The following is an 88,268-nucleotide window of genomic DNA, read 5'->3' as shown; positions in this document are numbered from 1 at the left end:
TGAGTGCTTGTTCGAGGTTGTAGACTGCGGCGGTCAACACGAGCTCGCGGAACTCGCGGTACCATACGCGAGGGTGGACAGCGGGGCCGAACCGACGCTTGATGGCCGAAAAGGCGGTCTCGGCCATCCAGCGCTGGCCGTATAACTCGCTGTCCAACCGTGCGTTGTGTGCGTGATCGTAATGTGCGAACAACCGGTGGCGCAGCAACGGCCGGACGCCCTCTGACCGGAGGGTGTCCCGGAGAGATTGGTCGTCATAGCCTTTGTCGCCGGCGAGACTCTCGATTTTCTCGGTGTTACGAAGGGCAACTCGACGGCCAGTCTGGGTGTCGTGAGGCCAGTGTGCTGAGCAGTGAAGATCGAGAATGGCACACGAATCTGTATCGACGAGTGCCGTCGTTTTGAGCGTGCGTATGTGGCGATCCGAGCGGTGTTGGTAGTGTCTCGATGCCGCTTCGCGGTCGAAGAACGTGGCATCGATGGCACCATGCGAGCCCGGATCGCAGATCGTCGCGGACTCTCGAAGGAAGCCGCGCCACACCGACATGGGCACCCTCTCAAACGACCGGTACAGCGTTGAGGGTGCGGGAAATGCCGTCCGCGACAGCTGTAACAAAACACGAACGCGATCCATTTCACTCGCCCAATCGACGATTTCGCGGTACGTCGCATCCATGTGAACCCGCAAAAAGTGGAGCGTGACATGCTTCCAGCCGGGAAAACCGTGGCCAGTCGGAGCACTCACCGCCGTTGGACTGGCGGCACAGCACTTTTGAGCCAGCGACGCGGCTTGCTTAACGAAGCGGAAGAGGAGTTTAGGCACATTCGACTCTTCCGCTTCGCTACTCCCTTCAGAGCGACGCTATCCTGTCGCCTTCTGCGGATTCAACAGAGCACTCGAATACAAAGGCGAGATACGTGGCGTCGAGGTGCTGAAGGAGAACGAGTGGGACACCTCGAAAACGTGTTCACGATGTGGTGACGACACGAAGTCGAACCGTGTCGAACGCGGCCTGTACGTTTGCTCGTCGTGCGAGTTAGTAGCCAACGCGGATTGCAACGGGGCGGAGAATATGCGGCAGAAGATAACTCCGAGTCCTCATGGCGAGGATAGGAGTAACGGCTGTGTGGCACAGCCATCGACACACCTGTTCGACCGCGAGAGCGGGACGTTCACCACGAGAGAACAGGTCGTGTCGTAGACCGGCAAATATCCCACCTTCGGTACGGGAAGCCCGGTCGTTTACGACGGGGAGGATGTCACTCGTCCCACCACCGACCGCGCTCCGGGAAGTGGATGCTGCTCCACCCCGTCACGGCCACCGAGATCCGGCCCTCGTACCAGTTCGTGGCTGCTTCGTGGATGCGCACCGTCTCGCCTTCCTTGATCCACGGGGCGTCCGATGCTTTCCAGACCGTCAGCTTCGTTTGCCCGCTCTCGTCCTCGATGAGCCCGACTTGCTGGATAGCCGGAGAGGAGTTCTCCCAAAGCGTCTCCACACGACCTTCGATCGTGACCGTGCCGCGATCGACGTCCTCGAGAGCGTCGATGGGCACGGTGCCCCCCGGGGCCGTCTGCAACGCCTCGAACACCTGCACGACCGCACTCGTCATGTCCGTGCCGTCGACGACCGCTTCGGCCAGGCGTCGACTGATCGCTGCACGCGACCAGCCATCCACCCGCGTCGCAAGTCGGTTTGCCTCCGTGTTTACCGTCGCCAGTTCATCTTGGGAGAGCGCCGCTCGAGGATCATCCCGTTCGGGGTCGGCCATCGGGTCCACGCTCGCGGCCCGCTTCTGGAACTCCCGCCGGCGTTCCTTGCTCCCTTGCGCGGCGACTTCACGCGTGCGCTGCGCCCGACCGTCCTGTGTGCCCAGCTCGGCCTGAGCACTGATGCGCTCCAGTTCGGCTTCCCGCGCCCGAATGCGCTCCTCCTGTTCGAGGGTGACACCGTGAATCCGGTCCTCGCTCGTGTCCGCGATCCCGTCCGGGTGGTTTGCATCCACCTTCGCCTGCGTCTCCTGCTCGACCGCGGCCTCGAACTCCGGCGTCTCGTCGACGACCGGGACGCCATCTGCATCGACCGCCTGCTCGCCCGCTTTCTCGAATGCCTGTTCATCCACCGAAACGACCTTTCCGCTAGCGTTGTTACTGGACATGGAGTCAGTTACTCCTGAAGGCGCTGACGCGCCGCCACCCGCGACCTGGACTGCGGGTTTCTCACGGACCGACACTCACCAGCGACGCCGCCGTCGACCCGATGTCGACGGCTGCCGGCACCGAGGCGCCCGCGCCGCGCCTTCACGCCGGACTCCGTCCGGCGCGGCGCGGCGCCGACGGCTTCCGTGACAAACGAGTGCGGGGGAGTATCTTGAGGTGAGCGTGCGATCACCGCCGTATACCCAGCCGGTCACCGCGGGTCGGCGCCGCGCCGACCCCCGTCCGTCGGGAGACGAAACGGCAGCGGCCGCGGTGCCGAGGCGGCACGGCCGGGGGGTATACGGTGGTGAACGGCCCCGCATACGGCCACATCGAGGGACGCAGAGGGGTGGGCCCCGCCGGACCCGTGCGGGGCCGGCCCCGCGCGAGCCTGTCCCGTCCGTCGCAGACGCAACGGAAACGCCTCGCGCGGCACGCCGGCCGCGGACGGCACGCCCGCGGCAGCCAACCCCGTCGCGACCGAGTTCGAGCGGATGCCCGGCCGGCAGCACAGCCGTTCCCGAGGAACGCCCGGACCCGGGGCATACCGGGGTGAGCACGGCGAACCCCGGTAGCCGCGGCAGCCCGGCGGCCACTCGGGACGAGGGCGACAGCCCGAGCGGCGAGCAGCCCGTCCCGGACCGCGCAGGCGGCCACGTCTGAACCGCCGTTCGTCGGCGCGACCGTCGTGAAGGAGCGCCGACGCAACGGCCGGTGAAGATGCAGTCGGCCCGGCGCCGGGCAAACCCGGGTGCGGGCCGAGTGCTCGCAGGCCCGCTGTCGGGTGCGACCGGTATCGGGCGACTGCACCCGGCCCGACCCGGCCCCGTGACCGTGCCCCGTCCGTCGCAGACGCAACGGCAGCGCGAAAGCCCGGGCCCGGCAGGACCGGTCCCTGTCAGCCGGAGCGCGCGCAACCCGAGGAGGCTCCCCCGAACGTACGCGACATACACACCGAGAAAAACGATCCGGCTGCATCAGGATGGACTGAGGGACGCAGCGTCGCAATCGCACGATTCGGATCCCACACGCCGATCGCGAGCGAGGCGGCAGGCGGCAGCGGCGCATCGTGAGTGGAGCGAACGAGGGTAGCGAGATGGCGTCTCACGCGGTCGCAGGGCGGCGAGTCGTCGACTGCTGTCTCCTGCCTCCACCCGCGTTTCAGCACGCCTCGTCACCACCCATGAATCTCCTACTCCTGTGCCGCGCTGGCGTCGACAACATGCCCCGTGAAAAGCACCGTTCCGGTTGGCCGGTCTCGGATCATGAAGAGGAACGGACGATTTGCGTCGAGTAACGTCGGTGGACGCGACACGAGATTGATTACCGATCCCGTCGCCGCTACGGCTTCGGTTCCCTGCTCGTCGACGCTGACGGAAGTTTCGTGGTACACTTGGTCGACGAACAAGTTGCCACCGGTCGCCGACAGATCGGCCATTCGCGAGAAGTCCGCCGTATCCGGGTCGAACGCGTCGGGCATGCCCAGCGCCGCAAGGGATTGCTCAAGCGTGCATTCCGAGTCGAACTCGAACCGGGGGAGGTTGACGTAGCCACGCTGCGGTTCGAGCGCGTTGACGATCCGGCCGAGTCGCTCGACGTCGAATGTTCGTTCGTAGGCTTCGAACTCGCCAGCGGGCGGCACGACGATGAGCATGCCCGTCCTCCCGCCGACGTAGGGTAGTTCGACGGCCTGGGCGCCGTCGACGGTCGCCGCCGGGACTTGGACGTCCTGGGACATCATCTGGACCGTGCTCGTCGAGCCATCGAGCGCGGTGAACTCAGCCGGCTCAGTTTGCTCCTCGTCGAACGGGTGGCGCCAGTTCGCCATGAAGGAGATGGCGTTCGTCAGGACGAGCACGGTTTGGGGCGTAATCGATCCCGGTGGAAGCAACTCCTCGATCCGGTCGTCGGTCTGGTCGGCGATCCAGGCGTTGATCGCCTCGCGGACACCGTCCGGATTCTCGACGAAGTCGACCTGGTTGAGGCCGCCGCCGTAGTGGTTCCCGAGCGAGGTCAGGTATTCGTCCCGGAACGGAACCCCCTCTTGGCCCCAGATGGCGTTGACGAGTGAGAGTTGGAAGGGAACGGGATCGTCGGCTTCGTCGTAGTCTGACGGGAGATCGTCCTCGTCGAGGTTCTTACCGCGACCAGATAGCGTTCGCTGGAGTTCGTTGAACGCCGCATGGAGCTGTTCGTCGTCGAGCGTGTAGCCGAGGGCCTCCCGCATCTGCTCGCGAGTAGTCCCACTGGCACCAGCGTACGTCATCGCTAGCGCAATTGTCGCACTGATCGGCGAGACCAGCAGGTTCTCGGCGTCATCAGCTGTGCGGAGCTCGTCGAACAGGTCCAACGCGAACGTGTTCGTTCCAGTGACCAACTCATCAAGCGTATCGTCGTCGACGTTCGGTTGGAGAGCAGGCGTCGACGGCGCATCCGCGCTGATACCGACTTGCGACGTCGCTGGTGCTGTACACCCCGCGAGGGCACCGGCGACGAGGGCGCTTGAGACGGAGAGATATCGACGACGATCCATACGTATCGGTTCAGAAGGTGATGGCGAGTATCTTCTGGAAGCACAAACCACTGTTTGAGCGACTTTTCAACAGTCAGCGGCACGGGTTCGGCGTCGCGACTTGCCGACCGATTACGCGTCGAGCTGCTGGAGCAATTGCGTGACGGAGGGACTGTTCTCCCAGATCCGATGCGGGCTGATCGTCGCGATCAGGGTTCGCGCTGCGTGAGATAGGTGCCCGTTTCGAGCGTAATCTACGATGAGACGAGGCGTCGGGACGATTCGTGGCCCCTCCAGTACGGCGTGAATCAGGGGAAAGTTCGTCCCGCCGAACTCGTCTGTCAGAAAGCCGTCGACGGCGAGCGCGTTCGCAAGGACGATACCGTCGGTTTCGCCGTCGTCGAGGCCGAATGTCGGCCGCGAGTCTGGTGTCTCGTCGCGTTCGTAGGGATCCTCGATCGTGTAGTAACTGCGAGCACGTTGTTCGCCGCCGCTACGTGGATGTCCTGATACTGTGTGATTTCGCGGAGCTCCGCAACGACCTCTGGCGGGACGAACACCTCACACGAGGTGAGAAGATACTGGAACGGACCCGGACCGTCCGCGTCGACGGCCGCGTCTGCACGAGGGACGGCAAGACTGACCAGTGCACTGGTGTCGGCAACGACCGTTCGCAGTCGCCGACCGCTCATCGCTCGTCGTCGGCAGTGGTGTCGACCGTCGTCGCGTCGCCATCGTCGACGTCACCGGGGGTACGATATCGAGTGGCTCATCCTCGAGGTCCGCTTTGAGGAGGCGGAGTCGCTGGGCCGTCTCGGCGCCGACCAACTGCTTGACCGTCTCGAACTCAAGCTGATCGTCGTAGTACTTCGTCGCAACCAATTCTTGGAACGTCTCGCTGTTGGCGGTCTCTTCGATGTACTCGCGGATAGCCTCGACGAGGAGGTCGGTCCGGTCCGTGTCAAAGAGCTCCGCAATCGCGTCTAGGCGGTCGACGAGATACTCGGGTGACTGGAAATGGACTCGTCGCGGATCGTCGCTTGCGCTCATCCTGTGTGCAAGTTCTGCACATAGGCGGAGAACTGTTTCGCTGAATGTGCAGAGCCTGCACATCGACGATAAATAGGCGATGGTAGCTCTACTTGAATCCGATTTGTCAGATACAGTCTACCGTGAAACGGCCGGTAAGTGAGCTTTAGTAGTGAACAGAATATTTATTTACCATGTTGATAGTTTTTCCACCATGAATCGGCGAGCATTTCTTTTAACGTGCGGATCGCTTTCTCTTGTTGGATGTCAAGCGCCTAGGCGATCAACATCCCCGCTATATCTCAATCTTATTGAGGATATAAATGAGGAAAGACCAGGTTACGGATACGATAGTTTTCTGCCACAGGAACGCCGACACTATCCGATGGCCTATGGCCTAATCGCAAGTGCAGAGGCATTACGGTATGAGCAAACAGGGGCTGAAGCCGCGAAACGCTTTGCGACAACCGCGGCAAAATGGTTGCTTGAGAACCGTGATCTCGACCACGACAATAGAGTTGGCTGGGGGCTTCCATTTGCGTGGGATGCTTTTCAAGATGGGTCGACCAATTCACCTCATCACACGTATACTATCACCTCGGCATTAGCCGCTCGTGGGATACTTGACGTTGTTTCGAAAGGCTGCATAGATGACCCACAGACTCGCAAATCGTTGATCCGCCAAGTCGAAAATGTTGCCGATTATCTTATTGTTGAGGGCAAGTATAACGAATATCCGGAGGGAATCTGCTTTTGGTATTCGGCCACAAAGGAGGATAGTGCGCCCGTTCTGAATCCAACTGCAATGTTTGCTGGCGTTCTCCAACGACTTGGCACCCATACATCCGTCAACACCGACAAGCGAGAGAAGTACAGGGCATTCGCCGATCAGGTCGTCTCATACCTGCTTTCCGAAGCAATAGTGGAAGACGGTAGTATGCTTTGGAGGTATGTCGGCGGAGACTCTACGAGCGCGTACAACGATGGTGTCCGTGCCGCGTACATCGTCGATGGGTTGCTTAGATACGCTGAATTCGATGGCTTGCTTGCCGATGACATTGAGAGTGATGTTGAGCAAATGCGTATCGGATTAGAGAGGTTTCGCGATGGAGGAAAACTCCGTCAGTTTATTTCCTTGGCCCAGCCAGCTCGTGTATGGGGATTAGGGCACCTTCTCTATGTATTCAATCGATACTTCCCGGATCATGATTATTCTAATTTCTTACTTTCAAAGGCCCGAGACTATAGCGATGAATTTGGGTTTCAACCAAGGCAAGATCCGCCCTCGCGTGGGTTTGGCGCTATCCGACATACCGCACACCTATTGAATGGTGTGATTGCGGCGGATACTAATGATTTTAGCCCAGGAGTGTAAACTTACTTAGGGTATCCGGTGCACCCTAATAGAAATCCTACTGAAGGCGCTGAGAACAGCATCTTCTACGAGTGTGTATCAAGCATAGTACCGGAAGGTATTATATGATTAGAAATAAGAAAGGGATCAATGTGGAATGATCTGAGTCGGAGAAGGGTTTTAGCCACAGCCGGGGCTGCACTCATCGGCGGTTGCAGCGCGATCAAAGCACCGACAAGCGAAGAAACACCTTCCAATCCATCTGTATCTATTGATGGCGAACAGGCCAACCACGAGAAACAAGAAATCAACAACGTTGGTTTTGAGAATCGCCCACAATGGTGGGTGAATGCGTTCAAATGGCCATATGAATCTGAGACAGACGGTTGTGTCGCAGGTTCATTGGATAGTATCCCTAATCTGGAAATGGGGAGATTGGGGGATGATCGGGGGCACCACGCACTTCGCACAGCCACAAATCTCTTGCAGGTTCTCTCTTGTTACCGCCGGACTGACCATCCCGCCTTCCTCGAAAAGGCAAAAACAATCTCTGACCAATTCATCGCCATTTCAGTGGGAACAGACGATGGCATCTACTTCCCATACACGATGGAGTATAAGAACCTTGACCGAACGTTCAGAGCTCCTTGGTTCTCCGGTTTAGCCCAAGGTAAAGCGTTGTCGGCTTATGTCGATCTGTATCGCGCCACCCAGGATAACTATTACTTCACACTTGCTGATAATGTATTCTCGACTTTTACTAACCTCTATAAAGAGACTGAACAACCATGGATATGTACAGTGGAAGATGGGTTTTATTGGATAGAGGAGTATCCTTCAAAACCCTCCTCACATGTCCTTAACGGGTTCAATATGGGTCTGTGGGGTGTTTATGATTACTGGATGTTGACTGATAGCGAGCGGGCCAGAGAGGTCCTTGAATGCGGTTTATTGACCATGTCGGAGAAAATGAGCGAGTATCGGAACGTTGGCGGAAGAAGTTATTACAGTTTAGATCCAGCAGTTGAGACTAGTGAATTTTACCACCGGCTTCACGTACGGCAGTTTGAAGAGTTGGGGAAGATATGCGACGGTAATGGATTCTCGGAATTTGCCGATGAGTTGCGTCGTGATTTCTGGAAGGAGGAATGGAACGACGATTAGTAGCTAATCGTGACTGTGTTGTCCTCTATCTTAACCCATTGACTGTTGCCCTTGTCAGATCGATAGAGGCCGGGATCCGTCCCGGTGTGCATGGCGAGACAACGAACGCTCTCTTGCGGTGTCGGTGCCGCTGACGCGGACAGGTCTTCATTGCCGATGAAAAACGCGTCTTCCGTCGTTCCGCGGCTCGCCGCTTGGTCGTAGCGTGACCGCTGTTGTCCCGAACGTAGGGTGTCGCGCTGTTGTTCGTGATTGTGTCTTTGAGGTTGGCGAAGCTGTTGCGGGTACAACGGACTCCGACCGTCAGGTTCGTGAGCGTCGAACTCGCCACTCCATCGCCGATCCGTTCTCACACTGCACGGCGTCGATGTCTCCGGTTATGTTGACGCGAGAGTTTTCCGCGACGTTTACGACACTCCCCTCGTCGCCGTTCGCGGTCACATTCCCGCTGATGGACGCCGCCGACTGACCGATGACGATTATCGTATCGTCCGCCCCGGCCGCGGTGTTGTTGATGGTGGTCAAGCCGAAGACGTCGAGCCACCCGATGTTAGTGACATAGAGGCCCTTGGTCGCTCCAGCCACATCGTGCGTGCCGCCTGCTAGGTCCAGCCTGGCGAACGCCCCAACAGCAGCCAGCGAGTTCGACCCACCTATCAGGTCCAGGCCGCTCATCACGCACCAGGTGGCCTCTTTGACTTCGGCGTCGTCGGGTCGCTACCGTCGAGGGTCGTCGAATCACTGCCCTGAAGCCACACTTGGGAGGCAACCGAGCGGTCGAGCGTGACCGACTCGGAAAACGTGCCGTCCCCGATGTCGACTTTGAGCGCCTGCCCACCGTTCGGTACCAGCGGGGCGTCGTCGACGCCCGCTTGGATTGTTGCCTTGGCGTCACTGGCCGACAGGCCGTCGTTAGAGTCGTCACCGCCCGATCTAACATACATCGTCACTGGGTCGGTAAATGCAACCCCTGTACTTAGCTCTTCGAAGGAAACTGGAACCTCTTCACCGGTATCCGGATCGATTCCCTTGATGACGCCGTTCTCGTTGATAAGTTTGATATCAGTCATGCTGTTATCTCCGTGAGCTCTAGGACGGCGTTGTTCTCAAGGACGAGCACTCCGCCGTCCTCCCATTCAACCGCGTCGTACGACCCGTCTGAGCCTGCCCTATGCGTCTCACCGCTCTCGATAACGACGGCAGATGTCTCGGTTGGTGTCGTAGTTGGTGTCTCAATGACGGTGTTCTCCCCACCACCTCCACTCCCACCAGGATTGCCGCCATTGTTTTCCGAGGGGGACTTCGTCGCCGCCGGCGTCTCTTCCGTTGGGGTCGGCGATCGCGTCGTTGAAAATGTGGATGATGTCGCCGTTACTGATACCGTCGCAGTGGCTGTCGTCGTGACGGTATGTGTTGAGTCCCCAGTGATGACGAGCGTGCTGGTTGGGATCGAGTCGGACGTTGATGGGGTTCCCGGGGTGGATTCTTCGATGTTGCAACCCGCCAGCGCGGCGCTTGTTTCGGTAGCTGTGGCGGCGAGAAATCGCCGTCGGGACAGTTCCGGCGACGGGTGCATAGCCGACCACTACTAGCACTCTGCATAAAATGTGGGCCCATCGTTATTCCTTGGTAGCCGTATCTGGAATGAGCAGGCCCTCTGTACTTACCAATCACTCCCAAATCTGTCACGGGTAAGAACGGCGACAGAGCCGTGATGGAAGTGTTGTCGAACCGGCGTATACTGCTCGCATCAGAACTCGTCGATAGCCAACTCGTCGAGCCCCGCCCCAGCCTCCTCGATGTCGTAGTGCTCGTGGACGACGGGCCGGAGCGCCTGGAGGATCATCTCCGCAGCCAGCGGCGAGACGTCCAGATCCTCGGCCATCAGCCGGTGGGTCACCTCACCGCGTTCGCGGGCGACCGCGTAGGTGAGCGCCGTTGCGAGGCCGGCGACGCCGTGGCGGTCGATGTAGGTGTCGATGTCGGCATCCGTCTCCCGCCGCCCAACGGCGTCGATCAGTGCCGGCGTGATGGTGTACTCGCGGTCACCAGCAGCCGTCGTCACTGTCAGGTCAATCTCCCGGGCGGCGTACCGGCGCGGCTGCTCGTCGTCGGTGACGTCGACGACGCCGGCGTCGACGAGTCGGTTGACGTAGCTGTAGGCGGTTCCCTGTGCGAGCTCGAGGTCCTCCATCACGTCCTGGACAGTCGCCTCCCCCTCCCGAGCGAGGTACGCGTACAGCTGTGCGAGCTGTGGCTCCTCGAGGAGGTCCGCGACTGCAAGGAAGTCCTGGACGATGTCGCCGTCGGCGGGGTTTCCGGTGTGTTCCACGATTTCAATTACAGTCTACAGCGAATCAGTAAAACGTGTTTGGGTGCGGTTGCTGGCATCACATGCTGCAACAGTTTGGAATCAACTGACACGGACGTACTGACGGGATGATAGTTGCCACGACAAGCGGCGATTTTCAGGCGGAAATGTAGTCAGTCAACTGGTTCGTCACGTCCTCGATGCGGTCGTCGACGAGCGAGGTCAGATAGTGGTCGACGTCCACAGGACTTGTGAGCGTCGCAAGCGACCATGGAAGGACGTGACTTCGTTCCCCAAGTGGGTCGCCCGCGTAGTCGTCGTCCCGGAGTGTGAGTGACTCCTCGTGGTAGGTTTTTGTGGAGATGAGGACGGTGATGAGTTGCACACCGTGGGTCGGGAATTAGGGAGTTCCGAGCACGAGCATCGGGCGTCCTTTCTCCGAGAGTGGGTCGCTCGCCCAGACGATGTCACCACGGTCCAGGTCTTCGAACGCCGTTACTGTACGTCTTCCATCTCGTCAGTCTGGATGTCTTCAAGCCGCTCCTCGCCGTACTGTTCGTCGGCCGTCTCGTGGAGGCGGTGGAGCCGATACGCCGATTGGAGTCGCTCCTCAAAGTCCGTGATCGCCCAATACGGGCGCTTGTGTCGCACCAGCCCGCGTTCCTTCAGCCGCGAGAGGATCGCGCTGACAGCGTCGGTCTCCAGGCCGAGTCGCTCGGCGATTGATGCCGCCTTCCACGCCCGGTCGTCGTGCTTGTCGAGAAACAGCACGATTCGCTCGGTGTCGCTCCGGTCCTCGAAGTCGTCGGTGTCGGCATTCTCGAACTCCTCGATATCGATGGCGCCGCTCGACATACGCTACTGTTGGGACTGTTGGAACATAGCTATTTGGTCTGTTTGCTAATTGGGTATCGTGATTCTGTGCTTCACGATGTGGGATGGAGCTACTCCACCGGCGTCGCAACGAGATGCGCCTCGAGATTACAGTTTCCAGCGAACCAGTAACGTGTGCTCGGGGCCCCTGGCGGCCTGAACGCGCCGCTTGGGTTCAGTGGCGAAATTCGATGGCCCCCTTGCGAGAGACAAACCGGCTCGGTCGTCGATAGCTGCCATAGCAAACCACAAGTGAGATATTTTTACCGTAGAAAATATTATCTTCTTCCATAGCGTGGTGTTGGGTATGGCCGACGCTCGCGATGGGGAAGACGAACCAGCATATGTCTCGCAGTGGAAGGACGCAACCACGGGATTCGACCGAGTACGGTCGGTTGCGTCATCGCTCGAGGAGCCGCGAACAGCGGGCTGGATCGCCGATGAGGCACATGTCTCCGAGCCGACGGCGCGGAACCATCTCGAACGGCTCGTCGACCTCGGTGTGCTCGTCACCGACGAGTCAGCACGGGGGAAGACGTACTATCCGGATCCGGTCTACACGCGGCTGACGGCGATACAGGAACTCGTCGCAGAGAACTCCGAAGGCGATCTCACTCAACAGGCAACAGCCATCCAAGCAGATATCGAGGCTTGGAAGACGGAGTACGATATCGAGTCACCGCGGTCGCTTCGTGCGTCCGTCACGGAAGATGTCTCAGTCGAAGAGGCTCAGGAGCGACTGCGTATCGCGGCAGATTGGGAGTCCGCACAGTACCAACTCTCGCTGCTTCGGGACGCGATCGACCACTACGAGACGTACACTGCCCGACCGCCCGCCTCCGCATGACTGATGCGGACGAAACTGCTAATGGGAGGGAGCAGGCCGTCGTCGGTAGTGGGCTCGGCTGCCAGCCACAGCGACCGGATGGCGGTCGGGAGGCGACACAGGACGACGTTGCGAAGCGTCACCGAATCCTGCGATCGCTGCGCGAGCAACTCGAACGCCATCCAGCCATTATCTCAGCACGGGGGAGCCCGGACGGGCAGTATGCTGCCGTTGAAGCGGACGTTGACCCGGCACAGTTCGGACGCGGTAGTGAATCGGCATCGCTACGGGTGACGTGGCAACCGAATCCGCACCTTCCACCGGAGACAAGTCTCGACGACCGGCGCCGGACATCGCTCACGTCGAGCTTCACGATCCACTATCGCGAGTCGTCGGGATTCGACTGTGGCGTCCATCTCGAACCAAACCCACACGTGGACGGCCACCTCCACTATCAGGAGCGGGCCTCTCCGAGCGATGCGTACGACTACGACGACGTATCGCTTGCGGCGACAGCGCCGGTCGGTGTTCTCTGGGAGACCCTCGACATCATTGCGGACCGGCTTCAGTCGGCCTGAGTTGGGTACCGTGGGTCGGGAACCGGGGCATCCTCAGTACGAGCATCGGGCGACCGGTCTCCGAGAGCGGATCACTTGCCCAGACGATGGCACCCCGTTCTCGATCTTCGAACGCCGTCACTGCACGTCCTCCACCTCGTCAGTCTGGAGATCTTCGAGACGTTCCTCACCGTACTGGTCGTCTGCCGTCTCGTGGTGTCGATGGAGCCGATAGGCGGACCGGAGTCGTTCCTTGTCGTCCGTGATTGCCCAGTACGGCCGCTTGTGCCGCACAAACCCGCGTTCCTTTGGTACTGGAGTTCCTACTGGTTGCAGAGGATACTCACATCGCCGTGCAAGATACAGGGCGCGTATCTCCCACTGTGTCACAGATCGGTTGGTGCCTTCGACAGTAGCCGTCGCAGTAACTGTTAAGACTATCAGTCCTGTACGTATGCACAGAGCTATGTCCGCAGACAAACGCATCCCGGTGACTGAAGAGACACGAAAGGAACTCCACGAGCTGAAAGAGCCCGGACAGACGTACGACGACCTGCTGCAAGAACTGGCGCAACACCGACGGCGGCAGGACCTAGAGCAGCGCTTCCAGGAGTTGGAGGATACGGACAGCGACGAGTTGACGCCTCTCTCGGATGTCTGAGTACGACGTCCTGCTCGGTGACGATGCCCGCGAGTTCCTCGACATCGCTGACGAGAAGACCAAGCGAATTTGCAGGGAGAATCTCGGGTATCTGGCTGAGACCCCGTACCCCGGACGTGGTCGGGGCGACAAGGAGAAGCTACCAATCGACGGCCGCCGCGATCGGTACCGAATGCACATCTCTCGGACCTACACGGCTATCTACACCGTCTTGGAAGACCAAAAAGAGGTACGCGTGCTTGAGATCGTTCCTATCGACGAGGCACACAAGCGATACGGTTTCTGATTCCACCTGTATCTGAATTCCTAGCGACGATGTATCACAGCCGAGACACTCCGATAACAAACCAGAAGTGAGATATTTGTCGTAGAAAATATTATCTTCTTTACACGTAGTTGGCTAGTTTCGGATTTAGTTCTTGTGTCGAGATAGCGACGACGAGTGACGGCGTTCGGCAACGTAACGGGAGCCCGTTTTTTCTCGCGCGCCACGTCAGCTACGGATGAACGAAGGCTCAGTTAGGTGTCGGCGGAATCGTCAGCGGCATCAGCGATCTCCGCAGCCACGTCCGTGACGTGCTGCTTGTGTGCTGCCGACGTCTGGACGCTCTGGGCGGCCTCGAGTTGATCGTTGACGACCGCGTTCTGCTGGGGTCCCCATTTCTCTGGGGGTTCAGACTCGATATACGCCACCCAGCGTTTGATCGCCGCGATGCGCTGCTCGCGGTTGCGGGCGTGTTTCGCGTCCAGATCGTCAGGCACGTTTGAGTCGGGCATACTCGGTGTCGACCTCGAGTCGGTCTACCCACGTTTCGAGCCGAGAGACACTAAGGCTTTGCTCAAACAGGGTATACAGGTGGACAGCGTCTTCGAGGTCTTTCTGGGCACCGAGGTGCAGTTTGTACGCGATCTGGAGTTCGAGCGGCCCGATCGGGATTTCCGCCCCACCGATACGCGCGGTGATGGCGTTCTGCAGGGAGGCACGATCGAACTCGTCGCTAACAACCTTCAGTTCCAGATGTGGCGTCACTTGATCCTGTGGGGCAACCCAGATCGGATCGCCATGCGAGAGCATTTCGTCCAGCGCCGAAAGCGGCATCGCGGCACTCCAGAACCCCTCGGCGTCAAGCCTCGCAGCGAGTTGCTCGGCCGTTTCGGGATCTATCGCTTCGATGAGGACGTCGACATCTTCAGTCGAACGGGCACGCCCGGCGAGAATCGACACGTACCCAGCGATGAAGACGTGATCGATGCCGAAGTCAGTGAGGATCTCGGAGAACTCGATCGCCAGATCGTCAAGCCGGTTTGGCGCTCGGTCGACAACCAAGGTGTCGTTTCGTAGCTCGATACCGGTCATGGCTGTGCCTCTGTCCCCAGATGGGAAAACGGTTCGGCGATGCCAGCACGGTTCACACCCGTCGCTGCACGGGGGCAATCGGCGACGGAGTTGACCGCGTGGCGACCGCAACGTGTCTAGTTTGACGCTCACTCAACGACGGAGAGCAGCGTATCACGGTGGTTCCTGACCGTCTCCATCGTCACCTCGGCGGCGGCCGCCGCATCGGCTTGCGTCAACGGTTCGTCGTGGGCACACGCCGCCATATACAGACAGGCGGCCGCGAACCCCGCTGGATGCATACCGGTCGTGACGCCGGCGTCGACGGCCTGCTCGGCCAACTGCGCCGCCTGTCGCCGAACAGCATTGGTACACCCGAGTTCGGCCGCCAGCCGCGGGACGAACTGACTCGGCCGCACCGGCGACGTCGGCAGCCCTAACTCCGCGTTGAGCACCCGATACGCGCCCTCGACGCGCTCCTGAGTGACCCGCGCCAGCGGTGCCACGTCGGTGATGAGCCACGACTGCCCGTTACACCGACAGGCGCCGAAGACGCTGGCGGCCGCCATCGCCTCGATCGACCGCCCCGGGAGCAGCCCGTCGTTCTGAGCCGTCCGGAACAGTTGGCACGCCTGCTCCCGTACTGACTCCGCGACCCCGAGTGCGCTCGCGATCCGCTGCACCTCCGTGAGCCCGTGACCGAGGTTGCGCTCCCGTTTCGACTGCCAGCGCGCCCGGGACTGCTCCCGGCGCATGCGGGCCAGTCGTCGTCGTTGCTCGCTATCCAGCTCGTTCCCCTTCGCGTCGCGCTGGCTGCCGATCCGCGTCGAGAGGCCGCGATCGTGCCGCGTCGCCGTGAGCGGCGGCCCGCCCCGTTTCGACGATCCGGGATCGTCGGCGCGCCACGCCGGCCCCCGGTCGACGTGCTGGTCGTCGATGACCAGGCCACAGTCCGTACACGCCGTTTCGACGGCGGTCGTCCGCACGTCGCCGCCACATTCCGGACACGGCTTGGTTGTCCCGTACTGGACGTCCTCGTCGAACGCACGCTCGTAGATCTCGTTCGTGGGCATCGGTCTCACCTGCTGGAGGCCCGCCGCGTCGGCGAGCCCTCCACCCCTCTTGGGGTCGACAAACTCTGCGGAGTGAACACCCGGTCGGACGGAGTAACTACGACTCTCGACTGGGAAAGAATATACAACGAAGAGAACGCAATTTGTGGCGACAGCGCTCCCCGATAGCCCACCGCATCACGAACCCATGTTCCCCGATGGCTTCACGACCGAGCGGACGTACCTCCGCGTCCACCCGAGCGACGACCCGCTTCAGCCCGACCGGATCGCCCAGTCGCTCACCCGGTTGCACCGCACGGATGCTGACGACGACCCACCCACCTACGAGTGGCTGTTCGCGGCCACCGGCGATACTGGCCCGGACGGCGACCGTCGGATCGAGTGGTACGTCGGCACCGACGGGCCGCTCGGCCCGCTCAGACGAACCCTCCGCCAGATCCTCCCCGACTCAGTCGACCTCGTCGAAACTGAGTGCACGTATCGGGAGTTGCTCGAGTTGCCGCCCGACGTGGCACCGGCCGAGACAGACGCCGGCGCGGCGGCCGTTGGTGACGATGAGGAGCCAGTTGCCGACGCTGCCGACCCCGACTGGGACGTCGCCGCCGTCGAGTGGGAAGGCGTCGGCGACCGCCCGGCCGACTGGCAGTGTCCGCTCCCCTCCCTTTCCGCGTTCGCCGTCGACGACACGGGCGACGACACCGACACGGCCGGCAACTGGCCGCTCGCGAGCCTGCTGGACGCACTGGCCACCAGTGACGCTCCCACGCTGGTCCAACTCCTACTCACGCCGCGGGCCGACTGGACCGCCGCGAAGGAGGATCGGATCGTCGACCTCGAACTCCACAGCGACCTCCGCCGCAACGCGCTCATCCAGTCGGTCTTCGGCTCATCGCAACCGCCTACTACGGACGGCACCACGGAACCGACCCGAGACCCCGACAGCACGGACGAGCCAGTCAACCCCACGAACCGACGACGGATCGACGCCCTCCAGACGGTTGACGCCCGGCAGTCGTTCACGCTCAACGCCCGGGCGATCACGTTGGACACGGACCCCGATCGAGCGACCCAAACGAGCACGGCAGTCGCGTCGGGGCTCCGAGCGATCCGCGGCGATCACTACCGCGTCACCCCCACGACGTACGACTACGGCACGGACGCCGCCCAGGATCGCGGTGCCGCCCTCTGTCAGCGCGAAACCACCGAGTCGCCGACGCGCTGGCGACACCTGCTCCCGGGAACTAGCAACGCCAGCCCGGCCATCGTCGCCGATCCGGGTGCCGTCGCCGCCTGCTGTGTCGTGAACGGGCCGGCGCTCGGCCCTGCAGCCAGCCGCGCCGTCGAGCCGACGCCGACCGACCGCACGGGGATCGAACTCCCGCCCCGAACGGTCCTCGACCGCTATCTCGACCAGCCGGGGATGACTGTCGGCCACCCGAAAACGACCGACCGGGAACGACTCGACGCGACGCTCTCGCTCCCGCCGTCGATCCAGGCGCTCCACACCACGCTGTTCGGCGCCACCGGCAGCGGGAAAACTGCGGTCGGGCAAACGATGCAGCTCACGAACCACGCCGCGACCGACGGCGCCACCGTCTACATCGACGCCAAAGGCGATAACGCGCCCGCCGAGTACGCCCGTACCCACTTCGCCCGCTACGGCGACCTCGACGACGTCCACTACTTCGACTGCACCGAGTACCTCCCCGCCCTGCCCTTCCTCACCGTCGAGCCGCTCCTCGATGCCAGCCTCGACCGGGAGTGGGCCGTCAACACCGTCGCCGAACACTACGTCGACCTGTTGGCGGCGGCGATGGGGCCGGAGCAGTTCTACAGCGCGGAGGCGGCCGTCGAGGTGCTCGAACAGCTCGTCCGCGCGCTGTTCGACCCCGTCCACGGCGCCGACAGCATCAGCCAGCAGGAACTGCTCGCGGCCGCCGCCCAGTTCCACGAGACGGGCAACCCGCCGCCAGTCTCCGACGGCGCGCTCCACCAGAAGCTCGCGAACACGGCCGCGAACGCGCCGACCACGTTCGACAGCATCATGAGCGCCGTCACTCGGCGGATCGGTCTCGCAACCAACGACGCCCGGCTGGCTCCGCTGTTCGAGGCCCAGCCCGACGCCTCCACCTTCGACCTCCGGGCCGCACTTGACGAGGACTGCGTCATCGTCTTCGACCTGCAGGGGTACGGCGACCGCTCGCGCACCCTGTTGGCGGTGGCGATCCTCTCCCAACTCTGGCGGGCGCTCCAGCGGCGCCAGTCGCTCGCCCCCGCCCGGGACCACCCGCTCGTGAACTGCTACATCGAAGAAGCCGCGGATCTGGCGACGACCGGGATTCTCGATACGCTCCTCGCCCAGGGCCGATCGTTCGAGCTGGCGCTGACACTCGCGATGCAGTTCCCCGAACAGCTCCGTGAGTCCCACCCGCGGGTCTACGCCGAACTGCTCAACGACGTCGGCACCATCATCACGGGCAACGTCGGCGTCGATCGCCGGCTGGCCGAACGGCTCGCCACCAGCGACGCCGACGCCGATGCGGTCGCCGACCGCCTGCGTGACCTCCAGCGTGGCGAGTGGCTCGTCCGCCCCGCCGCGCCCTTCGCCACCCGCCAGCCGCGCCCCTTCGCCGTGGCGTCACCATCGCTTCCCGAGGGTCATCCCGAGAGCGATCGCCCGCTCACCGGCGCTCGCGAGGCGGCGTTCGACCACGCCTTCGAGACGGCGAAGACGCGGACTCGCGACCAGCGCGGCGTCGCCGTCGGCCGCACGGCCAGCGGGAGTACGGACCCCGCGGCCGTCGACGGGCCGATCGAGGGCTCCGTTGCGGGGTTGACGGCGGCGACGGCCACGATCCCCCATTCCGAGCGGTTCCCCGACGGGCTCACCTACCTCGACGAGCCGCCGTACCCGCTCGTCTGCGAGACGTGTGAGACGCGCTACGCGGCGACGCCCGAGGGGATGCGTCGGGCGATCGCGTGTCACGGCTCGCTCGACGCCGTCGATCGGGCGGCGATCCCGATCTGTGCACTCGATCTCCAGCTCACGAGCGGGGAACGCGCGGCCAGTCCGTACAGTGACGCCCAGCTCCGCCTCCTCGCGGCGGTCTACATGGCCCATCAGCAGCGCTTCGACCCCACGCTGGAGTACGACCTCGTCTGGGACTCCATGACCAACTTGGAGGCCTACGTCGGCATCGACACCGACGGCGTCCAGGAACTACTCGACGACGGGCTACTCCGCGTCGATTGTCGCCGCCCGCACAAGCTGTACACGGTGACGCCCGAGGGCCGGGACGCGATCGGCGTGGGGCATCGGGAGGGGATCGCCTACGGCGACGGCACGGGCGACCTCTCGGAATCGAGTCTCCACGTCGCGATGGTCGCCGTGGGGGCGCGGCTACTTGAACAGGAGTTCGTCGCCCCCGACGATCAGCTCGGGACGCGTGTCGAGCGCTACTACGGCGTCGACGACGGGCGGCTCGATGCGGCGGTGCTCGACGATACTGGCGAGGTGGTGGCAGCACTCGAAGCCGAGCGCATCAACAACGACCGGGGTGAGGCGATTCCGAAAGACTTCGACAAGATGGCGGCCTGTGGCCCGGAAGCGGCGTGGTGGCTCGTCAAAACCCGCGGCGACGCACATCAGGTGTTGCAGTCGCTCAACGATCCGCCTGATGGGGCGCCCCGGGTCCCTCGAACGTACAGCGAGAACATGGCGCCACGCGAGTACCGACTGGACACGCCCGGACTGACGGAGGTGGTTCCCTTCGAGTACGCGCGTGACTCGCTACTCGATGCCGATGGGCCGCGGTGACAGCTGTGTGGCCGCGCCGGTGAGAGTGACGAGACGTGATCGAACTACAGAGGTACAACCGTCCGCAATCACACGGCTCACCGCCGTGCAAGGGTGAGCGGGGTCGCGTGTCCATCCCGGGACGAATCGAGGAGCTAGGCGAAGCAGACCGGGGTTCGAGACGCCTGGCTGTCGAGGGATGAGTGCCACTGTCCAGAAGCCCGGTTGGCGAGTCGATATCTCGGGAGCTGCAGCTGTCTGGAGCTGGACCGCGGTAACTGGAGCCGAACTCAGGGGTGGAAGGCGTTGCCTCGTCGATGACGCTCACGCGTCGTCGGTGCCGCAATCAGCGCCGATGCATCGACGGCGAATCGCCATCAAGCGAGGGTGTGTAGTTGGAAGCGGCTGCTGGACCGCCTGTGACGGCTATCGTACCTATCGACGTACTGGCCGCCCTCACCACGTCCCACATCGGCCTGCGGTGGCTTGATGACGCTCGTGAGCAGGTCTGTCGTAGGTGTGTCCAGCGGACGATACGGCCCGCGCCCCGGCAGGTGAGACTGAGTGTGAGGGACCACGGTTGCCGTCCTCTGGTCGGCCTACATCTAGCTTGCTGTCTATGGTTTCCGGACCGTCCACGGTCTGTAGTAGTGGATAACCGAGCCGATGGAAGGCCGGACTTCGGAGTGGTTTCGGATGTCGATCGCGCAGTTCCTTGCGAGATGGGGAACACGGTCGACGCTCGTTGGGGATCACCGATCCGCGTACCAGCACCAGTCCGCCCGTAAAAACGGGGAACGGGAATTCCGAGTCGCGAGGTCAGTCGGACGGGAGGCGATCAGACAGGAGTTCGACGGCGTAGGTCCCGTCATCCGTTGCGATGTAGATCGTACCGTCGGCGTACGTCGCGCGGTAGATCGCCCCACCGGTTGGCCCGCGCCAGAGTGTCTCTCCAGTGGCTGGATCTAGCACGATCGCGAGCCCATAATCCGCGACGACGATCGGCCGTAGGCTGTCGCCAACAGTGGTGGGGTAGGAGGACTCGATGGGGACGTTGCGGTCCCACTGCACCGTCCCGGTGCTCGGCTCGATTGCCGTCGCGTTCCCGCCACCGATCGCGTACACTCGGTCAGTCCCTGGTGCGAGCTGTTGATCAGTGTTCAGGCCGAGCGACCACTCTACCGACCCGTCGAAAGCCAGGCCGACGACGTACCCGCGCGGGTAGTCATCACCCCTGACCACGATCGTCCCGTTGCGGACGACCACACGGTCGATGTACAGGCTCGTACTCCCGTTGGGCTGTGGCATCGTCGCCCAGTCGAGCGTTCCGGTCCCGGCGTCGTAGGCACGGATCTCACCATCGTCACTCGCGATGACGGGACCGTCCTCGGCTGTGTTCAGGTCCCATGTCCCGTTGTCAGTCCGGTTCCAGAGGACGTCACCCGTGGTCGTGTCGTACGCAACGAGAGTCGACTCTCCCGGGAAACCGTACTCCTGATCGGCGATAACGAGCCGGCCATCACTCACTAACTGCTCGTCCACATCGATCCCGGACCGGTTCCACACCGTCTCGCCGGTCGCGATGTCGATCGCCGTCACTGATTCCTCGCTGGAGATGAACAGCCGATCCTCGGTAAACGTGAACTCGGGGTTCCCATCGGGGACGATAGCCCAGCGAACCGTCCCCGTATCGGGATCGATCCGGGCGATCCCGCGTCCGATGGCGTAGACCGCGTCGTCAGTCGTACGAACATCGGAGGGATTGAACTGGAGCGACACGTCCCAGTTCTCCGTCCCAGTCTCGCTGGAGAGCGCGGTCAACGAGGCGTCTGCCGGGTCCTCGTTGAACCCCTGCTCGCCGGCCGGCACGTAGACCTGTCCGTGGTCGGCGGCCAGCTCGCCACCGTTAGTGTCTCGGTTCGTCCAGTTTACCCGTATGTCCGCTGGCAGCGATTCAACGGTAACAGTCTCGTTCGCGACGACGGTTTTGTTCGTTTCCGTGTTGGTGGCTCGAACGGTGAACTCGTACGTGCCGGGCTCCGAGACGACCCGTTCGCCGCCGGTGGCCTCGTACTCACCGTCGTCATCGACGTCCCAGCGGTAGCGAACGGAGCCGGGATCCTCGGTGTCGATATCCGCGTACGCGCTGAGGATGTGGCCACCGAAGAACTGCTCGATGTAGACCTCAGCGTCGAGTGGGGAGTCGATTTCGACGGTCCGCCTGACAACTCGCTCCGCGCCGTCGTCGTCCGTGACGACCAGCGTAACGGACCGTTCGCCGGCGGTTTCGGGGGTGAAGGTGACATCCCGGCCGGTCAGGGTTCGGTTCCCGACCACCCACTCGTACGACTCGACTGTCCCATCGCTGTCGTTCGCGAACGCGGTGAGCGTCACGGGCTCGCCGGCGACGGGCGCCTTGGAAACGCCGATCTCGGCGACCGGCCGGGCGTTCACGTCGACGGTGCGACACCGGACGGTTCGCGCCCCGTCGTCGTCGACGGCGACCAGCGTGAGGTTCCACGCCCCGGACTCGTTGAGTTCGATCTCGGTTTCAGCTCCCGTCACTGGAACGAATCGAGTCGTCTCGGTATCCGATGGTGGACTCAGTCGGAGCGTGACGTTGTCGATCGTTCCGTCGGCGTCGCCGACGCTCGTGTTCCAGGCGATGGGTTGTCCGACGGTGACCGGGTCACTCTCGTTGATCCGACTGAGCGTCGCCGACGGCGGGCGGTTCGTCACCTCAACGACCCGCGTCACGGTTGTCGTCGCGCCAGCGTCGTCGGTGACAGTGAGGTTGACGGTGTAGTTGCCGTCGTCGTGGAACTCCGTCGTCAGGTTCTGTCCGGTCGTGCTCCGGCCCCGGAGGTGCCAGACGTACTCGGTGATCCGACCGTCGGGGTCGAAGCTGCCCGCGGCCGTGAGTTCGAGCGTTTCGCCGGTCGGTACCGACAGCGGGCCGGTAATGTTCGCGACCGGCGGCTCGTTGACCCGGACGGTAACGTTCGTGGTGTTCGTCGATCCGTCGTCGTCGGTCACGCGGAGTGTGACCGTGTTGTTTCCGGATTCGGCGAACGCTGTGGTGACGGTCGCTCCGGTTCGATCGAACTCGCCGTCGCCGTCGAGATCCCACTCGTAGGCGGTCACCGATCCGTCAGGGTCGGTACTCCCCGCGGCCTCGAACTCGACGAGTTCGTCGACCAACGGTACGGTCACGTTCCGATCGGTCACCGGTCGCGGTGGGCGGTTTCGAACCGTGACGTTGCGCGTCACTGTCGTGGCGGTCCCGTTGTTGTCGACGACGGTGAGCGCGACGGGGTACGTTCCATCGTCCGGGAACGAGACCGTCGTCGAACTCCCGTTCACTTCGGCGGCGCCGTCGTCGTCGACGTCCCAGCGGTAATCAATGATCCGCCCGTCCGGATCGGAGCCGTTCACTGCTCGCAGCTGGACCGGTTCGTCAGTGAGTGCTGGACCGGAACTGCTGATCGAGGCTCGCGGCGGCGCGTTCACGTAGAACGCGACGGTACTGCGGTTCGCCGCGCCGTCGTCGTCGGTGACGGTCACGGTCGCCGTCCGGACGCCGAAGCTGTCGTAGACGGCAGTCGCTTGGGTCCCGTTCACCTCGACGGCGCCATCGTCGTCAGTATCCCAGCCGGTGCCGACCACGCTCCCGTCCGGATCGACACTACCGGCAGCCGTGAATTCGACCGGTTCGCCGACGACCGGGGTTTCGTTGACTACCTCCCCGTTCACCTCGGGCGGGCGGTTCTCGACGGTGACGTTTCGCGTCACGGTGTCGACGGCGCCGTCGTCATCGACAACCGTAACCGAGACCGCATAGACACCGTCGTCGCGATAACTGAGCGTGTCAGTTCTCGCACCGTCCGGGACCGTGGCGGGCCCGGCAGTCTCCCATTGGTACGCGACGATGGAGCCGTCCGGGTCAGCACTCTCGGTGGCGTCGACGACGACCGTCTCGTTCGTGAGGACCGGCCCGGACGTGTTCAGCCGTGACTCGGGCGGAACGTTGACGTGGACGCGAACGGCCGTCGTGTTCGTCGATCCGTCGTCGTCGATCACGCGGAGTGTGACCGTGTTGTTTCCGGACTCGGCGAATGCCGTCATGACGGTGGCTCCGGTTTCATCGAACTCGCCGTCGTTGTCGAGATCCCACTCGTAGGCAGTCACCGATCCGTCAGGGTCGGTACTGTTCGCGGCTTCGAACCTGACGGGTTCCTCGATCAACGGCACGGTCACGTTCCGATCGATCACCGGTCGCGGCGGGCGGTTTCGAACCGTGAGGTTTCGAGTGACCGTGGTGGCAGTTCCGTTGTTGTCCGTGACGGTGAGCGCGACTGAATACGTTCCATCGTCCGAGAACGAAACCGTCGTCGAGTTCCCGTCGGCTTCGGGGGTACCGTCGCCATCGGTGTCCCACGCGTACTCGACGATCTGACCGTCCGGATCGGAGTCATCGATCGCTCGGAGGCGGATCGGTTCGTCGGTCAGCGCCGGACTGGAGCTCCCGATCGAGGCTCGCGGCGGCGCGTTCACGTAGAACGAGACGGTACTGCGGCTCGTCGCGCCGTCGTCGTCGGTGACGGTCACGGTCGCCGTCCGGACGCCGAAGCTGTCGTAGACGGCAGTCGCTTGGGTCCCGTTCGTCTCGACAGTCCCGTCGCCATCAGTGTCCCAACCGGTACTGACGACAGTACCGTCCGGGTCCGTGCTGCCGGCGGCAGTGAACTCGACCGGTTCGCCAACGACCGGCGTTTCGTTGACCACCTCCCCGTTCACCTCGGGCGGGCGGTTCTCGACGGTGACGTTTCGCGTCACGGTGTCGATGGCGCCGTCATCGTCGACGACGGTGACCGTGACTGGATACACACCGTCGTCGGGGTAACTGAGCGTGTCAGTCGTCGTCCCGTCCGGAACGGCCGCCGGGCCGGCAACCTCCCACTGGTACGCGGCGATAGTGCCGTCAGGGTCGGTACTCTCCGTGGCGTCGACGACCACAGTCTCGTTCGTGAGGACGGGGCTTGACGTGTTCAGCCGCGACTCCGGCGGGACGTTGACGTGGACGCGGACGGTCGTCGTGTTCGTCGCGCCATCGTCGTCCGTCACTCGGACACCGATCGTTTTGTCGCCGGGCTCCTCGAACGCTTTGGTGATCTGCGAGCCGGAGCGTTCGTACGTGCCGTCGGCATCGAGGTCCCACGCGACCTCCGTGATCGAACCGTCCGTGTCGAGACTCCCGTCGGCGCTGAAACGAACCCCTTCACCGACGAGCGGGTCGGTTTCGTTCACTGACGCCGTGACCTGCGGAGGCCTGTTCTCGACGGAGACAGCCCGGGTCACGCGATCGGTTGCACCGTCTTCGTCCTCGACGACGAGCGTCACCGAGTACGTCCCGTCGTCGGCGAACGAGACCCTCGTCTCGGAACCGGTGCGGTCGTCCGCGCCGTCGATTGACCAGCGGTAGGCGGTGAGGTTTCCGTCGGGGTCTGTACTCCCGCCGGCGTCGAGGGTGACCACCTCGCCGGTTTTGATCGCTGTCGGGGCACGGAGCACCGCTTCCGGCGGCGAATTCACCGAGACCGTCGCGTTCGCGGTCCGGGTCGCCCCGAAGACGTCAGTCACGGCAACCGTGACGTTCCGAGTGCCGCCGGTCCGGTAGCTGGTGTTGAGCGAGGGCGACGCGGTCTCGTTCTCGAACGCCCCGTCACCGTCGACGTCCCACTGGTACGTCGAGACGTAGTTCTCACCGGGCCAGTCGCCCGGGACGGAGAGGCGGACCGTCTCGTCGACGGTCGGTCGTTCGGGACTCACGGTCGGCGGCGGGACGTCGGGCCCGGCACCGATCGCTCGCAGGCTCGCCAGCACGACCGTCCCGTTCCCGCGCACTTCGACCTGGAGCTTGGCGTCGCTGGTGAGGTTCCCCGGGAGATCGGCCTGTATCGTCTGGTTTCGCTCCTCGGTCAGCTCGATCGAGGAGACCGGGATGCGGTTGCCCTCGCGGGAGAGCATATACATATTCAACAGGAGTTCGCCGTCGATCTCGTCGACGAACGCGTTGTAGAGGACGTAGCCCTGTGCGGCACCGACTACCGCGTCACCGACGTTGAACTCCTGGACCGTCCCCCCCGCGACCGCAGTCTCCTCATTGATGACGGACTCACCGTACGTGGCGGGGAGACTGTCGAACTGGACCGGCTCACTCCACGATCCGACGTTGCCGGCCGAGTCGACACCGCGTGCCCTGAGCTCGTACGACCCCGCGGAGCCGACACTGATGGTCTCCTGCTGTGTGCCGGGGAGCGACCGGACGCTCCGCCACTCGCTCTGGTTCTCGCCACGGACCTGGAGTTGGACCCTTCGGAGTGGTTCGTCTGCGTTCGGGTTCACGACGGCGCCCAGCACGCTGTCCCTCGCGGTTATCGAGACCGACGGCGCGTCCGTGTCTCGGTAGACTGCGACCTGTCGCGTCGCGACGTTGCCGGCAGCGTCGCGGACCTCGAGTGATACAACCGTGCCGTCACGCAGGACGTCGACAGTCGTCTCGATCCTCCCACTCTCAGTCGAGCGCCACGCGGACCACGAGCCATCGGTCGTACGAACGCGGTACTCAAGCTCGTCCGCTGCAGTCGTGTCGTCTTCGACGTCCCAGGCCAGAGTCGTCTCGGCTGCGTTCGTCACGCGTCGTTCGGCGACACCACCTTGGGTCGGTGTCGGTCGGAGGGCGGGCGCCTGGACGAGTTCGGCATCCGGCGACTCGGTGTCGCGTTTCTCGTACGTGACGCGCTCGGTCGCCCACGCACTCACGTCGCCGTCGAGGCCGACAGCCCGGGCACGGACGACGAGTTCACCCTCTGCCGGGGCACTGAGGCGGCCGATGTCCCGCGTATCCGTGATGTTTGTCCACGTTTTGAACGTTTCCGCGCCTTCCCGGCGATACTGGAGCTCGATACGCTCGATCCGTCGCTCCGGGAGGACCCGAACGTATATCGCGTCCGATGTCGGGTCGTCCGGGGCCGCCAACGCGGTCTGGGGAACGCCCGGACTCACCACGATATCGGCGTTCCGGACGGCAGTCCGATTGCTGCCGTCGCGTACCTGAAGTTGGACCCGAGTGATCCCGGCATCGTAGTTGAGGTCTGGGGAGACCCGGCCGTCGGCGGGTGCGAACTGCCAGTCCGTCCAGGCAGAGAAGCCCTCACCTCGGTCCACCCGAACCCGGTACTCGATCTCCTCGGTCGGCGTCTTGTCGTCCCATAGCTGCCACGCGAGCCGCGTTTCGCTCGTGTTCGTCGGGTACACCACATCGCCGTCGCGGAGCGTCACCGGCTCAGGACTCCGGATCAGGTCGGCGTGTGGACGCTGGATATCTGGACCGGCCCGTTCGGTGACCGAAACCGGAACGGTCGTGTTACCCGCACTCACCAGCACGCGGAGCGGGCCGACCGCGCCGTCGGACCGGATCACGAGATACTGTTCGTCTTCCGGGGCGACGACTCCACTGGCACGCGAGCCGACCCCGTCGATCTCGCGTCCCTCGACACGGCGGGGGCTATCAGGCCGCTCGGAGACGAGCAGCGTCTCGAAGGCGGAGGCGTTCGTCCCCCTGATGTCGATGTCGAGGCTGTTGTTCGCTGCTGCCGCACGGCTTCCGTTGATCCGTAGGACGACGTAGTCGTTGGTGTGATCGATAGTGTCGTAGACTTCACTCCGGTTGAACGCCGTCCAGCCGTGCGTCGGCATCGAGGTGTCTCGGGCGAGCGACTTGTCCGGCGCTCCGTAGAGGCGTTTCGTGGTGACCTGGTGGTCGAGGAGCAGGAGCATGCGGAGTGACTCCGCGTTCGACCGGATCTGCTTGTACGCCCGCGGGTCCTCGAGTCCGGCGGTGTTGCCGACCACGTCGGTATGGACGTCATCGACGTACTGCGGGAGGAGTCGGTAGGTATCCTCGAGTAACTGTTCGCGTTCCCGAAGCAGTGCGTTCTGGCGTGCCACGTTGTCGTTCCGAACGGCGGTTTTCAGCTCCCGGGAGTTCTCCTCAAGGGCTGCGAGTTTCGTGCGGAGCGCGTCGTGGCTTGCCGTTCCTGGATCGACGTGAATCGCCACTGTCTTCTGTTGGATCGCGGGCCCGAACGACCCGACGAACTCACTCGAGGAGAGGGTGATGTCGAGTGCGGTAAGAAGCGATCCGATCCCGCTGACCCGCAGCGACGTCTTCAGTACCCCATCGACGATGGACACTGCCTTGCTGATGAGTGTGTCCTTCGCCGCCTCGCGAACACTTACCCCGATCTTCTCACGAATCACCGCGGCCGCGTCGTCGGCGTTCCGCGTTGCGCGCTCGTCCCAGTAGGAGGCATTGAACGACTGGTTCCGATACGTCCCGTAGGCGGTGACCGGGAACGACGAGTCTGGATCAGCGAGCAGGGACGCATCGATGGTCGCACTCGTCTCCTCGGTCCGGATCAGCATCCCCCGGACGCGCTCGATGACGGCGAACAGCGAGAGCGAGTCCGTGCGTGCTTCGTAGACGTATCCGTCCGTGCTGTTCCGAACGAAACTCACCTCGGTCGGCTGAGTCTCCCACGTCGCAGTCGTGTTGTTGTATCGGAGGAGATCCACCGTTCCCGGGGGATCCTCTCCGTGCGGGACGACGAAGCGGAACGTGGCGTCGCCGATCGCGCTGTCCGGCGTCTGCGGGTGTGAGACATTCAGGTACGTCAGTACGGTTCCGTTCTCCGGTGGGGAGACGTCGCCCGGCCCTGAATCGTTCCCGGCCGTAGAGTTGAGGTCGACAGTCGTACGCAGCGAGGTCTGCTCGGTGTAGTTGATGCGGATCGACTGGGCCTCGATGCGGTCGCCGCTCGCGTTCGGAAGCGTAGCGAGGTCGAGTCGGAGCGAGTCACCCGACTCGGCCGTGCCGGTGAGCTGAAGCTCGCCGTTACGGATGTTCGTCGTCGGGGCCCCGTCGCTTCCACCAGGCGGGGGTGTGGATTCATTGTCGTCAGCGCCCCGATCACTGGCTTCGTCGGCGGTCGCATCAATAGTGATCGTGTCGACTGACTCGATCGCCGACGCGTTCTCGGAGTTGATCCTGACAGAGACGTTCAGCTCGGCCCCGACCGGGAGCGGCGCCCCGCTTACGTTCGTACCATCGAGTCGATACTGCGTCTCGCCGATCGTCGTGTAGAACGCAATATCCGAGGTATCGTCACGGATACGGACTCGGACTTGATCGGTTCCCTTGTTCGTGACGGTGAACACGTCGCCGAAGGACGTCTTGGCATCTGGATTGAGCCCGTCTCCAATGACGCCCGATCCGTCAAAGCGGAGTTCCAGTGTCCCATCCGTCTGTTCGGCATAGGCACCGTTCGGACCAGCACTCGGCTCTAACGCGAGAAACGCATCCGCGTCCGATGCGACCGAAACCGATACCGACCGATCCGCCGAAATACTGGTGAACGCACCCGTTAGCGGAATCCCTGCGGTCACGACACACACAGCCAGCGTGAACGCGAGGAGTCGCCGGTGCCGGTTCATCCGCCAGACCACCGCCGTCGACGTAGCATCGTTAGTGGATCATGTGTGAATGCCTATGGGTAGTATTGGGTCGCTTGTGAGAACTCATGGCGAGATTGGGGTCGGTTCAAGCGGTGCCTGAGCCGGCGGTTCAGCACCGCTATCGGGTCCGACCGCTTACCGGCTGGAACGCGACAAACGGTTCCTAGCTGGCCCCACACCGAAATCGATCACTTCTGGACAGCGTCCGAAACTCCGAACTGGCGCGTTTCGTCCCGTCAGGCAGTCCAGATGACCCAGAGTCGGTGAGTCTGCAGAAATCAAGAGGCGTCCAAGAGTCTACAAACCGCGCGACGAGTCACCGACGCTCCGTAATGCGACCCACGAGATCGAGCCGACGCAGTCCATACTCCACCACACCCCCGACAAGGACGATCGCGAGAAAGAGGAACCACGCACCGAAGTAGAGTGCGTGGGCGCCATCGACGCTCGCAGCAAACTCCGATCGAACGTCGAGGAAGATGAAGCCGGTGAGCAGCGTCGCGGGCACGACTAATCGGTACCGGACGAGCAGGTAGAGTGGCACCGCCGCGAGAAGCCACATCCCGAGCGTACTGACTGTATAGAGCACCCACTCGTAGCCACCCGTCATAGTCACACCGAGTCGCCGAGCGAACCACACCATCACGACGAGGTGGAGTAGCCCACCCACGGCGGCGACACCCGCGGCCTGCCGTCGAGAGACGGGTGGGGAGAGCCAGTCCGGCAAGGCAAGGGCGGCGGGCAGCCGTCGCCAGTCGGTCCGACTGACGGCTTCGACCAGCCCGGCGAACAGGAACCCGACGAGCCAGACCGAGGCGTTCACCATGTAGCGCACGATGTACAGCCCGTTCTCGACGACCATGATGCCGGTCGGTTCGTCGAGGCGTTCGAGTTCGGCGACGTCGCGGAACGTCGGCCCGGGTGGCGTGAGCTCCATTCCGAGGACGTAGCCGGTCGTGACTACGAGTGCCAGCAGCGGAACGACGAGCCGGAAGCGAAGCGCGAGCCATACCGGCAGGGCGGCGACGACCACGAGTCCACCATAGCGCCACAGCAAGCCAACCGCGGTGTACTCCGCCGGACCGACTGCGTAGCCGAGATCGAGGGCGACAGCCACGAGTACGGCCGCGTGGAGGAGGCCGACCAACAGACTGCGTGCGACACGTCGGCTGGAGGGCATACCGGATCTGGTGTCGCGCTCCGGCATCTATCTTGTCCCCCTTGGGATCGCTTGGCCTCCCGACGGTGGACTATCGCCAGGATCGTCTCGGTAGTCAACGCAATCGGGGTCGCAAGCGTCCACTTGGCCGGTCCGTTGTGAATCGACGACAGCCGAAACGGCCACCAGCTGTCGATCAGTCCACAGCGTGGGCCGCCGTCGATGATGCGCCCGCTGCGGTCTCGAGGACTGAAAGATCCACCCGGCGAAGCAGTTGCGCGTTGATCGCGACGATCACCGTACTCATCGACATCAGCAGCGCCCCCACAGCCGGTGACAGCAGAACCCCGATCGGGGCCAACACGCCCGCTGCAAGCGGGAGGGCGAACACGTTGTAGCCGGCCGCCCAGACGATGTTCTCCTGCATCTTCCGGTAGCTCGCCGTGCTCAGTTTGACGAGTCGAACCACGTCCAGCGGGTTGTTCTGGACGAGGATCACGTCGGCCGACTGGACCGCGACGTCAGTCCCACTCCCGATCGCGATACCGACATCGGCCCGCGTTAACGCCGGCGCGTCGTTGACGCCGTCGCCGACCATCCCCACGAGCTTCCCCTGATCCTGGAGTTCCTGCACTTTCTCGTCCTTGTCCTCGGGGAGCACCTCCGCGAACACCGTGTCGATGCCCAGTTCGTCGGCGACGGCGGTGGCGACGTCCTGGGAGTCACCGGTCAGCATCGCGACCTCGATACCCAGATCGTGGAGGGCGTCGACGACGCGGAAGCTCTCCTCGCGGATCACGTCGGCCATCGCGAACGCAGCAACCAACTCCCCCTCACGAACGAGATACACCACCGTCTGTGCGTTCTGCCCGGCTTCGTCGGCGAACCGCTGGAGGTGGTCGGGGACCGCACTATCGAGTTGGGTCAACAGGTTCGGCCCGCCGACGTACACCTCGTCCCCCTCGACGGTCGCGCGGACGCCCCGGCCTTTGATCGCCTCGAACCCGGACGCGTCAGGCGGGGTGAGGCCCCGCTCGTCGGCGGCCTCGCGGATGGCTCGCGCGATCATGTGCTCGGAGTCGCTCTCGACGGCTGCCGCGAGCGCGAGTGCGTCCTCGGCGTCGACGCCGTCGACGGTCGCCATGTCGACGACGCCGTGTTCGCCCTCGGTGAGCGTCCCCGTCTTGTCGAAGATGATGGCGTCCAGGTTCCGTGCCTCCTCCATCGCGATCCGGTCGCGAACGAGCATCCCGTTCTGCGCCGCGAGTGACGTGTTGATCGCGACCACGAGCGGGATCGCGAGCCCGAGCGCGTGCGGGCAGGCGATGACGAGCACCGTGACGACGCGCTCGATGACCGTCGCGTTGAACGAGACCACGAGCGTCCACGCGATAGCTGTCACGACTGCCGCCCCGACGGCCACGTAGAACAGCCAGCCAGCCGCTCTGTCGGCCAGCACCTGCGTTTGGGACTTGCTCTGCTGGGCTTCCTCGACGAGCCGCATGATGCCCGCCAGCGTCGTCTCCTCGCCCGTCGCACCGACGCGGACGCGAAGACTGCCGTCGCCGTTGATCGTCCCACCGATGACCTCGTCGCCGGGCTCCTTCGAGACCGGTTTCGACTCCCCCGTGATCATCGACTCTTCGACGGCCGAATCACCCTCCTCGACGATCCCGTCAGCAGGGACACTCGCGCCCGGCCGGACGAGCACGAGGTCGCCCTCGGCGAGTTCACTGACAGGAACCTCCTCGGTCTCTCCATCGTCAGTGATCCGCTCGGCGGTGTCGGGCATCAGCTTCGCCAACTCGTCGACGGCGCTCGAGGCACGGCGCACGGACCGCATCTCGACCCAGTGGCCGAGCAGCATGATGTCGATCAGCGTCACGAGCTCCCAGAAGAACGCCGACTGTTCGGGGAAGACCACGGTCGCGAGGCTGTAGACGAACGCGACCGAGATGGCCATCGAGATCAGCGTCATCATCCCCGGTGCCCGGTCTTTCAGTTCCGGCACCGCCATCCGGAGGAACGGGACCCCACCGTACGCGAAGACGACGACGGCGAACACCGGGTTGATCCATTCGCTCCCCGGGAACGCGGGGACGGAGAAGCCGAACCATTCCTGCAGCGTTTCGCTGTACAGGAGGACGGGGATGGACAGGACCGCCGAGACGAAAAAGCGCCGCCGAAACATCTGCTCGTGGCCTTCGTGCATGCCGCCGTGGTCATCGTGACCGTCGTGACTGCCGTGTCCGTTGTCTCCCTCGTCGTCGCCGTCGTCACTCCCCGCGGCCTCGCCGTGATGTTTGTGGTCAGCCCCGTCGGCCTTTCCGTGGGAATCATCAGCCATTAGCAAGCAATTGACACCGGGAGTGCTTCAAGGGGGAGGCAACTGCCGCTCGGCAACTCCCAGGCGACACTGCGTCTCACGTCGTGGCTGTGAGTAGTTCGTCATCTCCGACGAACTCGGACCATGTTCGCCCTCGTAGCCGAACTCGCTCGCGGCCACAATCTTGATGCTGGTTCGCCGAAAACACCGAACTCAACCCCAGTTCGGCACCCGGGGCGAACACATGACCGAGAACCCCGACGACACCGAGTACGTGGCCGTCATCGGCGACATCCGCGGCTCCCGGGAGTTGACCGACCGGAGCGAGGCACAGCAGGAGTTCAAACAGGTCGTGAACGACCTCAACCACGACCTCCCGGAGCGGGCGATCGCCTCACGCTTTACGGTCACGACGGGCGACGAGTTCCAAGTCCTCCTGACGGACGCGGCCGTCGCCGTCGACGCGGTGGTCTCGGTCAGCGACCGGTTCCACCCGGCCAAGCTCCGGTTCGGGATCGGGCTGGGCGAACTGGACACGCAGCTCAACCCGGAGCAGGCGATCGGGATGGACGGCCCGTGCTTCCACCGAGCCCGCGCGGCGATCAACGACGCCGAGGCGGAGGAGGCGTGGGTCCGCGTCGGCGGCTGGTCGAGCGCCCGCGACAGTCACGCCAACGCGATGTTCGACGTGGTCCAGTGCCTCCGTGAGGACTGGACGGACCGGCAGGCCCAGTTCGCCCGGGCCCTCGCCGAGGAGGGGACCCAGAAGGGCGTCGCCAAGCGGTACGACGTCGCGAAGTCGACCGTCAGCGAGTCACTCAGCGCCGGGCACGTTCACGAGGTCCGCACCGCCGAGGCCTCGCTGGGCGAGCTGTTAGAGGCAACCCGACCCGGAGGTGAGTCACGATGAGCGGGTGGCTGACCGGGCTCGGCCCCGCTGGAACTGCCCTCTCGCTGCTCCTGCTCGGGCACGTCCTCGGCGACTTCGCGTTCCAGACGGACGAACTCGCGGCGGCCAAGCACCGAATCCGGCCGCTGCTCACCCACGTTGGCATCGTCTTCGTCGCCCACGTGGTCGCCTTCCTCCCCCTGTTGACCGCCGAGTCAGCGCTCACTGTGGTCGCGATCGGCGTCGTGCACTTCCCCATCGACGCCGTCTCGGCCCGCATCCGACAGCGGAGAGGGAGTTCGGCCCAGCTGTTCCTCGCCGATCAACTGGCCCATCTGCTCGTCATTCTCGGTGCGTGGACCCTGGTCGAGCCAGCGGCGTGGACGCTCACGCCGGTGCTGGCCGGCGTCGGTGGGCTGGCCGCACTCCCCTGGGCCCAGGTGACCACCGGGGCGGTGTACCTCGCGGCGTTCGTGTTCGCCCACGACGGCGGGAACGCCATCGTCCGGGGCGTGCTCCCGGATCCGGACCCCGCGCCCAACTCGGAGGACGAACTCGAAGCTGGATCGCTCATCGGGAGCTTGGAGCGTTGGGTCATCCTCTTCCTCGGCGTGGCTGGCCTGTGGGGGTCGGTCGGACTCGTCGTGGCGGCGAAGTCGATCGCGCGGTTCGAGGAGCTCAAGCAACAGGCGTTCGCGGAGTACTTCCTCGTCGGCACGCTCTCCAGCGTGCTCGTCGCCATCGCGTTGGCCAGCACCGTGTCGGTGCTGGTCTGACGGGGCCTGCGGCGACTCCCAGCCAGTGAGAGCCCGGAGTCGGTTTTAAGCGCCGGCGGCGCGACGCCATCGACGTGAACGAGGAGGCAGACACAGGTGGCCTGTTCGCGCCCGAGCGCGTCGCCGTGATCGGCGCGACGGAGCGTGAGGGCTCGATCGGGGCCGCCATCATCCAGAACCTCGCCGACTTCACGGGCGACGTGGTCCCGGTGAACCCGAGTCGCGACACCGTGTTCGGGCAGCCGTGCTACCCGGACGTCGCCTCGGTTCCGGATCCCGTCGATCTCGCGGTGGTCGTCGTGCCGCCGCCGATCGCCGTCGACGCCGTCCGGGAGGCCGGCGAGGCGGGCGTGAAGAACGTCGTGGTGATCACGGCCGGGTTCAGCGAGACCGGGTCGGAGGGCGCACAGCGCGAACAGGAACTCCGGGCTGTCGCCGCGGAGTACGACCTCAACCTGGTCGGCCCGAACAGTCTCGGGGTACTCTCGACGCCGGAGGGGCTCAACGCCACGTTCGGCCCGTCGAACGCGCTCCCCGGGTCGCTGTCGTTCATGAGCCAATCCGGCGCGTTCATCACGGCCGTCCTGGACTGGGCGAACGACCAGGGGATCGGGTTCAAGGACGTGGTCTCGCTCGGGAACAAGGCCGTCCTGGACGAGTCGGACTTCCTCACCCACTGGCAGGACGATCCGGCGACGAACGTGGTGCTTGGCTACCTCGAGGGCGTCGCGGACGGCCGCACGTTCATCGACACGGCTCGGGAGGTGACCCAGGAGACGCCCGTCGTCGTCGTCAAGTCCGGGCGGACCGAGGCCGGCGCCGACGCCGCGTCCTCGCACACGGGGACGATCGCGGGGAGCGAGGCGGCCTACGAGGCGGCGTTCGAGCAGGCGGGCGTCGTCCGCGCGGAGAACGTCCAGGAGCTGTTCGACTACGCCCGCGCACTCGACGGCCTCCCGATGCCGGACAGCGACGAGGTGGGGATCGTCACGAACGCGGGCGGCCCGGGCGTGATGGCGACCGACGCCGTCGGCGACTCGCAGCTCTCGATGGCGTCGTTCACCGACGACACGCTCTCGGCGCTCGAGGAGACGATGCCCGAGGAGGCGAACATCTACAACCCGGTCGACGTGATCGGCGACGCCGACATCGAGCGCTTCGAAACGGCGCTCGACACCGTGCTCGCCGACGACGACGTGGGCTGTGCGATCGTCATCTCCGCGCCCACGGCGATCGTCGACTACGAGGAGCTCGCCGCGGTCATCGCCGACCGACAGGCCGAACACGGGAAACCCGTTGTCGCGTGCCTGATGGGCGGCGAGCGAGCCGAGGCCGCGGCGGACGTCCTCGGCGAGGCGGGCATCCCGAACTACTTCGACCCGGCCCGGGCCGTCAGCAGTCTGGACGCGCTCGCGGTCCAGCAGGACGTCGAAGCGCGGAGCTACGAGGCCCCCGCGGAGTTCGATGTCGACCGGGAGCGGGCCCGCGCGATCCTCACCGACGCCGCCGATCGCGGCGCGAGGCGGCTCGGCGTGGAGGCGATGGGCCTCCTCGACGCGTACGGCCTGCCGACCCCCGACTCGGCACTGGTCGAGGACCCCGATGCCGCCGAATCGGCGGCCGCGGACATCGACGGCGACGTGGTGATGAAGATCGTCAGCCCGGACATCCTCCACAAGTCCGACATCGGCGGCGTCGCCGTCGGCGTCGCCCAGGAGGACGTCGCCGACACCTACGAGACGCTGATGACCCGGGCCCGGAACTACCAGCCCGACGCGAGCATCCTCGGCGTGCAGGTGCAGGAAATGGTCGACACCGAGGCGGGAACGGAGACAATCCTCGGGATGAACCGGGACCCGCAGTTCGGCCCGCTGCTCCTGTTCGGCCTCGGCGGCATCTTCGTCGAGGTGCTCGAGGACACGAGCGTGCGCATCGCCCCCGTCTCCGGCCGCGAGGCGGGCGAGATGGTGGACGAACTCGATTCGGCGCCCCTCCTCCGAGGGGCACGCGGCCGCCCGTCGGCTGACGAGGCGGCCGTCGAGGAAGCCATCCAGCGGCTGAGCCAGCTCGTGACCGACTTCGACGCCATCCTCGAACTGGACGTGAACCCCCTGCTCGCCACCGCCGACGGCGTGCAAGCCCTCGACGTGCGACTGACCATCGATCCAGACCAGCTATGAACTCGCTACTCGTAACCTCGACAGACGAAGGCACCGGCAAGACCGCCGTCACGCTCGCGCTCGCGCGCCTCGCCGCCGATCGCGGCGCGACGGTGGGCTACATGAAACCGAAGGGCACGCGCCTGCAGAGCAACGTCGGCAAGACCCTCGACGCCGACCCGATGCTCGCGCGGGACCTGCTCGACCTGGACGCCGCGATGCACGAGATGGAACCGGTCGTCTACTCCCCGACGTTCATCTCGGGCGCCATCCGCGGCCAGGAGGACACCACAGCGCTCCGCAAGCGCGTGCGTGACGCGTTCGACGGCCTCGCCGAGGGGAAGGACACGATGATCCTCGAGGGCGCCGGCGACCCCGCGACGGGCGCCGTCGTCGACCTCACGGACGCCGACATCGCGGAGGTGCTGGACAGCCAGGCGGTGCTCGTCGCCCGGTACCAGGAACCCGGCGACGTCGACCAGCTCCTCGCGGCCGCCGAGAACCTGGGCGAGCGCTGTCTCGGCGTCGTGTTCAACGCGGTCTCCAGTGCCGCCTACGACGAGGTCGAGACCGACGTGGTGCCGTTCCTCGAGTCCCGCGACGTGCCCGTCCTGGGCGTGCTGCCGTGGGAGCGCTCCATGGCCGGCGTCACGGTCGCGGACCTCACGACGGAACTCGGCGCGGACTCGCTGACCGGCGCCGCGACCGACGCCCTGATCGAGCGCGTCCTCGTCGGGGCGATGAGCGGGGAGAGCGCGCTCAGTCACTTCCGGCGGACGAAGGACGCGGCCGTCATCACGGGCGGGGACCGGGCGGACGTGCAGGCGGCGGCACTCGACGCCCCCGGCGTCAACTGTCTCGTGCTCACGGGCGGGCACCGACCGTCCGGGGCGATCCTCGGCGAGGCCGAGGAGCAGGGCATGCCGGTGTTGACTGTTCAGTCGGACACGATCACGACGATCGAGCGGATCGAGTCACTGATCCACGGGGGCCGGGTGCGCGACGAAGCGACCGTCGAGATGATGCAGGAGCTGCTCCACCAGCACGCCGACGTCGACGCACTGCTGGACTGAGGGGTCACGTTCCACTACCCGGGGGTGCGGGGCTGGGTTGCGAACGGCGGAGATCGTTTTTCCGCTGTCTCGAGTGCGAGGAGCGCGACCTCAGTCGACGGTCACCCGTTCGAAGCGCCGAACGGCGTAGGCCGCCGACGCGAACGGGGCGATCCCCAACGGCACCAACGCGACGCGGGCGGCGAAGCCCAGACCGGCGCCGTCGATCGAGATACCGAACGGCAGTACCCACGTCAGTATCCCGGCAGCGACCGTCTCGACGACCGGTTCGGAGACGATCGCGCCCGTGGCGACGACCGCGACGATGTAGGCGGTGAAGACGGCGAACGCGAGCAGGCTCGGCACGATCGCTTTGGTCGACCGGGTGATGTTTACCGCCTCGTAGCGCGGGAACGCCATGCCGACCCCGACAGCGAACGCGCTGCCGACGAGAATACTCACCGGCGTCGCGAGGACGACAGCCGTGACTAACCCGGGGCCGAGCGGCGAGAGGACGGCGACGACGGCAGTGATGACCGTCCCGAGCGGGACGGCGACGATCGCGCCCGCGAGCAGGTGAGCGCCGACGAACTCGCGGCCGCCGATGCGGGAGAGGACCGTTGCCGGTAACGCGGCCCCCTGGTCACCGAGGGGGTTGAGCGTGAACACGACGGCGCCGCCCCACGCGACGAAGACGAGCGCGAACCCAGCGCCGATCGCTGGCACCTCGCCCGTCTGGATGGTCTCGGTGAGGAAGCCGACGACGAACAGCAGCGGGTAGGCGACGTACAGCAGCTTCAGCGGCGCCCGGATTGCCCGCTTCCACGCCAGCACCGTCACGGCCGCGGTTGGGCGACCGACGACACCGGCGATGGCGTCCTCGACCGCGCGGAACCGGTCGCCACTCGTCGACTCGTCGTCTTTCGACCCGGTTACGACGGAGTCGGCGAACCAGTGCGCGTCAGCGATCCGGGTCGTGACGACGGCGCTAGCGACGCCGAGACCTGCTGCGAGGGGGATCGCACCACCCGCACGAACGGGGTCGATCGCGACGGCTGCCGTCCCGGCCAGCGCGATGTCGGCGACCCAGCCGGTGGGGGCCTGCTGCATCGGCTCGAACACCCGGAGGACGAACTCCCCGAGCGCGCCGGTCGTGACCAGGGCCATATAGGCGACGAACGCGAGCAGGATCAGGACCGTCCGGTGGCGCGCGACGATCCCGATCCGGGTGGCGACGTGTCTGATGCCGAGGCCGAGTGGGTAGCCGACTGCGACAGCGGCGACGACGGCCACCGCCGCCGCGACCGGGAGTGACAGTACCAGCCCCCAGGCCCCTGTCGCGGCCGCGTAACCGACCCCGGCTGCGACGAACAGCGGCACCGCGTAGCTGCCGGCGAGGACGCTCTCGGAGAGCAGCATGCCGACGGCGGCCTCCCGCGTCGGCACGACCGAGAGCAGCCCCACGTCGTTCTCGAGCGTTCCACGGGTTCCCACCGTCCGCACGGCGACGATGACGGTGAGGAACAGCCCCAGGATCGCGAAGGCCCCGCGGGCGATCGCGATCAGGGACCAGTCGACTGGCAACTCGGCCCCGAGCCCGACCTCGCGACCGAACAGATACGAGCCGTAGCCCGTGCCGAGGCTGAACAGCCCGACGAACAGGACGAACACGATCAGCTGGCTCTTCGAGTCCACTGCCTTCCGGAGGGATCGGCGCACGTCGACGGCCGCGATGGTCCGACCGTGGCTGAGCGTCCCGGCGACGACGCTCCCGAGCCCACCGGTGGAGTCCGCGTCGCTCACGCCGGTTCCTCCACGGCGTCGACGGGTTCGTCGTCGCGGTCCTCGGTGAGGTTGAGGAACGCGCTCTCCAGGCTCGTCGACTCGTCGCGTTCCGCGCGGCGCTTCAGTTCGGCCGGCGTCCCCTCCGCGACGAGGTCGCCCTCGTGGAGCACGCCCACTTTGTCGGCCAGTTCTTCGACGACCGAGAGGATGTGCGTCGAGAGGAAGATCGTCACGTCGTGGTCGGCGAGTTCGGCGACGAGGTCCTTCACCGTCCGCGCGGCGCGGGGGTCCAGCCCGGAGGTCGGTTCGTCGAGGAAGATGACCTCGGGTTCGTGGATCACGGCCTGGACCATCCCGAGTTTCTGGCGCATCCCTTTCGAGTAGCCTTCGACACGGCGATCGGCGGCGTCGACGAGGTCGAACCGCTCGAGGTAGGAGGCGATCCGTTCGCTCGCTACGTCACGCGGGATGTCGTGCAGGGCGGCGACGTAGTGGAGATTCTCCCGGGCGGAGAGCTCGTCGAAGACGGGCGGGCTCTCGGGGAGGTAGCCCAGGTGGTCGATCACACCCTCGCGATCGGTGATCGACGTTCCGGCGACGAAGGCTTCGCCCGCGGTGGGTCGGGTAAGCGTCGTGAGCATCCGCATCGTCGTCGTCTTCCCCGAGCCGTTCGGGCCGAGAAAGCCGTAGACGACGCCGCTGTCGATCGCGAGGTCGAGGCCGTCGACGGCGACCACGTCGCCGTAGCGCTTCGTGAGGTCCCGCGTCTCGATCGCCGGCGTCGCCGCGTCGTGAGAGGGCATTGCTGGGAACCTGTTCGCCAGCGTACGTCAAACCCCTCCCTGTTTCTCGCCGGGAGGCAGTCGCCGGGTCGCGCATCCAACGCTCTCCTTACGCGCTGTGGTTTTTGCGTGCTGAGGGGAGCGTTTAAGTGTGGAAACGGGCACTTCCACGCATGCACGAGACGACGATCCGGATCGCCGACGATACGGCCTACGGTGTGGCGACCGCCGGAAACGAGGCCACGATCGAGCTCTGGTGCAACGAGCACTGCGACCTCCTCCGTGTGCACGGCCCCGCGGATGGCGTCATCGACTACGTGGAGCGCCGCGTCGGGGTCCAGGACCGCGTGCGCGACGGCGAGGAAGAGCTCATCATCACCCAGGACTGTCTGAAGCAACACGAGGAGGGGAACATCGAGACGTACGTCCAGCGGCACAGTTGCCTCCTCCTCCCGCCGCTTCGGTACGAACACGGCACCAAGCGGGTTCGGGTGCTCGCACTCGATGGTCAGCGACTCACCGAACTGTTCCGCGACCTCACCGACGACTTCGACGTGACGGTCGACTCGAAGCGGACGATCAACGTCCCCGTCTCGGGATCGCCGCTGTTGCGCGCCGAGCATCTCGTCCCGGACCTCTCGCCCCGGCAGCACGAGGTGCTGCTCGCGGCGTGGGAGCGCGGGTACTACGAGATTCCCCGCGAGGTCACGACCGCGGAGCTCGCGGAATCGTTCGACCTCGATCGCCGGACGGTCGAGAACCACATCCGCCGGGCCGAACAGAAACTGGTCAACGCCATCGCCGACCACCTCTCGTGAGGCCGTCCGGTGGCGGCGGAGCCGCTAGCGCTACTCCGGCTCCTCCGGGTCGTCGATCCAGTTGTAACAGCGATACAGTTCGCGGTCACTCGTCAGCATCGACACCGGGACGAACCCTTTCCCGCCCCGTGCGCCGACCGTCGTCTCGTCGCCGTCGGCGACGTACATCGCCTTCGCCGACAGCCGGAACGTGATCTCCAGCTCCCCACGGTGGTTCTCGTCGGGCTCGAACGAGGCGTCGACTTCCTGCGGACCGATGCCGAGGGTGAGGACCCCGTCCGGCGTCTCGACGCCGAGATCGTGGCTCGCGAGCGCCCCGGCCAGATCCTCGGCGATATCGGCCATCTCGTCGTAGTTGGTCCCGCGGCTGCGGTTCGAAGCGCACTGTCGAGACATCGGCGCCCACCGCATAGTCGATAGCGATCGTCCCCAGAACTCACTCACGGAGCGCACTGCCGACACGCTGAACGACCGTGGGTGCGGCGGCCGCGAAGCGGTTGGCGACGGCGTACTGCGCGTAGAGGTCGCGCCCGATCGCCGCGACGGCGCGTTCCGCAGCCATCCACACGAGTTGTCGGCAGCCGTCTCACTGGTAGTTGGCGGTCACTTGGCCGATCACCTGTTCGGTCGCTTTCGAGAGGTGCTCCCAGACGGAGGACGTCGAGAGGTCGAGTTCCGCCGCGATGTCCTCGAGCGTGGCCCCCTCGTTCGGTCCGAAGTAACCCAGTTCCTGGGCGACCAAGAGTGTCTCGCGCTGGCGCGGGCTCAACTCCGTGAGCGGGGACTGGGGCGACTGCTCGCTCTGGAGCGTAACCCGCTCCTTCCGTCTGATCCGAACGTCGCTCCCCTCGGCTTCGAGGTCCTCGATGATCTCGCTGAGGGTCTCGTGAGACTCGAAGAACACCCACCACTTCTCGCTCCCGTTCGACGCGGTCGCACCGTGGCCGCGGTAGGCGCCGTGGTCGGCGAGGATCTGGCTCACACTGGTCAGCGGCGCGTAATCGATCGTCGTCGAAAGGTGTGCCACGTGATCTGACCCGACGTGGGGATAAACCGCCACGTCGGTAACGATTTCGTGGGCTTCGTAAGTCGAGACGAACTGTTCGACCGGGACACGCTCCGTCTCCAGTCGGAGCAGCTGCTTCTTCTGTGCTTCCTCCACGTGGGCGTCGGAGACGCTCTCGATCCTGGCCGCGGGGTAGACCTCGGTCACGTCCGAGTTCGGGCACCCGTGATGGGCGATATCCAGGGAGGCTCGGAATATCTGCCCGTCATCGACGGCCGGCACCTGTGTCGAGTTATCAGTTGCCATGTGTTGTGTTACCCCCACCCCGGGTGAAGAGTATTTCGCCCGTTAGAGATTGTGTGACGGGATCGTTTCCCAGTCGAGGTCCCCGTCGGCTGCCCGGTGACACGCCATGAGCCAGTCTTCGTCGTCGGCCTCCGCTTTCGCGGGCGGGCGGAGGTGCATGTCCTCCTCGTCACAGGCCTCGGTCGCGAACTCACACCGGTGCTTGAAGAAGCAGCCGTCGGGGAGATCGACCGGGTCCGGGACTTCCTCGTCGTAGACGACCTTCGACCGGTCGTGGGTCGGATCCGCCACGGGCGTCGCACTCAACAGCCGCTCGGTGTAGGGGTGACTGGGCGTCGAGCAGATCCGCTCCGTCGGCCCGTACTCCATCACTTTCCCGAGGTACATGACCGCGATCTCGGTACAGATATGGCGGACGGTCGCCAGGTCGTGGGAGATGTAGAGGATCGTCACGTCCCGCTCCTCGGCGAGCTGGCGGAAGAGGTTCAGCACCCCGGCCCGGATGGAGACGTCGAGCATCGAGACCGGCTCGTCCGCGATGATGACCGAGGGATCCAGGACGAGCGCCCGGGCGATCGCGACGCGTTGCTTCTCGCCGCCGGAGATCTCGTGGGGGTACCGATCCAGGTACTGGTCGGGCGGCGTCAGGTTCGCGAACTCCAGGGACTCCCGGATCCGCTCCTCGCGGTCGTCGTGCCCGTGCACCTTCAGCGGCTCGGCCAGCTGCTCGCGCACGGTCATCTGCGGGTTCAGCGACTTGAACGGGTCCTGGAAGACCATCTGGACCTCCTGGAAGTACTCCTTGCGCCCGTACTCCTCGATGGGCGTGCCGTGGAGCGTGATCTCCCCGTCAGTCAGCTCGTGGATCCGCATGACTACCTTCCCGAGGGTGGTCTTCCCGCAGCCGCTCTCGCCGACCAGGCCGACGATCTCGCCGTCGTCGAGCTGGAGGCTGACGTCGTTGACCGCCTTGACGTACTCCTGGTCGCGCGACAGCAGGGCGCCCAACCCGGTCTGGGTCCGGAAGAACTTCGAGGCGTCGTCCAGTTCCAGCACCGTCACGCCGAATCACCCCCGGAGACCTCGGTCGGGGCCGAGGCCGCCCCATCGCCGGCACTCGCGCCGTCTGGCGCGTCGTCGACGCCGTGCCAGACTTCACGCTTGGCGGCCTGTTCCCGCATCGTCTCGATCCCCACGTCGTCGATCCGGGCGCAGGCGGCTTCGTGCTCGTCGGCGACCTCCTTCATCGGCGGGTCGCTCGAGCGACACTCCGGGGCCGCGAACGGGCACCGGTCGGCGAACCGGCAGGCGTCCGCCGGATCGGTCAGGGGTGGCGGCGCCCCCGGGATGGAGATAAGCGAATCCGCCCCCCCGTGGATGCTGGGGAAGGCGTTCTTCAACCCGAGCGTGTACGGGTGGTAGGGGTTCGTGAAGATGGTCTCCGTGGGGCCGCGTTCGGCCAGCTCCCCGGCGTACATCACGGCGGTACGGTCACACATCTCCGCGACGACGCTCATGTCGTGCGTGATGAGCAGCATCGACGCCCCCGTCTCGGCCTGGAGTTCCTCCAGGTGGTGGAGGATCGTGTCCTGGCTGATGACGTCGAGCGCGGTCGTCGGCTCGTCGGCGATGATGAGGTCCGGATCGAGCACGAGCGCCATCGCGATCATCGCCCGCTGCTTCATCCCCCCGCTGAACTGGTGGGGGTAGTCGTGGCGACGCTCGGGGTCGATCCCGACGAGTTCGAACAGTTCGACCACCCGGTCGTCCATCCGCTGCTCGCTCCAGGACTCGTGGGCCTCGATGGCCTCCTTGATCTGGGTATCGACGGTGTAGACGGGATCGAGCGCGTTCATCGCGCTCTGACTGATGAGTGCGATGTCGGTCCATCGGCGCTGGCGCATGGGCTCCGCGTCCAGTTCGGTGAGGTCCTCGCCGTTGAGCCGGACGGCCCCGTCGGTGATTCGCCCGTTGTCGGGGAGGATCCGCATGACGCTCTTGGCGATCGTCGACTTCCCACAGCCGCTCTCGCCGACCAGGCCGAACGACTCCCCCTCCTCGATCTCGAAGGAGACGCCGTCGACGGCCGTGACTGTGCTCTCGGTGCTGCTGTCCGTGTAGGTCGTCCGGAGGTCCTCGATCTCTAACAACATCAGGAATCACCTTGCAGACGCGGGTTCGCGACCTGTTCGTACGTTCGACCGATGAAGTACACCGACGCCACCGTCAGGATGATCATCAGCCCGGGCATGGCCACCCAGAGCGGCTGCTGGAGCACGGAGTTCGTGTTCCAGGCGGCGAACATCATCCGCCCCCAGGAGACCCGGGTCGGGTCGCCGAACCCGAGGAACGCGATGCTCGCGGCGGTGACGATGGACCACCCCGTCGCGAAGGCGAAGTACAGGAACGAGATGGGCAGCACGTTGGGCAACAGCTGTTTGACGATGATGCGCGGGGCGCTGGCCCCGGTCGTCTCGGCACTCTGGACGAACTCGTTCTCCTTGAGCGAGAGCACCTCGCTCCGGATGATCCGGGCACAGTTGCGCCAGTAGATCAACCCGAGCATGAAGATGATCCAGAAGATGGACCGCTCGAGCATCGTGAGGACGATGATGGCGAACGGGAGTATCGGGATGCCGTAGACGATGTCGGTGATCCGCATCAGGATGCTGTCGACCCAACCGCCGTAGTAGCCGGCCGTCAGCCCCACCGTCGTCCCCGTCACGACGACGATGGTTGCGGTGAGGAAGCCGACCAGGAGGGCGCTACGGGTCCCGACCAACAGTTGGGACAGCACGTCACGGCCGTATCTGGTGGTGCCGAGGGGGTGTTCCGCTGAGGGCCCCTCGTTGGACGCCAGCGTGCCGTCCTCGTTGATGTCCTTCGTCGCCGGGTCGTAGGGGGCGATCGCCGGCCCGATCATCGCCAGCACCAGCAGTCCCAGCAGGATGACGAGCCCGACCTCGCCCATCCGGTTGCCCCGGAGGATGCGGTACGGGCGCATCGCCAGCTCGCTGAGGCTGTCCAGCAGTGATCCGGCTCGCGTGTCGCCGTCGATCGGTATCGTGCTCATGAGGAGTACCAACTATCAGTCATACGTGATTCGGGGGTCGATAACGGTGTACAGCAGGTCGGCGACGAAGTTGCCGACGATGACGATGACCGCGATCATGAGGAACGCGGCCTGTGCCAGCGGGTAGTCGGACTGGAGAACCGCTTGGACGAGGGTCCGGCCCACGCCGGGCCAGGAGTAGATCGTCTCGACGAGGACGTTCCCGGCCACGGCCAGGCCGACCACGATCGGCGCCGTGGTCACGATCGGCAACAGGGAGTTCCGGGCGGCGTGTTTCGCGAACACGTCCCGGTCGCGGACCCCCTTCGCGTGGGCCATCGTGATGAAGTCCTCCCCCTCGATGCGCAGCATCGTGGTCCGCATGAGCAACAGGGGGTAGGCCATGTAGAACGGCACCGTCGAGAGCACCGGCAGGACCAGGTGGTGCAGGAAGTCGACCGAGAACACCTTGTCGAGGAACCCGCTGTACGTGGCCTCGGCGTCCACCATGTGGCCGATCGGGAACCACTCGAGGTGGAACCCGAAGACGTACAGGAGGACGAGCGCGAGCCAGAACACCGGCGTCGACCGGAACAGGACGGCCGAGACGAGCACCCGCGTGTCGAACGACCCGCGCTTCCAGGCGGCGAGCGCGCCGATCGACGTGCCGAAGGCGTACGCCAGCAGGAGCCCGGTCCCCATCAGGAGCAGCGTGTTCCCGATGCGGCGCATGAGGATGTCCCGGACGGGCTCGTTCTGGAAGAACGAGTAGCCGAAGTCCAGCGTGACCACGCTGGCCATGTACCGGATGAACTGGATGTGGAGCGGCTGGTTCAGGCCGTACTGTCGAGCCATCTCCTGCTGGACGCTCTCGTCGAGCGCAGGGCTCAGCGCGACGGCAGTCGGGTCGCCGGGCATCAGCCGGAACAGCACGAACATCAGCACCGCCACGACGAAGATCGTGACGACGGATTGAGCTGCTCGCCGGGCGATGTACCCTTTCGCACCCATTGGTTAGTTGGACCCGTCAGTCGGGTACATGAGCCGGCCGTCGTCGTCCCACGCGTAGCCGGCCTCCTCGAGGATCGTCCGGGCCTGCTCCGGGTCGTAGGTGTTGGGGCTGACCTCGGGGTTGTGCCAGAACTCGTTCCCCTGGGCGATGATGCTCCCCCCGCGGGTCGCCTCCCCGTCGTAGACCTGGTTGACGATGCGCTGGCGCGGGATCAGGTACGAGAGCGCCCGTCGGAACGCGGGATCGGTGAACGGCATCCCGCGGCGCTCGTTGTGGAGCAGCGTACGCAGCCCGTGCTGGGTCTGGAAGTTCAGCGTGAGGCCGCTCTGGTCGCGCACGCCGCCCCGGAGCGTACTCGGCAGCTGGTCGAGCACGTCGATGTCCCCGTTGAGCAGCGCCTGCTGGGCGGTGCTCTTGTTCCCGTACAGCCGGTACCGGAACGTGTCGATGTTCGGGGCGAACGGGTGGTCGTCGACGGCGGTCATCTCGAGCAGCGAGCCGTCCCGGTGGCGGCTGAACTCGAAGGGGCCGCTCCCGATCGGCGGCTTGTTCTCGTAGTTCGCCGGGTTGGAGATGTCGTTCTCCTCGGTGACGTTCTCCCAGACGTGTCGGGGCAGGATCGGCACCTGCCCCATCGTGAGCGTGCTCCAGGGGGCGTACGGCTCCGAGAGCGAGAACGTCACCTCGCCGTCGCCCGCGGTGACCTCCGACATCGGTTCGAGGTAGGTCGCGACGTACGGCGCCTTATTCTCCTGCTGGAACCGGTAGGAGAAGGCGACGTCCTCGGCGGTGACCGGCTCGCCGTCGTGGAACGTGACGCCGTCCTTCAGCGTGACCACGACCGTCGTGTCGTCCTCGACGGTCACGTCCGAGGCCAGCCAGTTCTCCGCCCGGCCGCTGGGGCCGATCTTGGTGAGCGTGTCGTAGAACGGCTCGATGAACTGGATGTCGTCGGCGCTGTCGGCCTGTAGCGGGTTGAACGAGTCGATGCTCGTGAGCACCTTCCCGTAGTCGAGTTCACCCCCCTCCGTAGTCTCGATCGTGGTGAGCGTGAACGGGCTCGAGAACCCCTCACCGGGGACGGTGTTCTCCTCCCCGGGATGTTCGAGGTTGTCCGAGTTGAAGCCCGACGCCAGGTTCGGGGACTGGTAGACCGTCCACGCCTGTTGGTCCTTCTGGATCCGCTGGATGTCGTAGACGACCGACTGGCGCTCCTCCTGGTCGATGAGGCGCTGCTGCTCCTCGCTGAGCTGGTCGAGCTCGTCGTGCTCGAACCCGCTGATGTTCCAGCCGCCCGTTTCGGCGTTCGAGGAGTGCAACACCGTGTTCAGGTAGAAGCTCGGGTCGAGTCGGTACGCCGCCCCCTCCATCCCCAGCATCAGCATGTCGTACTCCCTCGTCTCGAACAGCGTGTTCGTGTACGGCTGCGGGAACTGCTGGGGGATGAGTTCGGAGGGGATCCCGAGCTCCTCGAACTCCGACTGCATCATCCGGGTCTGTTCGAAGTACCCGGGCTTCTGGCTCTGGGTCCAGGTGACGAAGTTGAGGGAATCAATCCGTTCGAGGTCCTCTGCCGGCGTCCCCTCCCGTTCGTCGGTGCCATCCTCCGGGGAGCCATCGCCGTTCCCACCGCCACCCCCACACCCGGCGAGGGCGACCATGGCGCCGGCGACAGTCGTCGCTCCGGTCTTTTCGAGCAAGGTCCGTCGGTCGAGTCGCGGTTCGCCTGGCTGTTGTGCCATGTGTTGCCACTCGACAGTCACCGACGAAAAGGTTTGAACCGGATATTTCCGGGGTGGGGCTGCACCCGGATATTTCCGACTGAACCGCTAAATGGGTCGTTCCACCTACTCGGAACATGCCCGGATACCTCCCGGAGATGACTTGGCCAGAGGTTGAGGCGGCCCTCGACGACGGCCCCACGCTCGCGCTCGTCGTCGCGGGTAGCACCGAACAGCACGGCCCGGGACTCCCCTTGGCCGTCGACGCGATCAGGGCACGGGAACTCGGCGAACGACTCGCCGACGAGCTGGACTGTCTCCTGGCGCCGCCCATCAGGCCGGCCATGTCCGACCACCACATGTCCTTCCCCGGGACGATCTCGCTCGGCGAGGACACGTTCCGGTCGGTGGTCCGGGACTACTGTCGGAGCCTCGACGCCCACGGCGTCGACGATATCGCCCTCGTCACGACACACGGCGGGAACGCGGCGGCGCTGGAGACCATCGCCCCGGAACTGGACGATGAGCTCGAGGCCACCGTCTTCGTGGCCGGCTCCCGCGAGGAGTTCATCGACGTGCGCTTCGGGGCGCTCGAGAAACACGGCGTGTCACCCGAGCGGGCGGGCAAGCACGCTGGCGGCGCGGAGACGTCGTTCCTCATGGAGACGACGCCCGATCTCGTCCGTCGGGACGAGCTCGCGGCGGGATACGTTGGAACGGTCGACTCCGAGACCGTGATCCGTGACGGGCTCGCAGCCATCACGGAGAACGGCGTGCTTGGGGATCAGACCGTCGCGACCCGTGCAGCCGGCAGGACGCTGATCGACGATTGTACGGCCTACTACGCTGGGGCGATCAGGGAGGAGCTCGACCGATGACGGGGACGACACAAGCTCAGCAGGGCGGCGACGACGCGCTAACCATCGAGGCCGTCGAGACGACGCCCGTCGCGGTCCCGATGACGACGGACTTCAACATCTCGGGCGGCGGGCAGGAGCGGCCGACGCACGTCCTGGTACACCTCCGAACGACGGGCGGTATCGTCGGACTGGGTGAAGCGTCCCCGAAGCCGTTCTTCTCCGCGGAGACGGCGGGGAGCGTCGTCCACGCGATCGAACAGATCGAGGAGGCGCTCGTCGGGACCGACGCGGGGAACCTCAGGGCTGTTCATCAGGCCATGGCCGAGGCAATCAACGGCAACCCGTTCGCGAAGACGGCCGTCGACATCGCCTGTCACGATGCCCTGGGTAAACAGCTCGGCGTCCCCGTCAGTCGACTCCTCGGCGGTCGTGTCCGTGACGCGATCAGGGTGGGCCAGTCGGTCGGCATCAAACCGACCGAGGAGGCTGTCGCGGAGGCCGAGACGTACGCCCACGCGGACGGGTTCGTCTCGATCAAGGTGAAAGTCGGCGACGACCCCGCGACGGCGGCCGAGCGCACGCGGGCGATCGCGGATGCGCTTGACGCGGACACCACGCTCCGTGTCGATGCCAACCAGGGGTACACGGTCGATCAGGCGATCCCCCTGTTCCGCAACCTCGAACAGGACCTCGACCTCCTCCTGGTCGAACAGCCGGTGAGTCGCGACGACATCGACGGCATGCGGGCGGTCACCGACGCACTGGAGACGCCGGTACTCGCCGACGAGAGCTCCTTCAGCCCCCAGGATGCCTACACCGTCGCCAGCCGGAACGCCGCGGACATCCTCAACATCAAGATCATGAAGGCGGGCGGGCTGGTTCCCAGTCGCCAGATCGCTTCGACGGCAGCGGCGGCACAGCTCCCCGTCGCGGTCGGGAGCATGGTGGAACTCGGTGTGGGAACCGCTGCGGGGGCACACTTCGCCGCGAGCGTGCCGAATGCGGTTTACCCGAGCGACGTGAAGGGGCCGACCCTGTTCACCGACACGGTGTTGGAGTCACCGCTCGAAATCTCCGACGGTCTGACTCCCGTCCCGACCGGCCCGGGTCTGGGTGTCAGTCTGGACGAGGAGAAGGTCGGAGAGTACGAAGTGACGCTGTGAATGGTTAGGAGACTTCTCGGACCCGATCGAGTCACGACTGGTCGGGACCGAGAGTCGACCGGTACAAGCTCCAACCGGCCGCCTCGTGACCGTAGGAGGGATTTTTCACGGAGAGTAAGTGGGGAGCGGAAAGCCGCTGCGACGGTGAACCTGGTCTGACCCCTCGGCAGCGACTTTCCAAGGGTGGTCTGCGGGCCGGGTCTCTGCGTCAGCGGGGAACCCGCTGACAATCGACGTTGAGGCCTCCGGACAATTGACAGTTACGGTGGGTACGACGCTGATTTGACTCTCGAACGAGTTTCTACTGGCTGCCATACCGCCCACTTGGCTTGGGCATGTATCCACCGCATACATGCCGCTCGTCTAGTTTCTCCGGCGACTGAATCGGCTCTGTAGTTCTTCCCAAAGCTCGGACTGTTCAGGTCATCCGAAAACGGCACCCACTGCATCGACGCCGACCTTCCACACCTGCCGAATGACCAACTTCATGTCGAACGTGAACGACTGCTGTTTCACGTACTGCAGGTCGTATCGTAGTTTCTTTGCCGGCTCCGCCCCGGTTACGTCGTTCACTTGCGCCAACCCAGTCAGCCCGGGCTTCACGAACCACCGCTTCTGCCAGTCCACGACACCAGTCTCGATGTCCGAGTCGAGTTCGGGCCGCTCGGGCCGCGGCCCGACGACACTCATATCGCCCTTCAGAACGGCCCACAGTTGCGGGATCTCGTCGAGGTGGGTCTGACGTAGAACCCGCCCGACACGTGTCACGCGTGGATCGACCCCTCCTTCGTCCTCGTCGCTGATCGTCGCCCCCGTCTCGTCTTCCGCGTTCTCGATCATCGACCGGAACTTGTACACGTCGAACGTCTCCCCGAACACGGCGGTCCGTTCCTGTCGGTACAGCACCGACCCGCCATCGTCCAGTTCGATCGCCACGGCGATCGCGAGGATCGCCGGGCTCAACGCGAGCAGTCCGAACGTCGAGAACGCCAGATCGAACCCGCGTTTCAGCACGTAGTCCTGGACGTCCCACGGTTCGACGTCCACGTCGACGAGCGTCCCGACGTCGTCCCCGGAAGTCAGCACCTGGTCGGCGTGGTTCCGGTGGACCTTCACGTCGACGCCGTGCTCGTAGCAGGCGTCAAGCGCGCCGAAGAACTCCGCCCGGTCGGTGTGTTCGAACGCGAGCACCACCGTGTCCACGTCGTACTCGACGAGCACGTCCTCGATACGCGACAGGCCGCCCAGCCGGGTGAGTCCGCCGACCCCACCGTCGGCGATGGCCGGCTGCGATGCCGAACTGTCGGGCCGGTCGAACGCAATCGTCGGGCAGAGATACCCCAACAGCGGGACGTCCACGTCGCCCGCGAGGCGTTCGATCTCCGCGGGGTCGTCGCCGACGATGATCCCCCGTTGGGGGTCAGTGGTCGGCCGTCGCCGGATCCACACGAACCACGCCGGGAGAGTGACCAGCAGTACGGGAGTGATCACCAGCAGCGTCGCCCGCGGCAGGCGGTACGTGTAGTCGAAGTAGCCGATCGCCGACAGTGCGAGCAAGGCAACGACGACGCGCTTCTGGGCGAGCACGACGGCGTCGAGGATCCGACGCGGTCGGGGCTTGTACAGCGGGACGAACGCGCCCGTGACGACCACGACCGTCGTCGCGATCTCGAGGAATCCCTCGGCACCCGACGGCGGATCCGTGGAAAGCGCGCCGACGACCGGCAGCGAGGCGAAAATCGCCTGAGCGGTCGGACTGTTCGCGATGCCGACCGCGAGGGCGGTCAGTATCGCGACGCCGAACACGCTCGTCGCCCGATAGCGCCAGCCGCCGTTCATCACTTTTCGTTCTGACGCTTGGAAGGTTAAGTACACCGACTCGATTAATCACTGGCTACCGTTCTTGGACTCGCCTCAAGCCTGGACGATTCCGCCGGACTCCACTGCTTCTTCAGACACGGTCACCTCGGTCCCGCCGATCTCGTACGTACCGGGATAGGGCACCCGGACCGAGTAGTTCCCGGCGGCGTCGGCCGTCACCGCCTGGCGGTACCTCACCTCTTCCCCACCGACCTCCACAGTCGTCGTCGCCGTTACCGTCGCGTTCGGTTCGATCGAGCCGGTCACTGCCGCCCCCGGAACCAGCGTGAACACCTTCATCGACCCGTCCTCGCTGGCCCACACCGCTCGGTAGTGCCCCGTTTCGTTCCCCCAGCCGTGCAGTCGGTTGTACATCACCTCTTCATCCGTGTCCGACAGTCCGCTGTGGCGATCGACGACGACGAACCCGGTCCGGCCGTCGAGCCGTTGGTACCAATCCGACGCGTTCGGTGACGTGAGGAAATCACCGTAGTTCGATTGGGCGTACCCGTAGCTCCGGGACTCGCCGCTCACGATCGCGTTGTACATCCGGCTGTCGCCCCACTCACTGAACACGTAGTTCTGTGGGTACTCCCACCCCTCCTCAGTGGCGTACTCGTCCATGAACGTCGCCGCCTCGTAGCTCTCGTCGCTCACCATCAGTTGCGTGGTCCGGGCGGGGCTGATCACGGCGCCGAGGCCGCCGACGAGCAGCACGATGAGGCCGACGGCGACGACGGTGTCGCGGGTCGGCATGGAGAACGCCGGCAGTTCGGGGGCCCGCTCGCTCCAGGAGTCCCGCCCGTCGTCGGCGACCATCGCCGGCCGCACGGTCGCACCGGTGACCGCGCTCAGGTGGACGACGGCGACGCCCGCGAACACCGACGAGAACAGCGCCAACTGTCCCGCGAACCGGACCTGCAGAAGCGCGAGTAGGAAGAACACCCCGCCGTAGCTCCCAGCGAACTGCCAGATCGGGCGGTTCTGCGACCACCCGGCGGCCAGGCACCACGCCAGGTACGGGAGGGCGAAGAAGAGGCTCAGCCCGAAGAAAAAGAACGGACCGACGATGGTCCCGTACTGCGTCCCGAACAGTGAGGCCGTCTCCGCGATCCCTTCGACGGATCCGGCATTAACCAACCGACCCAACTCTTGTGAGAACTCGGCGCCGAACTCCGGAACCACGGTGTACGCGACGACGAAGACCACGGCGCCGGCTGCGGCGACCAGTCCCGTCGTCACCCGGGCGGAGAGGCCGTATCGCCGTGCACCTTCACCGACAACCAGCACCACACCCAGCCCGGCGGCGAGCAGGAGCGGCGTCGAAACGACGTAGAGCTCCTGCCAGTCAAGTGTCGTGTGGACGACGATCGCGAGCACCCCACCTAGACCGACAGCGCCCACCAGTGGGAGATCTGTGAGCGGCGACGCGCCGGCGTCGACGGCAGCCGTCGCTCGCACCACGCCGTACAGCGCTAGCGGGAGCAAGAGTAGCGGGCCGGCGTTCCACGCGAGCACCTGCCCGGCGACGCCGACGGCGACGATACCGCCCAGCGCGAGCGTCCACGGAGTCAGCATTCCTCGCTCGCTTTCCTTCCCTGTCGACGTACGCTGCAGCAACGCCACGGCGGCGACGGCAGTGATCGCGAGCCAAACGTAGTCGAAGGCGTGGTGATCGGCGAACCCGACTGCGGTCCGGTAGGCGTGGACCGGCGTCACCGCGAGCATGACGACGCTCGCGACGCCGACACGGCGGTCGTCGGTCACCTGTACGGCGAGGACGTAGACGAGCGCCGCCGTCACCAGCCCGGCAACGACCGGGTACCACGCGAGCACGAGGTCGGCAACCTCGACGGTCCCGCCGAGTAGCTTCGTCACGGCGAGTAGCGTCGCGGTCAAGAGTGGCTCACCGACAAGTACCCCGTCTGGCAGCGATGTGACGCTCGCACCCTCTTCGAGGGACTGCAGGAGCAGGTAGCGGTAGTAGTACGGATCGTTCCCGAGCAGCACGATATGCTCGCTCCGGAACACCGATGGGAACGCGACCAGCCGGACGGCGACGACAAAGGCGAGTGCGGCGGCGAGCGCGACCCCCACGCGTTGGGGGGGCAGATCGAGATCGAACTCCAGCGACGGCGACGAGTCGTCCGCGGTGGGCTGTCCCTCTTCGCCATCGAGGGCTGCCTGGACCGCATCCCGGTCAGCGACCCGGTACTCGCCGTCGACCTTCTCGACGATCCCGCGGGAGACGAGTTCGCCGAACGTCCCCGAGTCGATCGGGATGTCGTCGAACGTCCAGGTCTCCTTGGCGGCGTCGACGTCGAGAACGGCCCGGAGGTCGTCGTCGACGGCAGGGCGTTCCGAACGGAGGGTCGCTGTCGCCTCCCGCACGTCGCTCATTGGGGGAAGGAATTCAGCCGCGGCGTATAAACCTCCCTACCCCATCCCGGCTTGTCGGTCAGTCGAGCACTTTTTGCGTCGGGAGGCGGAGCACGGATCCATGCGGAACCTCCCCGTCCCGCTCCTGCCCCGACTCGTGCGCTGGCTGGGAGTTCTCAGTGCCGCGGCGGTCATCTTCTACTTCTCAGTGCTCGATACGGTGGCAGCGCCGGGCGGCGGTGGCGGGCCGCTGTGGGACAAGCAGCTCCACTTCCTCGCCTACGCCGGGCTCACGGCGGCGACGGCGTACGCGACGGCGACGTGGGAGCGGCCCGGGCGTCGACGCGCGGCGGCGGTCCTGCTCGGAGTCCTGCTCTACGGCCTCGGGATCGAACTGGTGCAGGGAACGCTCACGGATCGGTACTTCAGCCCGGCCGACCTGCTCGCGAACGTCATCGGCGTCGCGCTCGGCAGCCTCTGGTTCGCGGCGGAGCGCTACCTCGCCTATCGACGACTCCCGGCTCAGTCGCGGAACTCCTCGGCGAGGTAGACGCCGAGGACGCCACCAACGGTGGAGAGCGCGACGGTGTAGACGGCGACGAACAGCACCGCGAACAGCAGGATCACGACCCCGCCGGCGAACGGTTCACCGAACCCCATCAGCAGGAAGGCGAAGCCGCCGAACAACACCACGACGGCGGCCATCGGGAGGGCGGCGAACAGCCCCGCGAGCGCGCCGATCCGGGCGCCGTCGCGGCGCTCGAGGAAGCCGGCGGCTGCGCCGCCGAGCAGCGGCGAAACGCCGGCGAAGGAGAAGACGATCGTCACGGCCGCGCCGAGGAGGGCGTTGACGTACGAGTTGCCGGTGTCCATACCGGTCGTTGGGCCGAGGGGAAGCAAAAGCTGTCGGCCACGGGGTGACGGTCGGGCGGTCGACTGGCCGGCCCGTTTATGTGGTCGCCCGCCGAAGCACGACGTGATGGTTCACAAGAAGATCACTCTGATCGGATCGAGCAGCGAGAGCTTCGACGCCGCGGCCGACGACGCCATCGACCGCGCGGAGGACACGCTGGACAACGTGAAGTGGGCGGAAGTACAGGAGTTCGGCGTCGAACTCGCGAGCGTCGACGACCGGCAGTACCAGGCGGAAGTCGAAGTCGCGTTCGAACTGCAGGATTGAGCTGCCTGCGGGGGCGATCGATCCGCTCCCGACGGCTTCTTGCCCGCCGCCCGATTGCTTCCGGCTACCCAATGGTTCGTCTCCTCCACTACTCCGATATCGAGAACCTCTACGACGACGCCGAGCGGGCGGGGCGCTTCGCGGGCCGGATCCGCGAACGCGACGGCGAGGACGCCCTCGTCGTCGGCACGGGCGACACCACCGCACCCGGCGTCGTCTCGCTCGCGGCCAGCGGGCGACAGGTGCTCGACTTCGCCGACGCCGTCGACACCGTCGCCGACACGTTCGGCAACCACGACTTCGACTACGGCCCCGACGCCACGCGGGAGATCGTCGCCGACAGCGAGTTCACGTGGGTCAGCGCGAACACGCTCGACGAGGACGGCGAGCCCTTCGGCGCCGCGGAGGGCGTCGTCCCGTGGACGATCGCCGAGGCCGACGGCGAGCGCGTCGGCTTCTTCGGCCTGACTGACCCGACGACCGACTCGATCAACCCCCAGGCCGCACCGCTCACGTTCACTGACCCCTACGCGGCCGCCGACGAAGCGGTCGCGGAACTCCGCGACGAGGGTGTCGACTACGTCGTCGCGCTCTCCCACCTCGGCGGCGGCGACGACGAACTCGCCCGCCGGGTCGACGTGGACGCGATCCTCGGCGGCCACGTCCACAGCGTCCGTACCGAGTACGTCGACGGGGCGCTCTGTACGCGCCCGGGCGTGAACGGTCACGAGTTCGTCGAGATCGAACTCGGGGCCGACGACGCGGCGGCGGCCCGGGGCGACGGCGGCGTTGCCGCGAGCGCGCGCGTGATCGACCCCAGCGAGGGGCCCGTCCACGAGGACCCCAGCGAGGGGCCCGTCCACGAGGACCTGACCGACGCGCTCGAGCGCCGCCGCGAGTCGGCCGGCCTGACCGAGACGGTCGCGACCGTCGACGAACCGCTCGCCCGGACCGACGAGACCACCTTCGGCGGCGAGTCCAGGATCGGTAACTTCGTCGCCGACGCCTACCGCGCCGCGGCGGACGCCGACGTGGGGCTCCAGAACGGCGGCGGGATCCGCGAGGGCCCGGCGCTGTCGGGCGACGTGACGCTCGCGGATCTCGTGAGCGTGCTCCCCTTCGAGGAGCCAGTGGTGGTCGTCGAACTCACCGGCCGCGAACTCCTGGAGACCTTCAGCGAGGCCGACGGCAGCGAACTCGACTTCGGCGAGCCCCACTGGTGGCACGCCCACCTCAGCGGCGCCAGCCTGCGCTGGGACCACGAGGCGGGCGAACTGCTCGACGCGCGCGTCGACGGCGAGCCGATCGACCCGGAGCAGCGCTACACGGTCGCGACCGCGGAGTACCTGCTCCACTCCGACCACGAGTTCCCGACGATCGAACAGCGCCACCGCGCCGGCGAGGTCGGGATCCAGCACGACGTGCTGGCCGAACACGCCCGACGCGGCGGGCTCGACGTGAAGGTGGAGGGGCGGATGGTCTTCGAGCCCTGAGCCGCCCGAAGGGGTACGCATTTGTCGTCCGGCCTCGGAGGTGATCGTATGACGTTGGTCGTCGTCCCGGTTCGCTACCCGCTCTCGAAACACTCCGCGGCGACCCTCCGGGAGGCCGTCCGCATCGCGGAGGAGCGCGACGCCGACCTGTCGGTGCTGCACGTCGACCTGTTCCAGAACAACCACAACGTGAGCCGCGTGGACCTCAAGCGGGCGGTCGAGGCCAAGGTCGGGCCGATCGACCGCTCGCGCTACGTCGTCCGCCAGGGGTTCCTGGTCGAGGAGACGATCATGGAGGAGGTCGCCGACGAGGGCGCCGACGTGGTCGTGATCGGCTCGAAGCAGGCCGGCCGCTTCCGGAAGATGCTGAACAAGCTGTTCGAGTCGCCCGACGTGGGCCGGTATCTGGAGGAACAGCTCGACTGTACAGTCATCACGGTCTCCGCCGACGGGCAGACCCAGAGTTGAAGTAGGAGACCGGGACCACTCCGGCCCGGATGTGGCTCGGCCCCGGTGTGACCGTCGACACGCCCACCCCCGGAGCGACGGCCATCGGCAGCGTCGCCGGGGTCCCGCTCGGCCCCCGGGCCGAGCCCGAACTCCTCCTCCCCGTCGTCGTCGCCACCGTCGCGGGCTGTCTGCTCGGCACCTGCTCGGGGCTGGTGCCGGGCCTGCACGCCAACAACTTCGCGCTGCTGCTCGCCGGCGCGGCGCCGCACGTCCCCGTCGATCCGCTCGCCCTCGGCGCGGCGATGCTCGCGGCCGGCGTGGTCCACACGTTCCTCGACATCGTCCCGTCGCTCGCGCTGGGCGTGCCCGACGGCGCGATGGCGGCGGCCGCGCTCCCGGGGCACCGACTCGTCCTCCGCGGACGGGGACGCGAAGCGCTCAGACTCTCCGCGCTGGGCTCCGGTTCCGCGGTCGCCGTCGCGACCCTGCTCGCGTTCCCGGTGACGTGGGCGATGCTCCGACTCGCGCCGCTGCTCACGGCGTGGTTCCCCGTCGTCGCCGCCGCGGTGCTCGCGCTCATGCTCGCGACCGAACCCTCCCACGCCGCCCGGCTCGCCGGGCTGCTCGCGTTCGGACTGGCGACGGCGCTCGGCGCGGCGGTGCTGGGGCTCTCCCTTTCCGGGCCCGTCGCCGGCGGCGTGCTCGCGCCGCTGTTCGGCGGGCTGTTCGGTGCGCCCGTGCTCCTCGACGCGGTCCACGGCGGCGGCGTGCCCGAGCAGGACGACGCCCAGCTCGCCATCCCGCCGGTGGATCTGGGTATCGCCGCGGGCGCGGGTGGACTCTCGGGCGCGGCGGTGGGCTACCTCCCGGGCGTCTCGGCGGGCGTCGCCGCGACCGTCTCGCTGCCCGCGGTGCCGGCCCGGAGCGACCTCCGGGGGTTCGTCGTCGCCACCAGCGGGGCGAACAGTTCGACGGCGGTGTTCTCGCTGTTCGCGCTCGTCGCCCTCGGCGCGCCGCGGTCGGGCGTGCTCGTGGCCGTCGACGACGCCGGGGTGCCGCTCTCGCTGTCGGTGCTGCTGCCGGTCGTCGTCGTCGCGGCCGCGGTGGGGTTCGTGCTCGTCGGCCTGCTGGGCGACGCGGCGTTTCGTGTGGTCTCACGGCTCGATCAGCGCCGGCTGGCGTTCGCCGTGCTGGGGCTGCTGGTCGTGCTCGCGGCGCTGTTCACCGGGGCGGCGGGGATCGCCGTGTTCGCGCTCGCGACGCTCGTCGGGCTGATCGCGGTCCGGATCGGCGCGCGCCGGGTGTACCTCATGGGGGTGTTGCTCGGCCCGCTGGCGCTCGGGCTCTAAACCAGGGTGTACGTGACTGCGTAGGCCATGCCGGCCAGCGTCACCGCAGCCAGCCCGGTCAGCGCGGCGCTGATGGCGTCCGGGCGCTCGACGGCCACGTTCGGGAACCGAACCCGGGGGACGGCGCCGATCATCCCCACCGAGAGCACCGAGAACACGAAGTGGTAGGAGAAGTCGAGCGTCGGCGCCGGGATCGCCAGCGCGGCCAGCGCGTAGCCGACGCCCACGACCGCCCGGAAGTCGATCGCCGTCCGGATCGGGCGCTCGAGCAGCCACATCGCCACCAGCAGGCCGGCCCAGATGGCGGCGAGCTCGACGCCGAACGCGCCCAGCAGGTGGAGCGTCGCGTCGTCGGCGAGGGCGACCCGCTCGGTCACCAGCGGCGCGTTCAGCGGGTAGAGGAAGGCCGGCGGCTCGCCGGTCGCGAGGTCGCCGAAGGGGTGCGAGAGCAGGCCGACGAGGCCGGCGGCGGCCGTCGCCCGCGGGCCGAACTCGGTGTACTGCTCGACGCCCTCCGCGACCGCGACGGCGGCGACGACGAAGACGGCCATCACGGCGCCGCCGAGCGCCCCGCTGACCAGCGTCGCGACGGTTCCGAGGCCGGCACCGAGCACGACGGCGACGCCGAGCCACTGGGGGGCGTTAGTGCGGCGGCCGTGGAGCCACGCACCCGCGAGGCCGGCCGCGACGGGTGCGACCAGCAGCGAGTGGGTGATCGTGCGGTGGACGGCGGTGCTGGCCGCCCAGAAGGAGCTCACGGTGCCCATCACGCCGCCCTCGGCGCCGACGAGGCCGGCCAGCGCGTACACCATGTCCACGTCGGGGACGGTCGCGAACGCCGCGGCGACGATGCCGAGGCGGAGGGCGACCCGGCGGTCGGTCAGCAGCGCTGCTGTCCCGCCGACGAGGGCGAACGCCAGCAGCGCGTGACCGACGAACATTACCGGAATTTCGGGGCTCGTGGTGATAAGCCTCTCGCCCAATCCGTTATGCCCTGCTATGCCGTGGTATCGCTCGATTCGGCCGTCCCGTCAGCGTCGGACTCCCCCGTCTCGTCGGTATCGTCCAGTTTCGTCCACTTCTTCTCGATCTCGGCGTTGCCCCGGACCACCGTGTCGTCGTTCTCGTCGCGGAACCGGGTCTTGCGGAGTTCGATGGTCGTGACCGTGCCGGACACGTCGCCGACTTTCACCCGGTCGCCCGGCATGAAGTCCGGATCCCGGATGAGGTAGACCCCGGCGACGGCGTCGGCGATCATGTTCGAGAGCGAGTAGGAGATCCCCAGCGCGAGGAAGCCGGCGGCGGTCCCCATCGAGGCGGCGATCTGCTCGAGCCCGACGATCGAGAGGAAGGAGAGCGCGATCCCGAACCAGAGGAAGGCGGCGACGATGGTGCTGACGAAGCGACGATACACGTCCGACTCGCTCGGCAGCGCGCGGTCGAGGGCGACCCGGACGACGACCATCACGAGTTTCGCCAGTACCGCCGCGATCACCAGGAAGACGATCCCCGAGAGCACACGGGGGATGGCGCCCGCGATCCCGTCCACGAACCGATTGATCCCCTCCTCGATCAGCCCGAACTGGAGCGCCAGCATGGGCTAGCCCTCGGCGGTCGCGCGTAAAAAGGTGGGAGGCGATCGGTGGTCGTGCCGCACGGATGCGACCACGGCGTCGCGTTTCGTCACCGGCACACGACGGCACCGGCAGGTCACGAGCCGTGGTCGGTTAGGCGGCGCGGTGGACTTCGTACTCCCCGTCGTCGTCGACGCCGATGATCGCCCACTCGCCCTCCGGCGCCTGTTCGCTGAGTCGTTCGTCGAGTTCGTCGACGCAGTCGGTCCACGTTACGAGGCATTCGAGGCCATACTCCCCGTCGAGGGTTCCCGGCTTGGTGGCGTCCTCCGCGCAGAGTGTCCGTACCCGGACGGACCGCCACTTCCGTTCCGCGACGAACTCCGGGCCGTCGCCGGAGACCGCGTAGCCGAGGCGTTCGAAGACGCTCCGTGCTTCCTCGTTCGGTGGAACCGTACGCACCATGCACGCGGCAGTACGTCGGGAACCGTGTTAAGCGTGTGGGTAGTTACCATAGGCCGTTTCCGTGACGGACGAAAACGTGCGGAGCGATTCCTCGAAATCTGTCGTTCCGAGTTGGCCAATTCACTCGTGCCGTTGAACTCGGTCAAGGGGATGCTCTGCTAACAAACCGGAAAAGGCCTGAATGAACTGCTCAGCAGAGACATTCGTACCGTACTTGACTTCGGTTGACCAGATTCTGGTGGACCTTCGAGGCAAGTTCGTGCATCGCCTTCGCTTGTGCTTCGGTGGCCACCCCGAGTCTGTAGTACGTCTTTCCGCCCCGAAATCGGGCAAAAAGGAAAACGAAACCGTCAGTCGTCGGTCACCGCCGAGGCCGCCGGACCGGTCGCGGGCGCGTCGTCGACGGCCGCGGGCGGGCTGTCGCGAACGTCCTCGCGGCCCTCCTCCTCGATCACGCGGCTGTAGGCGTTGGGCATCACCTTCGTGAACGCCGAACACGTCGCCGCCCAGTCCGCGAGCAGGTCGTGCCCGCGCTCGCTGTCGGTCCGGGCGACGTGGTTCTCGATCAGCCGGCGGAGCACCCGTTCGTCCTTCTCGCCCAGCCCGGAGAGCGTCACCATCCCCGTGTTGGCGCGATCCGCGAGGTCGCCGTCGGGGTCGTGGACGTACGCGACGCCGCCGGACATCCCCGCGGCGAAGTTCGTCCCGGTGTCGCCCAGCACAGCGACGATGCCGCCGGTCATGTACTCACAACCGTGGTCGCCGAGGCCCTCGACGACCGCCGTCGCGCCGGAGTTCCGCACCGCGAACCGCTCGCCGGCCCGGCCGTTGACGTAGAGTTCGCCGTCGGTCGCACCGTAGAGCGCGACGTTGCCGACGACGACGTTCTCGGTCGGGGTGAACGCCGCTCGGTCGGGGGGACGAACCGTGATCCGCCCGCCGGAGAGCCCCTTGCCGACGTAGTCGTTGGCCGCGCCCGTCAGCCCGAGCGAGACGCCCTGCTTGCAGAACGCGCCCAAGGACTGCCCCGCAGTACCGGTCAGGCCCACTTGGATTGTCCCGTCCGGGAGGCCGTCGAGGCCGACGCGGTCGGCGATCTCCCCGGAGAGCAACGTCCCGACCGCGCGGTCGGCGTTGGTCACCTCGCGCTCGATGCGGACCGCCTGCCCGTCCTCGATCGCCGGTTCGGCGGCCTCGAGCAGGTCGCGGTCGTAGTGGTCGTCGACGCCCGGGTGAGCCTGTTCGCGCACCTTCGTCCGCGGTTCCGGCCCGGGATCGGCGAGGATCGGCGAGAGGTCGAGCTGGTCGGCCCGCGAGTGACCGCTCTCGCGCTGGGTCAGCAGCTCCGGGCGGCCGATCAGCTCGTCGAGGTCGGTGACCCCCAGTTCGGCCATGATCTCCCGGAGCTGCTTGGCGACGAACGTGACGTAGTTCACCACGTGCTCGGGCTCGCCCGGGAACCGATCGCGCAGGTCCGGGTCCTGCGTGGCGACGCCGACCGGGCAGGTGTTCTCGTGACACTGCCGGGCCATCACGCAACCGGAGGACACCAGGGACCCGGTACCGAAGACGTACTCCTCGGCACCCAGCGCGGCGGCGACGGCCACGTCGCGACCGGTTTTGAACCCGCCGTCGACGCTGACCCGGACGCGGTCGCGTAGCCCGGTCTGCCGGAGGAACTGGTTGGCCTCGGCGAGGCCGAGTTCCCACGGGAGGCCGGCGTTCTTGATCGAGGTCTTCGGCGACGCCCCCGTGCCGCCGGAGTGGCCCGAGACGTGGAGCACGTCCGCGTTGGCCTTGGCGACGCCGGCGGCGATGGTGCCGATGCCGTCCTCCGAGACCAGCTTCACGTTCACGTCGGCGTCGGGGTTGGCCGACTTCAGGTCGAAGATGAGCTGTTTCAGGTCCTCGATCGAGTAGATGTCGTGCAGCGGCGGCGGCGAGATGAGGCCGACCCCGGGCGTCGCGTAGCGCACGTGGGCGATCATCTCGTTGACCTTCTCGCCGGGGAGGTGGCCGCCCTCGCCGGGCTTTGATCCTTGGGCCATCTTGATCTGGATCTCCTCGGCGTCCCTGAGGTAATCGGCGGTGACGCCGAACCGGCCCGACGCGACCTGCTTGACTTCGCAGGCGCGCTCGGTGTCGAACCGCTCGGGCGGCTCGCCGCCCTCGCCGGTGTTGGCCTTCCCGCCGGTGCGGCTCATCGCGACCGCGTTGTTCTCGTGGGCCTCCGGTGAGAGGCTGCCGAGACTCATCGCGGCCGTCGAGAAGTGCTCGGCGATGGACTCGATCGACTCCACGTCGTCGACGTCGACGGGCTCGCGGTCGCTGTCGAACGCGAGCAGGCTCCGCAGCGTCTCGGGATGGGCCGTGCCGCCCTCGACGAGGTCGACGAACTCCTCGTAGATCCCGTAGTCCCCCTGCCGGACCGCCTGCTGGAGCGTCCCGGTCGTCTTCCGGTTCCACCCGTGCTTGATGCCGCCCGTCCGGCTCTCGTACTCCCCCTGGCGTTCGAGGTCCGGGTCGTCGGTGTCGGCGGCGCCCTGCTGGCCGCCGTCGCCGAAGCCGACTTCGTGGCGCCCACGCAGGTCGGCCTCGATCTGGTCGAGCGTGATGCCGCCCGTCCGGATGCGGGTCCCCTCGAAGTACTCGGCGACCAGGTCGTCGTCGAGGCCCACGGCCTCGAACACCTGCGCACCCTGGTAGCTCTCGACCGTCGAGATGCCCATCTTGGCCATCGTCTTCAGCAGGCCGTCCTCCAGCGCGTCGACGTAGGCCGCGATTGCCGCCTCGCGGTCGGCGCCGTCGGGGCCGGCGACGACGTCCTCGATCGTCTGGTAGGCGAGATAGGGGTTCACCGCGCCCGCGCCGTAACCCACCAGCGTCGCGAGGTGGTGGACCTCGCGGGGGTCGCCGGACTCGACGACGAGGCCGGCGTGGTTCCGGAGCCCGTTCCGGACCAGCGAGTGGTGGACCGCGCCCGTCGCGAGTAGGCTCGGGATCGCGAGTCGGTCCGGGCCCACCTCCCGATCCGAGAGCACGACGATGTCCGCGCCGGCCTCGATGGCCGCGGTCGCGTCGGCGCGCAGGTCCTGGACTGCGGTTTCGAGATCCGTTTCGGGGTCGAACGTCGTGTCGACGACGGTCGTCGAGAGCGCGGCGTCGCCGCCGTCGAGGTTCTTGATGCGCTCGGCGGTGGGGTCGGTGAGCACCGGCGAGTCGAGCACGAGTTGGCGGGCGTGGGCGGGCGTCTCGTCGAGCAGGTTGCGCTGGTGGCCCAGCCGCGTCTCCAGCGAGGTGACCAACTCCTCGCGGATGTAGTCGATCGGCGGGTTGGAGACCTGCGCGAACAGCTGTTTGAAGTAGCTGAACAGCGGGCGCTCGTGGTCCGCGAGCACCGAGAGGGGGGTGTCGTCGCCCATCGACCCCACTGGGTCGCTCCCGTCGCGGGCCATCGGTTCGAGCAGCTGGTCGATCTGGTCGTGGGTGTAGCCGAACGCGGCCTGGCGGGGGCGAAGGGCGTCGTCGCCCCGGAGCGCGAACGAGTCGCGCTCGGGAAGTCGCTGCTGCTCCTGGTCGACCCACTCGGCGTACTTCTCGTCGGCGAGATCGTCGAACACCTCCTCGTCGGGGACGATCCGGCCCGCCTCGGGGTCGGCGACCAGCAGTTGGCCGGGCGAGAGTCGCTCGCGCTGCTCGATATCCGCGGGATCCGTGTCGAGCGCGCCGGCCTCCGAGGACATGACGAGTCGCCCGTCCTCGGTCACGTCGTACCGACAGGGGCGGAGCCCGTTGCGGTCCAGCGCGGCGGCGACTTTCTGCCCGTCGGTCGCGACGACCAGCGCGGGGCCGTCCCACGGCTCGATCAGGCTGGCGTGGTAGTCGTAGAACGCCGTGCGCTCGGGGAGCATCTCCTCGTCGCCGCGGTAGGCCTCGGGGATCAGCATCCGGAGCGCGTGTTCGACGCTGCGGCCGGTGCTAGTGAGCAGTTCGAGCGTGTTGTCCACGCTGGCGGTGTCGGACTGCTCGGGGTCGTCGACGATCGGTTTCAGGCTGTCGAGGTCGTCGCCGAACGCGTCGTCCGCGAGGTCGGTCTCGCGGGCGCGCATCCAGTTGACGTTCCCCTGGATCGTGTTGAACTCGCCGTTGTGGACGATCCCGCGGTAGGGGTGGGCGAGGTGCCAGGCGCCGAGCGTGTTGGTCGAGAACCGCGCGTGGACGAGCGCGAGTTCGGACTCGACGCGCCCGTCACGGAGGTCGGGGTAGTAGTCGGCGAGCTGCTCGCTGGTGAGCAGTCCCTTGTAGACGAGGCGCTGGCGGTCAAGCGAGGGGACGTAGAAGCGCTCGGCGCCCGGCGGGTCGTCGTCGTCGACGGCCCGTTCCAGCTCCTTGCGCGCGACGTAGAGCGCGCGGTCGAACGCCTCGTCGTCGATGCCGTCGGGTGCGACGAACAGTTGCCACACGTCGGGCTCGGACTCGCGGGCGGTCTCGCCCAGCGGCTCGTTGTTCGTGGGCACGTCCCGCCACGCGACGGTCGACACGTCGTGGGCGGCGAGGTGGGCCTCGAACCGCTCCTGTAGCCCTTCCCGGGCGTCGGCGTCGTCGGGCATGAACACGCTCCCGACCGCGTACGTCTCCGGGAGGTCGGCGTCGACGACGGCCTCGAAGAAGCGATCGGGCCGCTGGAGCATGATGCCCGCGCCGTCACCGGTGTCCGGATCGGCGCCGGTCGCGCCGCGGTGTTCGAGGTTACTCAGCAGTTCCAGTGCGTCGGCCACCGTCCGATGGGACGGGCCGCCGTCGAGGTCGACGACGGCGCCGACGCCGCAGTTCGACCGCGCCTCGGTCGGGTCCGCGAGGCGCGTGGTTCTGTTCGTGGTACTCTGTGACACGGTCTTGGGTGAGAGTATATCGCATAGTTTATCAGCCTGTCCCTAGAAACAGTCCGAACTTTCGTGAATGATCGGCGTAGCTGGTCGCATACCCCCGAAACGTTGATAACTGTGTGTGATGTTACCACGGGTGTAGATGCCAGACACGAAAAGCGGTCGCGAACGGAAAGGGCGGAACAAACGCCGGCAACTGGAGTCCCGGCTCGCCTCCCGGGACGCGGAGACGGATTTCGACGCGGAGGAACTCCCCGAACCCGACGCGGCCGACGCCGAGTACCTGGCGGATCCGGACGGAGGTGAGTTCCCCGAGACCTGACGACTCGCCCGCCAACGACCCCCTTTCTCTCCTCGACTTCGCACGGCCGTTAGCCGACTACCGCCTTCGACTCGGTACCAGTCCGTCGACGCTCGCTCCTCGCCCGATCGGGGAGCGCCTCGTCCTCGCCGCCGTCGAACGAGTACATAAAGGAAGCAAAATGCGGTGAACTGTGACATGGTAAACGAACACACGATTGAGGTGAGATGGACCGCTTGCTTCCGGTTTTGCTGGATAAACCGGTCCTGACCGGAGGCCGTATATCCCACACGCTACGAAACATTTATATAGAACCACGGACAATCCTTCGGTACACATGAGCCAGCGACAGCGCGGCGGAGGCCAGCCCATGATCATCATGGGTGAGGACTCCCAGCGAGTGAAGGACAAGGACGCACAGGAGTACAACATTTCTGCGGCTCGGGCGGTCGCCGAGGCCGTTCGTTCCACGCTCGGCCCGAAGGGGATGGACAAGATGCTCGTCGACTCGATGGGCGACGTGACCATCACTAACGACGGCGTCACCATCCTCGAGGAGATGGACATCGACAACCCGACGGCCGAGATGATCGTCGAAGTCGCCGAGACCCAGGAGGAGGAGGCCGGCGACGGGACGACGACGGCCGTCGCGATCGCGGGCGAGCTCCTGAAGAACGCCGAGGAGCTGCTCGAGCAGGACATCCACCCCACCGCGGTGATCAAGGGGTTCCACCTCGCGAGCGAGCAGGCTCGTGAGGAGGTCGAGGACATCTCGCGGACCGTCGACCCGAGCGACACGGAGCTGCTCGCGAAGGTCGCCGAGACGTCGATGACCGGCAAGGGCGCCGAGCTCGACAAGGAGCACCTCGCCCAGCTGATCGTCGAGGCCGTCGAGGCCGTCACGGTCGAGGCCGAGGACGGCAGCCACGTCGTCGACCTCGCGAACCTGAAGGTCGAGACCCAGAAGGGCCGTGCGGTCTCCGAGAGCGACCTGCTCAACGGCGCGGTCGTCTCGAAGGACCCCGTCCACGACAACATGCCCAGCGAGGTCGAGGACGCCGACACGCTCCTCCTCGACGCGGCCATCGAGGTCGACGAGGCCGACGTGGACACCAACGTCTCGATCGACTCGCCGGACCAGCTCCAGTCCTTCCTCGACCAGGAGGAGCAGGAGCTCCGCGACAAGGTCGACGCCATCGCCGCGACCGGCGCGGACGTGGTGTTCTGCCAGAAGGGCATCGACGACCTCGCCCAGCATTACCTGGCCAAGGAGGGCGTCCTCGCGGCCCGCCGCGTGAAGTCCTCGGACATCAGCTTCCTGAAGAACGTCCTCGGGGGCAACGTCGTCTCCAACTTCGCGGACCTCGACGCCGCCGACCTCGGCCACGGCTCCGTGCGCCGTGACGAGGACGACGAGATGTTCTACGTCGAGGGCGACGACGCCCACGGCGTCACCCTCCTGCTGCGTGGCTCGACCGACCACGTCGTCGACGAGCTCGAGCGCGGCGTCTCCGACGCGCTGGACGTCGTTTCGACGACCGTCTCGGACGGTCGCGTCGTCGCCGGCGGCGGCGCCATCGAGGTCGAACTCGCCAGCCGCCTGCGCGAGTACGCCGACAGCGTCACCGGCCGCGAGCAGCTCGCGGTCGAGGCGTTCGCCGACTCGCTCGAACTCGTCCCGCGCGTGCTCGCCGAGAACGCGGGGCTGGACTCCATCGACACGCTGGTCGACCTGCGCGCGGCCCACGAGGCCGGCGATCAGACTGCCGGCCTGAACGTCTACAGCGGCGAGGTCGAGGACACCTACGAGGCTGGCGTCGTCGAGCCGGCCCACTCGAAGGAGCAGGCCGTCTCCAGCGCCACCGAGGCCGCGAACCTCGTGCTCAAAATCGACGACATCATCGCGGCCGGCGACCTCTCGACCTCGGGCGACGAGGACGAGGGCGGCGCCGGCGGCATGGGCGGCATGGGCGGTATGGGTGGCATGGGCGGCGCGATGTGACGTTCGGAAACTAACTCACGCCCGCCCCGGCCGACCGCCGAACCGCTCCGTCGACTACCGTTCTCCAATTTTTCACACCCGATAGCGGTGACCTCCTCCTCGCCGTAAACGGCGAGGCTTCCCACGGCACCGCACCGCTGGGTTGGGATATTTGCTGGTTTACGACCCGTCGGCATGACAGGTCGATGGCGGGGCCACACCGCCGTTACTCCTATCCCCGGCAAGGGGACTCGGAGTTATCTCGCAACCGAGACACCACAGCGGTTCGAGAGGGTGTCTCGAACGGTCTGGTTCTCGGAGTCCCGATACTGTGCATTTAGAGTGGCGACGAATCGCCTCGGTGTACGTCATGCTACAACACGATGCTACTTAAATATCCGTATGAGCGCCGATGCGGGTTCGCGGAGGCGTTGGCGGATTCACGCCCGCCGTGAACGGCGGGATTCTCTCCTCGAAGAAAGATAGGGAGACGTTCACGCTCGTCGCTGACGGCGAGTCGTACGCCCCGATCACCCCCGAGCACGGCTATCCGGTCGACCTCGACGTACCCGGCAACGCGTACGCCCCCGAAAACGGCGACAGACGCGGCTGGCTCCTCTTCGAGACGCCGGCCCAACTCGACTCCCCGCCGGTGCTCCGACTCGACGACAACGACGGGCCACGGGAGTGGGACCTGGCGGTCGAGAAGGCGACGGCGCCGCCGCCCGCGTGGGAGTGGGCCGCCGACGCCCCGGCGGCGGTCGCCCCGGACGAGACGTTCGAGATCACGATCGCGGCCGAGAACGTCGGCGACGGGCCGGGCACCTTCCGCGGCGCGGTGAACTTCTCGTACCCGCTGTACAAGCCGGAGGGGTTCGACGTCCCGCTCGACCCGGGCGAGTCCGGCACCGCGACCGTGACCGCGGAGGCCCGCGACGCCGATCCGGGCCGGGAGATCGACTACGGCATCCGGACCCCGACGGGGGAGACGACAGTGACCGTCGCCGTCGAGGACGGGACGGCGACGAACACCGACGCGAACTGACGCCGGCCGTCTCCACACGGACCCGCGTACTTTTCCCCGCTCCCGTCGCACTCCCGGGCGATGGAGGAGGCCACCCACGACGAACTCGCGGGCGTCGTCGACCTGTTCGACGCGCTGACCCGCGCGGAACTGGAGCGGGCGCTGGTCGAACTCGCCTACCGTCGCGGCGCCGACGTGCGCGAGGACGCCGTCTCGGCGGCCGTCGCGGAGGCGGTTCGGGAGTACTACCTCGTCGAGCTCCCGGCCGAGGCCGTCGCTGGCGACGTCGACGTTCACGAATCGCGTAGCGATCCGTTAGCCAGCGGGAACACGGAGCGTTCTGGCGACGCCGACGAGGCGCTGGTCGTCGGCCCGGTCGCGTTCCCGATGCTGCCCGCGGAGGGCGAGGACCTGCCCCACATCCTCGACGTGCCCGAGCGCTCGGTCGACCACGCGGCCGCGGCCGAGCACGTGGCCGAGCGCCTACGCGAGGAGTCCGAGACGGTCGTCGACGACGACGACGCCGAGCGCGCGGCGACGCTGGTCGACGTGACGTACGACGCCGAGGCGTGGGGACCGGTGGAGCTGGGCGAGACGCGGGACCGCCTGCTCGCCCTCGTGGACTGAGACCGACGAAGCGTTTTTGCCCGACTGGCGCCGACACTCACGTATGGAACTCTCGGGGGTCGGCGGCTACGAACCGGTGACGGTCGCCGACGCGGAGCGCTGGGCCAGCGTGCTCGCCCCGGTCGTCGACGGGGGCGAGGAGCCCGCGCTGCTGTTCATCAAACGCTCGGACGACCTCGGCTCCCACGCCGGCCAGATGGCCTTCCCCGGCGGCGGCCGCGAGCCGTTCGACCCGGACCTGGTCGACACCGCCCGCCGGGAGGCGTGGGAGGAGATCGGGCTCCGGGAGTCCGAACCCTCGATCGTCGGCCGCCTCGATGACACGACGACGACCTCGGGCTACGCGATCCGGCCGTTCGTCGCGCGGGTGCCAGACCGCAGCTACGAACCCGACGGCGTCGAGGCGGTGGAGGTCGCCAAACTCCCGATCTCGGCCCTGATCGACCCCGCGAACTACGAGTCCGAGCGCCGGAAACGCCCCGAGGTGGGCGACGTGCGCCTCCACTACTTCCACGTCGGCGACTACACGGTCTGGGGCGCGACCGGCCGGATGCTGGTGCAGTTACTCGAACTCACGACCGACTGGCGCGCGCCGGAGACCGTGGACCGGGTCGTGGAGCCGGAAGCCGAGTTCCCGGTGTAGTCGGCGGAGTCAGGTCGTCGTTCGGTTGGGGGTGTTCGAGCCTGCTCGACTGGCTTCTCGTTCCGCTCGGAGTGACGACACGCTTATCACGGTGAGCGAGGTATGGGGGAGTGCATGGCCGCACAGGCGATGGATCGCGTTCCGCGATTCTAGATCCGCGCAGTTCTCGCATAGCCACCGCAGTACCCAGGAGCTCTCGCTATGAACACGCCCGACACCACCACGCCCGACAGCACCAGCCAGCGAACCACGAGCGACGCCACCGTCGGGCCGTTCCCGCGTGTCGGCATCGACGCGGTCGCGCTCAAGCCCACGGAGGTCGACCTCGCCCGCGCGACCGACCTCCCGGCGTCGACGCTCGTAATCGACTACGAGGGTCGCGAGGCGTTCCCGGACACTGAAACACTCCGCGCGCTCGCGGCGGCCGCCACGGTCCGGGTCACCACGCCCGTCCGCGCCGACGGCCTCGACCCGCTGGGCGACGACTCGCTCGCGGCGTCGATCCCCGAGGGCGTCGGGCGCGTGCTCGTCGCGGGCCACGGCGCCTACCTCTCCGAGGAGGAGAGCCAGCGCGCCATCGCGCCGCGACTGGGTGAGGGCCGCGAGCAGCACTCCGACGCCTGGGTCGGCACCGAGGGCGTCGAACGCGTCGCGCTCGCGACCGGCGCGACCCAGTTCGAACTGCTCTCGCGGTCGACCGAGCGCGACGCCCGCTCGCTGCGGGCCGCCGGCTTCGAGGGCGACCTCGCGGTGTACGCCCCCACCGTCCTGACCGACGACGAGGACGAGATCCTCGACGCCGTCGGCGCGTACGTCTCCCGGCGCGGCCCCGTCAGGCGCGCGCTCCCGGACGACTGCGAGACCGACTCGTCGGCGACCGGCCGGGCGAGGGAGGTGCTGCTCGCCGCCAGCACGGACTTCGCGATCGTCGGCGACGAGGGGACGATCCGCGGCCGGGTCGAGGGCCTCCACGGCGCCGGCGTCGACACCGTCGTCGGCTACCCCGCACGCGGGCTGGACGAACTGCTGGACTGACTGTCCCGCAACGGTTTCTTCCGCTAGACGATCCCCAACTCGGCGAACAGCAGCGTGATCACGGCCGCGTTGTAGAGCCCGTGGACCAGCACCGGCACCAGCAGTGCCCCCGTTCGCTCGTAGAGCCAGCCGAGCACGACGCCGATGGCCAGCCAGACCGGAACCGAGACGATCCCCGCCTCGAGGTTCGCGAGCAGGTTCGGGAGGTGCACGAGCGCGAACAGCAGCGCGCTCCAGCCGACGGCGCCCCAGGGGGAGAACGACCGGCGCAGGTAGCCCTGCACGACCCCGCGGAAGAGGTACTCTTCGGCCGGCCCGACCGCGAGCAGCATCGCCGGCAGCATGAACGCCAGCACCGCGACCGAGAGCTCGTCGGGCGCCGAGACGGCGGTCACGGGGTCGACGCCCAGCAGCGAGCCCACCGCGAAGGCCGCGCGGTTGAACGCGACGAGGGCGACGGTGGCGCCGACGACCAGCGCGGCGTCCCGCAGTCTCGACCCGTGCCGGTCGATCCAGTCGACGACGATCGCCGCGCCGTCGTCGGTCTGCCGGAACGCGTAGCCCACGACGACGAACCCGGCTTCGGCGGTCACCAGCAGCACGCCGACGAGCGCGGGGACCGCCGCGTCCGGGTTCGTGCTAGCGCCGACCAGCGCGCCGAGCAGGGTGCCGACCAGCCCGGTAATAGTGCTCACGACGAGCCCACCGACCGCGAGGGTGAGGGCGATCACGAGCGCGATCGGACGGCCGGGAGCGTCGGACACGGCCCGATCCTCGTCCGGCGCCGACATGAATCTCGCGGCGTCCCCGCCCTGGCGTTTAAGCCCACTCGGGCGGAACAAACGAGCGAATGGAGGTCCGCGACGCCGTCGAGCGCGACGCGCCGGCGATGGCTGCCCTGACCGACGCCCCCGAGCCCGTGCTCCGGAACGTGGTTCACGAGCGGAGCGTCCGGGTGCTGGTCGGCGACGGGGAGGAGACGGCGCGCGACAACGGGCCCGCGGCGGCCGACGACGACGCCGACCTGCGCGGGTTCGTGAGCTTCGACGCCCGGGAGGACGCCGTGTTCGTCACGCAGTTCGGCGGCGACAGCGACGCCTGCGAGCGCCTGCTCGCCGAGCCGATCGCGTTCGCCCGCGGGGCGGGGCTGCCGGTCGAGGTGATGCTCCGTGAGGGCGACGACGCGATGCGGACCGCGGTGGAGGCGGTCGGGTTCGACGCCGCGGGGTCGGGGCCGCAGTTCCGGGGCGACCCCACGCGCCGCTACCGCTACGACCCGACGTAGCGAGGTAGGGAGGAGAACGGCCGGAACGATGGCGTTCAAGTACGTCGGTGCGGGAGTGACACCAGTGAGTCACTCGACCGACGAGGAGCGCCTGTTCCGGGGCTACTCGGGGCGCCTGCTGCTCGTCATCTCGCTGGGCTGGGCGCTGCTGCAGGCCGGGCGACTGAGCATCTCGCCGCTGTTGACCGCCATCGCGGGGGATCTGCAGATCTCCAGCGGCGCGGCCGGCTTCGCCATCACGGTCGTCTGGGGGACGTACGCGATCCTCCAGTACCCGAGCGGCCGGTTCTCGGACCGGCTCTCCCGGACGACGCTGCTCGTCTCGGGGCTCTCGCTTGCGGCGGTGGGCTTCCTCACTCTCTCGGCGGCGCCGACGTATCCCGCCTTCCTGTTCGGGGCGGTCGTCATCGGTGTCGGCGTCGGGTTCTACCCCACGCCCGCCCGGGGGATGGTCTCGGACCTGTTCGTCGCCAAGCGCGGCCGCGCGTTCGGCCTCCACACCGGCTCGGGCGACGTGGGCGGGATCCTGGCCGCCGGGATCGGGACGGTCGTGCTCGCGGTGGCGACGTGGCGGGCGGCCTTCGGCCCGATCGCCGTCGCGCTGCTGTTGATCGCGCTCCTGCTCCATCTCTGGAGCAACGAGGGGTACGAGGTCGCGAAGGTCGACCTCGCGGTCGGCGACACGTTCCGCCGGATCCTCGGCGTCCCGCGGCTGCGCTGGCTGCTCTTCGCCTACGCGCTCTACGCGTTCACCTGGCAGTCGGCGACGGGCTTCCTCCCGACGTACCTCCGGGCGAAGGAGCTCTCGCCGGTCGTCGCGAACGCCTCCTTTGCGCTACTGTTCGTCGTCGGCGCGCTCGCGAAGCCGCTGGCCGGCGGGCTCGGCGACCGCGTCCCGCGGGGGCTGCTCGCGCCGGGCGTGCTGGTCATCGCGGCGGTGGCGCTGGTCGGCCTGGTGCTGGCGTCGACGCCCACGGCGGCACTGATCGCGGTCGGGGTGTTCGCCGCCGGGCTGCTGGCGTACCCGCCGGTGATGCAGGCGTACCTGATGGACTCGTTCCCGGGTGACAGTATGGGCGGCGACCTGGGCGCGATGCGCAGCGTCTACATCGGGATCGGCTCGCTGGGCGCGACCTACGTCGGCGTCGTCGCCCAGTACGTCAACTACGACATCGCGTTCACGGGACTGGTGGGCTGTCTGCTGCTCAGTAGCGTGGTGATCGTGCTACGCGGGCGGGAGTAAGTGGAGAAGTCGCCTTTGTTGCCGACACGATCCCGGCGTCGGTTCCGTGGCTGAGACACGGCGGTCGTGGCGGCTCCCACACGACGACGGCGTTCGGCTCCGCGGTCGTGGCCCGGTAGCCGTCGTCGGTTACGCGCCGCGATCGGTTACCGGTCCTCGACCGGCGTCCACTCCGCCTCCTTCGCGCCGGTGTACTTCGCCCGCGGTCGGAAGATGCGGTTGTCCCCGAGCTGTTCGATCACGTGGGCGACCCAGCCGCCGACGCGGCTCATCGCGAAGATGGGCGTGAACATGTCGACGGGGATGCCGAGCTGATAGTACACCGTGCCGGAGTAGAAGTCGACGTTGGGCGCGAGCCCCTTCTCGGCGAAGCCGGCCTCCTCGACGAGGTACTGCTCGATCTCGTTGGCGTGGTCGTACCACTTGCGCTCGCCGGAGGCGTCGCCGAGGTCCCGGGACTTCTCCTCGAGGATCACCGCCCGCGGGTCCTTGACGTTGTAGACGCGGTGGCCGAAGCCGGGGATCTTCCGGCCGTCGTCGATGGCGTCTTTGACCCACTGGACCGGGTCCTTCGAGGAGTCGTCGACCTCGAGCAGCGTCTCCATCACGTCCTGGTTCGCGCCGCCGTGGAGCGGCCCCGAGAGCGCGCCGACGCCGCCGGTGACCGCGGCGTAGGTGTCCGCGAGCGTGGAGGCGATCACCATCGACGCGAACGTCGAGGCGTTGAGCCCGTGGTCGGCGTGGAGGATCAGCGCCATGTCCAGCGTCTCCTCGGCCACGTCGTCCGGCTCCTCGCCGGTGAGCATGTACAGGAAGTTCCCGGCGTGGCTCAGGTCCTCCTTGGGCGAAAGCGGCTCCTCGCCGTCGCGGAGGCGCTGGTAGGCCGCGAGGATCGTCGGGACCTTGGCGGTGATGCGCCGGCCCTGTCGGAGGGTCGCGGCCTGGTCGTCGGGGGCGGCGTCGGGTTCGGGGTCGCTGGCCGACAGCATCGACACCGCGGTCCGGAGCGCGGCCATCGGCGCCTCGTCGGCGGCCGCCAGATCGGCCAGCGTCCCGAGCACCTCGTCGTCGACGGCGCGCTCCTCGGCCATCGTCGCCGTGAACTCCGCGAGCTCGGACTCGGTCGGGAGGGAGCCGTGCCAGAGCAGGTAGAGCACCTCCTCGTAGGTGGCGTGCTCCGCCAGTGTCTCGATCTCGTGGCCGCGATAGATCAGCCGTCCCTCGTCCCCGTTGATGTAGCTGAGCTGTGACTCGCCGACGACGACACCTTCCAGGCCTTTCTGAACCTCTCCTGACATAGGCTAAGGGTTGGTCCGGTCGACGAAAAAGCGTTGCCGTTCCGGGCGATGAGGTTGGGAACCGTCCGTCGGAACCCCCCGTCGGCCGACAACTCTTATCCCCCGTCCCGCTGAATCGTGAGGTATGGCGCCCGACGTGGCGTACGAACCGGTCAGCGTCAAGGACGTGCTGTCCGAGATGAAAGACACCGCGGAGCTCCTCATCGACCTCTCCTACTCCGCGGTACTGTCGGGCAGCGACGAGGTCGCCGAGGAGGTGCTCGCGCTCGAGGAGCGCATGGACGTGCTCCAACTCCAGGCCCGGATGAGCGTCCTCATGGCCGCCCGCAGCCCCGAGGACGCCGAACAGTTGGCGCCCGTGCTGGGCGTCGTCGGCGCCGCCGAGAAGATCGCCGACGCCGCGGGCGACATCGCGAAAGTGGTACTGGAGGAGATCGGCCTCCCCGACGCGATGCGGGCGGCGATCCCCGAGGCGACCGAGGCGCTCGTGCGCGCGACCGTCGCCGATGACGCCGACTACGTCGGGCGGACGCTGGGCGAGATCAACATGGGGACCGAGCGCGGCGTCCGCGTGATCGCGATCCACCGCGCCAGCGAGACCAGCAAGCGCGCGTGGATCACCAACCCCGACAAGGACACCGAGCTCCACGCGGGCGACGGCCTCCTCCTCCGGGGGGTCGACGAGGGGTTGGTCGCGGTGTACGAGACGGCGACCGGCGAACCGTACCGCCCTCCGCAGGCGACCGAGCCCCCAGGCGCGGCCCTCGAGCGCGCGGTCGACTCGATCGTCACGATGAAGGACATGAGCGAGCTCGCGGTCGACCTCGCCTACGTCTCGGTGCTGTTCGACAGCGAGGCCGTCGCCGAGGAGGTCGTCGAACTCGAGGCGGAGGTCGACGCGCTGAAGTCCCGCCTCGAGGCGTGGACGCTACAGGCGGCCGGCCGCGTCGACGACCCCGTGGAACTCCGGGGGCTGGTCCACCTCGCGGCCGCGACGGAGACGATCAGCGACGCGGCCCTGGAGATCAGCGAGGGCGTGCTCCGGGGGCTGGACGCCCACCCCGTCGTCGCCGCCGCCGTCGAGGAGAGCGACGAGGTGATCGTCCGACTCACGGTCGCCGCCGACGCCGAGATCGCGAATCGGACGCTGGGCGAGCTCCAACTCGCTACCGAGACGGGGATGCGCGTGATCGCGGTCCGGCGCCCGGAGGGCGAACAGTCGTGGGTGGTCTCGCCCGACGCCGCGACCCGGCTCACGGCGGGGGACGTACTGGTCGCGAAGGGGACCCGCGCGGGCGCCGAACGGCTCTCGACGCTGGCGGGCGATCCCCGGGAGTTCGACGCGTAGCTACGCCTCCTCGCGGACGAGTCCGACGAGCGCGACCAGCGTCAACAGCGTCGTCACCAGCAGCGCCGCGGCGCTGGCGAGGACAACGGAGAGCAGCAGGAACCAGCCCGTCTCCCCGAGGACGGGGAACTGCCGGGTGCCCGCGAACGGGCCGGCGGCGCGGCCGAGGCGGAACACGTACGCCAGCACGGCCAGCGCCACCCCGGTCGCGGCGCCGACGGCGGCGTTGCGCCGCACCGACAGCGCTTCGAGCAGCGGTGCGACCGACGGCTCGGGCGGCTCCTCGCTCATTGGCGGCGATTGGTCGCGCCGGGGCTTATCGGCGTCGCTCCCGCTCGCCGCCGGCCCGGTCACTCGGTCAGTCGCTCGCCCAGTTCGCGCCCGGCCCGCGCGGCCACCCGGGCCACGCGGAGCGGTTCGGGCCGGCCGCCCTCGGGCGTGAACCCGCGGACGAGCTGGGCGGCCTCGCAGTTCGGCGCCAGCGGCGGGACGGCGTCGGTGTCGGCGTCCTCGGCGACCGGCGCGTCGACGCCGAGAACACGTACGAACACCTGTTCGTCGTTGACCGCGAGCGAGCGCCGCGGCGGCAGCGACTCGTAGGTGTCGAGGCGCCGCGTTCGGTCGGCGCCGTCGAACTGCGCCCGGATCGCCGGCGCGAGCCCGGGGCTGGCTTCGAACGAAACGGCGAGGGTGGGAAGCCCCGTCACCTCGTGGATCCGGGGCAGGTCGAGAACGTTGAACCACGCGGGGGCGACCCCCGCGAGCAGGAGGGCGGAGACGTCCGGCCTGTCGATACCGTCGACGAGCGCGACGACCGCGGCGGTCGCGTCGTCGCCGCCGACGGTGCAGCGCTCGTAGGCGAGGCCGTCGACGACCCGGTCGGCGCGCACGACGGCGCCGGCACAGGTGGCGACGGACTCGGCGTCGGAGAACGCGATCCCGAGCGCGCGCTGCCCCGGCTTAATCGTCCTTGATCTCCTCCAAGCGGTCGAGGAGCTCGTCGTTGGAGGCCCCGTTGTCGAACTCGACGGAGCCCTCGTGGGCCCCGCCGTCGGCGTCGACTGCGTCGTCGCCGTCGTTCATGTCGAGCTGCTGATTCTCCTGCTCGGATTCATCGTAGCTCCCGAAGCCCATTACACGTCAATTTTGTGGCTCCCTCGGGTTAAACGCTTGGGCGATAACGGTTGGTACCATACCACATGGACGTGGATCCTGAATGGCCGCTCTCGTCGACGCCGTCCGGTAGTTACGACTGTTCACGATCGTCGGCGTCGGCAGCGTTCCGCCGCGTTCGCTGCCGCCGAACCCGGCTGACCGTTGCCGACATTTGCTGCCGCCGACGCCGACTGACCGTTGTCGGCGTCCGCTGCCGCCGCCGTTTTACGGACTTCCCCCGAACCCGTACCCATGACTCCCGTCAACGTCACCGCGGACGCGGAGCAGTTCACCTGCAACGCCTACCTGGTCGACGGCGAGGTCACGACGCTGGTCGACGCCGGCACGATGCTGGGCGTCGTCGACGAGATCAGCGAGGGCGTCGACGACCTCGACCGCGTCGTTCTCACCCACCAGCACGGCGACCACGTCGAGCAGTTGGACGCGGTGCTCGACGCTTTCGATGCCGACCTGTTCGCCTACGACGACCACCCGCGCCGGACCCACGAGATCGACGACGGCGACACCGTCCAGATCGGCGACGAGACCCACGAGGTGGTGTACACGCCGGGTCACGCCGCCGACCACGTCTCCTTCGTCGGCGAGACGGCGCTGTTCAGCGGCGACGTGGTGGTGTACAACGACGGCGCGTTCGACGACGGCAGCTTCGGCCGGACCGACCACGCGACCGGCGACCGCGAGCGCCTGATCGAGAGCCTGCGGACGATCCTCGACCGACTACCGGACTCGGTGAGTGGGCTGTACGCCGGCCACGGCGACCCGTTCGAGGCGACCGGGTCGGAGACGGTCGGCGACGTGATCGAGCGCGCGCTCGAGCGGGCCGAGCGCCGGGAGCCGAAGTACCCCGACGAGTAGGCCGGCGGCGCCGCTGGCGGGGATAGCGGACCGGCGAAAAACGCGGCGAGATCAGGCCGAGCGCGGTTCCTTCGCCTTGGGTCGGAGATTCCCGTAGCCGCACTTCCGGCACTGCTGGGCGCGCTGGGGGTTGCGGGCGTTACAGCGCATGCAGATCTGTTTGTTCAGGATGCGCTCCTCCGCTTCTTCGAACTTAGCCATACCTCCCGGTTCTCTCGGCGGGCGTTTAACCCTTACTTTCGGGTCGAACGACGGCGCCGCCGCTCTCGGGCGGGTGAAAACGGTGAAGAATCGCGAGCGGGTTAGGCCGCCTGCTGGCCCTGCTGGGCCCGGTTGATCGCATCCTCGAGGTCGTCACGCTGGGTGACGCCGACGAAGCGCTCGACGACGCCGTCGTCGTTCTCGATCACCAGCGTCGGGAGCGAGCGAACGGAGTACTCGTTGGCGGTCTCCTGGTCGGAGTCCACGTCGATCTTCTCGAACTCGACGTCGGTGTACTCCTCCTCGAGCTCCTCGAGGATCGGGTCCTGGGTCTTACACGGGCCACACCAGTCGGCGTAGAAATCCTTCAGTCGGACAGTCATAGCGTGACCCGAGGTTGGCCGTGACAGCGCATAAGGGTTTCCCACGTCCCGGATCCGTCCTCGCCGTCCCGGCCTCCGTTCCGGAAGGTTTAGGCGGCTCAGGTGACGACGTGAGCGTATGAGCGGAAGCGACAGCGGCGGACTGATGTCCAGCGCGGGGCTGGTCCGCTACTTCGACGCCGAGGACCGCAACGCCATCCGAATGGACCCGCGCACCGTGGTCGCCGCCGGGATGCTGTTCGGCGTGCTGATCCTCGTCCTCCGGGCGCTCTGAGCCCGGGGCCGAACGCACCCTTTTTGCGCGCCGCCCGCCGACCCGTAGCCATGCAAGCAGGCGTCATCGCGGTCCAGGGCGACGTGAGCGAACACGCCGCCGCCATCGAGCGCGCCGCCGCGGCCCACGGCGAGGCGGCCGAGGTGGTGGAGATCCGCCAGTCCGGCACCGTCCCCGACTGCGACGTGCTCCTCATGCCCGGCGGCGAGTCGACGGCCATCTCCCGACTCCTCGCCCGCGAGGGGATCGACGACGAGATCCGCGACCACGTCGCCGCGGGCAAGCCCGTGCTCGCGACGTGTGCGGGCCTGATCGTCGCCGCCACGGACGCGAAGGACGAGCGCGTCGACACGCTCGACCTCATCGACGTGACCGTCGACCGCAACGCGTTCGGGCGGCAGAAGGACTCCTTCGAGGCGCCGCTCGCCGTGAAGGGCCTCGAGTCGCCGTTCCCGGCGGTGTTCATCCGCGCCCCCCTCATCGACGAGGTCGGCGACGGCTCGGGAGTGCCGATCAACGGCGGCGACGGCGGTCGACAGCGTACCGCCGACCCCGATGGCGACGCCGTCGAGGTGCTCGCGCGCTGGGACGGTGACCCCGTGGCCGTGCGTCAGGGTCCCGTCGTCGGCACCTCGTTCCACCCCGAACTCACGTCGGACTCCCGGATCCACGATCTCGCCTTCTTCGACACCGTCGAGGTGAGCGGCCAGTGAGCGACCCCGACGCGTCGACAGACGCCGAGGCGGACGCGGACCTCGATGCCGACACCATCGACGCCCTGTTCGGGACGATCGAGCAGCGCAAGCGCGACCTGCCCGAGGACAGCTACACCGCCTCGCTGTTCACCCACGAGAAGGGGGAGAACGCGGTGCTCGAGAAGCTGGGCGAGGAGTCGACGGAGCTGATCCTCGCCGCCAAGGACGACGACCGCGAGGAACTGGCCGCCGAGAGCGCGGACTTCCTCTACCACCTGCTGGTGCTGCTCTCGATGAAGGGGATGAGCCCGGACGACCTGCGCGAGGAACTCGAAGCGCGGTTCTAGTCCTCGTCCAGTTCGGCGGCGATCGCTTCCAGTTCCCCTTTCCGAAACCCGCTGGTTTGGTCCCGACTGCTGTCGACGCCGGCCACCTCGTCGCTGATGGCCTGCCGCATCACGTCCTTCCCGGGAATCACCGCCGTCTCCACGTCGGCATCCAACGATTCACAAAGGGCAGCCAACGCCTCCTTCGTGAACCCGGAGGACACCTGTCGTTCGTAGCGGCCGACACCGACTCGGATCTCGTTCCGGAGTTCGTCCACGGTCTTGCTCATACGACCAGGGTTACGGCTGTCGCGACCTTTACTTCCCGGTCCCGGGTTCTCGTGTCCACTGGCCGCCTCGGAGACCTAGCTGCTCGTTCACCCGGCGACAGAACCAGCTGCTCGGCCGGGGTGGGAAGCTACCCCAAGAGATATGCCCTCGTTGCGACAACGGGTTGCCACGACCGCCACAGATGACGCTCAAGCCCCTCCTCGAACCGGTTCTGCTCTACACTGGTCTCCTCGGTCTCCTCACGGTTGGCACCGTGTACCTCGCGACGCACTCGCTACTGTATATCCTCGTTTTAACGGCGGGCGGCCTGTTGGTCGTCGTTCTCAACGGCGGAACCGCCGGACGAACGAGCCTCGCCGGGCCCGAAAACTCCGACGAGGGCGAGTCGGAGTTCGAAACCACGGGGCTGGTACCGCAGACGAACCCGGATACGCCACTCCGCCTCGTCCTCCTCCTCTACGGACTCGGCGTCTTTCTGTGGTGTCTCGTCGTCCTGGCCACACTCCGCAACACGCTCGGGTAGGGGGTACGTCGTTTCTCCGTACGTACCGCTCTCGGATCCGCTCCCACATCTCGGGCAACTAGCTCACGAACGGGCCGCAACGGAGCGGTGCAGTCGTCGGTTTCGGACGGGAAGCGTCTTGGTCCGGGCGGTAGTGAACCGACGTAATGTTTCTCGTCACGTTTCGCCTCGATCCAGGGACGTACGACGCGGAGTTCCACGAGCTGAACGACGCGGTACAGGCGGCTGCCGAGGACACGGACGGCTATCTGGGGAAGCGGACGTGGCATGCCCCGGAGAGCGAGGAAGTGCTCGTCGTCTACTACTGGGCGTCGCTCGACGCACTGGAGTCGTTTGGCGCGGATGCGGACCACAGGGAGGCGAAACGGCGGTGGACTGAGTGGTACGACGCGTACGAAGTCACGGTTACAGAAGTCGTCGAGTCGTACGGGAGCGGGTTCGGCGACGACCCCGACCCGCCCGCGTAGGACGATCCCACCCCGTTCGATCGGCGTCCGCAGCCATCAGGCGATACGGGCCTCCGCTTCCCGATACCCGAATCGACCATCAGCCGAGGATCCCGATAGAGCCGACTACTTCAGCTCCAGCCCCAGATCGTGCAGCCCGTCGTTGTTCGCCGCCACGTTGATGAGCAGCGGCGTGAGCGACTCCACCTCGGCGGCGTTCCCGAGCCCGCCGGCGTCGAGCGCGCGCAGGCCGTCGATCCCCTCGGCGATGTCGGTCACGATCCCCTTCGCGTCCGCGTCGTCGCCGACGACGAACGTGTCGACGCCGAGGTCGGCGTCTAAGTTGGCCAGCCGCCCGGCCGCGAGGTTGTGGAACGCGCCGACCAGTTCGACGCCGTCGGGCACCGCGCTCGCGGCGTGTTCCGTCACGCTGCCGGCCGGCGGCGGCGCGTAGTGGAACCCGTCGTCGTCGCGATCCATCCCGGTCGCGGGCGTGACGAGGATGTCGCCGTCGTCGAGGTCGGCGGCGACGGCCTCGATGGTGTCGGCGACGTAGTACGGCGGCACGGCGACGATCACCACGTCCGCGAGCGTGGTCACGTCCGCGTTGACCCCGCCCTCGATCGTCGTCTCGACGCCGCGGGAGTCGAGTTCGGTCTCGTACTCGCCGGCCTTGGTCTCGGCTTTCTCGGCGTCTCGCGAGCCGATCAGCACGTCGTGGTTCGTGTGGTAGGCCAGACGCAGGGCGAGCCCCTCGCCGATCTCGCCAGTGCCGCCCAGGATCGCGATATCCATACCCGACACTGCGGCCGGTCGGGACGTAAGGATTGCGCGAGCGGCGCGCGGAGCAGATTCAGCGTAATTCAAGGAGGAGCCTCCGACCTCAAGGAGCGACCGACGGGAGCGAGTAGGCCGGAGAGGAAACCGACACGGGATTATACCAGCCACGATCGATGGCTGACCAACTCCCCATCGAACCGTTACCAATATAAAGACAAGCGAAGACATCTGAACTACGGATGGAGGTCCGTCGCACCGTTCCCATCAAACTCGACGTGGCCGACAGCGACGCCGGCCTCCTCCACGAAACTATCTCCGAGTTCCTGTGGGCCGCCAACTACGTCGTCGACCACGCATGGCAAGGCGAGTGCAAGACCACGAGCAAAGCCGAACTCCAACGCGAAACCTACGACGACGTGCGGGCCGAGACACGCCTTCAAGCGAACCTCGTCCAGAACGCCCGCAACAAGGCCGCTGACGCCATCCAGAGCGTCGTCGCTCGCTGGAAGCACGGTGACTACGCGGGGAAACCGCACTTCACAGCCCCGACACTCGTCTACGACAAGCGGTGTGCGACGTTCAACGACGACCACGTGACGCTCTCGACCGTTGAAGGACGCATCACTGCCGAGTACGTTCTTCCCGACAAGAGCCGCGAGACACCTCACTCGGAGTATCTGTTCAACGATGATTACGAAGTGACCGGTGGGGAGCTACACTACCGCGACGGCGAGTTCTACCTTCACGTCCGAACAAAGGCGGACGTGGAGTCCGAGACTGCCGACGACGGCAACGACGAGCACAGCACAGTCCTCGGCGTTGACCTCGGCATCGAAAACATCGCCGTCACCTCAACAGGGACGTTCTGGAACGGGTCGGAGTTGAACCACTGGCATCGTGAGTTCGAGAAACGACGTGGGTCGCTCCAACAGCGTGGGACGCGAGCCGCCCACGAAACCATCCAATCTGTCGGACGCACTGAGACGGGCCGCTACGACCACTTCTTACACACAGTCTCGAAGGAACTTGTCGCAGAAGCCATCGAGAACGACTCCGACGTGATCGCGTTCGAGGACCTGACGGGGATTCGTGAGCGGATGCCGAACGCGAAAAAGTTCCACGCATGGGCGTTCCGACGCCTGTTCGAGTACGTCGAGTACAAGGCCGAAGTGGTCGGTATCTCGGTCGAACAAGTGAGCCCCGCCTACACCTCCCAGCGGTGTTCGAAGTGCGGGTTCACCCACGAGGATAACCGCCCGAGTTCGGACGGGCAGGACGTATTCGAGTGCCTGAAGTGCGGCTACTCACCCCATGCGGACTACAACGCGGCGAAGAACATCGGTCTGAAGTATCTCCGCTCGGCGCAAAAGTCGTCGGGCGGAGGCGCACCCGTAAACGTGCGCTTGAATCGCGGGACGCTGAACGTGAACGGCGAGTATTCGTCTGCCTGTGAAGGCCAGAACGGGAGTCCACGCGAAAGCCCCACCCTCAACGAAGCGAACGGCGACGCCGTGAGCGAGTAGGGTGGGGTAGTTTACTCGAGCAGGTCCGGGAGGTCGTTCACCGAGTCGAGCACCGCCGCCGCGCCCGCGGCCTCGTACTTCCGGCGGCCGGACTCGCCCGTCAGCCCGCCAGTCAGGACGCCGACGCCGTGGTAGCTCCGAGATCCGTCGGCCTCGGCGGCGTTCACGGCCGTCCGCACGTCGTCAAGCGTGTCGCCGACGAACACCACCGAATCGGCGCCGAAGCGCCCGGCGAGCGTGGTCAGGGCGTGGGGGTGGGGTTTCCCCTCGTCCCAGTCGTCCATCGTGAACCGGTGCTCGTCGGGGACCGAGAGCCCGGCTCGCTCCAGCGCGATGTCGGCCTCCGCGCTGGGCCGGCCGGTCAGCACGCCCACCGAGAACCGGGACTGGAGCGCCTCGACGGTTCCGGGCTCCGGAATCACCGGCTCGTCGTGGATGTACCCCGGCGCCTCGAAGGGGGGCTCCTCGCCCTCGATCTCGCGATACAGGTCGGCGCCCAGGTAGAGCGCCTGAAACGTCTCGCGGACGCCCTCGGGGTCCCACTGCGATTCGACGGCGTCGGCGTCGAAGCCGTCACGGCCCGCGGCCTCACGCAGGACCGCGCGGGCGGCCGCGAGCCCACCGTCCTCGTGGGCGGCGACGGCGTCGGTGAAGTCGGCTGCGTCGCCCGTGTAACCCGCCTCGCGGGCGAGCACGAGCAGCGTCGCCGCGTCGGTGAGCTCCCAGTCGTTGTTGAAGCCGCCGGCGTCCTTGAAGCGCTGGATCGTCGCGCGCTCGATGGTCTCGCCGTGGCGTCGCTGCACCGTCTCGATGATCGCCCGCCGGTAGGAGTCGGCCACGTCGACGAGCACCCCGTCGACGTCGAGGACGACCGCGTCCGCGTGCATACCCCCGCTCCGGGCCGGGGGTGAAAGGCGTTTGCGGCTCGCGGTGCCGTCACCGACTGCCCCGGTGCCGGCCCTCCCCGAGTGAGGCGGTGTAGAGCGTCACTCGCGGGGCGTCGCCGCCGCCCAGCTGCTCGCGCTCGACGGGGATCGACGGCTCGTCGTAGCCGAGCGTGGTGAACACGAACGTCGCCCCAACTGACTCAGCGAGGTCGGCGATCGGTCGGTGGAGTTCGGGCGGGCAGTTGAGCGCGTAGACGACCTCGACGCGGTGGAACTCCTCGGGCGCCTCGACCGTCGTCACGTCCTCGACGCGGAACCGGACGCCCTCGGGCACCGACACCGGGTACACGTCGGTGGCGCGCACGTCGGCGCCGGCGTCGACGAGGCCGGCCGCGACCCCCGCCCGGTCGCCGATGCCGACCTCCAGCAGCGTCCTGGCGCCCCGGAGCCATCGGACGATTGCGGGGGTTGTTTGGCTGTTCATGCCGAGGGTTTATGCTGATCGTCGGCGTGGGATGGCATATGCACGTCGACATCGTTCCAGTCGGGTCGGTCCCGAGCCGCGCCAAACGCGAGGCGTCAGAGGCGTTGCGGGCCGTCTACGACTGCGACGTCGGCGTTCGGAACGAGCAGCCGATCCCGGACGACGCGCTCGACCACGGGCGCAACCAGTACCGCGCCGAGCGGTTCATCGAGGTGGCGAGCAACACCGGGAACGGGGAGAAAAACATCGCCCTCACCACGGAGGACCTCTACTACCGCCAGCGCAACTACGTGTTCGGCCTCGCCTACCTCAACGGCCGTGGCTCGGTCATCTCGACCCACCGGCTCAACACCTCCTCCGACGGCGGCATCTCCACCAAGCCCACCTCGGAGGTGTTCGCCGACCGCATCCGGAAGGAGGTGGTCCACGAGATGGGCCACAACTTCGGGCTGGAACACTGCGACAACAGCAAGTGCGTGATGTCGTTCTCGCCGACGGTGCGCGAGGTCGACGTGAAGGAGGAGAACCTCTGTGGCTCCTGTTCGCGGATGCTGCGGTAGCGGGTCGCCCCTTCCCGTCAGTTTTTGTCGTCGCCGGCCGGCTTCTGCTGCATGACCACGTGGACCAGCGACGAGATGGCGCCCCGACTCGGCGAACCGATCGACGACCTCGAGACGCCGGTCCTACTCGCGGACGTGGACGCGATGGAGCGAAACATCCGCGAGTACGCTGCCGTCGCCGACGAGCACGACGTCGACCTGCGCTCACACGTCAAGACCCACAAGAACGCGGCGCTGGCCGCTCGCGAGGTCGAACTCACCGGCGACACCGGGATCTGCTGTCAGACCCTCGGCGAGGTGGAGACGATGGCCCGCAACGGGATCGACGACGTCTACCTCTCCTACCAGGTCGTCGGCGAGTCGAAACTCGACCGACTCTGCTGGCTCGACGAGCGAGTCGAGGCGCTGGCGACGACGGTCGACTCCGCGGCCACGATCGACGCCCTCGACGCGGCCGCCGAGCGCAACGACCGGACCCTCCACGCGATTCTCGAGATCGACATGGGGCTACACCGGACGGGCGTTGACCCCGACGACGCGGTGGGGTTGGCGGAACGGATCGCCGACGCCGACGATCTGGCGTTCGACGGGATCCTCGCCTACGACTCCCACGTCAAGAGCGAGGCGTCGACCGAAGCTGAGCTCGAGGACGGCTGCTGGGCGGCGATGGAGCTCGCACAGGAGGTCGTCGACGGCATCGAGGCCGCCGGGATCCCGGTCGGGGAGGTGAAAGTCGGCGGCACCGCGACCTCCCGGTACAGCGCCCGCCACCCCGTCGTCACCGAGATCAACCCCGGGATGTACCCGTTCAACGACGTGGGCGAACTCCGACTCCGGCCGTGGGAGGTGTCGAAGACCGACTGCACGGCGACGGTGCTGACGACGGTGATCTCGGTGCCCGACGAGGACCGGTTGGTGGTGGATGGGGGGAGTAAGACGTTCTCGCTGGACAAGCCCCAACTCCCCGTTCCGAAACACCGCGACGACATCGAGTACGTGAACGCCAGCGAGGAACACGGCTGGATCGACACGAGCGAGGCCGACGAGTCGTTCGAGGTCGGCGACCGGCTGGAGTTCATCGTGCCGCACGTCTGTACGACGATCAACCTCCACGACCTGATCGTCGGCGTCCGCGACGGCGCGGTCGCGGACCTCTGGGAGGTGCAGGCCCGCGGGAAGGTCCGGTAGCCGTCGACGCCCGGGCGCTCAGGCGGTCTGCGCCCAGGAACAGAACTCACAGTCCTCGGAGTAGTCCGGGATCGGCTCCGCGAGCACCTGCACCGCTCGCCGCATCAGCGCTCGTGGCCGGTCTGGTCGCAGCCGAACCCAGCGGAGTTCTGTGTCGAACGTGATGGAGCCGTCGCCCGTCGGGAAGACGTACAGCAGCAGGCCGAACGGCGCCGTCGGGTGGCCGTTCTCCGCCAGCAGGTGGGCGTAACACTCCAGTTGGCGCTGGTAGTCCGGATGTACCGCCTCGGGCGACGATCCGTGGGTCTTGAGTCCAGCGGGACGTACACGCCCCCGGCCAGTTCGAGCAGGTCGTCCAGCGCGCCCCGGAGCACTGCGCCGGTGTCGGGGTCCGTGACCGTCGGCTCTCGCTGCCATGTCCGGCAGGCCGTCAGAAACGACTCGTCGTCGACCAGCGTCGCATCGAGGCGGGCAGTCCGCAGCGCCGGCGGCAGCGTCCCGGCCTCCCGGTGGCGGTCGAACAGCGCCCGTACCTCGCGTTCCACGCCCGAGACGACCGACGGGAACGCCTCCGTCGGCCGGGACTCCCCCCGCTGCATCCGGACCCAGAAGCAGCGCTCGCAGTCACGGAGGAGGTTCAGCCGCGCCGGCGAGAGCGCCGGCGCCCCGTCGCCCGACGCCTCGGACGGTGCCATATTCCGCCCGTTGGGCGCTCGTGCGCATAAGTCTGGGCCGGGCACGACCGGTCGCGTTAAGTTAGAGGATGAGGCGGTCGTTAGTTCGGATGCCTATGGCCGAATTCGACCGCCTCAGTGAGTCTACCGAGTGGATCGACTTGGATTTTGTGGAGCGAGAGCGGACACCCCGCGAGATCATTGAAAAGGGTATTCGGTACCATCTTGCGGGACTGTCACTTTCGAATACAGTTACGCTTCTTGAGGATTTGGGTGTCGAACGGAGTCGCGTCGCTGTGCACAACTGGGTGCAGAAAGCCGATCTACAGCCAGCTGCTGGTGAACGTCCGGATCGGGTTGCGGTCGATCAGAAGTCGATCCGAATCAACGATGAGCAGTATTGGCTGTACGCCGCTGTCGATCCAGAGACGAACAAGTTCCTGCATA

The 88,268-nt window shown here is 66.6% G+C and carries 80 protein-coding genes and 7 pseudogenes; 39 read left to right on the top strand and 48 right to left on the bottom strand.

Translation table 11 applies throughout. From position 1 onward, the window contains the following. A partial coding sequence (locus tag BMZ83_RS12690) for an IS5 family transposase (protein WP_079990188.1) occupies positions 1-823 on the bottom strand: 823 nt, incomplete at its 3' end. A gap of 73 nt (positions 824-896) precedes the next feature. Between BMZ83_RS12690 and BMZ83_RS12685 the strand changes: the two are divergent. Next, a pseudogene (locus tag BMZ83_RS12685) lies at positions 897-1,202 on the top strand (zinc ribbon domain-containing protein); the annotation flags it as partial. A 58-nt stretch (positions 1,203-1,260) separates the two neighbouring features. Here the strand turns inward: BMZ83_RS12685 and BMZ83_RS12680 are convergent. The 4 genes and pseudogenes from BMZ83_RS12680 to BMZ83_RS12660 all read right to left on the bottom strand — a co-directional run bounded on the left by BMZ83_RS12680 (position 1,261) and on the right by BMZ83_RS12660 (position 5,762). Beyond that, complete coding sequence (locus tag BMZ83_RS12680; RefSeq protein WP_074879227.1) at positions 1,261-2,160, bottom strand: DNA-binding protein; 900 nt, start codon at positions 2,158-2,160, stop codon at positions 1,261-1,263. 1,232 nt (positions 2,161-3,392) lie between these two features. Next, positions 3,393-4,733: a serpin family protein gene (locus BMZ83_RS12670; protein WP_074879225.1), complete on the bottom strand. Its 1,341-nt coding sequence runs from the start codon at positions 4,731-4,733 to the stop codon at positions 3,393-3,395. Between the two features lie 111 nt (positions 4,734-4,844). Further along, positions 4,845-5,404: pseudogene (locus BMZ83_RS17420) on the bottom strand (hypothetical protein). Continuing rightward, positions 5,401-5,762: pseudogene (locus BMZ83_RS12660) on the bottom strand (hypothetical protein). Before BMZ83_RS12660 ends, BMZ83_RS17420 begins: the two co-directional pseudogenes overlap by 4 nt. A 364-nt stretch (positions 5,763-6,126) precedes the next feature. Here BMZ83_RS12660 and BMZ83_RS16425 point away from each other — a divergent pair. After that, positions 6,127-7,116 (top strand): hypothetical protein, encoded by a 990-nt coding sequence (locus BMZ83_RS16425; protein WP_143076962.1) that lies wholly within the window; start codon positions 6,127-6,129, stop codon positions 7,114-7,116. Between the two features lie 129 nt (positions 7,117-7,245). Beyond that, positions 7,246-8,259, top strand: coding sequence for a D-glucuronyl C5-epimerase family protein (locus BMZ83_RS12655; RefSeq protein WP_079990186.1), 1,014 nt, complete (start codon positions 7,246-7,248; stop codon positions 8,257-8,259). Between the two features lie 303 nt (positions 8,260-8,562). Here BMZ83_RS12655 and BMZ83_RS12650 read toward each other — a convergent pair whose 3' ends face one another. The 6 genes and pseudogenes from BMZ83_RS12650 to BMZ83_RS12630 form a co-directional block, all read right to left on the bottom strand. Next, positions 8,563-8,934, bottom strand: coding sequence for a hypothetical protein (locus BMZ83_RS12650; RefSeq protein WP_074879222.1), 372 nt, complete (start codon positions 8,932-8,934; stop codon positions 8,563-8,565). Then, positions 8,934-9,329, bottom strand: coding sequence for a hypothetical protein (locus tag BMZ83_RS12645; protein ID WP_074879220.1), 396 nt, complete (start codon positions 9,327-9,329; stop codon positions 8,934-8,936). Before BMZ83_RS12645 ends, BMZ83_RS12650 begins: the two co-directional genes overlap by 1 nt. After that, entirely contained in the window at positions 9,326-9,835 is a 510-nt protein-coding gene (locus tag BMZ83_RS16420; RefSeq protein ID WP_143076961.1) for a hypothetical protein, read from the bottom strand. The genes BMZ83_RS12645 and BMZ83_RS16420 overlap by 4 nt, the downstream gene beginning before the upstream one ends. 174 nt (positions 9,836-10,009) lie before the next feature. Continuing rightward, the gene (locus BMZ83_RS12640; RefSeq protein WP_074879218.1) at positions 10,010-10,591 is read right to left on the bottom strand and encodes a DUF7437 domain-containing protein; all 582 of its coding nucleotides are present in this window, start codon (positions 10,589-10,591) and stop codon (positions 10,010-10,012) included. Between the two features lie 136 nt (positions 10,592-10,727). Further along, positions 10,728-11,051 (bottom strand): annotated as a pseudogene (locus BMZ83_RS12635) (type II toxin-antitoxin system PemK/MazF family toxin). A gap of 14 nt (positions 11,052-11,065) precedes the next feature. Then, entirely contained in the window at positions 11,066-11,425 is a 360-nt protein-coding gene (locus tag BMZ83_RS12630) for a MarR family transcriptional regulator (protein ID WP_074879215.1), read from the bottom strand. A gap of 325 nt (positions 11,426-11,750) precedes the next feature. Between BMZ83_RS12630 and BMZ83_RS12625 the strand changes: the two genes are divergently transcribed. Together BMZ83_RS12625 and BMZ83_RS12620 are read left to right on the top strand one after the other, a co-directional pair. Beyond that, positions 11,751-12,290, top strand: a complete 540-nt coding sequence (locus tag BMZ83_RS12625; protein WP_074879238.1) for a winged helix-turn-helix domain-containing protein — start codon at positions 11,751-11,753, stop codon at positions 12,288-12,290. Then, the gene (locus tag BMZ83_RS12620; protein WP_074879213.1) at positions 12,287-12,847 is read left to right on the top strand and encodes a hypothetical protein; all 561 of its coding nucleotides are present in this window, start codon (positions 12,287-12,289) and stop codon (positions 12,845-12,847) included. The genes BMZ83_RS12625 and BMZ83_RS12620 overlap by 4 nt, the downstream gene beginning before the upstream one ends. Here the strand turns inward: BMZ83_RS12620 and BMZ83_RS17475 are convergent. Continuing rightward, positions 12,846-12,968: pseudogene (locus BMZ83_RS17475) on the bottom strand (PemK-like protein); the annotation flags it as partial. The gene BMZ83_RS12620 and the pseudogene BMZ83_RS17475 overlap by 2 nt on opposite strands. Then, positions 12,965-13,135: pseudogene (locus BMZ83_RS12610) on the bottom strand (MarR family transcriptional regulator); the annotation flags it as partial. The pseudogenes BMZ83_RS12610 and BMZ83_RS17475, both read right to left, overlap by 4 nt. A 157-nt stretch (positions 13,136-13,292) precedes the next feature. On the opposite strand from BMZ83_RS12610, the gene BMZ83_RS12605 reads away from it, so the two are divergent. Together BMZ83_RS12605 and BMZ83_RS12600 are read left to right on the top strand one after the other, a co-directional pair. Continuing rightward, positions 13,293-13,487 (top strand): hypothetical protein, encoded by a 195-nt coding sequence (locus BMZ83_RS12605; protein ID WP_074879211.1) that lies wholly within the window; start codon positions 13,293-13,295, stop codon positions 13,485-13,487. Beyond that, positions 13,480-13,773: a type II toxin-antitoxin system RelE family toxin gene (locus BMZ83_RS12600; protein WP_074879209.1), complete on the top strand. Its 294-nt coding sequence runs from the start codon at positions 13,480-13,482 to the stop codon at positions 13,771-13,773. The genes BMZ83_RS12605 and BMZ83_RS12600 overlap by 8 nt, the downstream gene beginning before the upstream one ends. A gap of 233 nt (positions 13,774-14,006) precedes the next feature. Here BMZ83_RS12600 and BMZ83_RS12595 read toward each other — a convergent pair whose 3' ends face one another. The 3 genes from BMZ83_RS12595 to BMZ83_RS12585 form a co-directional block, all read right to left on the bottom strand. Next, positions 14,007-14,264 carry a hypothetical protein gene (locus BMZ83_RS12595; protein WP_074879206.1) on the bottom strand — a complete coding sequence of 86 codons (258 nt, stop codon included), beginning with the start codon at positions 14,262-14,264 and terminating at the stop codon, positions 14,007-14,009. Next, positions 14,242-14,844, bottom strand: coding sequence for a hypothetical protein (locus BMZ83_RS12590; protein ID WP_074879204.1), 603 nt, complete (start codon positions 14,842-14,844; stop codon positions 14,242-14,244). The genes BMZ83_RS12595 and BMZ83_RS12590 overlap by 23 nt, the downstream gene beginning before the upstream one ends. A gap of 128 nt (positions 14,845-14,972) precedes the next feature. Next, positions 14,973-15,896 carry a transcription initiation factor IIB gene (locus tag BMZ83_RS12585; protein WP_074879202.1) on the bottom strand — a complete coding sequence of 308 codons (924 nt, stop codon included), beginning with the start codon at positions 15,894-15,896 and terminating at the stop codon, positions 14,973-14,975. Between the two features lie 187 nt (positions 15,897-16,083). Between BMZ83_RS12585 and BMZ83_RS12580 the strand changes: the two genes are divergently transcribed. Next, the gene (locus BMZ83_RS12580; protein ID WP_074879200.1) at positions 16,084-19,713 is read left to right on the top strand and encodes a type IV secretion system DNA-binding domain-containing protein; all 3,630 of its coding nucleotides are present in this window, start codon (positions 16,084-16,086) and stop codon (positions 19,711-19,713) included. A 798-nt stretch (positions 19,714-20,511) separates the two neighbouring features. On the opposite strand, the gene BMZ83_RS12575 is transcribed toward BMZ83_RS12580, so the two are convergent. The 3 genes from BMZ83_RS12575 to BMZ83_RS12565 all read right to left on the bottom strand — a co-directional run bounded on the left by BMZ83_RS12575 (position 20,512) and on the right by BMZ83_RS12565 (position 32,639). Next, a complete protein-coding gene (locus BMZ83_RS12575; RefSeq protein ID WP_074879197.1) occupies positions 20,512-28,971 on the bottom strand; it encodes a PKD domain-containing protein in 8,460 nt (2,819 codons plus the stop codon). A 613-nt stretch (positions 28,972-29,584) separates the two neighbouring features. Continuing rightward, positions 29,585-30,448: a hypothetical protein gene (locus BMZ83_RS12570; protein WP_074879195.1), complete on the bottom strand. Its 864-nt coding sequence runs from the start codon at positions 30,446-30,448 to the stop codon at positions 29,585-29,587. 175 nt (positions 30,449-30,623) lie between these two features. Next, complete coding sequence (locus BMZ83_RS12565) at positions 30,624-32,639, bottom strand: copper-translocating P-type ATPase (RefSeq protein ID WP_074879236.1); 2,016 nt, start codon at positions 32,637-32,639, stop codon at positions 30,624-30,626. Positions 32,640-32,997: 358 nt separating this feature from the next. Here BMZ83_RS12565 and BMZ83_RS12560 point away from each other — a divergent pair, with 358 nt between their 5' ends. From BMZ83_RS12560 to BMZ83_RS12545, 4 genes are all read left to right on the top strand, one after another. After that, on the top strand, positions 32,998-33,663 hold the full coding sequence (locus BMZ83_RS12560; RefSeq protein WP_074879193.1) for a SatD family protein: 666 nt from the start codon (positions 32,998-33,000) through the stop codon (positions 33,661-33,663). Then, positions 33,660-34,418, top strand: a complete 759-nt coding sequence (locus tag BMZ83_RS12555) for a DUF3307 domain-containing protein (protein WP_074879191.1) — start codon at positions 33,660-33,662, stop codon at positions 34,416-34,418. The genes BMZ83_RS12560 and BMZ83_RS12555 overlap by 4 nt, the downstream gene beginning before the upstream one ends. 74 nt (positions 34,419-34,492) lie before the next feature. Beyond that, positions 34,493-36,598: an acetate--CoA ligase alpha subunit gene (acs, locus tag BMZ83_RS12550; protein ID WP_074879189.1), complete on the top strand. Its 2,106-nt coding sequence runs from the start codon at positions 34,493-34,495 to the stop codon at positions 36,596-36,598. Further along, positions 36,595-37,650, top strand: a complete 1,056-nt coding sequence (locus BMZ83_RS12545; protein ID WP_074879188.1) for a phosphotransacetylase family protein — start codon at positions 36,595-36,597, stop codon at positions 37,648-37,650. Before acs ends, BMZ83_RS12545 begins: the two co-directional genes overlap by 4 nt. 90 nt (positions 37,651-37,740) lie before the next feature. Here the strand turns inward: BMZ83_RS12545 and BMZ83_RS12540 are convergent, their stop codons facing one another. Together BMZ83_RS12540 and BMZ83_RS12535 are read right to left on the bottom strand one after the other, a co-directional pair. Beyond that, complete coding sequence (locus BMZ83_RS12540; protein WP_074879186.1) at positions 37,741-39,432, bottom strand: hypothetical protein; 1,692 nt, start codon at positions 39,430-39,432, stop codon at positions 37,741-37,743. Beyond that, positions 39,429-40,217, bottom strand: coding sequence for an ABC transporter ATP-binding protein (locus BMZ83_RS12535; RefSeq protein WP_074879184.1), 789 nt, complete (start codon positions 40,215-40,217; stop codon positions 39,429-39,431). Before BMZ83_RS12535 ends, BMZ83_RS12540 begins: the two co-directional genes overlap by 4 nt. A gap of 152 nt (positions 40,218-40,369) precedes the next feature. Here BMZ83_RS12535 and BMZ83_RS12530 point away from each other — a divergent pair, with 152 nt between their 5' ends. Beyond that, positions 40,370-41,014, top strand: coding sequence for a helix-turn-helix domain-containing protein (locus tag BMZ83_RS12530; protein ID WP_074879182.1), 645 nt, complete (start codon positions 40,370-40,372; stop codon positions 41,012-41,014). 30 nt (positions 41,015-41,044) lie between these two features. Here BMZ83_RS12530 and BMZ83_RS12525 read toward each other — a convergent pair whose 3' ends face one another. Genes BMZ83_RS12525 through BMZ83_RS12495 form a run of 8 tightly spaced genes read right to left on the bottom strand, consistent with a single transcriptional unit; the run spans position 41,045 to position 48,132 of the window. Next, positions 41,045-41,410: a hypothetical protein gene (locus BMZ83_RS12525; RefSeq protein ID WP_074879180.1), complete on the bottom strand. Its 366-nt coding sequence runs from the start codon at positions 41,408-41,410 to the stop codon at positions 41,045-41,047. A 40-nt stretch (positions 41,411-41,450) separates the two neighbouring features. Further along, positions 41,451-41,576: a hypothetical protein gene (locus tag BMZ83_RS17370; protein ID WP_255458111.1), complete on the bottom strand. Its 126-nt coding sequence runs from the start codon at positions 41,574-41,576 to the stop codon at positions 41,451-41,453. A 24-nt stretch (positions 41,577-41,600) separates the two neighbouring features. Then, positions 41,601-42,326 carry a helix-turn-helix domain-containing protein gene (locus tag BMZ83_RS12520; RefSeq protein WP_079990184.1) on the bottom strand — a complete coding sequence of 242 codons (726 nt, stop codon included), beginning with the start codon at positions 42,324-42,326 and terminating at the stop codon, positions 41,601-41,603. A gap of 42 nt (positions 42,327-42,368) precedes the next feature. Next, complete coding sequence (locus BMZ83_RS12515; protein WP_074879176.1) at positions 42,369-43,388, bottom strand: oligopeptide/dipeptide ABC transporter ATP-binding protein; 1,020 nt, start codon at positions 43,386-43,388, stop codon at positions 42,369-42,371. Continuing rightward, on the bottom strand, positions 43,385-44,482 hold the full coding sequence (locus BMZ83_RS12510; RefSeq protein WP_079990183.1) for an ABC transporter ATP-binding protein: 1,098 nt from the start codon (positions 44,480-44,482) through the stop codon (positions 43,385-43,387). Before BMZ83_RS12510 ends, BMZ83_RS12515 begins: the two co-directional genes overlap by 4 nt. After that, the gene (locus BMZ83_RS12505) at positions 44,479-45,399 is read right to left on the bottom strand and encodes an ABC transporter permease (protein WP_074879172.1); all 921 of its coding nucleotides are present in this window, start codon (positions 45,397-45,399) and stop codon (positions 44,479-44,481) included. Before BMZ83_RS12505 ends, BMZ83_RS12510 begins: the two co-directional genes overlap by 4 nt. Positions 45,400-45,414: 15 nt before the next feature. Continuing rightward, a complete protein-coding gene (locus BMZ83_RS12500; RefSeq protein ID WP_074879170.1) occupies positions 45,415-46,389 on the bottom strand; it encodes an ABC transporter permease in 975 nt (324 codons plus the stop codon). A 3-nt stretch (positions 46,390-46,392) separates the two neighbouring features. Further along, a complete protein-coding gene (locus BMZ83_RS12495; RefSeq protein WP_074879169.1) occupies positions 46,393-48,132 on the bottom strand; it encodes an ABC transporter substrate-binding protein in 1,740 nt (579 codons plus the stop codon). 116 nt (positions 48,133-48,248) lie between these two features. Here BMZ83_RS12495 and BMZ83_RS12490 point away from each other — a divergent pair, with 116 nt between their 5' ends. Both BMZ83_RS12490 and BMZ83_RS12485 read left to right on the top strand, forming a co-directional pair. Beyond that, positions 48,249-48,989, top strand: coding sequence for a creatininase family protein (locus BMZ83_RS12490; RefSeq protein WP_074879166.1), 741 nt, complete (start codon positions 48,249-48,251; stop codon positions 48,987-48,989). Continuing rightward, complete coding sequence (locus tag BMZ83_RS12485; protein WP_074879164.1) at positions 48,986-50,134, top strand: mandelate racemase/muconate lactonizing enzyme family protein; 1,149 nt, start codon at positions 48,986-48,988, stop codon at positions 50,132-50,134. Before BMZ83_RS12490 ends, BMZ83_RS12485 begins: the two co-directional genes overlap by 4 nt. Positions 50,135-50,557: 423 nt before the next feature. Here BMZ83_RS12485 and BMZ83_RS12480 read toward each other — a convergent pair whose 3' ends face one another. After that, on the bottom strand, positions 50,558-51,973 hold the full coding sequence (locus BMZ83_RS12480; RefSeq protein WP_074879162.1) for a sugar transferase: 1,416 nt from the start codon (positions 51,971-51,973) through the stop codon (positions 50,558-50,560). A 75-nt stretch (positions 51,974-52,048) separates the two neighbouring features. Then, positions 52,049-54,394, bottom strand: a complete 2,346-nt coding sequence (locus BMZ83_RS16415) for an STT3 domain-containing protein (RefSeq protein WP_074879159.1) — start codon at positions 54,392-54,394, stop codon at positions 52,049-52,051. 100 nt (positions 54,395-54,494) lie between these two features. Between BMZ83_RS16415 and BMZ83_RS12470 the strand changes: the two genes are divergently transcribed. After that, positions 54,495-54,923: a VanZ family protein gene (locus BMZ83_RS12470; protein WP_074879157.1), complete on the top strand. Its 429-nt coding sequence runs from the start codon at positions 54,495-54,497 to the stop codon at positions 54,921-54,923. On the opposite strand, the gene BMZ83_RS12465 is transcribed toward BMZ83_RS12470, so the two are convergent. Then, positions 54,896-55,246 (bottom strand): DUF5518 domain-containing protein, encoded by a 351-nt coding sequence (locus tag BMZ83_RS12465; protein WP_074879155.1) that lies wholly within the window; start codon positions 55,244-55,246, stop codon positions 54,896-54,898. The genes BMZ83_RS12470 and BMZ83_RS12465 overlap by 28 nt on opposite strands. Positions 55,247-55,352: 106 nt before the next feature. Here BMZ83_RS12465 and BMZ83_RS12460 point away from each other — a divergent pair, with 106 nt between their 5' ends. The 4 genes from BMZ83_RS12460 to BMZ83_RS12445 all read left to right on the top strand — a co-directional run bounded on the left by BMZ83_RS12460 (position 55,353) and on the right by BMZ83_RS12445 (position 58,845). Next, positions 55,353-55,553, top strand: a complete 201-nt coding sequence (locus BMZ83_RS12460) for a dodecin (RefSeq protein ID WP_074879152.1) — start codon at positions 55,353-55,355, stop codon at positions 55,551-55,553. A 71-nt stretch (positions 55,554-55,624) separates the two neighbouring features. Beyond that, entirely contained in the window at positions 55,625-57,046 is a 1,422-nt protein-coding gene (locus BMZ83_RS12455; protein ID WP_074879150.1) for a bifunctional metallophosphatase/5'-nucleotidase, read from the top strand. 48 nt (positions 57,047-57,094) lie between these two features. Then, positions 57,095-57,514, top strand: coding sequence for a universal stress protein (locus BMZ83_RS12450; RefSeq protein ID WP_074879148.1), 420 nt, complete (start codon positions 57,095-57,097; stop codon positions 57,512-57,514). 83 nt (positions 57,515-57,597) lie between these two features. Further along, a complete protein-coding gene (locus BMZ83_RS12445; RefSeq protein WP_394327205.1) occupies positions 57,598-58,845 on the top strand; it encodes a tripartite tricarboxylate transporter permease in 1,248 nt (415 codons plus the stop codon). Here BMZ83_RS12445 and BMZ83_RS12440 read toward each other — a convergent pair. The 4 genes from BMZ83_RS12440 to gltB all read right to left on the bottom strand — a co-directional run bounded on the left by BMZ83_RS12440 (position 58,842) and on the right by gltB (position 65,776). Beyond that, entirely contained in the window at positions 58,842-59,786 is a 945-nt protein-coding gene (locus tag BMZ83_RS12440; protein WP_074879146.1) for a metal-dependent hydrolase, read from the bottom strand. The two genes, BMZ83_RS12445 and BMZ83_RS12440, sit on opposite strands and share 4 nt — an antisense overlap. Positions 59,787-59,842: 56 nt before the next feature. Next, positions 59,843-60,442, bottom strand: coding sequence for a mechanosensitive ion channel domain-containing protein (locus BMZ83_RS12435; protein WP_074879144.1), 600 nt, complete (start codon positions 60,440-60,442; stop codon positions 59,843-59,845). A gap of 130 nt (positions 60,443-60,572) precedes the next feature. Then, entirely contained in the window at positions 60,573-60,884 is a 312-nt protein-coding gene (locus BMZ83_RS12430) for a DUF7116 family protein (protein WP_074879142.1), read from the bottom strand. 350 nt (positions 60,885-61,234) lie between these two features. Continuing rightward, a complete protein-coding gene (gltB, locus tag BMZ83_RS12425) occupies positions 61,235-65,776 on the bottom strand; it encodes a glutamate synthase large subunit (RefSeq protein ID WP_074879140.1) in 4,542 nt (1,513 codons plus the stop codon). 136 nt (positions 65,777-65,912) lie between these two features. Here gltB and BMZ83_RS12420 point away from each other — a divergent pair, with 136 nt between their 5' ends. The 6 genes from BMZ83_RS12420 (at position 65,913) to BMZ83_RS12395 (ending at position 71,381) form a co-directional block, all read left to right on the top strand. Continuing rightward, a complete protein-coding gene (locus tag BMZ83_RS12420) occupies positions 65,913-66,092 on the top strand; it encodes a hypothetical protein (RefSeq protein WP_074879138.1) in 180 nt (59 codons plus the stop codon). Between the two features lie 316 nt (positions 66,093-66,408). Then, on the top strand, positions 66,409-68,073 hold the full coding sequence (thsB, locus tag BMZ83_RS12415) for a thermosome subunit beta (protein ID WP_174955777.1): 1,665 nt from the start codon (positions 66,409-66,411) through the stop codon (positions 68,071-68,073). 430 nt (positions 68,074-68,503) lie between these two features. After that, entirely contained in the window at positions 68,504-69,097 is a 594-nt protein-coding gene (locus tag BMZ83_RS12410) for a hypothetical protein (RefSeq protein ID WP_143076959.1), read from the top strand. 60 nt (positions 69,098-69,157) lie between these two features. Continuing rightward, positions 69,158-69,703: a DUF7109 family protein gene (locus tag BMZ83_RS12405; RefSeq protein WP_074879133.1), complete on the top strand. Its 546-nt coding sequence runs from the start codon at positions 69,158-69,160 to the stop codon at positions 69,701-69,703. 43 nt (positions 69,704-69,746) lie between these two features. After that, positions 69,747-70,346, top strand: a complete 600-nt coding sequence (locus tag BMZ83_RS12400; protein ID WP_074879131.1) for an NUDIX hydrolase — start codon at positions 69,747-69,749, stop codon at positions 70,344-70,346. A gap of 201 nt (positions 70,347-70,547) precedes the next feature. Then, a complete protein-coding gene (locus tag BMZ83_RS12395; protein ID WP_074879129.1) occupies positions 70,548-71,381 on the top strand; it encodes a DUF7388 family protein in 834 nt (277 codons plus the stop codon). A gap of 23 nt (positions 71,382-71,404) precedes the next feature. Here BMZ83_RS12395 and BMZ83_RS12390 read toward each other — a convergent pair whose 3' ends face one another. Then, positions 71,405-72,145, bottom strand: coding sequence for a CPBP family intramembrane glutamic endopeptidase (locus tag BMZ83_RS12390; protein WP_143076958.1), 741 nt, complete (start codon positions 72,143-72,145; stop codon positions 71,405-71,407). A gap of 86 nt (positions 72,146-72,231) precedes the next feature. On the opposite strand from BMZ83_RS12390, the gene BMZ83_RS12385 reads away from it, so the two are divergent. Beyond that, positions 72,232-72,666, top strand: coding sequence for a hypothetical protein (locus BMZ83_RS12385; protein ID WP_074879125.1), 435 nt, complete (start codon positions 72,232-72,234; stop codon positions 72,664-72,666). Positions 72,667-72,730: 64 nt separating this feature from the next. Further along, positions 72,731-73,909, top strand: a complete 1,179-nt coding sequence (locus tag BMZ83_RS12380; RefSeq protein ID WP_245748696.1) for an MFS transporter — start codon at positions 72,731-72,733, stop codon at positions 73,907-73,909. Positions 73,910-74,055: 146 nt separating this feature from the next. Here the strand turns inward: BMZ83_RS12380 and citZ are convergent, their stop codons facing one another. After that, complete coding sequence (citZ, locus tag BMZ83_RS12375) at positions 74,056-75,207, bottom strand: citrate synthase (protein WP_074879122.1); 1,152 nt, start codon at positions 75,205-75,207, stop codon at positions 74,056-74,058. 124 nt (positions 75,208-75,331) lie between these two features. Between citZ and BMZ83_RS12370 the strand changes: the two genes are divergently transcribed. After that, positions 75,332-76,555 carry a potassium channel family protein gene (locus BMZ83_RS12370; RefSeq protein WP_074879120.1) on the top strand — a complete coding sequence of 408 codons (1,224 nt, stop codon included), beginning with the start codon at positions 75,332-75,334 and terminating at the stop codon, positions 76,553-76,555. On the opposite strand, the gene BMZ83_RS12365 is transcribed toward BMZ83_RS12370, so the two are convergent. Genes BMZ83_RS12365 through BMZ83_RS12355 form a run of 3 tightly spaced genes read right to left on the bottom strand, consistent with a single transcriptional unit; the run spans position 76,556 to position 77,689 of the window. Then, on the bottom strand, positions 76,556-76,846 hold the full coding sequence (locus tag BMZ83_RS12365; RefSeq protein ID WP_074879118.1) for a DUF7536 family protein: 291 nt from the start codon (positions 76,844-76,846) through the stop codon (positions 76,556-76,558). It abuts the gene before it with no gap. A gap of 59 nt (positions 76,847-76,905) precedes the next feature. Then, positions 76,906-77,520: an endonuclease dU gene (locus tag BMZ83_RS12360; RefSeq protein ID WP_074879116.1), complete on the bottom strand. Its 615-nt coding sequence runs from the start codon at positions 77,518-77,520 to the stop codon at positions 76,906-76,908. Further along, entirely contained in the window at positions 77,516-77,689 is a 174-nt protein-coding gene (locus BMZ83_RS12355; RefSeq protein ID WP_049979553.1) for a DUF5786 family protein, read from the bottom strand. The genes BMZ83_RS12360 and BMZ83_RS12355 overlap by 5 nt, the downstream gene beginning before the upstream one ends. A 273-nt stretch (positions 77,690-77,962) precedes the next feature. Between BMZ83_RS12355 and BMZ83_RS12350 the strand changes: the two genes are divergently transcribed. Next, entirely contained in the window at positions 77,963-78,586 is a 624-nt protein-coding gene (locus tag BMZ83_RS12350; RefSeq protein WP_074879114.1) for an MBL fold metallo-hydrolase, read from the top strand. A gap of 51 nt (positions 78,587-78,637) precedes the next feature. Here the strand turns inward: BMZ83_RS12350 and BMZ83_RS12345 are convergent, their stop codons facing one another. Together BMZ83_RS12345 and BMZ83_RS12340 are read right to left on the bottom strand one after the other, a co-directional pair. After that, positions 78,638-78,787, bottom strand: a complete 150-nt coding sequence (locus tag BMZ83_RS12345) for a 50S ribosomal protein L40e (protein ID WP_074879112.1) — start codon at positions 78,785-78,787, stop codon at positions 78,638-78,640. 101 nt (positions 78,788-78,888) lie between these two features. Next, positions 78,889-79,170 (bottom strand): thioredoxin domain-containing protein, encoded by a 282-nt coding sequence (locus BMZ83_RS12340; protein ID WP_074879110.1) that lies wholly within the window; start codon positions 79,168-79,170, stop codon positions 78,889-78,891. Between the two features lie 118 nt (positions 79,171-79,288). On the opposite strand from BMZ83_RS12340, the gene BMZ83_RS12335 reads away from it, so the two are divergent. The 3 genes from BMZ83_RS12335 to hisE are packed head-to-tail and all read left to right on the top strand — an operon-like array spanning position 79,289 to position 80,486. After that, positions 79,289-79,444 (top strand): preprotein translocase subunit Sec61beta, encoded by a 156-nt coding sequence (locus BMZ83_RS12335; protein WP_074879108.1) that lies wholly within the window; start codon positions 79,289-79,291, stop codon positions 79,442-79,444. Between the two features lie 50 nt (positions 79,445-79,494). After that, complete coding sequence (gene pdxT / locus BMZ83_RS12330; protein ID WP_074879107.1) at positions 79,495-80,157, top strand: pyridoxal 5'-phosphate synthase glutaminase subunit PdxT; 663 nt, start codon at positions 79,495-79,497, stop codon at positions 80,155-80,157. Beyond that, positions 80,154-80,486 carry a phosphoribosyl-ATP diphosphatase gene (hisE, locus tag BMZ83_RS12325; RefSeq protein ID WP_074879104.1) on the top strand — a complete coding sequence of 111 codons (333 nt, stop codon included), beginning with the start codon at positions 80,154-80,156 and terminating at the stop codon, positions 80,484-80,486. The genes pdxT and hisE overlap by 4 nt, the downstream gene beginning before the upstream one ends. On the opposite strand, the gene BMZ83_RS12320 is transcribed toward hisE, so the two are convergent. Beyond that, positions 80,483-80,755, bottom strand: coding sequence for a hypothetical protein (locus tag BMZ83_RS12320; RefSeq protein WP_074879102.1), 273 nt, complete (start codon positions 80,753-80,755; stop codon positions 80,483-80,485). The genes hisE and BMZ83_RS12320 overlap by 4 nt on opposite strands. A gap of 182 nt (positions 80,756-80,937) precedes the next feature. Here BMZ83_RS12320 and BMZ83_RS12315 point away from each other — a divergent pair, with 182 nt between their 5' ends. After that, a complete protein-coding gene (locus BMZ83_RS12315; protein WP_074879100.1) occupies positions 80,938-81,279 on the top strand; it encodes a hypothetical protein in 342 nt (113 codons plus the stop codon). 146 nt (positions 81,280-81,425) lie between these two features. Next, a complete protein-coding gene (locus BMZ83_RS12310) occupies positions 81,426-81,746 on the top strand; it encodes an antibiotic biosynthesis monooxygenase family protein (protein ID WP_074879098.1) in 321 nt (106 codons plus the stop codon). Between the two features lie 105 nt (positions 81,747-81,851). Here BMZ83_RS12310 and npdG read toward each other — a convergent pair whose 3' ends face one another. Then, a complete protein-coding gene (gene npdG / locus BMZ83_RS12305; protein WP_074879097.1) occupies positions 81,852-82,520 on the bottom strand; it encodes an NADPH-dependent F420 reductase in 669 nt (222 codons plus the stop codon). A gap of 224 nt (positions 82,521-82,744) precedes the next feature. Between npdG and BMZ83_RS12300 the strand changes: the two genes are divergently transcribed. Continuing rightward, entirely contained in the window at positions 82,745-84,028 is a 1,284-nt protein-coding gene (locus BMZ83_RS12300; protein WP_074879095.1) for an RNA-guided endonuclease InsQ/TnpB family protein, read from the top strand. Positions 84,029-84,039: 11 nt separating this feature from the next. Here BMZ83_RS12300 and BMZ83_RS12295 read toward each other — a convergent pair whose 3' ends face one another. Continuing rightward, complete coding sequence (locus BMZ83_RS12295) at positions 84,040-84,915, bottom strand: TIGR01548 family HAD-type hydrolase (RefSeq protein WP_074879093.1); 876 nt, start codon at positions 84,913-84,915, stop codon at positions 84,040-84,042. Between the two features lie 49 nt (positions 84,916-84,964). Then, positions 84,965-85,399 (bottom strand): UPF0146 family protein, encoded by a 435-nt coding sequence (locus BMZ83_RS12290; RefSeq protein WP_074879091.1) that lies wholly within the window; start codon positions 85,397-85,399, stop codon positions 84,965-84,967. A 38-nt stretch (positions 85,400-85,437) separates the two neighbouring features. Between BMZ83_RS12290 and BMZ83_RS12285 the strand changes: the two genes are divergently transcribed. Next, on the top strand, positions 85,438-85,959 hold the full coding sequence (locus tag BMZ83_RS12285) for an archaemetzincin family Zn-dependent metalloprotease (RefSeq protein WP_074879089.1): 522 nt from the start codon (positions 85,438-85,440) through the stop codon (positions 85,957-85,959). 51 nt (positions 85,960-86,010) lie between these two features. Next, on the top strand, positions 86,011-87,147 hold the full coding sequence (locus BMZ83_RS12280) for an alanine racemase (protein WP_074879087.1): 1,137 nt from the start codon (positions 86,011-86,013) through the stop codon (positions 87,145-87,147). 104 nt (positions 87,148-87,251) lie between these two features. Here BMZ83_RS12280 and BMZ83_RS12275 read toward each other — a convergent pair whose 3' ends face one another. Then, entirely contained in the window at positions 87,252-87,842 is a 591-nt protein-coding gene (locus BMZ83_RS12275; RefSeq protein ID WP_074879085.1) for a hypothetical protein, read from the bottom strand. A gap of 95 nt (positions 87,843-87,937) precedes the next feature. Here BMZ83_RS12275 and BMZ83_RS12270 point away from each other — a divergent pair. Continuing rightward, positions 87,938-88,268: pseudogene (locus tag BMZ83_RS12270) on the top strand (IS6 family transposase); the annotation flags it as partial.

Origin of the sequence: Halolamina pelagica (genome assembly GCF_900115675.1) — an archaeon.
GTDB classification, from domain to species: domain Archaea; phylum Halobacteriota; class Halobacteria; order Halobacteriales; family Haloferacaceae; genus Halolamina; species Halolamina pelagica.
This window is presented reverse-complemented; position numbering and strand designations above follow the sequence as displayed.

Excerpts from the sequence above, each read along its gene's own strand:
- BMZ83_RS12680 (WP_074879227.1), bottom strand. The coding sequence starts at position 2,160 with ATGTCCAGTAACAACGCTAGCGGAAAGGTCGTTTCGGTGGATGAACAG.
- BMZ83_RS12670 (WP_074879225.1), bottom strand. The coding sequence starts at position 4,733 with ATGGATCGTCGTCGATATCTCTCCGTCTCAAGCGCCCTCGTCGCCGGT.
- BMZ83_RS16425 (WP_143076962.1), top strand. The coding sequence starts at position 6,127 with ATGGCCTATGGCCTAATCGCAAGTGCAGAGGCATTACGGTATGAGCAA.
- BMZ83_RS12655 (WP_079990186.1), top strand. The coding sequence starts at position 7,246 with ATGTGGAATGATCTGAGTCGGAGAAGGGTTTTAGCCACAGCCGGGGCT.
- BMZ83_RS12650 (WP_074879222.1), bottom strand. The coding sequence starts at position 8,934 with ATGAGCGGCCTGGACCTGATAGGTGGGTCGAACTCGCTGGCTGCTGTT.
- BMZ83_RS12645 (WP_074879220.1), bottom strand. The coding sequence starts at position 9,329 with ATGACTGATATCAAACTTATCAACGAGAACGGCGTCATCAAGGGAATC.
- BMZ83_RS16420 (WP_143076961.1), bottom strand. The coding sequence starts at position 9,835 with ATGCACCCGTCGCCGGAACTGTCCCGACGGCGATTTCTCGCCGCCACA.
- BMZ83_RS12630 (WP_074879215.1), bottom strand. The coding sequence starts at position 11,425 with ATGTCGAGCGGCGCCATCGATATCGAGGAGTTCGAGAATGCCGACACC.
- BMZ83_RS12625 (WP_074879238.1), top strand. The coding sequence starts at position 11,751 with ATGGCCGACGCTCGCGATGGGGAAGACGAACCAGCATATGTCTCGCAG.
- BMZ83_RS12620 (WP_074879213.1), top strand. The coding sequence starts at position 12,287 with ATGACTGATGCGGACGAAACTGCTAATGGGAGGGAGCAGGCCGTCGTC.
- BMZ83_RS12605 (WP_074879211.1), top strand. The coding sequence starts at position 13,293 with ATGTCCGCAGACAAACGCATCCCGGTGACTGAAGAGACACGAAAGGAA.
- BMZ83_RS12600 (WP_074879209.1), top strand. The coding sequence starts at position 13,480 with ATGTCTGAGTACGACGTCCTGCTCGGTGACGATGCCCGCGAGTTCCTC.
- BMZ83_RS12595 (WP_074879206.1), bottom strand. The coding sequence starts at position 14,264 with ATGCCCGACTCAAACGTGCCTGACGATCTGGACGCGAAACACGCCCGC.
- BMZ83_RS12590 (WP_074879204.1), bottom strand. The coding sequence starts at position 14,844 with ATGACCGGTATCGAGCTACGAAACGACACCTTGGTTGTCGACCGAGCG.
- BMZ83_RS12585 (WP_074879202.1), bottom strand. The coding sequence starts at position 15,896 with ATGCCCACGAACGAGATCTACGAGCGTGCGTTCGACGAGGACGTCCAG.
- BMZ83_RS12580 (WP_074879200.1), top strand. The coding sequence starts at position 16,084 with ATGTTCCCCGATGGCTTCACGACCGAGCGGACGTACCTCCGCGTCCAC.
- BMZ83_RS12570 (WP_074879195.1), bottom strand. The coding sequence starts at position 30,448 with ATGCCCTCCAGCCGACGTGTCGCACGCAGTCTGTTGGTCGGCCTCCTC.
- BMZ83_RS12565 (WP_074879236.1), bottom strand. The coding sequence starts at position 32,639 with ATGCACGAAGGCCACGAGCAGATGTTTCGGCGGCGCTTTTTCGTCTCG.
- BMZ83_RS12560 (WP_074879193.1), top strand. The coding sequence starts at position 32,998 with ATGACCGAGAACCCCGACGACACCGAGTACGTGGCCGTCATCGGCGAC.
- BMZ83_RS12555 (WP_074879191.1), top strand. The coding sequence starts at position 33,660 with ATGAGCGGGTGGCTGACCGGGCTCGGCCCCGCTGGAACTGCCCTCTCG.
- BMZ83_RS12545 (WP_074879188.1), top strand. The coding sequence starts at position 36,595 with ATGAACTCGCTACTCGTAACCTCGACAGACGAAGGCACCGGCAAGACC.
- BMZ83_RS12535 (WP_074879184.1), bottom strand. The coding sequence starts at position 40,217 with ATGCCCTCTCACGACGCGGCGACGCCGGCGATCGAGACGCGGGACCTC.
- BMZ83_RS12530 (WP_074879182.1), top strand. The coding sequence starts at position 40,370 with ATGCACGAGACGACGATCCGGATCGCCGACGATACGGCCTACGGTGTG.
- BMZ83_RS12525 (WP_074879180.1), bottom strand. The coding sequence starts at position 41,410 with ATGTCTCGACAGTGCGCTTCGAACCGCAGCCGCGGGACCAACTACGAC.
- BMZ83_RS17370 (WP_255458111.1), bottom strand. The coding sequence starts at position 41,576 with ATGGCTGCGGAACGCGCCGTCGCGGCGATCGGGCGCGACCTCTACGCG.
- BMZ83_RS12520 (WP_079990184.1), bottom strand. The coding sequence starts at position 42,326 with ATGGCAACTGATAACTCGACACAGGTGCCGGCCGTCGATGACGGGCAG.
- BMZ83_RS12505 (WP_074879172.1), bottom strand. The coding sequence starts at position 45,399 with ATGAGCACGATACCGATCGACGGCGACACGCGAGCCGGATCACTGCTG.
- BMZ83_RS12500 (WP_074879170.1), bottom strand. The coding sequence starts at position 46,389 with ATGGGTGCGAAAGGGTACATCGCCCGGCGAGCAGCTCAATCCGTCGTC.
- BMZ83_RS12495 (WP_074879169.1), bottom strand. The coding sequence starts at position 48,132 with ATGGCACAACAGCCAGGCGAACCGCGACTCGACCGACGGACCTTGCTC.
- BMZ83_RS12490 (WP_074879166.1), top strand. The coding sequence starts at position 48,249 with ATGCCCGGATACCTCCCGGAGATGACTTGGCCAGAGGTTGAGGCGGCC.
- BMZ83_RS12485 (WP_074879164.1), top strand. The coding sequence starts at position 48,986 with ATGACGGGGACGACACAAGCTCAGCAGGGCGGCGACGACGCGCTAACC.
- BMZ83_RS12480 (WP_074879162.1), bottom strand. The coding sequence starts at position 51,973 with ATGAACGGCGGCTGGCGCTATCGGGCGACGAGCGTGTTCGGCGTCGCG.
- BMZ83_RS16415 (WP_074879159.1), bottom strand. The coding sequence starts at position 54,394 with ATGAGCGACGTGCGGGAGGCGACAGCGACCCTCCGTTCGGAACGCCCT.
- BMZ83_RS12470 (WP_074879157.1), top strand. The coding sequence starts at position 54,495 with ATGCGGAACCTCCCCGTCCCGCTCCTGCCCCGACTCGTGCGCTGGCTG.
- BMZ83_RS12465 (WP_074879155.1), bottom strand. The coding sequence starts at position 55,246 with ATGGACACCGGCAACTCGTACGTCAACGCCCTCCTCGGCGCGGCCGTG.
- BMZ83_RS12460 (WP_074879152.1), top strand. The coding sequence starts at position 55,353 with ATGGTTCACAAGAAGATCACTCTGATCGGATCGAGCAGCGAGAGCTTC.
- BMZ83_RS12455 (WP_074879150.1), top strand. The coding sequence starts at position 55,625 with ATGGTTCGTCTCCTCCACTACTCCGATATCGAGAACCTCTACGACGAC.
- BMZ83_RS12450 (WP_074879148.1), top strand. The coding sequence starts at position 57,095 with ATGACGTTGGTCGTCGTCCCGGTTCGCTACCCGCTCTCGAAACACTCC.
- BMZ83_RS12440 (WP_074879146.1), bottom strand. The coding sequence starts at position 59,786 with ATGTTCGTCGGTCACGCGCTGCTGGCGTTCGCCCTCGTCGGCGGGACA.
- BMZ83_RS12435 (WP_074879144.1), bottom strand. The coding sequence starts at position 60,442 with ATGCTGGCGCTCCAGTTCGGGCTGATCGAGGAGGGGATCAATCGGTTC.
- BMZ83_RS12430 (WP_074879142.1), bottom strand. The coding sequence starts at position 60,884 with ATGGTGCGTACGGTTCCACCGAACGAGGAAGCACGGAGCGTCTTCGAA.
- BMZ83_RS12420 (WP_074879138.1), top strand. The coding sequence starts at position 65,913 with ATGCCAGACACGAAAAGCGGTCGCGAACGGAAAGGGCGGAACAAACGC.
- thsB (WP_174955777.1), top strand. The coding sequence starts at position 66,409 with ATGAGCCAGCGACAGCGCGGCGGAGGCCAGCCCATGATCATCATGGGT.
- BMZ83_RS12405 (WP_074879133.1), top strand. The coding sequence starts at position 69,158 with ATGGAGGAGGCCACCCACGACGAACTCGCGGGCGTCGTCGACCTGTTC.
- BMZ83_RS12400 (WP_074879131.1), top strand. The coding sequence starts at position 69,747 with ATGGAACTCTCGGGGGTCGGCGGCTACGAACCGGTGACGGTCGCCGAC.
- BMZ83_RS12395 (WP_074879129.1), top strand. The coding sequence starts at position 70,548 with ATGAACACGCCCGACACCACCACGCCCGACAGCACCAGCCAGCGAACC.
- BMZ83_RS12385 (WP_074879125.1), top strand. The coding sequence starts at position 72,232 with ATGGAGGTCCGCGACGCCGTCGAGCGCGACGCGCCGGCGATGGCTGCC.
- citZ (WP_074879122.1), bottom strand. The coding sequence starts at position 75,207 with ATGTCAGGAGAGGTTCAGAAAGGCCTGGAAGGTGTCGTCGTCGGCGAG.
- BMZ83_RS12370 (WP_074879120.1), top strand. The coding sequence starts at position 75,332 with ATGGCGCCCGACGTGGCGTACGAACCGGTCAGCGTCAAGGACGTGCTG.
- BMZ83_RS12365 (WP_074879118.1), bottom strand. The coding sequence starts at position 76,846 with ATGAGCGAGGAGCCGCCCGAGCCGTCGGTCGCACCGCTGCTCGAAGCG.
- BMZ83_RS12355 (WP_049979553.1), bottom strand. The coding sequence starts at position 77,689 with ATGGGCTTCGGGAGCTACGATGAATCCGAGCAGGAGAATCAGCAGCTC.
- BMZ83_RS12350 (WP_074879114.1), top strand. The coding sequence starts at position 77,963 with ATGACTCCCGTCAACGTCACCGCGGACGCGGAGCAGTTCACCTGCAAC.
- BMZ83_RS12345 (WP_074879112.1), bottom strand. The coding sequence starts at position 78,787 with ATGGCTAAGTTCGAAGAAGCGGAGGAGCGCATCCTGAACAAACAGATC.
- BMZ83_RS12340 (WP_074879110.1), bottom strand. The coding sequence starts at position 79,170 with ATGACTGTCCGACTGAAGGATTTCTACGCCGACTGGTGTGGCCCGTGT.
- BMZ83_RS12335 (WP_074879108.1), top strand. The coding sequence starts at position 79,289 with ATGAGCGGAAGCGACAGCGGCGGACTGATGTCCAGCGCGGGGCTGGTC.
- pdxT (WP_074879107.1), top strand. The coding sequence starts at position 79,495 with ATGCAAGCAGGCGTCATCGCGGTCCAGGGCGACGTGAGCGAACACGCC.
- BMZ83_RS12320 (WP_074879102.1), bottom strand. The coding sequence starts at position 80,755 with ATGAGCAAGACCGTGGACGAACTCCGGAACGAGATCCGAGTCGGTGTC.
- BMZ83_RS12315 (WP_074879100.1), top strand. The coding sequence starts at position 80,938 with ATGACGCTCAAGCCCCTCCTCGAACCGGTTCTGCTCTACACTGGTCTC.
- BMZ83_RS12310 (WP_074879098.1), top strand. The coding sequence starts at position 81,426 with ATGTTTCTCGTCACGTTTCGCCTCGATCCAGGGACGTACGACGCGGAG.
- npdG (WP_074879097.1), bottom strand. The coding sequence starts at position 82,520 with ATGGATATCGCGATCCTGGGCGGCACTGGCGAGATCGGCGAGGGGCTC.
- BMZ83_RS12300 (WP_074879095.1), top strand. The coding sequence starts at position 82,745 with ATGGAGGTCCGTCGCACCGTTCCCATCAAACTCGACGTGGCCGACAGC.
- BMZ83_RS12295 (WP_074879093.1), bottom strand. The coding sequence starts at position 84,915 with ATGCACGCGGACGCGGTCGTCCTCGACGTCGACGGGGTGCTCGTCGAC.
- BMZ83_RS12290 (WP_074879091.1), bottom strand. The coding sequence starts at position 85,399 with ATGAACAGCCAAACAACCCCCGCAATCGTCCGATGGCTCCGGGGCGCC.
- BMZ83_RS12285 (WP_074879089.1), top strand. The coding sequence starts at position 85,438 with ATGCACGTCGACATCGTTCCAGTCGGGTCGGTCCCGAGCCGCGCCAAA.
- BMZ83_RS12280 (WP_074879087.1), top strand. The coding sequence starts at position 86,011 with ATGACCACGTGGACCAGCGACGAGATGGCGCCCCGACTCGGCGAACCG.
- BMZ83_RS12275 (WP_074879085.1), bottom strand. The coding sequence starts at position 87,842 with ATGGCACCGTCCGAGGCGTCGGGCGACGGGGCGCCGGCGCTCTCGCCG.